The 112,628-nt window shown below is 66.7% G+C and carries 113 protein-coding genes, 3 tRNA genes and 2 pseudogenes (1 of these 118 running past the window's edge); 65 read left to right on the top strand and 53 right to left on the bottom strand.

The genetic code is table 11. The features are described from left to right. A protein-coding gene (locus NO887_RS07190; protein WP_256417795.1) for a metal ABC transporter permease crosses the window boundary here: on the top strand, positions 1-114 show its end. Its footprint begins 960 nt before the window's first position; 114 of the gene's 1,074 nt are visible here — the last part of the coding sequence; its start codon lies beyond the left edge, outside the window; it ends in the stop codon at positions 112-114. A gap of 66 nt (positions 115-180) precedes the next feature. Here NO887_RS07190 and NO887_RS07195 read toward each other — a convergent pair whose 3' ends face one another. Beyond that, positions 181-1,461, bottom strand: coding sequence for an RNA-guided endonuclease InsQ/TnpB family protein (locus NO887_RS07195; RefSeq protein ID WP_256417796.1), 1,281 nt, complete (start codon positions 1,459-1,461; stop codon positions 181-183). Between the two features lie 198 nt (positions 1,462-1,659). Between NO887_RS07195 and NO887_RS07200 the strand changes: the two genes are divergently transcribed. The 3 genes from NO887_RS07200 (at position 1,660) to NO887_RS07210 (ending at position 3,000) form a co-directional block, all read left to right on the top strand. Further along, positions 1,660-1,944, top strand: a complete 285-nt coding sequence (locus tag NO887_RS07200) for a DUF7545 family protein (protein WP_256417797.1) — start codon at positions 1,660-1,662, stop codon at positions 1,942-1,944. A gap of 85 nt (positions 1,945-2,029) precedes the next feature. Next, complete coding sequence (locus tag NO887_RS07205; protein ID WP_256417798.1) at positions 2,030-2,464, top strand: thiol-disulfide oxidoreductase DCC family protein; 435 nt, start codon at positions 2,030-2,032, stop codon at positions 2,462-2,464. A gap of 119 nt (positions 2,465-2,583) precedes the next feature. After that, positions 2,584-3,000 carry a GIY-YIG nuclease family protein gene (locus tag NO887_RS07210; RefSeq protein ID WP_256418010.1) on the top strand — a complete coding sequence of 139 codons (417 nt, stop codon included), beginning with the start codon at positions 2,584-2,586 and terminating at the stop codon, positions 2,998-3,000. A gap of 15 nt (positions 3,001-3,015) precedes the next feature. Here the strand turns inward: NO887_RS07210 and NO887_RS07215 are convergent, their stop codons facing one another. From NO887_RS07215 to NO887_RS07225, 3 genes are all read right to left on the bottom strand, one after another. Beyond that, entirely contained in the window at positions 3,016-3,516 is a 501-nt protein-coding gene (locus tag NO887_RS07215; RefSeq protein WP_256417799.1) for an acyl-CoA thioesterase, read from the bottom strand. Positions 3,517-3,573: 57 nt separating this feature from the next. Further along, positions 3,574-4,020 (bottom strand): bifunctional nuclease family protein, encoded by a 447-nt coding sequence (locus tag NO887_RS07220; RefSeq protein ID WP_256417800.1) that lies wholly within the window; start codon positions 4,018-4,020, stop codon positions 3,574-3,576. A gap of 65 nt (positions 4,021-4,085) precedes the next feature. After that, entirely contained in the window at positions 4,086-4,784 is a 699-nt protein-coding gene (locus NO887_RS07225; RefSeq protein WP_256417801.1) for an ArsR/SmtB family transcription factor, read from the bottom strand. Between the two features lie 193 nt (positions 4,785-4,977). Between NO887_RS07225 and NO887_RS07230 the strand changes: the two genes are divergently transcribed. From NO887_RS07230 to purM, 3 genes are all read left to right on the top strand, one after another. Further along, positions 4,978-6,732 (top strand): TraB/GumN family protein, encoded by a 1,755-nt coding sequence (locus NO887_RS07230; protein ID WP_256417802.1) that lies wholly within the window; start codon positions 4,978-4,980, stop codon positions 6,730-6,732. Continuing rightward, the gene (locus NO887_RS07235; protein WP_256417803.1) at positions 6,729-7,397 is read left to right on the top strand and encodes a zinc metalloprotease; all 669 of its coding nucleotides are present in this window, start codon (positions 6,729-6,731) and stop codon (positions 7,395-7,397) included. Before NO887_RS07230 ends, NO887_RS07235 begins: the two co-directional genes overlap by 4 nt. A gap of 61 nt (positions 7,398-7,458) precedes the next feature. Beyond that, entirely contained in the window at positions 7,459-8,496 is a 1,038-nt protein-coding gene (gene purM / locus NO887_RS07240) for a phosphoribosylformylglycinamidine cyclo-ligase (RefSeq protein WP_256417804.1), read from the top strand. Between the two features lie 54 nt (positions 8,497-8,550). On the opposite strand, the gene NO887_RS07245 is transcribed toward purM, so the two are convergent. Continuing rightward, positions 8,551-9,579 (bottom strand): polymer-forming cytoskeletal protein, encoded by a 1,029-nt coding sequence (locus NO887_RS07245; protein ID WP_256417805.1) that lies wholly within the window; start codon positions 9,577-9,579, stop codon positions 8,551-8,553. A 148-nt stretch (positions 9,580-9,727) separates the two neighbouring features. On the opposite strand from NO887_RS07245, the gene NO887_RS07250 reads away from it, so the two are divergent. From NO887_RS07250 to NO887_RS07260, 3 genes are all read left to right on the top strand, one after another. Continuing rightward, positions 9,728-9,910 (top strand): DUF5786 family protein, encoded by a 183-nt coding sequence (locus tag NO887_RS07250; RefSeq protein ID WP_256417806.1) that lies wholly within the window; start codon positions 9,728-9,730, stop codon positions 9,908-9,910. A gap of 90 nt (positions 9,911-10,000) precedes the next feature. Continuing rightward, positions 10,001-10,198, top strand: coding sequence for a DUF5800 family protein (locus tag NO887_RS07255; RefSeq protein ID WP_256417807.1), 198 nt, complete (start codon positions 10,001-10,003; stop codon positions 10,196-10,198). Between the two features lie 67 nt (positions 10,199-10,265). After that, complete coding sequence (locus tag NO887_RS07260) at positions 10,266-11,474, top strand: LEA/WHy family protein (RefSeq protein WP_256417808.1); 1,209 nt, start codon at positions 10,266-10,268, stop codon at positions 11,472-11,474. A gap of 152 nt (positions 11,475-11,626) precedes the next feature. Here the strand turns inward: NO887_RS07260 and NO887_RS07265 are convergent. The 4 genes from NO887_RS07265 to NO887_RS18795 all read right to left on the bottom strand — a co-directional run bounded on the left by NO887_RS07265 (position 11,627) and on the right by NO887_RS18795 (position 13,587). After that, positions 11,627-11,801 (bottom strand) — tRNA-Trp (locus tag NO887_RS07265). Positions 11,802-11,919: 118 nt separating this feature from the next. Continuing rightward, positions 11,920-12,144, bottom strand: coding sequence for a DUF5795 family protein (locus tag NO887_RS07270; RefSeq protein WP_256417809.1), 225 nt, complete (start codon positions 12,142-12,144; stop codon positions 11,920-11,922). Positions 12,145-12,231: 87 nt separating this feature from the next. Then, the gene (locus tag NO887_RS07275; protein WP_256417810.1) at positions 12,232-13,152 is read right to left on the bottom strand and encodes a DUF5794 domain-containing protein; all 921 of its coding nucleotides are present in this window, start codon (positions 13,150-13,152) and stop codon (positions 12,232-12,234) included. Further along, a complete protein-coding gene (locus NO887_RS18795) occupies positions 13,153-13,587 on the bottom strand; it encodes a DUF8099 family protein (protein ID WP_465262001.1) in 435 nt (144 codons plus the stop codon). Between the two features lie 81 nt (positions 13,588-13,668). Between NO887_RS18795 and guaB the strand changes: the two genes are divergently transcribed. From guaB to NO887_RS07290, 3 genes are all read left to right on the top strand, one after another. Then, entirely contained in the window at positions 13,669-15,156 is a 1,488-nt protein-coding gene (gene guaB / locus NO887_RS07280; protein WP_256417811.1) for an IMP dehydrogenase, read from the top strand. Between the two features lie 127 nt (positions 15,157-15,283). Beyond that, a complete protein-coding gene (locus NO887_RS07285) occupies positions 15,284-15,865 on the top strand; it encodes a HalX domain-containing protein (protein WP_256417812.1) in 582 nt (193 codons plus the stop codon). A 114-nt stretch (positions 15,866-15,979) separates the two neighbouring features. Then, a complete protein-coding gene (locus tag NO887_RS07290) occupies positions 15,980-17,971 on the top strand; it encodes a DEAD/DEAH box helicase (RefSeq protein ID WP_256417813.1) in 1,992 nt (663 codons plus the stop codon). Between the two features lie 54 nt (positions 17,972-18,025). On the opposite strand, the gene NO887_RS07295 is transcribed toward NO887_RS07290, so the two are convergent. Continuing rightward, positions 18,026-19,093 carry a phytoene/squalene synthase family protein gene (locus NO887_RS07295; protein ID WP_256417814.1) on the bottom strand — a complete coding sequence of 356 codons (1,068 nt, stop codon included), beginning with the start codon at positions 19,091-19,093 and terminating at the stop codon, positions 18,026-18,028. A 63-nt stretch (positions 19,094-19,156) separates the two neighbouring features. On the opposite strand from NO887_RS07295, the pseudogene NO887_RS07300 reads away from it, so the two are divergent. Next, positions 19,157-20,000, top strand: a pseudogene (locus NO887_RS07300) (acyl-CoA dehydrogenase family protein); the annotation flags it as partial. 39 nt (positions 20,001-20,039) lie between these two features. Here the strand turns inward: NO887_RS07300 and NO887_RS07305 are convergent. The 4 genes from NO887_RS07305 to NO887_RS07320 all read right to left on the bottom strand — a co-directional run bounded on the left by NO887_RS07305 (position 20,040) and on the right by NO887_RS07320 (position 24,210). Beyond that, the gene (locus tag NO887_RS07305) at positions 20,040-21,938 is read right to left on the bottom strand and encodes a PH domain-containing protein (protein ID WP_256417815.1); all 1,899 of its coding nucleotides are present in this window, start codon (positions 21,936-21,938) and stop codon (positions 20,040-20,042) included. Further along, complete coding sequence (locus NO887_RS07310) at positions 21,935-22,399, bottom strand: PH domain-containing protein (RefSeq protein WP_256418011.1); 465 nt, start codon at positions 22,397-22,399, stop codon at positions 21,935-21,937. Before NO887_RS07310 ends, NO887_RS07305 begins: the two co-directional genes overlap by 4 nt. Positions 22,400-22,526: 127 nt before the next feature. Continuing rightward, the gene (locus NO887_RS07315) at positions 22,527-23,210 is read right to left on the bottom strand and encodes a YqjF family protein (RefSeq protein ID WP_256417816.1); all 684 of its coding nucleotides are present in this window, start codon (positions 23,208-23,210) and stop codon (positions 22,527-22,529) included. A gap of 49 nt (positions 23,211-23,259) precedes the next feature. Beyond that, a complete protein-coding gene (locus tag NO887_RS07320) occupies positions 23,260-24,210 on the bottom strand; it encodes a cation diffusion facilitator family transporter (RefSeq protein ID WP_256417817.1) in 951 nt (316 codons plus the stop codon). A 221-nt stretch (positions 24,211-24,431) separates the two neighbouring features. On the opposite strand from NO887_RS07320, the gene NO887_RS07325 reads away from it, so the two are divergent. The 8 genes from NO887_RS07325 (at position 24,432) to NO887_RS07360 (ending at position 33,041) form a co-directional block, all read left to right on the top strand. Continuing rightward, on the top strand, positions 24,432-25,847 hold the full coding sequence (locus NO887_RS07325) for a DUF7289 family protein (RefSeq protein WP_256417818.1): 1,416 nt from the start codon (positions 24,432-24,434) through the stop codon (positions 25,845-25,847). 107 nt (positions 25,848-25,954) lie between these two features. Further along, positions 25,955-26,656 carry an HD domain-containing protein gene (locus NO887_RS07330; protein ID WP_256418012.1) on the top strand — a complete coding sequence of 234 codons (702 nt, stop codon included), beginning with the start codon at positions 25,955-25,957 and terminating at the stop codon, positions 26,654-26,656. 146 nt (positions 26,657-26,802) lie between these two features. Further along, positions 26,803-27,048 (top strand): YhbY family RNA-binding protein, encoded by a 246-nt coding sequence (locus tag NO887_RS07335; protein ID WP_128904590.1) that lies wholly within the window; start codon positions 26,803-26,805, stop codon positions 27,046-27,048. Further along, positions 27,048-27,941: a mechanosensitive ion channel family protein gene (locus tag NO887_RS07340; RefSeq protein WP_256417819.1), complete on the top strand. Its 894-nt coding sequence runs from the start codon at positions 27,048-27,050 to the stop codon at positions 27,939-27,941. Before NO887_RS07335 ends, NO887_RS07340 begins: the two co-directional genes overlap by 1 nt. 92 nt (positions 27,942-28,033) lie before the next feature. Continuing rightward, entirely contained in the window at positions 28,034-29,371 is a 1,338-nt protein-coding gene (gene trkA / locus NO887_RS07345; RefSeq protein ID WP_256417820.1) for a Trk system potassium transporter TrkA, read from the top strand. A 3-nt stretch (positions 29,372-29,374) separates the two neighbouring features. Then, complete coding sequence (locus NO887_RS07350) at positions 29,375-30,883, top strand: TrkH family potassium uptake protein (RefSeq protein ID WP_256417821.1); 1,509 nt, start codon at positions 29,375-29,377, stop codon at positions 30,881-30,883. Between the two features lie 73 nt (positions 30,884-30,956). Beyond that, positions 30,957-32,492 (top strand): TrkH family potassium uptake protein, encoded by a 1,536-nt coding sequence (locus NO887_RS07355; protein WP_256417822.1) that lies wholly within the window; start codon positions 30,957-30,959, stop codon positions 32,490-32,492. A 63-nt stretch (positions 32,493-32,555) separates the two neighbouring features. Next, positions 32,556-33,041: a universal stress protein gene (locus tag NO887_RS07360; RefSeq protein WP_256417823.1), complete on the top strand. Its 486-nt coding sequence runs from the start codon at positions 32,556-32,558 to the stop codon at positions 33,039-33,041. A 27-nt stretch (positions 33,042-33,068) separates the two neighbouring features. On the opposite strand, the gene NO887_RS07365 is transcribed toward NO887_RS07360, so the two are convergent. Then, entirely contained in the window at positions 33,069-33,314 is a 246-nt protein-coding gene (locus tag NO887_RS07365) for a DUF7999 family protein (protein ID WP_303652265.1), read from the bottom strand. A gap of 102 nt (positions 33,315-33,416) precedes the next feature. On the opposite strand from NO887_RS07365, the gene NO887_RS07370 reads away from it, so the two are divergent. The 11 genes from NO887_RS07370 (at position 33,417) to ftsY (ending at position 41,468) form a co-directional block, all read left to right on the top strand. Then, positions 33,417-34,235: a 4-phosphopantoate--beta-alanine ligase gene (locus NO887_RS07370; protein ID WP_256417824.1), complete on the top strand. Its 819-nt coding sequence runs from the start codon at positions 33,417-33,419 to the stop codon at positions 34,233-34,235. Between the two features lie 138 nt (positions 34,236-34,373). Beyond that, positions 34,374-36,131 carry a pyruvate kinase gene (gene pyk / locus NO887_RS07375; RefSeq protein WP_256417825.1) on the top strand — a complete coding sequence of 586 codons (1,758 nt, stop codon included), beginning with the start codon at positions 34,374-34,376 and terminating at the stop codon, positions 36,129-36,131. A 112-nt stretch (positions 36,132-36,243) separates the two neighbouring features. Continuing rightward, positions 36,244-36,501, top strand: coding sequence for a DUF7312 domain-containing protein (locus NO887_RS07380; protein WP_256417826.1), 258 nt, complete (start codon positions 36,244-36,246; stop codon positions 36,499-36,501). A gap of 73 nt (positions 36,502-36,574) precedes the next feature. Beyond that, positions 36,575-37,246 (top strand): NfeD family protein, encoded by a 672-nt coding sequence (locus tag NO887_RS07385; protein WP_256417827.1) that lies wholly within the window; start codon positions 36,575-36,577, stop codon positions 37,244-37,246. Continuing rightward, entirely contained in the window at positions 37,243-38,379 is a 1,137-nt protein-coding gene (locus tag NO887_RS07390) for a M20 family metallopeptidase (protein ID WP_256417828.1), read from the top strand. Before NO887_RS07385 ends, NO887_RS07390 begins: the two co-directional genes overlap by 4 nt. A gap of 95 nt (positions 38,380-38,474) precedes the next feature. Then, the gene (locus NO887_RS07395) at positions 38,475-38,627 is read left to right on the top strand and encodes a 50S ribosomal protein L39e (RefSeq protein ID WP_004050128.1); all 153 of its coding nucleotides are present in this window, start codon (positions 38,475-38,477) and stop codon (positions 38,625-38,627) included. Next, positions 38,628-38,906 (top strand): 50S ribosomal protein L31e, encoded by a 279-nt coding sequence (locus NO887_RS07400; RefSeq protein ID WP_256417829.1) that lies wholly within the window; start codon positions 38,628-38,630, stop codon positions 38,904-38,906. Position 38,907: 1 nt separating this feature from the next. Further along, positions 38,908-39,573 carry a translation initiation factor IF-6 gene (locus tag NO887_RS07405; RefSeq protein ID WP_256417830.1) on the top strand — a complete coding sequence of 222 codons (666 nt, stop codon included), beginning with the start codon at positions 38,908-38,910 and terminating at the stop codon, positions 39,571-39,573. 147 nt (positions 39,574-39,720) lie between these two features. Continuing rightward, entirely contained in the window at positions 39,721-39,897 is a 177-nt protein-coding gene (gene rpl18a, locus NO887_RS07410; RefSeq protein WP_256417831.1) for a 50S ribosomal protein L18Ae, read from the top strand. Next, a complete protein-coding gene (pfdA, locus tag NO887_RS07415; protein ID WP_256418014.1) occupies positions 39,897-40,361 on the top strand; it encodes a prefoldin subunit alpha in 465 nt (154 codons plus the stop codon). Before rpl18a ends, pfdA begins: the two co-directional genes overlap by 1 nt. A gap of 9 nt (positions 40,362-40,370) precedes the next feature. Next, entirely contained in the window at positions 40,371-41,468 is a 1,098-nt protein-coding gene (ftsY, locus tag NO887_RS07420) for a signal recognition particle-docking protein FtsY (protein ID WP_256417832.1), read from the top strand. Here the strand turns inward: ftsY and NO887_RS07425 are convergent, their stop codons facing one another. After that, the gene (locus NO887_RS07425; RefSeq protein WP_256417833.1) at positions 41,469-43,085 is read right to left on the bottom strand and encodes a long-chain-fatty-acid--CoA ligase; all 1,617 of its coding nucleotides are present in this window, start codon (positions 43,083-43,085) and stop codon (positions 41,469-41,471) included. 143 nt (positions 43,086-43,228) lie between these two features. Here NO887_RS07425 and NO887_RS07430 point away from each other — a divergent pair, with 143 nt between their 5' ends. From NO887_RS07430 to NO887_RS07440, 3 genes are all read left to right on the top strand, one after another. After that, positions 43,229-43,450, top strand: coding sequence for a hypothetical protein (locus NO887_RS07430; protein WP_256417834.1), 222 nt, complete (start codon positions 43,229-43,231; stop codon positions 43,448-43,450). 204 nt (positions 43,451-43,654) lie between these two features. Continuing rightward, positions 43,655-43,729 (top strand) — tRNA-Met (locus tag NO887_RS07435). A 586-nt stretch (positions 43,730-44,315) separates the two neighbouring features. Continuing rightward, on the top strand, positions 44,316-44,927 hold the full coding sequence (locus tag NO887_RS07440) for a translation initiation factor IF-2 subunit beta (RefSeq protein WP_256417835.1): 612 nt from the start codon (positions 44,316-44,318) through the stop codon (positions 44,925-44,927). 119 nt (positions 44,928-45,046) lie between these two features. Here NO887_RS07440 and NO887_RS07445 read toward each other — a convergent pair whose 3' ends face one another. Next, entirely contained in the window at positions 45,047-45,982 is a 936-nt protein-coding gene (locus NO887_RS07445; RefSeq protein WP_256417836.1) for a thiazole biosynthesis protein, read from the bottom strand. Between the two features lie 147 nt (positions 45,983-46,129). Here NO887_RS07445 and NO887_RS07450 point away from each other — a divergent pair, with 147 nt between their 5' ends. The 7 genes from NO887_RS07450 to NO887_RS07480 all read left to right on the top strand — a co-directional run bounded on the left by NO887_RS07450 (position 46,130) and on the right by NO887_RS07480 (position 48,572). Then, positions 46,130-46,396 carry a 50S ribosomal protein L37ae gene (locus tag NO887_RS07450; protein WP_006114269.1) on the top strand — a complete coding sequence of 89 codons (267 nt, stop codon included), beginning with the start codon at positions 46,130-46,132 and terminating at the stop codon, positions 46,394-46,396. 4 nt (positions 46,397-46,400) lie between these two features. After that, the gene (locus NO887_RS07455; RefSeq protein WP_004049526.1) at positions 46,401-46,535 is read left to right on the top strand and encodes a DNA-directed RNA polymerase subunit P; all 135 of its coding nucleotides are present in this window, start codon (positions 46,401-46,403) and stop codon (positions 46,533-46,535) included. A 35-nt stretch (positions 46,536-46,570) separates the two neighbouring features. Then, complete coding sequence (locus NO887_RS07460; RefSeq protein WP_256417838.1) at positions 46,571-46,825, top strand: KEOPS complex subunit Pcc1; 255 nt, start codon at positions 46,571-46,573, stop codon at positions 46,823-46,825. 224 nt (positions 46,826-47,049) lie between these two features. After that, a complete protein-coding gene (locus NO887_RS07465) occupies positions 47,050-47,433 on the top strand; it encodes a prefoldin subunit beta (RefSeq protein WP_049982814.1) in 384 nt (127 codons plus the stop codon). Between the two features lie 6 nt (positions 47,434-47,439). Next, a complete protein-coding gene (locus tag NO887_RS07470; protein ID WP_256417839.1) occupies positions 47,440-47,715 on the top strand; it encodes a DUF3194 domain-containing protein in 276 nt (91 codons plus the stop codon). 154 nt (positions 47,716-47,869) lie between these two features. Continuing rightward, positions 47,870-48,064, top strand: a complete 195-nt coding sequence (locus NO887_RS07475) for an HVO_0649 family zinc finger protein (protein ID WP_256417840.1) — start codon at positions 47,870-47,872, stop codon at positions 48,062-48,064. Between the two features lie 64 nt (positions 48,065-48,128). After that, positions 48,129-48,572, top strand: a complete 444-nt coding sequence (locus NO887_RS07480) for a universal stress protein (RefSeq protein WP_256417841.1) — start codon at positions 48,129-48,131, stop codon at positions 48,570-48,572. Positions 48,573-48,634: 62 nt separating this feature from the next. On the opposite strand, the gene NO887_RS07485 is transcribed toward NO887_RS07480, so the two are convergent. From NO887_RS07485 to pth2, 3 genes are all read right to left on the bottom strand, one after another. Further along, positions 48,635-49,189, bottom strand: coding sequence for a GMP synthase subunit A (locus NO887_RS07485; RefSeq protein ID WP_256417842.1), 555 nt, complete (start codon positions 49,187-49,189; stop codon positions 48,635-48,637). Between the two features lie 144 nt (positions 49,190-49,333). Then, positions 49,334-50,890 carry a tRNA pseudouridine(13) synthase TruD gene (truD, locus tag NO887_RS07490; protein ID WP_256417843.1) on the bottom strand — a complete coding sequence of 519 codons (1,557 nt, stop codon included), beginning with the start codon at positions 50,888-50,890 and terminating at the stop codon, positions 49,334-49,336. 3 nt (positions 50,891-50,893) lie between these two features. After that, positions 50,894-51,232 carry a peptidyl-tRNA hydrolase Pth2 gene (pth2, locus tag NO887_RS07495; protein WP_256417844.1) on the bottom strand — a complete coding sequence of 113 codons (339 nt, stop codon included), beginning with the start codon at positions 51,230-51,232 and terminating at the stop codon, positions 50,894-50,896. 126 nt (positions 51,233-51,358) lie between these two features. Between pth2 and NO887_RS07500 the strand changes: the two genes are divergently transcribed. The 4 genes from NO887_RS07500 (at position 51,359) to NO887_RS07515 (ending at position 56,126) form a co-directional block, all read left to right on the top strand. Further along, positions 51,359-51,778, top strand: coding sequence for a cupredoxin domain-containing protein (locus tag NO887_RS07500; protein ID WP_256417845.1), 420 nt, complete (start codon positions 51,359-51,361; stop codon positions 51,776-51,778). Between the two features lie 78 nt (positions 51,779-51,856). Further along, positions 51,857-52,714, top strand: a complete 858-nt coding sequence (locus tag NO887_RS07505) for a sulfite exporter TauE/SafE family protein (RefSeq protein ID WP_256417846.1) — start codon at positions 51,857-51,859, stop codon at positions 52,712-52,714. Further along, positions 52,715-55,210, top strand: a complete 2,496-nt coding sequence (locus tag NO887_RS07510) for a heavy metal translocating P-type ATPase (protein WP_256417847.1) — start codon at positions 52,715-52,717, stop codon at positions 55,208-55,210. Positions 55,211-55,337: 127 nt separating this feature from the next. Then, the gene (locus NO887_RS07515; RefSeq protein ID WP_256418015.1) at positions 55,338-56,126 is read left to right on the top strand and encodes an aldo/keto reductase; all 789 of its coding nucleotides are present in this window, start codon (positions 55,338-55,340) and stop codon (positions 56,124-56,126) included. A 242-nt stretch (positions 56,127-56,368) separates the two neighbouring features. Here the strand turns inward: NO887_RS07515 and NO887_RS07520 are convergent, their stop codons facing one another. Then, a complete protein-coding gene (locus NO887_RS07520; protein WP_256417848.1) occupies positions 56,369-58,219 on the bottom strand; it encodes a S9 family peptidase in 1,851 nt (616 codons plus the stop codon). 158 nt (positions 58,220-58,377) lie between these two features. On the opposite strand from NO887_RS07520, the gene NO887_RS07525 reads away from it, so the two are divergent. Then, on the top strand, positions 58,378-59,424 hold the full coding sequence (locus tag NO887_RS07525; protein ID WP_256417849.1) for a glycosyltransferase family 4 protein: 1,047 nt from the start codon (positions 58,378-58,380) through the stop codon (positions 59,422-59,424). A 29-nt stretch (positions 59,425-59,453) separates the two neighbouring features. Here NO887_RS07525 and NO887_RS07530 read toward each other — a convergent pair whose 3' ends face one another. From NO887_RS07530 to NO887_RS07580, 11 genes are all read right to left on the bottom strand, one after another. After that, positions 59,454-60,092 (bottom strand): halocyanin domain-containing protein, encoded by a 639-nt coding sequence (locus NO887_RS07530; RefSeq protein WP_256417850.1) that lies wholly within the window; start codon positions 60,090-60,092, stop codon positions 59,454-59,456. Between the two features lie 191 nt (positions 60,093-60,283). Then, positions 60,284-61,201, bottom strand: coding sequence for an NAD-dependent epimerase/dehydratase family protein (locus NO887_RS07535; protein WP_256417851.1), 918 nt, complete (start codon positions 61,199-61,201; stop codon positions 60,284-60,286). A gap of 75 nt (positions 61,202-61,276) precedes the next feature. Then, the gene (locus NO887_RS07540; protein WP_256417852.1) at positions 61,277-62,455 is read right to left on the bottom strand and encodes an XdhC family protein; all 1,179 of its coding nucleotides are present in this window, start codon (positions 62,453-62,455) and stop codon (positions 61,277-61,279) included. 13 nt (positions 62,456-62,468) lie between these two features. Beyond that, positions 62,469-63,335: a Rossmann-like domain-containing protein gene (locus NO887_RS07545; protein ID WP_256417853.1), complete on the bottom strand. Its 867-nt coding sequence runs from the start codon at positions 63,333-63,335 to the stop codon at positions 62,469-62,471. After that, complete coding sequence (locus tag NO887_RS07550) at positions 63,332-64,831, bottom strand: VWA domain-containing protein (protein ID WP_256417854.1); 1,500 nt, start codon at positions 64,829-64,831, stop codon at positions 63,332-63,334. Before NO887_RS07550 ends, NO887_RS07545 begins: the two co-directional genes overlap by 4 nt. 2 nt (positions 64,832-64,833) lie before the next feature. Beyond that, positions 64,834-65,814: an AAA family ATPase gene (locus NO887_RS07555; protein ID WP_256417855.1), complete on the bottom strand. Its 981-nt coding sequence runs from the start codon at positions 65,812-65,814 to the stop codon at positions 64,834-64,836. Continuing rightward, complete coding sequence (locus NO887_RS07560; RefSeq protein WP_256417856.1) at positions 65,811-66,980, bottom strand: XdhC family protein; 1,170 nt, start codon at positions 66,978-66,980, stop codon at positions 65,811-65,813. The genes NO887_RS07555 and NO887_RS07560 overlap by 4 nt, the downstream gene beginning before the upstream one ends. Before the next feature lie 79 nt (positions 66,981-67,059). After that, a complete protein-coding gene (locus NO887_RS07565; protein ID WP_256417857.1) occupies positions 67,060-69,555 on the bottom strand; it encodes an aerobic carbon-monoxide dehydrogenase large subunit in 2,496 nt (831 codons plus the stop codon). Then, the gene (locus NO887_RS18490; RefSeq protein WP_321169353.1) at positions 69,552-70,316 is read right to left on the bottom strand and encodes a (2Fe-2S)-binding protein; all 765 of its coding nucleotides are present in this window, start codon (positions 70,314-70,316) and stop codon (positions 69,552-69,554) included. Before NO887_RS18490 ends, NO887_RS07565 begins: the two co-directional genes overlap by 4 nt. Then, complete coding sequence (locus NO887_RS07575; protein WP_256417858.1) at positions 70,313-71,209, bottom strand: FAD binding domain-containing protein; 897 nt, start codon at positions 71,207-71,209, stop codon at positions 70,313-70,315. Before NO887_RS07575 ends, NO887_RS18490 begins: the two co-directional genes overlap by 4 nt. Next, positions 71,209-71,802: an SRPBCC family protein gene (locus tag NO887_RS07580; RefSeq protein ID WP_256417859.1), complete on the bottom strand. Its 594-nt coding sequence runs from the start codon at positions 71,800-71,802 to the stop codon at positions 71,209-71,211. Before NO887_RS07580 ends, NO887_RS07575 begins: the two co-directional genes overlap by 1 nt. Before the next feature lie 181 nt (positions 71,803-71,983). Here NO887_RS07580 and NO887_RS07585 point away from each other — a divergent pair, with 181 nt between their 5' ends. Both NO887_RS07585 and NO887_RS07590 read left to right on the top strand, forming a co-directional pair. Then, entirely contained in the window at positions 71,984-73,246 is a 1,263-nt protein-coding gene (locus NO887_RS07585) for a molybdopterin molybdotransferase MoeA (RefSeq protein WP_256417860.1), read from the top strand. Beyond that, positions 73,243-73,911, top strand: a complete 669-nt coding sequence (locus NO887_RS07590; RefSeq protein WP_256417861.1) for a nucleotidyltransferase family protein — start codon at positions 73,243-73,245, stop codon at positions 73,909-73,911. Before NO887_RS07585 ends, NO887_RS07590 begins: the two co-directional genes overlap by 4 nt. Positions 73,912-73,949: 38 nt before the next feature. On the opposite strand, the gene NO887_RS07595 is transcribed toward NO887_RS07590, so the two are convergent. The 4 genes from NO887_RS07595 to NO887_RS07610 form a co-directional block, all read right to left on the bottom strand. Beyond that, a complete protein-coding gene (locus NO887_RS07595) occupies positions 73,950-74,135 on the bottom strand; it encodes an AbrB/MazE/SpoVT family DNA-binding domain-containing protein (RefSeq protein WP_256417862.1) in 186 nt (61 codons plus the stop codon). Between the two features lie 64 nt (positions 74,136-74,199). Continuing rightward, the gene (locus tag NO887_RS07600) at positions 74,200-74,487 is read right to left on the bottom strand and encodes a hypothetical protein (RefSeq protein ID WP_256417863.1); all 288 of its coding nucleotides are present in this window, start codon (positions 74,485-74,487) and stop codon (positions 74,200-74,202) included. 126 nt (positions 74,488-74,613) lie between these two features. After that, positions 74,614-76,986 carry an ATP-dependent DNA helicase gene (locus NO887_RS07605; RefSeq protein WP_256417864.1) on the bottom strand — a complete coding sequence of 791 codons (2,373 nt, stop codon included), beginning with the start codon at positions 76,984-76,986 and terminating at the stop codon, positions 74,614-74,616. Positions 76,987-77,144: 158 nt separating this feature from the next. Further along, positions 77,145-77,801 carry an HAD family hydrolase gene (locus NO887_RS07610; protein ID WP_256417865.1) on the bottom strand — a complete coding sequence of 219 codons (657 nt, stop codon included), beginning with the start codon at positions 77,799-77,801 and terminating at the stop codon, positions 77,145-77,147. Between the two features lie 126 nt (positions 77,802-77,927). Between NO887_RS07610 and NO887_RS07615 the strand changes: the two genes are divergently transcribed. Beyond that, on the top strand, positions 77,928-78,377 hold the full coding sequence (locus NO887_RS07615) for a TIGR00725 family protein (protein ID WP_256417866.1): 450 nt from the start codon (positions 77,928-77,930) through the stop codon (positions 78,375-78,377). 49 nt (positions 78,378-78,426) lie between these two features. Here the strand turns inward: NO887_RS07615 and NO887_RS07620 are convergent, their stop codons facing one another. Both NO887_RS07620 and dph2 read right to left on the bottom strand, forming a co-directional pair. Next, on the bottom strand, positions 78,427-79,212 hold the full coding sequence (locus tag NO887_RS07620; protein ID WP_256417867.1) for a DUF8173 domain-containing protein: 786 nt from the start codon (positions 79,210-79,212) through the stop codon (positions 78,427-78,429). Positions 79,213-79,287: 75 nt separating this feature from the next. Beyond that, positions 79,288-80,331 carry a diphthamide biosynthesis enzyme Dph2 gene (dph2, locus tag NO887_RS07625; RefSeq protein WP_256417868.1) on the bottom strand — a complete coding sequence of 348 codons (1,044 nt, stop codon included), beginning with the start codon at positions 80,329-80,331 and terminating at the stop codon, positions 79,288-79,290. 156 nt (positions 80,332-80,487) lie between these two features. Here dph2 and NO887_RS07630 point away from each other — a divergent pair, with 156 nt between their 5' ends. Both NO887_RS07630 and NO887_RS07635 read left to right on the top strand, forming a co-directional pair. Continuing rightward, a complete protein-coding gene (locus NO887_RS07630) occupies positions 80,488-81,162 on the top strand; it encodes an alpha/beta hydrolase (protein WP_256417869.1) in 675 nt (224 codons plus the stop codon). Positions 81,163-81,243: 81 nt separating this feature from the next. Further along, positions 81,244-82,281: a hypothetical protein gene (locus NO887_RS07635; RefSeq protein ID WP_256417870.1), complete on the top strand. Its 1,038-nt coding sequence runs from the start codon at positions 81,244-81,246 to the stop codon at positions 82,279-82,281. On the opposite strand, the gene NO887_RS07640 is transcribed toward NO887_RS07635, so the two are convergent. Continuing rightward, complete coding sequence (locus tag NO887_RS07640) at positions 82,278-82,718, bottom strand: DUF5788 family protein (RefSeq protein ID WP_256417871.1); 441 nt, start codon at positions 82,716-82,718, stop codon at positions 82,278-82,280. The two genes, NO887_RS07635 and NO887_RS07640, sit on opposite strands and share 4 nt — an antisense overlap. A 136-nt stretch (positions 82,719-82,854) precedes the next feature. Here NO887_RS07640 and NO887_RS07645 point away from each other — a divergent pair, with 136 nt between their 5' ends. Together NO887_RS07645 and NO887_RS07650 are read left to right on the top strand one after the other, a co-directional pair. Next, positions 82,855-83,661, top strand: a complete 807-nt coding sequence (locus tag NO887_RS07645; RefSeq protein ID WP_256418016.1) for a YkgJ family cysteine cluster protein — start codon at positions 82,855-82,857, stop codon at positions 83,659-83,661. 116 nt (positions 83,662-83,777) lie between these two features. Next, positions 83,778-83,912, top strand: a complete 135-nt coding sequence (locus tag NO887_RS07650; protein ID WP_256417872.1) for a rubrerythrin-like domain-containing protein — start codon at positions 83,778-83,780, stop codon at positions 83,910-83,912. An 8-nt stretch (positions 83,913-83,920) separates the two neighbouring features. On the opposite strand, the gene NO887_RS07655 is transcribed toward NO887_RS07650, so the two are convergent. The 3 genes from NO887_RS07655 to proS form a co-directional block, all read right to left on the bottom strand. Further along, entirely contained in the window at positions 83,921-85,282 is a 1,362-nt protein-coding gene (locus tag NO887_RS07655) for a DUF7345 domain-containing protein (RefSeq protein WP_256417873.1), read from the bottom strand. Positions 85,283-85,396: 114 nt separating this feature from the next. Continuing rightward, positions 85,397-86,623: a DUF7096 domain-containing protein gene (locus NO887_RS07660; protein ID WP_256417874.1), complete on the bottom strand. Its 1,227-nt coding sequence runs from the start codon at positions 86,621-86,623 to the stop codon at positions 85,397-85,399. Between the two features lie 109 nt (positions 86,624-86,732). Next, entirely contained in the window at positions 86,733-88,208 is a 1,476-nt protein-coding gene (gene proS / locus NO887_RS07665) for a proline--tRNA ligase (RefSeq protein WP_256417875.1), read from the bottom strand. Positions 88,209-88,416: 208 nt separating this feature from the next. On the opposite strand from proS, the gene NO887_RS07670 reads away from it, so the two are divergent. Next, entirely contained in the window at positions 88,417-89,016 is a 600-nt protein-coding gene (locus NO887_RS07670; RefSeq protein WP_256417876.1) for an NUDIX hydrolase, read from the top strand. A gap of 35 nt (positions 89,017-89,051) precedes the next feature. Here NO887_RS07670 and NO887_RS07675 read toward each other — a convergent pair whose 3' ends face one another. Both NO887_RS07675 and thiC read right to left on the bottom strand, forming a co-directional pair. Next, entirely contained in the window at positions 89,052-90,566 is a 1,515-nt protein-coding gene (locus tag NO887_RS07675; RefSeq protein ID WP_256417877.1) for a DUF790 family protein, read from the bottom strand. Between the two features lie 74 nt (positions 90,567-90,640). Next, positions 90,641-92,086: a phosphomethylpyrimidine synthase ThiC gene (gene thiC / locus NO887_RS07680; RefSeq protein WP_256417878.1), complete on the bottom strand. Its 1,446-nt coding sequence runs from the start codon at positions 92,084-92,086 to the stop codon at positions 90,641-90,643. A gap of 116 nt (positions 92,087-92,202) precedes the next feature. Here thiC and NO887_RS07685 point away from each other — a divergent pair, with 116 nt between their 5' ends. Together NO887_RS07685 and NO887_RS07690 are read left to right on the top strand one after the other, a co-directional pair. Further along, entirely contained in the window at positions 92,203-93,942 is a 1,740-nt protein-coding gene (locus NO887_RS07685; RefSeq protein WP_256417879.1) for a tRNA uridine(34) 5-carboxymethylaminomethyl modification radical SAM/GNAT enzyme Elp3, read from the top strand. A gap of 64 nt (positions 93,943-94,006) precedes the next feature. Continuing rightward, positions 94,007-94,471, top strand: coding sequence for an NUDIX domain-containing protein (locus tag NO887_RS07690; RefSeq protein ID WP_256417880.1), 465 nt, complete (start codon positions 94,007-94,009; stop codon positions 94,469-94,471). On the opposite strand, the gene NO887_RS07695 is transcribed toward NO887_RS07690, so the two are convergent. Next, positions 94,366-95,112: a hypothetical protein gene (locus NO887_RS07695; protein ID WP_256417881.1), complete on the bottom strand. Its 747-nt coding sequence runs from the start codon at positions 95,110-95,112 to the stop codon at positions 94,366-94,368. The genes NO887_RS07690 and NO887_RS07695 overlap by 106 nt on opposite strands. Positions 95,113-95,742: 630 nt before the next feature. Then, positions 95,743-95,816: transfer RNA gene (locus NO887_RS07700), tRNA-Lys, on the bottom strand. Between the two features lie 205 nt (positions 95,817-96,021). Between NO887_RS07700 and NO887_RS07705 the strand changes: the two genes are divergently transcribed. Both NO887_RS07705 and NO887_RS07710 read left to right on the top strand, forming a co-directional pair. Continuing rightward, positions 96,022-97,485 carry a DHH family phosphoesterase gene (locus tag NO887_RS07705; protein ID WP_256417882.1) on the top strand — a complete coding sequence of 488 codons (1,464 nt, stop codon included), beginning with the start codon at positions 96,022-96,024 and terminating at the stop codon, positions 97,483-97,485. 106 nt (positions 97,486-97,591) lie between these two features. Next, positions 97,592-97,825, top strand: coding sequence for a DUF8145 family protein (locus NO887_RS07710; protein WP_256417883.1), 234 nt, complete (start codon positions 97,592-97,594; stop codon positions 97,823-97,825). Here the strand turns inward: NO887_RS07710 and NO887_RS07715 are convergent. Together NO887_RS07715 and NO887_RS07720 are read right to left on the bottom strand one after the other, a co-directional pair. Beyond that, positions 97,822-98,796: a nucleotidyltransferase family protein gene (locus NO887_RS07715; protein WP_256417884.1), complete on the bottom strand. Its 975-nt coding sequence runs from the start codon at positions 98,794-98,796 to the stop codon at positions 97,822-97,824. The two genes, NO887_RS07710 and NO887_RS07715, sit on opposite strands and share 4 nt — an antisense overlap. Positions 98,797-98,900: 104 nt before the next feature. Then, positions 98,901-99,194 (bottom strand): annotated as a pseudogene (locus NO887_RS07720) (DUF5779 family protein); the annotation flags it as partial. Positions 99,195-99,323: 129 nt separating this feature from the next. On the opposite strand from NO887_RS07720, the gene NO887_RS07725 reads away from it, so the two are divergent. Then, positions 99,324-100,016 carry a DsbA family protein gene (locus tag NO887_RS07725; RefSeq protein ID WP_256417885.1) on the top strand — a complete coding sequence of 231 codons (693 nt, stop codon included), beginning with the start codon at positions 99,324-99,326 and terminating at the stop codon, positions 100,014-100,016. Positions 100,017-100,094: 78 nt separating this feature from the next. Here NO887_RS07725 and truA read toward each other — a convergent pair whose 3' ends face one another. Together truA and NO887_RS07735 are read right to left on the bottom strand one after the other, a co-directional pair. Continuing rightward, entirely contained in the window at positions 100,095-101,027 is a 933-nt protein-coding gene (truA, locus tag NO887_RS07730) for a tRNA pseudouridine(38-40) synthase TruA (protein WP_256417886.1), read from the bottom strand. Further along, entirely contained in the window at positions 101,024-101,491 is a 468-nt protein-coding gene (locus NO887_RS07735; RefSeq protein WP_256417887.1) for a universal stress protein, read from the bottom strand. Before NO887_RS07735 ends, truA begins: the two co-directional genes overlap by 4 nt. A 996-nt stretch (positions 101,492-102,487) precedes the next feature. Between NO887_RS07735 and rdfA the strand changes: the two genes are divergently transcribed. Both rdfA and NO887_RS07745 read left to right on the top strand, forming a co-directional pair. Continuing rightward, positions 102,488-103,099: a rod-determining factor RdfA gene (rdfA, locus tag NO887_RS07740; protein WP_256417888.1), complete on the top strand. Its 612-nt coding sequence runs from the start codon at positions 102,488-102,490 to the stop codon at positions 103,097-103,099. Positions 103,100-103,183: 84 nt separating this feature from the next. After that, a complete protein-coding gene (locus NO887_RS07745; RefSeq protein ID WP_256417889.1) occupies positions 103,184-105,142 on the top strand; it encodes an archaea-specific SMC-related protein in 1,959 nt (652 codons plus the stop codon). A 19-nt stretch (positions 105,143-105,161) separates the two neighbouring features. Here NO887_RS07745 and NO887_RS07750 read toward each other — a convergent pair whose 3' ends face one another. Both NO887_RS07750 and NO887_RS07755 read right to left on the bottom strand, forming a co-directional pair. Further along, a complete protein-coding gene (locus NO887_RS07750; protein WP_256417890.1) occupies positions 105,162-107,702 on the bottom strand; it encodes a heavy metal translocating P-type ATPase in 2,541 nt (846 codons plus the stop codon). A 66-nt stretch (positions 107,703-107,768) separates the two neighbouring features. Further along, complete coding sequence (locus NO887_RS07755) at positions 107,769-108,533, bottom strand: helix-turn-helix domain-containing protein (RefSeq protein ID WP_256417891.1); 765 nt, start codon at positions 108,531-108,533, stop codon at positions 107,769-107,771. Between the two features lie 235 nt (positions 108,534-108,768). Here NO887_RS07755 and NO887_RS07760 point away from each other — a divergent pair, with 235 nt between their 5' ends. Next, on the top strand, positions 108,769-109,536 hold the full coding sequence (locus NO887_RS07760; protein ID WP_256417892.1) for an IclR family transcriptional regulator: 768 nt from the start codon (positions 108,769-108,771) through the stop codon (positions 109,534-109,536). Between the two features lie 306 nt (positions 109,537-109,842). Here the strand turns inward: NO887_RS07760 and ddh are convergent, their stop codons facing one another. Then, on the bottom strand, positions 109,843-110,781 hold the full coding sequence (ddh, locus tag NO887_RS07765) for a D-2-hydroxyacid dehydrogenase (RefSeq protein ID WP_256417893.1): 939 nt from the start codon (positions 110,779-110,781) through the stop codon (positions 109,843-109,845). Positions 110,782-110,799: 18 nt separating this feature from the next. Here ddh and NO887_RS07770 point away from each other — a divergent pair, with 18 nt between their 5' ends. Beyond that, positions 110,800-112,542 carry a thiamine pyrophosphate-requiring protein gene (locus NO887_RS07770; protein ID WP_256418017.1) on the top strand — a complete coding sequence of 581 codons (1,743 nt, stop codon included), beginning with the start codon at positions 110,800-110,802 and terminating at the stop codon, positions 112,540-112,542. Positions 112,543-112,628: the final 86 nt, after the last annotated feature.

Genomic DNA, 112,628 nt, shown 5'->3' on the forward strand with positions numbered 1-112,628 from the left:
ATCGGTCTCGGGCTCCCCTCCGGCGGGTCGATTGTCGTCACGGCGATCGCCGTCTACTTGGTGAGCATCGCCGCGTCCGGCTTCTCGGTGACGGCGATTTCGGCACACGGTTGACATCCTCCCCGCGCTGAAGCGCGAGGATTCCCACGGCACCGCGCCGCTGGGGTGGGATATTGTGGTTTACGACGTTACCCGTTCTTGAGGCGCGAATGCGCCAGTTTCCGTGTCAAACAGGAACGTCGATGGCTGTGCCAACCAGCCGTTACTCCTATTCACCGACAGATTCGGTGAACTCGGAGATACTTTCTGCCGAATGTTCTCGGCACCGTTCACGTCTGCGTTCGCTACCGTCTCACACTCATCACACACGTACAATCCACGCTCGACACGATTTGCTTTCTGCTTGCGATCACAGCACGAACATGACTTCGACGTATCGCGCTCAGACACCTCCTCAACGGAGATGCCTTCCATCTCGGCTTTGTAGGTGAGCAGCTCCGTGAAGCGGTCGAACGCCCACGAGTGCAAGTCGAGGTTGCCATGCTTGCCCCAGTTCTTCGACTCATCGGTCTCGTCATCCTCACGGATACCGGAGAGGTCGCCGATCACTATCGTCCCAACACTCTCCTCAACACACCGCTGAACGATGTGTTTCGAGAGCGTGTGGAAGTAGTGGGTGCGACGAGCCGATTTTGTCTGATTCAGCCGTGTGGCTTGCTCAGAGGTCGAGTTATCACACCGAGCGAGCCCCTTGCTGAAGTAGTAGTCGTCTTGCTTCAGACAGTTTAACGGATACAGCTCGCTGTGTCCGTCTTCGTAGGCAAGCGCAGCGAAGTTGTTGATGCCGAGATCGATGCCGACAGTCTGCTTGCCGGGCGATTCAGAAACCTCGACCTCAACCTTACAGACGAAGTGGAGTTCCCACTCGTTGCCTGCCCACACTGCCTTCACTTGTTGGACGTTCTCCACGGTGGAGAGATCAACGTCGGGTCGCGTCTGGTATGTACAGAGGATGAAATCTGACCAATACTCTTTGAGGTTCGACCCTTTCGAGAGTCGGACGCGGTTGTACTGGGTGTCGAGTTTGAATCCGGCGGCTTTGAATGTCACCGTCGAGTGCGGGTGGTCGTCACCGTGTTTGCGGTAGCCGGGCGGGTTCGCTCTCGTATCTCCGTTGCGTCGTTTGCCGTACCAGCCGTTGAACGCCTCAGCGAGTTCTTGAAGGACTCGCTGACTTGACTGCGAATGCAGGTCATCATAGCGTTCGTGCGTTTTGAGGTAGGCGGTGAGTTCGGTGTGGTCTGGGATGTGACCGATTTCGTCCCAAATTCGGCTGCATGTCCACCGCCCGACGTTCCAGAGTTTCGAGGCTGCGAACCCGAGGGCGTCAAGGTCGTCTTGCACCTGTGGCTGGTTCCGAATGGAAGCAGTATAGGTGCGCGTGACGACCTGTTTCGCCATATGTAACCTATGTAGATGAAATTACTTGAAGGTGTGGATTACGCAGCGTGGAATATCCTCCCGTGCCATCGAATAGTGGATTAGAGAAGAGTTGTCGGATTCATCCCCGCGCTGAAGCGCGAGGCTTTCTCCTTGATTCTCCGTAAGACGACGATTCCCTTTCCACAGACCCTTATGTCCCGCCCGCGAGTGAGGCGTATGGGAGAGACGGAAACCTACACGCTCACCGGACCCGACGACACCGAAGAGTCGTTCGAACTGCCCGCAGGCCTCGTCGACGTGCTCAGCGAGCAGGGCGAGGCGTCGACGCGAGTCGTCAGCGACGTGGTCGTCCAGGCGATGGCACAGCAGGCGCACGTCATCGTCCACCACAGCGAAGGCGAGGTGCCGGAGGACATCGCAGAAATGGAAGAAACCGCGGCGGACCTGTTCGAAGAGCGGTTCGGCCAGTCGCTCGAAGAGGCGCTCGGCCACTCGCACTAATCTCGTTGTTCCGCGCCCGACCGCTCACCAAGCCTGCGATTGCGTCGACCGGCCGCTTAAGCCGACGCGACCCGTACGTACTCGCATGACCACCGACCCGGACGCGCCGGTGTTGATATTCGACGGCGACTGCCCGTACTGCTCCGTCGCGGCCCTCGCGCTCCGGCGGCTGGACAGCGTCGTCGCGGTGCCGTGGGCGGCCGACCCGGTCGGCCCGTTCCTCGACGCACAGTTCGGGTCGCGGCCGTTTGCGATGGTGCTCGTCGATCCGGCGGAGCGACAGGTGTACGCCGGACGCTCGGCCGCCGAGGAGTTGGCCGACCGCGCCGGCACGCCGGGCATCGTCGGCGGACTCGTCCGCGACAACTACGACCGGATCGCCGACGCCGTGGGGACCCTCTCCGGTCGCGGTCGCGACCCCGACGACGTTCACGACACCTACCCACTCACCGACGAGGCGAGCGACCGCGTCGATGACCTCCGGCCGGCCGCGAGTGAGCCGCCGGAGGCGCTGTCGTGAACGGGGGTTCGGGCGGGTCAGACGACGTCTCTGGCCTCGACCCGGATACCGATTCCCGCGCCGACCCCGACGACGGCGGGACCTACACGCTCCTCGTCAAACTCGCCGGTTCGGCGACGATCGAGGTCGGTGCACTCGGCGAATTCCGGCTCTCCGCTGGCGCGTACGCGTACACGGGAAGCGCGCTCGGCGCTGGCGGGTTCGCCCGCGTCGCCCGCCACCGGCGGACCGCATGCGGGAAACACGACGTGCGCCACTGGCACGTTGACTACCTGCTCGGCCGTGACGACGTACGGATCGCCCGCGTCGTCCGAAGTATCGGCGTCGACGCGGAGTGCGCGATCGCAAAGCGGCTGCCCGCGGGGCCGGTCGACGGGTTCGGTGCTTCCGACTGCGACTGCGCGAGCCACCTCGCTGCGTTCGACGGTGAGACGGATCCCGCGTCGCTGGTCCGCGATGCGCACGCGTCGGTCACGCCATCGCCCGGCGATCGGGTCGACGTTGTCGCCGGTTCGGAACTGTCTCCTGACGGGTGACTCGCCGTCGCCGGTTCACAGATCGTAGCGTTCAGTCACCGCCCGTAGCTGCTCGCGTCGCCCCTCGATCGCGTCGTCACGGAGCGCCTGCTCTTCCGCCGTCGGCGCGGTCACGTCGGGGACGCGCGTCGGATTCCCGTCGTCGTCGAGCGCGACGAAGGTAAAAAACGAACTCGTCGTCGGACGCCGCTGACCCTCGCAGGGATCTTCGGCCTGCACGTCTATTTTCACGTCGAGGCTGGTGCGGCCGGTGTTGAACACGTACCCCTCGATCACGGCGACTTCGCCCATCTCGATCGGACCGATGAAGTCCACGTGGTCCATCGAGGCGGTGACGACCTCGTGGCCTGAAAAGCGCATCCCGGCGATCCCTCCGCAGATGTCCATCCAGTGGAGGACTGTGCCGCCGAGCGCGCGCCCGAGATTATTCGTGTCGTTCGGCAGCAGCATCTCTGTCATCTCGGTGTGCGACTCGGCGACCGTCGCGGTGCCGGGGTTCGTTCCCGTCTCGTCCATGCCTCGCGTCCGTCTGGCTGCGACTTGAACCTCCGGACTTGTGCCGGTAGCTCGGCGTCAGTCCCGGGAGCCGTCGTCGAACCGAACCGAGTCGGTCGGTCGACCCGCTTCGTCGATCACCGAATCTGCGACGACGATCGGACAGTCGATACGGACGGCGAGCGCGAGCGCGTCAGAGGGACGGGCGTCGAAGACGAACTGCTCAGGTTCACCGTCCTCGTATCGCTCGGCGTCGACCTTGGCGTAGAAGGTTCCGTCGCGGAGGTCGTCGATCCGGACTCGGTCGATCGCACCGCCGAACTCGGTGAGAATCTCGACGAGGAGGTCGTGGGTGAGCGGCCGGTCGAACGGCTCGCCTTCGAGCGCCGTCCCGATCGACTGCGCCTGATCGGCACTGACGAAGATCGGGAGGTAGTCGCCACGAACGGAGAGGATGACCGCCGGTACGTCGCCGCCGGGCGCGGATCCCGTCCCGACGCCGACGACCTCGGCTTCGTGTGTCATACCGGACCATCGGGGCGGCGACATGAATAGCTAACCCACGCGACGGGTCTGCGGTCACGCCGGACTCAGCGACCGGCGCGCCAGTGCCAGTACGCCCACACGACGGTGAACACGAGCGCGGCACCGACGAAGAAAACGACACCGGGCTCCAGAAGTGAGACGGCGTAGTCTGCGAGCGGGTCGGTGACATACTCAACAGTCCCGTCAATTCCGTCTCCGCCACCGGATCCGCCACCGAATCCGCCATCGCTTTCGATCGACGGGCTGTCTCCGCCCGCCGCGTCGTCGCCGCCGGAGGTTGTTCTCGACACGCGCACGGTCGGGCCCGCCACGGAGAGAACCCGCTGTGCCGCGACGGCCGCGAGGCCGATGATCCCGTATCCGCCGAGCAGGCGCATGAGGGCGGTCTTGATCCCGCTTGACGATTCGCTGCCGCCGGCGAACAGCACGAGCGGTTCGTCCGCGGCGGCGTACACGTCCATCTCGCGACCCTTCTCGGAGTAGGTCGTATCGATCACGTCGACGAGATCCGCGTCATCGAGCTTTCCAAGGTGGTACTGGACGTTCTGCAGCGAGGTGTCGACGGCGGCGGCGAGCTCCGACTTCGTCGCCGGTTCGTCGTGGAGTCGCGTGAGAATTTTGCGGGCCGTCTCGGAGCCGAGTGCGGCGATGAGATCGTCCGCGTCCTCGTCGTCGACGCCGACCACACGCGGCTCTTGGTCGTCCGGAGTTCGGTCCGGCAGGGAGGGCAACAGCCGGGACATACGCCCACCTCTACCCCGTGAGAATACAAGTGTGTTGGATCGGTGACCGGACGAGCGCGGCGAGACGGACGAACCACCGGCACACCGGAGCGAGCGCATCACGGCACACCGGGGCGAGCGCATCACGGCACACCGATGCGAGCGCACTATCGACTCACAAACCCTAAACGCGGCGACGGAGTAGGGCGTGGCAATGACAGAGACGCCAGGGGACGCCGAGGGACGGTCCTCCCCCCCGACGGCGACCGACTCCCCGGCGAGCCAGTCGGCGGATCCGGCGACGGGCTCCGTGACGGTCGTCGGGACCGCGCACGTCTCCGAGCGCTCCGTCGACGAGGTCGAAGAGACGATAGAGCGGGAGCGCCCCGATGTCGTCGCCGTCGAACTCGACGAGGGGCGATACCGCCAGATGCAAGGCGAAACGCCCGACGATCTGGATGCCGGCGATCTGCTCAAAGGGAACACTGTCTTCCAGTTTCTCGCGTACTGGATGCTCTCGTACGTGCAGACGCAGCTCGGCGACCGCTTCGACATCGAGCCGGGAGCCGACATGCGCGCGGCCATCGACGTCGCGGAGGGACTCGGGATCGACGTCGCCCTCGTTGACCGCGACATCCAAACGACGATCCAGCGCTTCTGGGCGCGGATGTCGCTCACGGAAAAGCTTCGGATGGTCGGCGGGCTGGCGTTTGGAATTACGGATCCCCGGATCGTCGGCGTCGTCGTCGGGCTGTTCGTCGGGATCCTCGCCGGACCGGTCATCGGGCTGTTCGGCGGCGCACTCGGGATCTCAGACGCACTGTTGACAAGCGTCGCCGGCGGCGTGCTCGCGGCAGTCGGGGTCGGCCTCGTCGTCGATCAGGTCGGAAAGGCCGGACTCTCCCCCGATGCACGGCTTTACGCGGCGAGCGCGCTCGGCGTCGGGTCCGGGATCGTCGTTGCGGCGTTCGGGCTCGCGGATGGACTCGTCGCGGCGTATCTCGGCGGGTTCATCGTCACCGCTATCGGGAGCCTCGGACTCGGACTCGCGTTCGGGCTCACGTTCGGCGTCGTCGTGGCCGCCCTGCTCGGACTGGCCGGGAGGGGCGGAAGCGACACCGAATATGAGGGGATCGAGGGGCTCGATGTCGACGACCTCACCGACGCCGACGTGGTGACCATGATGATGGAGGAGTTCCGCCAGTTCTCGCCGGGCGGCGCGGAGGCGCTCATCGACGAGCGCGACGCCTTCATCGCCCATCGGCTCGTCGCGCTCCGCGAGGCCGGCCACGACGTCGTCGCGGTCGTCGGTGCCGGCCACCGCGAGGGCATCGAACGATACCTCACGAACCCGTCGTCGCTTCCCCCCATGGCGGACTTGGTCGGCCGCGAAGACGGACGAGGGTTCCCCTGGAAGAAGCTGATCGGCTACGGTATCACGGTCGGGTTCGTGGCGTTCTTCGTCCTGCTCGCGCTCGCCGGCGTCGAGAACGCCTTCCTGTTCCGGCTGTTCGGCGCGTGGTTTCTGATCAACGGCGTCTTCGCGTTCGCGTTCGCCAAGATCGCCGGCGCACGCTGGCTGTCCGCCGGCGTCGGCGGTGCCGTCGCGTGGATGACCTCGATCAATCCGATGCTCGCTCCCGGCTGGTTCACCGGCTACGTCGAACTCCGGACGCTGACGGTGAACGTCGGCGACATCGGGACGCTTAACGACCTGCTCTCGGACGAGGCCCTCTCGCCGAGCGACCTCGTCTCGGCGATGCTCGACGTGCCGCTGTTCCGACTCATCGTCGTCGTCGCGATGACGAACGTCGGCAGCATCGTCGCGAGCTTCCTCTTCGCCGTGTACGTCATCCCCGCGATGTTCGGGGCGGAGGTCGGCGGCGTCGACGAGGTGAGCCGACTGATGATCGAGGGTGCGAGACGCGGTGCCGAACTGGTCGGAAACGCAGTCACGGGGGGAGCATGAGCGGGACACCGCAGGGGCGGCGGATCGGCGGACTGTACTTCAGCGGGACCGAGATCCGGGACCTGCTCGTGGCGTGGCTCGCGCTCGGCGTCGCGTTCATGTTCTTCTTCGTCGGCGGGTCGGCGGGGATCGGTCGGATCGTCGCCGCCGGCGTGGTCGCGCCGCTCGCGGTCGCGCTCTCGACCGCAGGCGTCGCGTTCCTTCTCCACGAACTCGCACACAAAATCGTCGCGGTTCGCTACGACCAAGTCGCCGAGTTCCGCGCCGACACGAGCATGCTCTTTCTCGCCGTGATGAGCTCGCTCTTGGGATTCATCTTCGCCGCGCCCGGTGCGGTCCACCACCGCGGACGACTGACGCCCCGCGAGCACGGCCACATCGCGCTCGCGGGTCCGGCGGCGAACGGCGTTCTGGCGCTCGTCTTCCTCCCGGCGATGGCCGCCGGCAGTCTGGTCGGGAGCCCGATCCTCTCGCTCGTCGGCGCGCGCGGCGTGGCCATCAACGTCTTCCTCGCCGCGTTCAACCTGATCCCGTACGGCCCTCTCGACGGCAAGACCGTGCTCGGGTGGAGCAAGCCGGTCTGGATTGTGTCCTTCGTCCCCGCCGTCCTCCTTGCCGTCGGACTCGTGTTCGTCGGCGGGCTCGGGTTCGGCGGCCCGTTCTGAGGACCGGCGCGCGCTCGTCGGGAACGGTGCGTTTTTGCTCCACGAGCGTCCCTCGACACACATGACAGAGGGCGAGGACGCCGAAAAGGAGCAGGACGACGCCGTACCCGACGAGGAACTCACCTACGCCGACGCCGGCGTCGACATCGACGCGAGCGAGGCGGCGACCGCGGCGCTGGTCGGGGCGGCCGGCGGCGACGTGACGGGCGAGGGGACCGACAGCGACTACGCCGGGTTGATCGACATCGGCGACCGCTACCTCGCGCTCGCGACCGATGGCGTCGGGACGAAGCTACTCGTCGCCGAGGCGCTCGGCGACTACTCGACGGTCGGGATCGACTGCATTGCGATGAACGTCAACGACCTCGTCGCCGCCGGCGTTCGACCCGTCGCCTTCGTCGACTACCTTGCCGTCGAAGAGCCCGACGAGCGGTTCGCAGAGCAGGTCGGCGAGGGGCTCTCCCGCGGCGCAGAACTGGCCGACATGGCCCTCGTCGGCGGCGAGACCGCGGTGATGCCGGACGTTATCAAGGGACTCGATCTGGCCGGCACCTGCGCCGGGCTCGCGCCGAAAGACGGGGTGTTCGAGGGATCGGCGCGGCCCGGCGACGCCCTCGTCGGCTGGCGCTCCTCCGGAATCCACTCGAACGGGCTCACGCTCGCTCGCGAGGCCGCAACGCGGGATCACGCGTACGACGATCCCTTCCCGTTCGACGGGTACGACACGGTCGGCGAGGCGCTACTCGAACCCACCAAAATCTACGCCAACCTGCTCGGTCCGCTGCGGGACCACGCCGTTCACGGCGCTGCCCACATCACCGGCGGCGGCTGGACAAACCTCGACCGGCTCGGCGACTACCGGTACGTCGTCGACGACCCGTTCGACCCGCATCCCGTCTTCGAGTTCGTCCAGTCGGAGGGAAACGTCTCGGGCGAAGAGATGCACCGGACTTTTAATATGGGAACCGGCTTCGTCGCCGCCGTGGACGAGACGGATGCTGGTGCGCTGGCCGAGGCGGCGGACGGACGCGTGATCGGCCGCGTCGAGGACGCCGACGGCAACGAGGGAAGCGTGTCAATACGCGGACTGGAGCTGTAAGGTAGGAACTGAGCTGTAAGGAATGATCGCGTGTTCTCAGCCGGCGAATGGCGGCTACGTCGCCTCTGCGTCGGCGTCCGCCGTCGGTGTCGCATTCTCGTCCGTGGCCCCCGCCGCGCCGTCCGACTCGGCTTCGGTGGTTTCGCTCTCGCTGTCGTCGCCGTCAGATGTCTCCTCCTCGTCGCCCGCAGACGCCTCCTCGTCGTCCTCAGACTCGCTCGATGGGGTGTTCGACGGCTCTCGATCCACTTCCTGAACGAGCTTCATCTCGCCGCGTGCACGGAGTGTGCCGTCTATCTCGGCATCCTCGTGCACGACGAGGTCACCGGCGGAGATGTCGCCGAGCACCCGCGCGCCGGCCTCGACGGTGACCGTCCCGCCGCGGGTGGTGACATCGCCGTGGATGACCGTGTCCGCGCCGACCGTGATTCCCTCGCGAGCGCGTAGGGACCCGAACACCTCGTTGCGCTCGCCGACGCGGATCGACTCGGCCCGGATGTTCCCGTGGAGTCGACAGTCGTCGCCGACGGTTGCCGGCGTCGAGACGCGCCACGCGTCGTCCGATATCTCGGCACCGCGAGGGACGAGCAGGGGGTCGCGCACGTCGTCACCGTCGGCGAGCGCCGTCGCAAGTTCGTCTGCCGCATCGGTCTCACCGATCCGCAGGAGCTGTGAGAGGACGATGAAGTAGAAGACGAGCGTGGGGACCGGGTTTCGAATGACGATCCACCCGTTCGCCTCGAACCCCTCCTCGATCGTCACGTCGTCGCCGATGTCGAGGTCGCCGGAGACCATCAGCTGGCCGGTGACGGTCACCCGCTCGCCGATGTACGCGTCTTCGCCGACGAGCACGTTGCCGTCGACGGAACACCACGTGTCGAGCCGACAGTCGCCTTCGGCCTCGATGTCGCCCCCGACGCTCACGCGCTCGCCGATGGCGACGTTGCGTCCGCGGAGCCCGAACTCGACCGTCGACTGACTTCCCACGAGCACGTCGCCGTCGATGACGAGATCGTGTTCCTCGACGGTCGTCCCGGACGGGACCGCGAGCTTGTCTATCGGATCGCCTCCTCGCAGCGACACACCGAGAGCACACCCTCCGCACCTATAAACCGTGTGGGGAGTCGGACGCGCGTCGGACGGCGCGGAATCGACGACAAACCGCGTGTGGATCTCTCTCGATGCGGGAGGGGGCCGCCATCCTTATGAGTCCCGGTGAGAAGGCCTCAATATGGGATTCGGATCGTACGACGAGAGCGAACAGAAGGACCAAGACGTCGACACCGACGACGACGGAGCCGTGAACGTCCACGAGAACGACCACGACGGCGAGGTCTCCATCGAGGGCGGAGCGTCGACCGACGACCTCGTCGGTCGTCTCTCGGAGATGAAAGACGACTCCCACGAGGAATAGCTCTCGGGCACTTGGGTGGCGGCTCTAGCAGCGTGCGCCACTCGACCGCGAACGCGTTCACTTTTATCCCGTCGGAGGCTACGATCGCTCATGAGCACTGACTTATCATTCACTAGAGACGGAGTCGATGTCGTCTACGAGGGAACCGAGTTCGAACTGGAGAAGGACCTGATCGAGGAGGCGACGGGGAAGGGGTACCGCGACGTCACCGACCACGAAATTCTGCAGATCGTCGCGGAGGACCCGACCCTCGACGGCGAACCTGTGCGGATCGGCGACGTGTTGTAGGAATACTCCGTTCGCGCCAACCGAGCCACAGCAGTACGACTTTACCACTCGACCGACTCGGGCCGGTATGGATCCGCGGCAGACGCTCTCGGCGCTCGTCGGCTCGAAGAGACGCATGGCGCTTCTCGGACTGCTCGTCCTCGGAGGAGCGATCGGTGGGGGGTTCGCCCTCGGCTTGTTCGGCGTGCCGAGCGTCGCGGCAGTCGACAACACCTTCGGCGGGGTGACAAACGAGACGACCGATATCGAGACGGACCTGACGGTGTCGAACCCGAACCCGGTCGGCGTCGGACTCGACGGCGTCGCCGTCGACTACACGATATCGATGAACGACATCGAGATGGCGCAGGGCGGTCGCGAGGGGGTCCAGATCGGGACCGGCAACTCGACATTGCGGTTCAACACCAGCCTCCAGAACGACGACATCCCCGCTTGGTGGGTTAGCCACGTCCGCGACGGCGAGCGGACGACGGTACGGATCGAGGCGACCGCCACTTCCGGGTTGCTCGGTCGCGGCGTGGATTTCTCGCAAACCCGCGAGATAGAGACCGACCTCCTCGGGGCATTCACCTCTGACGAGACGCGGCCGGTGAACGCCGACAGCGCACTCGTCGACGATCCCGTGTTGTACGTCAACGAGACGCAGGCATCGTGGGGGTCTGTGAGCGAATCGGAGACGCCGATCGACATGGCGTTCACCGTCTACAATCCGAACTTGGAGCCGTACGCGATAACGGAGATTGGCTACACCGTCACGATGAACGACGTCGAGATGGCGACGGGACGGACCGAGGAGGGATACGTCATTCCCTCGCATAGCACCGAAACGATCGAACTCACGGCCGGGCTCCGAAACGAACGGCTCGACGAGTGGTGGGTGACCCATCTCGACGAGACGGTCAACGGCCATCAGGTGAGCGACCTCCGGATCGACTTCTATGCCGTGGTCGAACTCCCCGGTGGCCAAGAGGTCACGGTCCCCCTCGACGAACTCACCTACGAGGAGACCGTCGAGACCGATATCTTCGGCGAAGGAGAAGACGTGCGAGACGGCGACGCGAGCGGAGACGGATCCGCTGGCGACGACGGGTCTACCTCCGACGACGGGGGCACAGACGACGAGAGCGGCGGCAACACCGACGGATCGACTGACGGGACGGACGATGGAACGGACGAGGACGAGAATACGACAGACGAAACTGACGACGAGAATACGTCTGACGACAACACCACAGACGACGGCGGCCAGACGGACGGCGGCGTGTTGCCGCTTTGAGTCAACTGGTCCAGTTCGGTCAGTAGTGGTGGTCTTCCAATACGTCGCGGTCGCTCTAGAGATTCCGGCAGGTAGTGCAGAATACCCGCTATCGAGTATGATCTTCGCCGAATCAGACAGATGTGTCTCAAAGTGGTTGGAACCCGAGATAATGGGGCCGGAGGGATTTGAACCCCCGATCGACTGATATCTCCGGTGCGCCTCGGAACTCCAGAGGGTCGTCAACACGACCGATGATCAGTCGGCCGCTCGGTATATCAGTCTGGAGTGTCGTCCCGGGCGCGAGCCTCTGGAGTCAGTCGCCATGCCTGGCTTGGCCACAGCCCCACGCGTGATCTCGCGTTAGCACGTTGCCGAAACGCAGATAAAGGGGTTTCGATCACGGCCGATCGGGAGACGTGAACGTGACGAGTTCACGTTTACAGCCGTCCCGACCATCTCGGCGTCACTCCCGATCGTCGGCGCTCCAGTCGCACTCCTGACATTTGTATCCCGTGACGAACTCGGTCACGCTCGGCATGTAGCCCACCGAGATGACGTCGCCGCCGCACTCCGGGCATTCACGATCGGCATCCGTGATAGACTCCGCCTCTAGCACCGACTCCCCTTCGACGAGCTCTGCGAGCTTCTCGGGCGTCACCATCCGCCCCTGCACGACGCGGTTTGACATAGCTGGTGTACACTGTCCATCACCTAAATACCGGCGACACGGACAGGTCGGATCACACGAAACGGAGATTGGCGACGATCGCCCGACCTATAGCCACGGTGCCCGCGAGTCGTCCTCGGCGAACGGGTCCGTCCCGTCGGACTCGTCGCCGGTCCGCGAGGGCTCGTCACCGTCTGCGATGCCGTCCGCGGGCGAAGACGCGCCATCGTCTGCCGCCGCGGCGTCCGAGGGTGCGTCGTCCGTCTGATCGGCGTCGTCTTCCGCGGACGGACCGGCGTTCGGGTCGTACGCGAACAGCGTGGTCACGGCGAGCACCGCAAGCGCGATCGGCGCGTCGGTCTGCATGAGTTCGAACGGCCCGAGCAGGATCGGAAGCGCGAGCACGCCGAGCGCGACCGCGGATCCGAAGCGGAACCGATCGATGTCGACGCGTCCACGGAGGTGCGGTGACAGCACCGCGATCGCCAGCGCGAACGCGACGCCGACGCCGGCCGCGGCGGCTCCGTTGAGTACGTACTCCGGCGACGTCTCGATCGCGAAGCCGGTGGGCTCGAAGCTCGCAACGAGTCCGAGCGCAATGATGATCCCGGGACTCGGCAGGTGTTCGCCGATCTCGGAACTGGCCGTCTTGGCGGCGATCGTGAGGATCACGAGCCCGGCGAACCGCTCGAAGACGGGGAGATTCAGGAATCCCCGGAAGGTGGGTGCGAACGCCGCCTCGATCGCGGCGAGCGGAATGATGACCGCGCCGATCAGGAGCACCGATGAGACCATCTGTCTGCGGTCGCCGTCCATCTCGGCCAAGATGACGGCCGCAGTCGCTGACCCACCGAAGATCAAGATTCCGGTCTCGACGACGCCGGTCGCCGTCCCCATGACGCCGGCGACGACGAGGGCCGGGAAGATCCCGTCGACGAGCGGGAGCACCATCACGGTTGCCAGCAGCTTCGTCGCGCTGCCGACTCGTCGCTCTAGGCGGAGGGCGACTGGATGACGTGAGACGCTCATTCAGGGACGATATCCCTGACCGAGGGGAAGACGGTGGGAAGCGGACGACCCGCGATAGCCGAGAGCCCGGCAAACGGAGTCAAATCCGCGGGCGGCCCGACGAGCCCCTGTAAACCATTTGTGCGTATTGCCGGCTGTAAAGGCGGTGCCGAGATCATAGATCGGCTGGCCGGCGATACGCATGGTCACGAGACTGTCGGTGTCCATGAACGTAATATCAGTTTCGTCCGCGTTAAAGATTGTGTGAGATGAGTCCGCACACGGAATCAATTCTTTTGAGATAAGTTCCATTCTCGATGGGGATGCAATCCCAAATTCGGTTTCATACTGGCGATTCGACACCGTATCACCGATCAGCCGACAGATATCCGATCCTTGGAGATACTGGGTTGGCGCGTCCCGCCGGGCCCTCCCGGCTGATGCACTATCATGCATTATTCGGTAGTTTGGATGGTAACGACGTACACATCTGTGCTGACTCGCAACGCTTTTTATCGGGGGGTCACGACGGTTTATATGGCGACAGATTCTGGTCAGTTCTCCGCGAAGCTGGACGTTCCAGAGGCGTTGACGTTCGACGACGTGCTCCTCCGTCCCAAAGAGAGTCGGGTCGAACCCGACGACGCCGACCTCTCCGCACGCGTCTCGAAGAACGTCGAACTCACCGTTCCGGTCCTCTCGGCGGCGATGGACACCGTCACCGAGAGCAACCTCGCGATCGCGATGGCTCGCGAGGGCGGGCTCGGCGTCCTCCACCGAAACATGACCGTCGAAGAGACCGCGGCGGAGGTCGAGCGGATCAAGCGCGCGCACGAACTCGTCATCCGCCGCGAAGATGTCGTGACCGTCTCGCCGGACGACACCGTCCGCGAGGCAGACACGCTGATGGAGCGGGAGGGCGTCTCCGGGGCCCCGGTCGTTGACGACGCCGACACCGTGCTCGGAATCATCTCCGGGACCGACATCCGGCCGTACCTCGAGGTCGGCGAGGACGACGCGGTTCGTGAGGCCATGACCGACGAGGTCATCACCGCCCCGGAGGACGTCGACGCCCGTGAGGCACTTGAACTGATGTACGACCACAAGATCGAGCGGGTCCCGCTCGTCGCCGACGGCGACCGCCTCGTTGGCCTCGTCACGATGCAGGGAATTCTCCAGCGGCGCGAACACGAGGAGGCTGCCCGCGACGACGACGGGCGGTTACTCGCCGGAGTCGCTGTGGGCCCGTTCGAGGAGGAGCGTGCGGTCGCGGCCGACGAGGCCGACGCCGACGTGATCTTCATCGACTGCGCGCACGCCCACAACCTCAACGTGCTCGACTCGGCGCGAGCGATCAAAGAGACGGTCGACGCCGACGTTGTCGTCGGAAACATCGGGACGCGAGAGGCCGCCGAGGCTGCCGTCGACTTTGCAGACGGGCTGAAAGTTGGCATCGGTCCGGGATCGATCTGTACGACGCGCGTGGTGAGCGGCGCGGGGATGCCGCAGATGACGGCGGTGTCCGAGGTCGCAGACGTGGCGGTCGAACACGATGTTCCCGTGATCGCCGACGGCGGAATCCGCTACTCGGGCGACGCAATCAAAGCGCTCGCGGCGGGCGCGAACGCGGTCATGCTCGGTTCGTACTTCGCCGGGACCGACGAGGCACCGGGACGCGTCATCACGATGCAGGGGAAAAAGTACAAGCAGTACCGCGGAATGGGGTCCGTCGGAGCGATGAAGTCTGGCGGCGGCGATCGCTACCTGAAAGAAGAGAGCGAAGACGAGGAGTTCGTCCCGGAGGGCGTCGAGGCCGCGACGCCGTACAAGGGCAGTCTCGCCTCCGAACTCCACCAGCTCACGGGCGGGGTGTGCTCCGGGATGGGGTACGTGGGCGCGGAGACCATTCCCGAACTCCACGAGCGAGCCGAGTTCGTCCGTGTCTCCAGTGCCGGACAGAGCGAGAGTCATCCCCACGACGTGATGATCACCGACGAGGCCCCGAACTACAGCCCGAACGAGTGAGTGAGCGAACGCCGCTTTCGACGAATGCCGGGAGGCGAAACCGGCGACGCGGGCCAGAAAAGGTATTTTAATATACTCCGCGCAGAGACGAATCGTGTGAGCGAACACCTCGTCGCTCCGGTCATTCATGAGTGAGCAACCGCCGCTCGTCCTTGTGGTCGAGGACGAGCCCGACTTGGCCGACCTGTACGCCGCGTGGCTCAGCGACGAGTATCGCGTTTTGACCGCGTACGGCGGACAGGAGGCGCTCGATCAGATCGACGAGGCCGGCGAGGTGGACGCGATTCTTCTCGACAGGCGGATGCCCGGACTTTCCGGCGACGAGGTGCTCGCCGCTGTCAGAGAGCGCGGGATCGAGTGTCGCGTCGCGATGGTTACCGCGGTCGAACCGGACTTCGACATCCTGAAGATGGGATTCGACGACTACCTCGTGAAACCCGTCACGAGCGACACCCTCCGCGAGACGGTCGACGGCCTGTTGCGCCGCGGCGAATACGACACGGACGTGCAGGAGCTGTTCTCTCTGACCTCGAAGAAGGCGATACTGGAGACGGAAAAAAGCGCCACAGAACTCGCGGACAACAAGGAGTACCAGAACCTGACGGAGCGCATCGAGGAACTCCGAGCGAAGGCGGACGAATCGCTTGAGGCAGCGACCGAAGACGACGATTTCGAGCGGCTGTTCAGCGAGTTCGACACCAAAGAGTGACTGGCGGTCAGGACGCGCCGCCCCCCGACGGTCTCTGATGGGCGGACCATCGTCCGCTGAAAACGGACTTCTGCGGCGATTGTTTAACTACCACGACGCCGAATCGATCCGATAATGCGCGTCCGGAATCTGCCGCTCTCGTCGGCGTACACCGAACACTTCGTCGAGAACGGTATTCGAGAGCTGTACCCGCCGCAGGCGGCGGCGGTCGACGCGGGAGTCTGTGAGGGGTCGAACGTCGTTGCGGCAATCCCGACCGCCTCCGGCAAGACGTTCATCGCACAGTTGGCGCTGTTGACGGCCGATGGACCAGGGCTGTACGTCTGTCCGCTTCGAGCACTCGCGCGTGAGAAGTACGAGGCGTTCGCCTCGCTTCCCGACCTCGAGGTGGGGATCTCCACCGGCGACTTCGACGCGTCGGGCGAGGCGCTCGCGGGCAACGATATCATTGTCGCCACGAGCGAGAAGATCGACTCGGCGATTCGCAACGGCGCGTCGTGGGTCGACGAGCTGGCGTGCGTCGTCGTCGACGAAGTGCACCTCCTCGACGCGGACCGACGTGGGCCGACTCTCGAAGTGACGGTCGCGACGCTCCGGCGACAGAACCCCGACATCCAAGTCGTCGCGCTCTCCGCGACGGTCGACAACCCGGACGCGATAGCGGCGTGGCTGGACGCGACGCTCATTCAGTCCACTTGGCGTCCGGTCGACCTCCGCACCGGTGTCGCCGTCGGCGGGTCTATCGACTTCGACGACGGCACGACTCGGGAGATTCCGCTTGACGGGCCGGCTCGCAAGGGCGGAAACGGCGGCGATGGTGATGGGAGTGACGACGGCGGGTCCGATCTCGACGACACCGACGTCACGGCCGCTCTCGTCGCCAACACGGTCGCCGAAGGCGGTCAGTGTCTCGCGTTCGTTCGATCGCGGGCGGAGGCGGTGTCGCTGGCGCAGCGGCTCGCCGCGGACGGACTCGCAGAGCAGATGGGAATCGAGGCTGCTGCGGCCGCCGCCGGCGACGAGGCCGCTGCGGTCGACGGCACGGTGACCGGACATCAACTCGCCGACTGCCTCCGATCTGGCGTAGCGTTCCACCACGCCGGGCTCCGGTCCGGTCACCGAACCGTGGTCGAATCGGCGTTCCGCGACCGCGACGTAGCCTGTATCTGTGCGACGCCGACCCTCGCGGCGGGCGTCAACGTCCCGGCGCGACGCGTCGTCGTCCGCGACCAGAAGCGGTACACCGGTTCGGCGATGGAATGGCTTCCGACCCTCGAAGTTCATCAGATGTGCGGTCGAGCCGGCCGTCCCGGCCTCGATCCGCACGGCGAGGCCGTCCTCGTCGGTGAGTCAGACTCCAGAGACGAACTCGTCGAGCGATACGTCGACGGCGAGCCGGAGGCTGTCGAGTCGACCCTCTCTGACCCGGCGTCGCTTCGGACGCACGTTCTCTCGGCGATCGCGACCGGATTCGCCGAGACCGAATCGGAGATCCTCGACGTGTTCGAAGGTACCTTCTACGCCCGCGAGGCGGGTGCCGGCGGACTGGCGGACGCGGTCGGAGACACCGTCGACGACCTCGTCGCGGCCGGCATGGTCCGCAGGGAGACCGCCGGTGGCGTCGGTGACTACCGGATCGTCGCCACGCCGGTCGGCGAGACGACCTCGCGGCAGTACGTCCGCCCGGAGACGGGCGAACGGGTCGTCGACGGGCTGCGGACGGCCGCCGTGATGCCGAACGCGACGACGCTCACCGCGTTCGAACTGATCTGCGACACCCCGGACATGCAGGACACCTATCTCGGCAACGAGGAACGCGCCGAGATGTACCGGTTCGCGCGGGCGAATTCGGGAGCGTTGACGACTGGAATGCGCGAGACGGACGACTTCGAGGGGTGGTTAGAGTCGGTGAAGACGGCCCGCATCCTCGACGAGTGGATCGAGGGTGCGACCGTCGAAGAACTGGTCGAGGCCTATCGGATCGGTCCGGGAGATCTCGACTCCCGCGTCGAACGCGCGGAGTGGCTGTTGAGCGCAGCCCAGGCACTCGCGGATACGATTGGTGTCAGCGTGCCGTCGGTACCGCGAGCGCGCTCGCGACTGTGAGTGTCTGTTGAGAATTGCTGTCGAAACGAGCCGCGAACCGGCCGATCGACCCGATCAGTCTGCCGGCTCAACCGCCCTGTGGAACGGGGTCCGGGCGATCGTCTTCCGGAGGTCCGCGAGCGAGTCGCGACCGACCTCGCCGGCGACCGACATCACGGCGAACACCTCCTGTCTGGAGATCTTCACGCCGGTCTCGGTGAGTGCGTCTTCGGGACGCGAACTGAGTTCGCGGAGCGTTCCAACGGCCAGCAGATACGGGACCGTCCACGCCTCCATCGTGTTCCCGTTCGAGAGCGGCATCGTCTCGATGTACGCCTGCGCGTCGTCGAGGAACGAGCGGGCGAACTCCGCGGTGCGGTCGACCACACGGGCGGACGACTCGCGGTTCGCCGGGTGGATAACGCGCTCTTGGTCGACACCCTCGTCAGCGAGCCACTCGGCGGGGAGGTAGACGTTGTTCTCTTCGGTGTAGTCGTCGTATACGTCCTTCGAGACGTTCACGAGCTGTAAGAGGAGGCCGAACTCCTCGGCGGTGTCACGGAGCCGTCGCGCGCGGTCTTCTGTGACATCGCCGCGGGTGAGGAGGTTCGTGATGAGGTTGCCGACGGTGCCGGCGGCGTAGTAGCAGTACTGCTCTAGCTCGTCGCGGTCGTCGATCCGGAGCCCACCCTCGGTTGCGTGGCGGTCGACGAACATCGCCATCCCGTCGACCATCTCGACGACGGGCGGGACGATCGCGGCACGGGCCTCGGGGTCGAGTTCGTCGAATGTCGCTACGATCGTGGGAACCTCGGCGACGACCTCCCAGTCGTCGTCGCGTTCGGCGGGAGCCGGGAGCCACTCGTCGACCGCCTCGCGGAACGCCGCGATGTCGTCATCGCTGTCGGGGTCGAGCGCGCGGCGGTACGTCCGCAAAACGTCGCTCTGGGCGGCTGGCGGGATATGCCCCGCGTCTTCGACGGTGTCGGCGACCCGGCAGAGGAGGTATCCCACGCAGATCTGCGAGGCCATCGGCTCCTCTAACACGTCGACGGTCAGCGCGAATGTTCGGGAGACGCCCTGCACCGCCTCGTGACACCACGAGAGGTCGGGTTCGACGGGGCCGTGTGATCGTCCGCTCATTCAGGTATGGGCTCTTACGTCACAACGCATAAAAAGCCTCGTGGAACGGCGGAGCACGGGCCGTCCGGCGACGAGGCTCAGAAGGAGGAGTACCTCACGCCGCTGGCCGCGGGCGACGACATCGGCGCGTTCGCACTCTCGGAGGCAGCGGCCGGGTCGGACGTGGCGGCCATGTCCACGACCGCCGAGCGCGACGGCGACAGCTACGTCGTGAACGGCGGGAAGCTGTGGACGTCGAACGGGTCCGTCGCCGACACGGTCGTCCTCTTCGCGAAGACTGACCCGGACGCCGGCCGAGAGGGGATCTCCGCGTTCGTTGTCCGTCCGACCGAGGACGACGGGTTCATCGTCGAAGGAACGGAGGAGAAGATCGGAGACAAGGGGTGCCCGACAGCGGAGCTTCGATTCGACGATATGTGGATTCCCGAAACTCGGCTGCTCGGTGAGGAGGGCGAGGGATTCGTGCAGGCGCTGAAGGCGCTGAACGGCGGTCGTATCACCATCGCAGCGCGGTCGGTCGGGATCGCTCGTGCCGCGCTCGCCGAGGCGAAGTCGTACGCGCGAGCGCGAACAGTTCGACCGCCCGATCGCCGACTTCCAGGCTATCCAACACAAGCTCGCGGACATGGACACGAAGGTCCGCGCCGCGAAGCTGTTGACGCACGAGGCGACCGACCTGAAGATGCGCGGCGAGCCGTTCGTGAAGGAGGCCGCACAGGCGAAGCTGTACGCCTCCGAGATCGCGAGGGAGGTCGCCAATGAGGGGATCCAGATCCACGGCGGCTACGGCTACACTAAGGACTTCCCGGCCGAGCGATTCTACCGCGACGCGAAACTCTCCGAGATATACGAGGGGACGAGTGAAGTGCTACGAAACACCATCGCCCAGCGGCTACTAGACGAGTAGGTCGGCGGCGGTCGGAGAATTCCGGGCGCTCGCTGCGGGTTAGCCGCCGTGGCCGTCTGTGTCGCCAATGTCGTCAGTGTCATCAGTGTCGCTACCGCTGGAATCGTCGTCGTTTCCGCCGTTTTCGGTCGTGTCTGCGGCGTCGGTATCGCCTCTGGTTCCGCGGTCGTCGTCACCCGCCGTCCGATCTGCCACCTCGGCGTCGGACGGGAATCGATCGACCGCGTAGTCGCCGGTGTCGACGCGCTCCGCCGGCTCGGAGTAGTCGCGATCGCTCCCCGCGAAATCAGGTCGGATCACGCCGTCTGGAGGGTCGGCGGCGTCCCGATCGGTGGCGTCCGTGTCGCCGTGGGTGTCCGGATCGGATACATCTGCATCAGCCGTCTCCGTGGTCGCGTCGTCGTCGTCACCGCCGACTTCGACGTTCTTGTCGACGCGTTCGCCCTCGGCCCACTCGAATCCGCTTCGCCGACGGCGGCGCGTCGCCACGGCCTCGTGGAGTCGCTCGCGAAGTGTCCCGCGGAGAGCGACCGCGTCGTCGACCGCGATGTCGACTGCGGCGGCCTCGGTGCCGGTGAGCGAACTGGATCCGGCGGTGTCGGCGACGATCGTCGCCACGCCCCAGCGGCGCTGGAACACGGTGCGGCTGTCGATGACGTTCTGAATCCGGTAGTACGGGACGACAGTCACCGTGCGGCTCCAGAACCCGTTCCGCGTGAGCAGGTGATCCTCGCCGATCCAGTAGCCGCGGTGTTTCCACTTGAGGTGCGCGGCGAGCGGCACGGCGGCGAGGAGCGCCAGCGGCCCGAGCCACGGTAGGTCGGCGGCGAAGTACCAGTCGACCGCGAACGCGATCCCGGTCAGGACGCCGACGGCCATCGCGTACCGGAACGCGTACCGCCACCGGATCCGCTTCGGCGGTCGCTCGAAGTGCGGATCGCCGAACGGCTCGATCTCGCGCGCGAGCCCGTAGACCCGCTCCGTCTCGGCGATCGGAACCGCCGACTGGCTCCCCTGGTCGCCGTTCTGTCCCGGCGCGTAGCCGGCGGTCTCGATGGCGAGGCTCGCGTAGCCGAGCGCGCGCTTCGCCGGGTTGTCGGTGATCGTGAGCGTCTGTACCTTCTCGGTCGGGATCGAGCCGCTGTAGCGGCGGAAGAGCCCGCGCTCGTATCGCAGTTCGTCGCCGGCGCGTGAGAGCCGGAACCCGTAGTAGTTCGAGAACGCGACGCCTGCGCCGAGCACCCACGACACTAGGAACAGACCGCCGACGGCGACGATCGCGGTTGCGGTGAGCGCGGCAGCGTCCGCGTCCGGAAGGAAACCCGAGAGCACTGGGAAAGAGCCGGAGCTCAGAAACGCCAGAAGACCGATCAGTCGCCCGTCGAACGAGAGCGCACCGACGAGCGCCAGTTCCTTCGGAGAGATGGCGAACAGGTCCGTCTCCCCCTTCGCGCTCGTCCCGCCGGCCGACGCCGTCCCGTCGGCGTCGCCCTCCGTACGTTTCTCGCCGTCTGCACCACTCTTCCGACGCTGGACCTCCCGTTGAATCCGGGTCGACTCGGAGGGCGTGACGAACCGGATCGAGCCCTCGGTGCTCGACCCCCCAGCCGTCTCTAGGTCAACGGCTGCGATCCCGATCGCTCGCTGGATCACGCTCTGACTCACGTCGACGTTCTGGATCCGGCGGTACGGGATCTCCCGCTCGCGCCGGGAGATCACGCCCGACGCGATGTCGAGGGTGTCGGGCGTGAGTTCGTAGTCGAACCGCCGGTAGTACGCCGTCTCGTAGCCGAACGCGGCGAGAAGCAGCGCCCCGGCGGCTCCGACGGCGAGCGGTAGCCCCCAGTCGTTGCTGTTCACCACGAAGAAGGCGACGACGACGAACCCCGAGACCTTCTGGAGCGCGCGGTACGGGATCGACTGGGGCGCGAGTTTCACACCGCGTCCTCCCCGTCGGCGCGGATCGCCAGTCGCTTCAGCTCCTCGCGGAGGTCGCTCGCCCCGCTCGGCGTCAGCCCCGGGATCCGGACGTCCGCGCCGCGGGAGCCGGCGGTGTACACCACACAGGAGGCGAGGCCGACGCCGCGCTCGATCGGCCCGCGCCGCGAGTCGACGTGTTGGATCCGCACCAGCGGTACGGTGGTCCGGACCTGTGTGATCACGCCGCGATCGAGGTACAGCGCGTCCTCGCGGATCTCGTAGCTCCAGCGTCGATACTTCAAAATGGCGTGCGCGACGCCGACGACGAGCACGACGCCGCCGGCCGCGACCGGTGTCCATCGCGGGAGGTCGACCACGTAGGCCGCTGCCGCGAACGGGAGGGCGGCCACCAAGGCGACGAGCGCTGCGCGGAGGATCCACACGACCCGTACGCGGGGATGAAGCGACTGGGCGGTCATCGGTCCGCCCTCGTCACGCATCGAAGAGTCATACACGTGGGTTGTCTCCAACGCATAATAATCCCCGGCAGTCGTCGCGGATGCAGACCAGACGCGGAGAGTACAGATCGGACGCCGCGGACCCAACTCAGACCCGACGAATGCGGTCTGCCGTCACGTCGATCGGGTCGGCGACGTGCGCGATCGGCTCGCAGTCGGGTCGATCGAACCCGTTGGCCTCAAACAGTGTGTTCGCCCGGAGATCGACGCGGGCCTCGCGGAGCGTCCACGGCTCGTGAGCGATCGCGCCGACGTAAAGCCCCTTCCCGGACGTGTAAAACCGGTAGTTCTCGACGAGGAACGCGTCGCACGATCCCGGTTCCGGCACGTACGTGTCTCCGACCGGTTCGTAGGTCGCGTCGAAGCGTACGTGCGGAGCATCGCGGTGGGTCCGACGGCTGGTGAACCGGACTGTCTCCCCGTCGCGACGCACCGTCATCTCGGCGCGGTAGTACGGCAGTGAGAACAGCCGGCGCGCAACCGCGACCCCAATCCGGTCGTCGGCGTCGAGGTTGTAGAAGTAGACGCCGGGTCCCGCCGGTCCCTCGACGTAGGTCCGGAGGTTCAGCTCCGGGAACGAGAGCCCGAACGGCGACCCGCGCGGGCGGATATCGTCCATCGCGAACGCGACGACGCCGAGGTACGCGTCGCCGTCGTGCGTGGCGACCGAGAGGCCCGAGGGGAGCGTCTCGTCGACGATGGCGGGATCGACCGTCCAGTGGCAGAACAGTCCGTCTTGCCACGTCATCTCCAGCCAGCGAGGAACGGTCATACCGGACGTAGGTGCTGGACGGACAAAGGCGGTGCGCCGAGGGGGGGACTCAGAGCGGACCGCCGCCCGATGGTCTGTCCGACGACCCGCTCATCGACTCCTCGGCGTCCTTCCACTCGCCGAGGCCGGACGGGTCGAGGTGGACGTGAACGTCGCCAATGTCGTCGACCGCGCGGAGCCCCGTGATGAGTTCCGTCTCAACATCGTGGGCGTCGTGCAGCGTCATCGTGCCGTCGACCTCGACGTGCACCTCGACCTCCAAGTCGGTCCCGTCGTAGTACACGGTGAGGTCGTGGACGCCCTCGACGGCCGGGTGGTCGCGCAGCGCCGCGATGACGCGATCGCGGTCGGCGTCAGGCGGCGCGGCACCGACCAGATACGTCACGTTCTCGCGGCCGATATCGATTCCCTGATACACGACGAGGACGCTGACGAGCGCCCCGGCTATCGGATCGAGGACGGGGAATTCGAGGAAGACGCCGAAGACGCCGACAAGCGCTGCGATGGTCGTGTAGATGTCGTTGAGGCAGTCTGCCGAGAGCGCAGTCAGCGCCGTCGACCCGAGCGATTCGTTCACCCGCTCTGTGTACCAGTAGAGAGCGTACATATCGGCCACCGCGAAAAGCAGCGCCGCGACCAGAATCGGGCTTGCCGAGACCTCCGTCGGACCGATCAGCCCCGCGACCGATTCCCGCAACAGGAGGAGCCCGAGGATCACGATCGTCGCGCCGACGAAGAGCGCCGTCAGCGGTTCGATCCGCTGGTGACCGTGCGGGTGGGTCTCGTCCGGATCGTCGTATCGCGCGCCACCCCAGACGAGGACGACCGCGCTCGCGACGAGGTCCGCGACGGAGTGGGCCGCGTCGGCGACGAGCGCGACGCTCCCGAAGGTGATCCCGGCCGCGCCCTCGATGAGGATCTTCGCCAGATTCCCGAGGACGTTCACCGCCGCGGCTCGCTGGAACCGCCCTTTCTCGCTCCCAGAACCGGGGCCCCACATTCGTTCGAACCGTCGGTGGCCGCGTTTAAGAACCTCGTGGACGAGACGTCGGCGGGGGCGGGTCCAGATTCGAACACCGAGAACTCTCTCCCTTTGATGCTCTCAACACCGGCGAAAAATCCCCTAGATGGCAAAAACGCCTATTCTCTCGTCACCACCTGCGTATCACAGCTGAGGATTGGCGGTCGATACTTATATACGACGACGACGAACGGTTCAGTATGACTATCGGCGAGCGCGGCCAGAGCGAGGTGATCGGCGTCGTGCTCCTGCTGGGGATCACCATCGCCGCCGTGACGGCCACGGTGGCGACGGGGAGCGTCGCGCTCGGGTTGGTCACCGACGAGGCCCAGTCGGCGGGCGTGGAAAACGGGATGTCACAGCTCTCCTCGCAGTCCAGCCTCGTCGCGCTCGGCGAGGCGGACGCGCGCCGGTTCGACCTCGGCTCCGTCGACGGCGGGCAGCTCCGGCTCGACGAGAACGCGGGGCGAGTCGAGGTGCGGATCGAAGATGGGACGGACGGAGACACGACGGTCTACAACGACTCGATCGGGACGCTGGAGTACGTCGGGGAAGATCGCACCGTCGCGCTCCAGGGCGGCGGCGTCTGGACCGCCTCGAACGGCTACGGACGGATGATATCGCCGCCGGAGTACCACTACCGAGGGACAACGCTTACGTTCCCGGTCGTCCGGCTCAATGGATCGGAGGAGTACCCGCAGCGGGGAACCGGCGTCGTGCGTCAGCCTCCGAACGCCTCTAGCGGAGTCACCGAAACGGCGAATCCCCTCGAAGACGGAACCGTCGTCGTCGAGGTGCAAAGCGACTACTACGAGGGGTGGTACGACTTCTTCAGCCAGCGCGCCGACGGCTCGGTGACGAAGTACGACGAGAACCGGACGACCGTCGCGCGGCTGGTCACGCCACTCCAACTTCGCGATCGACCGCTGTCGATAGGAACGGGGGGAGTTACTAACCCGAGCGGGAAACTCGATGAGAGTAAGTACAGCACCGGGAACACGCATCCGTCGCCGGAACCGCTCATTCGGGAACAGATCGCAGATGGCGAGGCCAACGGAACCGATATCTCCGAATGTTTCGACAGTGACGGATCGTGCACATCCGGTCTGTATTACACCGATAGTGGCTATGAAGTGAGCGACAGCGTCGATTTCAACACGACTGAAGGAGACATTAGGATCGTCGTCGACGGGGACTTCGATATCGAAAGCGAGACGCTGGAGATCGAAGACGACACCGATAACGACGTTCGCTACTATATCAACGGGTCGATGAACGTCGACAAACCGACCATCGGGACGGCCGCGGAGTCGGTCGATGCCGATCGGACACAGTTCTACGTCAACGGCGACGGAATATCCGAAGATAACAAAGGAATGGGTAATGCCGAAATCGACGCGATCATCTACGCCCCGAATGCTAATCTCGACATTACGGGAAATCCGACACTCCGCGGCGTGTTCGTGTTTTATGAGGCAAATATCAACGGGAACGTGGATATCCAGTACGACTCGTCGGTCGCTGATCTCGAACTCAGCGAGGTCCTGCAGGACGATCAAAACGTGATCACCTACCTCCACGTGACCGAGAACGTCGTCGAGGTCGATTTTGACTAGGAATGGCCGGTTGTGACCGCGTTCGACCCCTACCGCGGCACCGTCGTAACGTCTAAGAACGAAACGCTCCTCGGTCACGGTAATGAATGATGAGTCTTTCGTCCGAGGTGGTCCCCGTGGGCGTCGAGATTAAGGAGACGGAGGTGAGCGACGAGGCGTTCGAGGAGATGAAAGTGTTCGTGAGAGATTACCTCGCGGCCAGCGTTGAGAGCGAGGAAGACGGCGGCCGGATGCGGTGGTACCCGTGGCACTCGGCTGACTATCGGTTCAACCATATCCTCAACGTCGTGGAGTTGGCGACCGAAATCGCAGAGAGCGAGGGCGCTGACCTCGACGTGGTCCGCGTCGCGGCGGTGTTTCACGACGTGGCGAAACTGGAAGCCGAACAGGACGTACACGCCGAGGCCGGTGCGCGCGTCGCCCGCGAGTACCTCACGAGTCGCGGCGACTACCCGGAGTGGTTCGTCGAGGAGGTGTGCGGCGCGGTCGTCGACCACTCGTACACGGGCGACCTCGACGACGTGTCCCTGGAGAGTCGGTGTTTGATCGAGGCCGACGTGCTCGACAAGGTTGGTGCGAACGGTGCCGTCCTGATGTTGTTGCGGATGGGCTACGAGTCTCGCACGCACATGGACGCCGCGAAGATGGTCGACCGCGTTCTGGAGCGCGCACACGACCACACCGAACGCGTCGTCTCCGACAGCGCGGAGAGCATCGCACACCAGCGCATAAAGCGCGTGAAGTGGCTGCGCGAGTGGCTCGAAGAGGAGGTCTCGCGGATGGACGCTGACGGGGTCACCGACCGCTGAGGCGAGCCGGCGTCGGCAGCGTCGGAAGCATTGGAAGCATCGGCGGCGTCGGAAGCACCGACCGGTTCGGACCGGTTCGGACCGGTTCGGGCCGATACCGACCGCCGAACATCAAGCTTCAATGCTCGCGGGCGTGTGTGGACGGTATGAGTGACCAACAGCTTCGAAAGGAGGCGCACGATCTCGACGTCACCGTCTGGGTCGGGAAACACGGTATCGACTCGGTCGTCGACGAACTCGACGACCAGCTCGACGATCGGAAGCTCGTCAAGGTGAAGTTCCTCCGGGCCGCCCGGGGCGGAACGACGACCGACGAACTCGCCGCGGAACTGGCCGATGCGGTCGACGCCGACCTGATCGAGACGCGCGGGAACACGGCGGTGCTCCACTGATGGCCGCGGCGGCCCCGTCTGGAGCCGTCGTCGCGATCGGCGGCGCGTTGAGCCCGTACTTCGGTCCGTTCACGGACACGGTCGTCGACGCGGCGACGTTCTTCGCCGTGCTCGTAGTCGTGTCCGTGGTCTTTAAGATAGTCATCATGCCGCTGTCAGTGCGAGTGTTCAACCGTCGCGGCCTCGACGACCACGCCCGGAAGCCGGTCCAGAAGCTGCTTGCGTTCGTGGTGTTCTTCGTCGGGATCACGGTCGCGTTCGGTGCGGCCGGCTACGGCGACTTCCTGCAGTCGCTTGCGACGATCGGAGCCGCGGCGACGCTCGCCATCGGCTTCGCGCTTCAGGACGTGCTCAAGAACTTCGTCGCGGGCGTGTTCATCTTCACGGACAAGCCGTTCCGGATCGGCGACTGGATCGAGTGGCAGGGGAACTCCGGCGTCGTCGAGGACATCTCCATGCGAGTCACTCGCGTCCGGACGTTCGACAACGAACTGCTCACGGTGCCGAACAGTGTACTCACCGGTGACGTGATCAAAAACCCCGTCGCGAAGAAGACGCTCCGACTGAAGTTCGTCTTCGGGATTGACTACGAGGACGACATCGACAAAGCAACTGAGATAATCGTCGAGGAAGCAGAGCGGAGCGACGCGATCTTGGACGATCCCGCCCCGTCGGTGCGGCTGACCGAACTGGCCGACTCGTACGTCGGGCTCCAGTCGCGTATCTGGATCGAGGATCCCTCGCGAGCGGACTTCGTGAAGGCCCGCGCCGACTACGTGAAGGCGGTCAAAGAGCGGTTCGACGAGGAGGACATCTCGATCCCGTTCCCGCAGCGGACCGTCTCGGGACGGAACGCGTGGGCGGAGCCGAGCGCGTTCGGCGACGGATCGTAGGCGTTCTCCGATAGCTGTCACCGAGCATTCTCCGACATCTGTCACCGATCCCGATAGTAACGAACTTGAGGATCGGGTAACTGGTTGGTGCCATGCACGTGGTCATCATCGGAGCCGGTGAGGTCGGGACGAGCACCGCGGCCAGCCTGGCGTCGGACCACGACGTGGTCGTCATCGACTGCGATGCCGACCGCACGGAGGATCTCAAGTACCAGTACGACGTGCTCACCATCACCGGCGACGGAACCGACTCGTCGGTCCAAGATCGGGCCGATGTCGCCGACGCCGACATGCTCATCGCCTGCACGGACGACGACCGGACGAACCTCGTCGCCTGCGGGACCGCGAAGACCTTCGGCGATCCCTTCACGATCGCCCGGGTGAAGAGCACATCATACCTGAGGACATGGAAACGCGACGAGGCGGCCTTCGGCGTCGACTTCCTCGTCTGTACGGACCTCCTCACCGCGGAGAACATCGTCCGCGTCATCGGCCTGCCGGCCGCGATCGACGTCGACCCGTTTGCCGGCGGTCTCGTCCAGATGGCCGAGTTCGAGATCGACGCGACGAGCCCGGTGGCCGATCAGACGGTCGCGGAGGCCGACCGATTCGAATCGCTCACCTTCGTCGGCATCTTCCGCGACGGCGAAATGGAGATCCCCCGCGGCGATACGCGGATCTGTCCGGGCGACCGGGCGGTCGTCGTCGGGAGCCCGGAGAGCGTCCAAGCGTTCGCGAACGACATTGCACCCGACACCACGCCGAACGACGCCGACGAGATCGTCATCGTCGGCGGCAGCGAGATCGGGTATCAGACCGCGCGGATCCTCGAAGAGCGCGGCCTCAACTCGCGGCTCATCGAGCAGGACGGAGAGCGGGCGCGATGGCTCGCGGAACAGCTCCCGGACACCGTCGTGATGGAACACGACGCGACGGACACGGAGTTCCTGTCCCGCGAGCACGTCGACGAGGCCGACATCGTCGTCACCGCGCTCGACTCCGACGAGCGGAACCTGCTGGCGGCGGTACTGGCGAAGCGCCTCGGCGTCGATCGGGTCGTGAGCGTCGTCGACAGCGCCGACTACGTCACCGTCTTCGAGGAGATCGGTATCGACGTGGCGATCAACCCACGGACGGTGACCGCGGAGGAGATCATCCGGTTCACCTTCGAGAGCGTCGCCGAGAACATCGCGGTCCTCGAAAACGATCAGGCGGAGGTCCTCGAGCTGGAACTCGACGAGGGATGTGCCCTGGTGGGGCGGCCGATCCGCGAACTCGTCGAGGAGATCGACGCCAAGTTCGTCATCGGCGCGATCGTTCGGAACCGAAAGCACGTCACGCCGCGCGGGGACACCGTCCTCCGGCCGGGCGACCATGTGATCGTGCTCGTCGAGACCGCGTTCACGACTGAACTGGCCTCGATGGCCTGACCGATGACCGGACGCAAGCGGATCAGGGTTCGATGGCGGGCGAGCGCGGAACTCACGGGTGACGTGCTCACGTACCTGACCGTGCCGCTCGCGTTTCCGCTGCTGGTCGCGCTCTACTACCGGGAGTCGCCGGTCCCCTTCCTCGTCGCCATCGCCGCCGCTCTCGCGCTCGGGAGTGGATTTCGCTCACTGCGCGACCCCGACGTCGACCTCGGCCCGCGCGAGGCGTTCCTCGCGGTCGCGTCGATCTGGTTTCTGGTCGCCGCGGTCGGTGCGATCCCCTTCTTCGTCGCCGGGACGGGCGTGCTCGCGAACCCCGTGAACGCCATGTTTGAGTCAATGAGCGGGCTGACGACGACGGGCGCGACGGTGCTCGTCGACTTCGCCGTTCACCCCCGAGGCGTGATGATGTGGCGGCAGGTGCTCCAGTGGCTCGGCGGGCTCGGGATCCTCATCTTGGCGACGGCGGTGCTCTCGGAGATCGGCGTCGGTGGCGCACAGCTGATGGAGTCCGAAACGCAGACCCGAGACGTGAGCAAGCTCACGCCGAAGATCAGCCAGACTGCGCGGCTCATTTGGGGGATATACGTCGGACTGACGGTGCTTGCAGCGGCGACCTACCTCGCGCTGGGATTCGTCGTCGATCCGCAGATGGATCTGTACAACGCGATCGCGCACGCGTTCACGTCGGTGTCGACCGCGGGCTTCTCGCCGGAGCCGCGCTCTATCGGAGCGTTCCATCCCGCGATCCAGTGGGCCGTGATCCCGTTCATGGTCGTCGGATCGACGAGCTTCGTGCTGCTGTACTTCGCGATCGACGGCGAGCCGATGCGCCTGATAAAAAACGACGAATTTCACTTCTACCTCGGATCGATGGGCGTGTTCGCGGCGATCGTCGCGCTCGTGCTCGCGCTCGATCCCGGGAGCCCCTTCGGCCCCGAGGCGACCGTCCGCCACGCCGCCTTCAACGTCGCCTCGATGGTGACGACGACCGGATACGCGAGCGCCGACTTCGACCTGTGGGCACCGGGCGCGAAACACCTGCTGTTCATGGGGATGTTCCTCGGCGGGATGGTCGGGTCGACGACGTGTTCGATCAAGTCGCTGCGCTGGATGGTCGCGCTGAAGGCGTTCAAACGCGACCTGTTCACGAGCATCCATCCCGAGTCGATCCGGCCGGTCCGGAACTCCGGAGCGCCGGTCGATGAGGAGACGATTCGCGACATCTACGCGTACATTCTGTTGAGCGTCGTGATATTCTTCATTTTCACCGTGTTCGTCGTCGTCGACGCCGAACGGGGCGACGCCCGGGTGAACGAGTTCGAGGCGATGGGCGCGGCCGCGTCGACGTTCCTCAACATCGGCCCGGCGTTCGGCGCGGCGGGGCCGTACGGCACGTACGCCTCGTTCCCGCTCTCGACGCGGGCGGTCATGATCGTCTTGATGTGGATCGGGAGAATCGAGATCATTCCGGTGTTGGTGCTGTTCACGAAGTCGTTCTGGACGTCGTGACGGTCGTCGGTATCGACGGGTTCTTGACTCGTCAAGGAGCTACGACGGATATCGACGAGGGACCGACAGAGACGTGACACGAACCGTCGACACGCGGGCGACTCTCAGCTACACCGGGAGCATCGTGAAGTACCTCTCGGCATCGATGAGCGTCCCGCTCGTCGTGGCGCTGATCTACGGAGAGGACATCGGCACGTTTGCGGTCTCTATGGTGATCGCCGTCGCGATCGGTGCCGGGCTCGAACGGCTCGACGACGAGCCGGAGCTCGGCCCGCGCGACGCGCTCGCGGTGGTCTCGCTCGCGTGGCTCATGGCGGCGATAGTCGGGGCGATCCCGTACGTCATCGCCGGCTACGGTACGGCGTCGGCGCTCGGACACCCGGTGAACGCGCTGTTCGAGTCGATGAGCGGATTCACGACGACGGGCGCGACCGCGACCGCCGAGATCAGCTTCGAACAACACTCGCACGCCCTTCTCATGTGGCGGCAGCTCACCCAGTGGCTCGGCGGGATGGGGATCATCGTGCTGATGGTCGCGATCCTTCCGCAGCTCGCGGTCAACGGCGCACAGCTGATGAAGTCCGAGGCTCCGGGACCGGGGCTCCAGAAGCTCACGCCGCGGATCGCCGAGACGGCCCGCGCGCTCTGGCTCATCTACGCCGGGTTCACGGTCGCGTTGATGGCGATCCTGTTCGCGCTGGGGCTCACGCCGCTCGCCCCGGAGATGGACCTGTACAACGCGATCGCCCACGGGCTCTCGACGCTGCCGACGGGCGGGTTCTCGCCGCAGTCGGAGAGCATCGCGGCGTTCTCGCCGGTCGTCCAGTGGGTGTTCGTCCCGTTCATGGTGATCGCGGGCGTGAACTTCGCGCTGTTCTGGTATCTCCTGCGCGGCAAGCCGCGTCAGATGGTCGAGAACACGGAGTTCCGGACGTACCTCGGACTGGTGACCGCGTTCGCGGGCGTGCTCGCGGTCGGTCTATTCGCTGGCGGCGCGCCGGCCACCACGATCGGGGGGATGACCGAGGGCGTCACCGAGAACGCGCTGAGGCAGGGTGTCTTCCAGATCGCCTCGCTGATGAACTCGACGGGGTTCGCCACCGCGGACTTCGCGCAGTGGGACCAGCAGACGCGATTTTTCCTGCTGTTCGTGATGTTCGTCGGCGGGTCCGCCGGGTCGACCGGTGGCGGGATCAAGGTGATCCGCTGGCTGATCGTGGGGAAGGCGCTCTACCGCGAACTGTACACGACAGCGAATCCGGACGTGGTCAAGCCGGTCCGGCTCGGCGGCGAGGTCGTGGACGAGGACGTGATCCGCGGTATCCTCGTGTTCACGCTGTTGTACTTCCTCATCTTCGCGGCTGCCGCCGTGTTCATCGAACTCGACACGGCGCGCATGGGTGAGGCGCTCACCGGGACGGAGGCGTTCGCGGCCTCGCTCGCGACGATCGGGAACATCGGGCCGGGGCTTGGACCACTTGGTCCCTTCGGGAGCTACGAGTTCCTGCCGAACACGACGAAGATCGTGATGATCGGGCTGATGTGGATCGGACGGCTGGAGATCGTCCCGATACTCGCCCTGTTCGTCGCCGGACTCGACGACCGGTGAGCGGCCGTCGGAGCGCGCTGGCGGTCGACCACCTTCTTAAGTCGCGGCGGCGAAACTTGAGGTATGACCGACTCCGACGATGTCGGCGACGCGAACTCCGCCGGCGACACGAGCCCCGACGACGCGAACTCCGCCGGCGGCGTGGACCTGCTTGGTCACGCCCTGCTCCCAGTCGCGAACGAGAAGGACGCACGAGCGACGGCGCGGGCGCTCGAACCGTACAACCCGGCGCGGGTGACCGCCCTCCATGTCGTCGAGAAGGGCGGCGGCGTCCCCGACAAGACGCCTGTCGAGCAGTCGGAGGCGCTGGCCGAGGAGTCGTACGCCGCCGTCCGGGCGGTGTTCCCGGACGCGGACGACCACACCGCGTACGGTCGCGATGTCGCCGCGGAGATCTTCGCGGCCGCCGATGCGGTCGACGCGACCGCGATCGTCTACCGCTCGCGCGGCGGCAACCGGATCATGCAGATTCTCTCAGGGGACCTGTCGCTGCGGCTCGTGACCAGCGCCGACGTGCCGGTCGTCGCGCTTCCTCGAACGGAAGAGTAACGCTCCGTCGCTGGCCTCGACGCCTCCTCACGTGGGGTCCGCGCTCACCGGCCGAGCCGCCTCGGCGCGCCACGCGTTTCCGCGGCGACCCTCGCGTTCGAGTTCGACCCGAACCACCGTCCCGGCGTCGAGGCCGGCGAGCATCGACTCGACCTCGGGGTCGCCGTACTCGACGACGTGAACGGTGCTGTTGCGCGGATGCTCGCGGAGCGTCGTCGTTCCGTGGCCGTTGCACGGTTCGACCACCATGTACGTGCCGGAACGATCTATCATTATCGATCGTTCGTTTCGGATCACATTAACGTTTGCTGCGATGGCACCGACTACGCCGGCCGGGAACGCGGCGTTTTAATCGCCGCATCGACAACGGCCGGCATGACTGAGACGGAGGTTCCTGAGAACCACCCGCGATACGCGTCGCTCGTGACGCGCCATCGGATCGAGGCCGGCGTCGAGGCGGGGATCACCTCGAAACAGGGGCTCATCGCGCAGGGACGCGGCGAGGCGTTCGATTACCTCCTCGGCGAGCAGACCCTCCCGAGCGCGGACGAGGCCGCTCGCGCCGCCGCCGCAGTGCTCCTCTCGGCGGAGCACCCGGTGATCTCGGTGAACGGGAACGTCGCGGCGCTCGTGCCCGCCGAGACGGTCGAACTCGCGGCGGCGGTCGACGCCGACCTCGAGGTGAACCTCTTCAACCACACCGACGAGCGGGTCCGGCGGATAGCCGATCACCTTCGCGATCACGGCGCAGACGAGGTGAAGGGGATGGCCGCGGACGGCGAGATTCCCGGGCTGTCACACGCCCGCGGAACCGTCGACGCCGACGGTATCGAGGCGGCGGACGTTGTCGTCGTGCCCTTGGAGGACGGTGACCGCGCGGCGGCGCTCGACGCGATGGGCAAAACCGAGATCGTGATCGACCTCAATCCGGGCAGCCGGTCACCACGGACCGCGAGCGTCCCGATCATCGACAACCTGATTCGGGCCGTGCCGAACGTCACCGCACACGCCCGCGACCTCGACGGTGCCGACGACGCGGAGCTGCGGGCGATCGTCGAGCGCTTCGACGCCGACGCGGCGCTGGCCGACGCGGAGACGGCGATTCGCGAGGGGACGTTCGACACCGGCGACGACACCGGGGATGGCGACGACACCGGCGACGGCGACGACACCGGCGACGGCGACGACGAGTGATCGGGAGTGATCGGGAGTGACCGGCGAGTGAGCCCGGAGTCCGGCCGGAATCGAGGCCGGACACGATACGTCACGAACGTTCACTCGGGATCTACCCAACCGTGTGGCTTTTTCCGCCCCTACGTCGAACCGAGCGGTATGCGAAACGCCAAGATCGTCTGTACGATCGGTCCCGCGTCGGACGACCGGGATACGATCCGCGACCTCGCGGCTGCGGGGATGTCCGTCGTCCGACTGAACGCCAGCCACGGGACGACGGACCACCGCGAGACCGTGATCGAACGCGCCCGCGCCGTCGACGACGAGATCGACGACCCGCTCGCAGTGATGGTCGACCTGAAGGGACCGGAGGTCCGGACCGCCGAGATCGACGATCCGATCGAGATCACCGACGACGCCGAGGTGACGTTCGTTGAGGGCGACGACGCGACGCCGGACCGAATCGGGCTGACCCACTCGATCGCCGCCGCCGGGCCGGGGGACACGGTCCTCCTCGACGACGGTCGGATCGAGTGCCGCGTCGAGCGCGTCGACGGGGAATCGGTGGTCGCGACCGTCGTCTCCGGCGGGAAACTCGGCTCGCGGAAGGGCGTGAACCTCCCCGGCGTCGCCATCGACGTGGACCTGATCACGCCCGAAGACGAGGCCGAGCTCGACCTCGCGGCGCGGACCGACGCCGACTTCGTCGCGGCCTCGTTCGTCCGCGACGCCGACGATGTCTACGAGATAGCGGACGAACTGGAGGTCCGCGGCGGCGACGACATTCCGATCGTCGCCAAAATCGAGCGCGCCGGCGCGGTCGAGAACTTGGAGGGAATCGTCGAGGCCGCCGACGGCGTGATGGTCGCACGCGGCGATCTGGGCGTGGAGTGCCCGCTCGAAGACGTGCCCGTGATTCAAAAGCGGATCATCCGGACGTGCGTCAACGAGGGCGTCCCCGTGATCACCGCGACCGAGATGCTCGACTCGATGGTCGCCTCGCGGCGGCCGACCCGCGCCGAGGCGTCTGACGTGGCGAATGCGGTCCTCGACGGGACGGACGCGGTGATGCTCTCCGGCGAGACGGCCATCGGCGACAACCCAGTCAACGTGGTCGAGACGATGGACCGGATCGTCCGACGGGTCGAGGCCAGCGACGAGTACGCAGAGACGCGTGAACAGCGCGTGCCGACGGCCGACGAGGGCTCTCGAACCGAGGCGCTCGCGCGCTCCGCGCGCTACCTCGCGCGCGACATCGGCGCGTCGACGGTCGTTGCGGTCTCGGAGTCCGGCTTCACCGCGCGCAAGACCGCGATGTTCCGCCCGGGAGTGCCCGTGGTCGCGACGACGCCGAACGACCGCGTCCGACGCCAGCTCGCGCTCTCGTGGGGGGTCCGTCCCGTGTTGAGCGAGTACGCCCACGACATGGAGACGATCCTCGACAACGCGGTCGACGCCGCACTCGACACGGGCGGTGCCGAGTCGGGCGACACGCTCGTCGTCCTCTCCGGGATGTTGACCGAGTTCGAGGGAACGAACACGACGAACACGCTCAAGGTCCACGTCGCTGCCGAGACGCTGGTGACCGGGAAGGCGGTGGTTGCCGGACGCACCGCGGCACCCGTGTACCGCGTCGACAACGGCGATCTCGACGAAATTCCCGACGGGTCGATCGTCGCGCTCGGTCCCGGATTTGACGGCGAGTTCACAGGCGATCTCGACGCGGTCGCGGGCATCATCGACGCCCGCGAGGGGATGACCGGATACCCGGCCGTGGTCGCCCGTGAACTCGGCGTCCCGATGGTCTCGGGAGCGACGCTGCCGGAGCGCGTCGCCGACGGCGCGACGGTCACTATCGACGGCGAGCGTGGTATCGTCTACGACGGCGACGTGATCGCGGCCGCCCGGAACCGGTAGTCGGAACCGGTAGTCGGAATCGGTAGTTAGAACCGATAGTCAGAATCGGATCCGGAGGCGATCCCGCCCGACCGCCCGCCAGTCCTTTAGCGCCGACACGCCTACATCGGGTATGAGCCGCGAGGACCGCGACGACGACGGCGTTCGGAGCCGCGCGAACGAGACGCGCGACGACAGCGGAGAGGAGGGAGACGCAGACGAGAGCCAGTGGCGGTTCTCCATCGACGAGGTCGGACCGGACGGCGTCACGGAAGACACGCACACGCCCGAAGACAAGCCGATAGAGCCCGGATCGATAGATATCGAACACGCGGTCTTCGTCGCGCTCGGCGTCGCACTCACGATCGGCGTCTTCGTGTTCGGGTTCTGACGTACCCGAGACCGGCGATCGCATCGAGCGCCGCCGCACCACCACTTATGCCGCCGCAGCCGTACCTCGGGACATGGACGTGCTCGCGCAGTCGGGGCTGCTGGCTCCGGAGACCCTCCCGCTTCTGTTGTTGACGGCCGGGCTGCTGCTCTCGATGGCGGAAGCGATCGCGCCGGGAGCGAACTTCATCGTGGTCGGCATCGCGCTCATTGGGGCCGGACTCGGCGGGCTATTCTTGACGACCGTCGGCGTCGCCGGGGCTGGGCTCACGCTCCTCATGGCGCTTTTTACCCTCGTCTTCGGCGCGGCCGCCTTCTACGGCTACCACGAGTTCGACCTGTACGGCGGCAAGGGTCAACAGCAGACGAGCGACAGCGACTCGCTCAAGGGACAGACCGGCACCGTCACCGAACGAGTTACGACCGCTGGCGGCGAGGTGAAGCTCTCAGAAGGGGGGTTCAATCCCTACTACTCCGCCCGCGCCATCGAGGGGACGATCGAGGAGGGCGAGGAGGTGATGGTCGTCGATCCCGGCGGCGGCAACGTGGTCACCGTGGAGTCGATGGGGTACGTCGAAGACGACATCGACAGGGAGCTTGCGGCCGACCGCGCCCGGAAGGAAGCGGAGATCGAGGCCGACAGAGAGACTGACCGCGAGGCAGAAAGCGGAGCCGATAGGGAGGCGGAAAGCGAAATCGAGCACGAAACGGACGGCGATCGGGAGACGGAGACCGACCGCGAATGACTGAACTCGTCGATCTGACGGAGCGGCTGGTCGCGATCCCCTCCCACGAGGACGCGACCGCCGCCGGCGACGCGATCGAGACGTGGCTCCGAGCGGAGACGGACGCACGCGTCGATCGCGACGCCGTCGGCAACGTGCTCGCGTACAGGGAAACGACCGACGAGCCGGCCGGCGACACGCTCGCGCTGGTCGGTCACCACGACGTGGTCCCGCCCGCCGACCGACAGACGACGGGCGAGGGGGTCGACGGCGAGTACGTCGTCGAGCGCCGCGACGGTCGGCTCCGCGGTCGCGGCACGGCGGACATGAAGGGCGCGCTCGCGGCCTGTCTGCTCGCGTTCCGAGACGCGACGCCGCCGGCAGGACGGACGCTCGCGTTCGCCTCGTTCGTCGGCGAGGAGGACGGCGGTGTCGGCGCGCGACACGCGATAGGTGAGGGCTTCGCCCCGGACCGTGCGATCGTCGCCGAGGGATCGACGGGCTACTCCGCGCCGGGTGTCACCGATGTCGCCGTCGCGCACAAGGGTCGACGCGGGTCGACGCTCGTCGCCAGCGGGACCGCGGCGCACGCCTCGGAGCCCGAGGCGGGCGCGAACGCGATCTATCGGGCGAGCGACGCGATCGACATCGTCCGCGGGCTGGACGCGCCGGCGGCGACCGTCCGCGGCGAGTCGGTCACGGGCTCGCTCGCGGTGACATTGGTGTCGGGCGGCGAGACGTGGAACGTGATCCCGGAGCGCTGCGAGGTGACTGTCGACGAGCGGACAGTGCCGGGCGACCGGGCCGACCTCGGCCGCGTCGAAGGGACTGTAACGGGCGTGGAGTGGACGGTCGACCAAGACCTCCCGCCGATGGCCTGCGAGGACGCAGACTTCGCCGACGCCGCGCTCGCGGTCGCCCGCGAGGTGCACGCCGGCCGCGGACTCGACGATGCGTCCACGGCCGACTCGCCGGAACACGTCGTGAAGCCGCACGCGACCGACGCCGGGTGGCTCGCTTCGGCCGGCACCGCGTGTCTCATCTGCGGGGCCGCAGAGCCCGGGCAGGCGCACACGGATACGGAGAGCGTCGGAATCGACGTGCTGGAGCGGTGCCAGCGGATCTATCGGGGGATCTGCGAGCGGGCGGTGTGAGGCGGCGAAAGCGTCGCTGACGCCCGAAAACGCGCCGTCCCGAGCGGCGCGGTATGGAAGGGGTTTTATGCGCTCCACGGAAACGTGGGGCTACTATGGGAGACAAATCGAAGGCGCAAAAGAAGCGTCTGGCGAAGGCGGAACGCCAGAACACCCGCGTCCCCGCGTGGGTCATGATGAAGACCGATATGAACGTCACACGAAACCCCAAGCGGCGCAACTGGCGTCGGAACGACCTGGACGAGTAAATGTCGACGAGTGATTTCGAGGAGCGCGTCGTCACTGTCCCGCTCCGCGATGCCAACGACAAGCCCGTACAGGAGCGCGCCGACTTCGCCATGAAGATCGTTCGCGAGCACCTCGCACAGCACTTCTCCGTCGAGGAGGCGGACGTCGTGCTCGACACATCCGTCAACGAGGCGGTTTGGGCGAACGGCCGAGAGAACCCGCCGAGCAAGGTCCGCGTCCGCGCGGCCCGCTTCGTCGAAGACGGCGAGCCCGTCGTCGAAGCCGAGTACGCCGAGTAGCGTGTTACGGGCGACTTTCACCGGCTCGTCGTACGTTGGGGTGTTCGCCCGCGTCGTCGATGACCTCCTGTTGGTCAGACCCGACACCGACGAGGAACTCGCCGACGCGCTCGGCGAGGAACTCGGTGCGACCCCCCTCCAAACGACCGTCGGCGGATCCAACACTGTCGGAGCGCTCGCCGTCGGCAACGAGAGCGGGATCCTCGTCTCACCGCGTGCGACCGATCGCGAGCGGTCGCGGATCGCCGAGGCCGCGGACCGCGAGGTCAGCGAACTCCCCGGCGAGATCAACGCCGCCGGTAACGTCGTCCTCGCGAACGACTACGGCGCGTACGTCCACCCGGACCTCGCGCGCGAGTCGGTTACGGCGATCAGAGACACCCTCGACGTTCCCGTCGTCCGCGGTGACCTCGGTGACGTTCGAACCGTCGGCACCGCAGCGGTCGCGAACAACACCGGAGTGCTTTGTCACCCGAAATCGACCGAGTCGGAACTGCAGGCGGTCGAGGACGCGCTCGATGTCCGCGCCGATCTCGGCACGATCAACTACGGCGCGCCGCTCGTCGGGTCCGGACTCGTCGCCAACGACCGCGGCTACGTCGTCGGCGAGGAGACGACTGGGCCGGAACTCGGGCGCATCGAAGAGACACTCGGGTTCATCGACTGACTGCCCCGGTCGTCTCCCGGGCGGCTCGCTTTCTCCCCGAATTCTTTCTCACAGGACCTGAGGACCGCAGATACGACCGTCTTACTGGTTCGTTCGCGGTTCTCTTTTTTAGGAAGATACTTCCCTGTCCCTGCCGGAACGAGGAACATGAGTACCTACACGGTGAGTGGACAGTTCCAGAGTCGAGACGGCGACCAGCCCTTCACGAAGGAGGTCGAAGCGGAAAACGAGTCGCTCGCCCGCGAGCGGATCTACACGACGGTCGGAAGCCAGCACAACCGCAAGCGCACGCAGATCGAGATCGAGGAGGTGTCCGCGGCATGATGGGTGGCGGTCAGCAGCAACTCCAGCAGCTCTCGCAGGAACTGCAGGCGCTCGACGAGGAGATCGAGGCGCTCGAAGCCGAGATCGACGGCTACCGCGAGGAGAAAAGCGACATCGACGACGCGGTCGAAGCGATCGAGACGCTCGACACGGGCGCGACGGTGCAGGTGCCGCTCGGCGGCGGCGCGTACGTCCGCGCCGAGGTGCAGGACATCGACGAGATAATCGTCTCGCTCGGCGGTAACTACTCCGCAGAACAGAACCAAGGCGACGCCATCGACGTGCTCCGCCGCAAGCAGGAGTCGCTCGACGACCGGATCGAGGAGACGCAAGCGGACATCGACGAGCTCGAGTCCGAGAGCGATGAACTCGAACAGCAGGCCCAGCAGATGCAACAGCAGATGCAACAACAGCAGCAACAGCAGATGGATCAGCTGCAGCAGGCGGCAGACGACGAGGAGTAGCGACAAACCGTGTTCGACGGACTGAAAGACAAGCTCTCCGGGTTCCGGAAAGATGTCGAGGAGAGCACCAAGGTCGAAGAGCCGGACGAGCAGACGGGGTCAGCCGAGGGCGACGACCCGTCTGAGAGCGATCAGGCCGGCGACGGCTCTGTGGTCCAGACCGAGGCGGCACCGAGCGCCGACGCGGCCGTCGAGGGATCGGACGAGAGCGACGACGATCCGAGCACGTTCCAGCGCGCCAAGGCGTTCGCGACCGGGCGGATCATCATCGAGGAGGAGGACCTAGAGGAACCGCTGTGGGACCTCGAGATGGCGCTTTTAGAGAGCGACGTGGAGATGAGCGTCGCGGAGCGCATCCTCGATACGGTCCGCGAGAAGATGCTCGGCGAGTCGCGAAAGCAGGTGGAGACGACGGGCGAGCTCGTCGAGTCGGCGCTGCACGACGCCCTGCTCGACGTGATCGCCGTCGGACAGTTCGACTTCGAAGAGCGGATCGCCGAGGCAGACAAGCCGGTGACCATCGTCTTCACCGGCGTCAACGGCGTCGGGAAGACGACGAGCATCGCGAAGCTCTCCGAGTGGCTCGCTGACCGCGGCTACTCGTCGGTGCTGGCGAACGGCGACACGTACCGAGCGGGCGCGAACGAGCAGATCAGAGAGCACGCCGACCGGCTGGATCGTGAGCTGATTACGCACGACCAAGGCGGAGATCCCGCGGCGGTCATCTACGACGGCGTGGAGTACGCCGAGGCCAACGACATCGATGTCGTGCTCGGTGACACGGCCGGCCGGCTCCACACGAGCGACGACCTGATGGCCCAACTGGAGAAGATCGATCGCGTCGTCGACCCCGACATGACGCTGTTCGTCGACGAGGCGGTCGCCGGGCAGGACGCGGTCACCCGCGCGAAGGAGTTCAACGACGCCGCCGAGATTGACGGCACAATCTTAACGAAGGCCGATGCGGACTCCTCCGGCGGTGCCGCGATCTCCGTGGCGTACGTCACCGGAAAGCCGATCCTCTTTCTCGGCACCGGACAGGGGTACGACGACATCACGCTGTTCGACCCCGAAGAACTCGTCGAGAGCCTGCTCGGCGAGGAGTAGCTACCCCTCACCGACCATTCGGTCTCGGTCGTCCCACTCTCGTTCCCGCAGCTCGTACTTCTGGATCTTCCCCGTGGCCGTCGTCGGTAGCTCCGCGACAAACTCGACCTCGCCGGGCGTCTTGTAGGTCGCGACGCGCTCGCGGACGAATTCGCGGAGTTCCTCGGGCGTCGCGTCGGCGTCGTCCGGGTCGCCGCCCTCGGGGACGACGAACGCCTTCGGCGTCTCACCCCACTGGTCGTCCGGAACGGGGATGACCGCCACGTCTGCGACGACCTCGTGTTCGAAGAGGGTGTCCTCCAACTCGATGGAGGAGATGTTCTCGCCGCCCGAGATGATGATGTCCTTCTTGCGATCCTGAATGGAGATGAATCCGTCCTCGTCTATAACAGCGAGGTCGCCCATGTGGTAGTATCCCTCCAGCCGCTCGGAGAAGGCCTCCTCGGTGGCCTCGGGCTTCTCCCAGTAGCGGTCCATCACCTGATTGCCGCGGACGACGACCTCGCCGATGGTCTCGCCGTCGGGGGGCACGTCCTCGCCGTTCTCGTCGACGACTCGCACGTCGGTGCCGAGGTAGCCGATCCCCTGCGTCTTCTTCACGGCGAACCGGTCGTCGGACCCGGATTCGAAGTGCCGCTTGGCGTCGGACGTCGTCACGAGCGGCCCCGTCTCGGTCGCGCCGTACACGTGTTTGAGTTCCCAGCCGAACTCCGATTCGACGGTGCGGATCGTCGCCTCCGGCGGTGCGGCCCCGGCGGTCGCGACCCGCACCGGGTTCTCGCCGGTTGTCGCCCCGCCGTGGTCGGCATGGTGGTCGCCGAACATGTTGAGGACGGTCGGTGCCGCACAGAAGTACGAGACGCCTTCCGTCCGGATCCGCTCGAACGCCTCGGCGACGTCGACGCCGCGGGTGCAGACGTGCCGCGCACCCATCCCCGTGATCGCGTAGATGTGTCCCCAGCCGTTGACGTGGAACATGGGGAGCGTCCAGAGGTACACGTCGTCGTCCGTGATCTCTTGATGGATCGTGATGAGGTACGCGTGCAGCGTCTCGGCGCGGTGGGTGCGACAGACGCCCTTCGGGTCGCCCGTCGTCCCCGAGGTGTAGTTGATCGTGATCACGTCGTCTTCGTCCATCTCCGGCCGCTCGTAGGCCGCGGGGTCCGCCTCCGCGAGCGCGGCGTCGAACGACTCCCAGTCGCCCTCGACCGCGTCGGCGTCGTTTGTGAGGAACACCTCCGTGGGGACCTCACCGCGGACGGCCTCGACGTTCGCCGCGTACTCGGCGTCGGCGTAGATGGCGTCGACGCCCGCGTCGGAGAGCATGTACGCGAGGTCGTCGGGCGTGAGTCGGTAGTTGAGCGGCGTGTGGACCGCACCGACCTGCATCGCCCCGTATGCGGCTTCGAGGTGGTAGTGCGTGTTCGGGTCCAACACTGCGACGCGGTCGCCCTTCCGTATCCCTCGGGCCTGTAGCGCGGCCGAGAACCGGTCTGCACGGTCACCGAGTTCGGCGTACGTGTATCGCGTGCCGTCGACCGCGAGAACAGCCTCCTCGTCCGCGTAGTGTCGCCTCGCTCGGTCGAGAAAGTCCGTCGTGAGTAACGGTTTTCGCATCGATCTATCACTATTTATGATTCATGATAGTGTTTGCGGCCGCTGCAAGCTGGCGCGGGGAGCCGTGGAGTCGGGCGTTTGAGCGGTTTGGGCGGCTTCGTGTCGCCGTGGGGTTTTAGCGGGTCGGCGATGACGGTGGCAGTATGAGTGATGAATCCGGTCGGATGCCGGTCACCGGTGGGTACTTAGAGCCGATCGCGGGACTGGTGGGACTGCTGTTCGCTCTGATGGCTGGACTGACGGCACCGCGGCTGTTCTCGGGCGACCCGGCTGAGGCCGCCCTCCCGGTGGCGTTCGCCGTGGGGAGCATCGCGACGATCTGGTTCCGTCGCCGGTACGCGGCCGCCGCGGGCGACGACGAGTGAGCGGGGCGGGCGGGGGCGGTGATCCGACACGGATGGCACTGATGAGCCGATGCGGGCGACGGCGAACGGATACCGCGAGACAGTCAAAAAAGTGTCAGATCGGGGATGACACGGCGGAAGTGCATATATAACTGTATCGTGGACGAATCGCACACGGGCGACGGGATCAGAACCCTTAACAGTTGCACGCGAGTTTGATACGATAGCGGGATGGGATAGCCAGGAGATTCCGCCGGGCTCATAACCCGGAGATCGGTAGTTCAAATCTACCTCCCGCTACTTCTGGACGAACGCCACGTCCGAAGCGACGCGTTCGTGTCCCGTCGCCGTTTTGCTCCCCTGCGGATGTCATACAACGCTTCCCCGGATTCACTATCTTCTACCCGAATCACTTGGAAGACCGAACCTGCCCTGTGATCGATGGCGGGAGTGAGTGTTGCACGCGGTTTGAGTGCGCGTTCATAAAGTGATCTGGTGGAGTTGCTGGAAGCTGGTTATCTATCGGTGAGAGCACGGTGACAGCCTCCAACGCCCCAGTCGCGACGGCTCGCGACAGCGAGACGCGGAGCGCCTCTGGCAGCCGGCGGCAAAAGCCGCCGGCGACTGCCTTTCGAGTCCCGTCCCATCCCCACAGCACCGCAACCGCTCCTCACGCCTCCCCAGCCTCGCCGCTTCGCGCCGTTATACGGCGCTCGCGGCATCCCTCGCGGGCTCCTCTCGGCCTGTCGGCCGCTCGGAGGCGCGCCACCGCACAGGTATGTGATTCCACGTTGCTGGCGGCGGTCTGCAACACTCACCCCCGCCCGCTTTCTTCCCGCGTTCCGAACCCGGAAGCGATTTCCGTCGCGCGGTCGTTCGCTCGGACATGGACTACGAATCGAGCCTCGACCGCGCGATGGAGGAGGTGCCGGATCTGGGCGGGTCCGACGAGCGACTGTCGGTGCCTGACCCGGAGACGCAGAAGGACGGCGCGTTCACGCGTCTGACGAACCTCTCCGCCATCGCGGACGCGCTGAGCCGCGACCCCGAACACGTCCACTCGAAGATCCAGCAGGAGCTCGGTACCGCCGGACAGTACGAAGACGGCCGCGCCCGCTACAGCGGGAACTTTCGCGAACGCGACTTCCAAGCCGCGATCGACTCGTACATCGAGTCGTTCGTCACCTGTTCGGAGTGTGGACTCCCCGACACGCGACTGGAGACCGAAAATCGCACGCCTATGCTCCGCTGTGAGGCCTGCGGAGCGTTCCGACCGGTCGCTAAACAGAATACCCAGAACACCCAGCGGCAGGAGGAGGCCATCGAGTCGGGCAAAACCTACGAACTCGAGATCGTCGGCACCGGCCGCAAGGGCGACGGCGTCGCGGAGCGCGGCGAGTACACCGTCTTCGTCCCCGGCGCACAGGAGGGCGAGACCGTCCAAGCCTACATCAAAAACGTCTCCGGCAACCTTGCGTTCGCCCGCCGCGAGAACTGAGTCGGCAGTCGTCAATCACTCGCATTTTCAGACCGCTGTCGTTCCTCCGATAGCCTCGCGTGGACACTGTGAGACTGTTTGGGAGGACCGTGTCGCCGGCGAGACTCGCTGTCAGCGACTCAGTCGTCAGCGGGAGCCGGTTCACTACCCGCGGAGAGACTGATGTCCGGCTCGTCCACGCCGAGTTCGTCGAGGGCGCTTTGAGCGGCCTTCTTGCCGGAGACTAACATCGCGCCGAAGGTCGGGCCCATCCTCGGGAGGCCGTGGGCGGTCGCGACCGCCATGCCCGAGGCGATCAGGCCGTCGTGGACGACGCCAGTATGCTCGACCACGGCGTCTTCACTCTCGCCGACCCACATCGAATCGTGGCCGGGCGAGTCGTGCCCCGGCGCGCCGTACTGCCCGTCGTCGGTCTGATCCATCCCGGTGTTGTGTTCTTTCGCGTGTTCGATTCCCGGTGCCGAGAGCACGCCCCGCTCGTCGAGTTTGCTGATCGCGACCGCGTCGTGGCCGGTGGCGTCGATCACGAGGTCGGACTCGACCGCGATCGGGTCGACGCAGGTGATCTCGCGCGGGAGCGCGTGGACCGGCGTCCAGTTCATCACGATCCCGCCGACGCGATGGTCCTCGCGGACGACGAGGTCGGTGAACTCCGTCATGTTCTGGACACGCGCGCCGGCGTCGCACGCCGCCTTGATGAGCCCGGAGCAGGCCTCCGGGCCGGCCGCCGTGTAGAGCCCGTCCACGTCCTCGACCGGCTCGTAGTCGACATCGAGGTCGTCGAGTATCTCTTGGGCCGGATCGCGGACCGTCACCGTGTTCATCAGGAAGCCGCCGAGCCAGAACCCGCCGCCGAGGTAGTTGTTCTTCTCGACGATCATCACCTTCACGCCGCGCTCTGCCAGTTCCTTCGCGGCCATCAGTCCCGACGGCCCGCCACCGAGAATGATCACTTCTGACTCGGTAAAATCGAGAAACCCGTCCGTCCACTCGGTGCCGATCGCCTGCGTTACGTCCGTCTCGCTCACGTCTGCGAAGCCGTTGTATCCGTTCATACAACCAAGTGATATTACTAGGTAGTATTAATGGTTACGGTCGGCGGCGCACTGAGGGTGCACTCAACCGGCTCGGGCCGTATCGATCCCGCTCGACGCTCCCAACTCGTAGCCTTTTTACCCGCGCTGGCGGTATTCGCACTTACTATGGCTGAGGACAAGGCACGAAGCACCGGGAGTGCGGGCCGATTCGGCGCTCGCTACGGCCGGGTCTCCCGCAAACGGGTTCAGGACATCGAAGAGGAGATGCGCAACGCGACCGTCGACGGCGACGACGTCAAGCGCGTCGGGACGGGCATCTGGGTCAACGAGGAGACGGGCGAGACATTCACCGGCGGGGCCTACCGCCCCGAGACGCCGGGTGGCCGTACCGTCCGTCGCTCCATCCGCGCTGCGCTCGCCGACGAGGAGTAGGTAGATGAGCTACAAGTGCTCCCGCTGCAAGCGCGACGTCACACTTGACGAGTACGGCGGCGTACGCTGTCCGTACTGCGGCCACCGCGTCCTCCTGAAAGAGCGCGGCGGCGACGTGAAGGAAGTCAACGTCGAGTAGGCGGTCGGCTGGTGGCGACCGTGACGGCTCTTTCGATGACTCGCGCACACGAAACGGTTCTCACGTTCACGTACCCCTCCGAGCGGCGCGCACGGCTCGTCAGCGACGCGCTCGCACCTGAAGTCGATGAGATCGACGATGCTCGCTCGGGCGCGACAGTCGATCGCGACGTGGCGGCGGTGCGCGTTCGCGTCGTCGCCGACGATCTGGTCGCGCTCCGCGCCGGGGTCAACAGCTGGTCGCGGCTCGTCGCCGTCGCAGAGCATGTCAGCGCCAGTGGTGGAGAGTGACATTGATGGTGAGTGACATTGGTGGTGTGTGACACTGGTGGAGAGTGAGGTTCGCGGAGCGTGACGACAAGTCTTGTCCGACGAGAGCGAATGGTAGTGCGAGATCGAGCGCCTATTCAATCGTTTTTGGGCTCTTGAGTGCCTGTATCGTTGTTTTCTCTTCTCGGTAGAGAAGACGGGGGTTTTTCTGTCCGGGTCGCTACCTTCTGTCCATGCAAGGGAACATGCCGCCCGAGGCACAGGAGAAGATCGAGGAGCTTCAGGAACTCCAAGAGACCGCCCAACAGGTTGCAGAACAGAAAGAGCAGGCGAAGAGCGCACTCAACGAGTCGAAGACCGCGCTTGACGCTCTCGAAGATGTCGACGAGGACGCCGGAATGTACCGCGAGATCGGCGAAGTCCTCGTCGAGACCGACTACGAGTCCGCCCGCGCGGACCTCGAGAACAAGGTCGACTCCCTCGAAGTTCGCGCCGAACAGCTCGAAAAACAGGAAGAGCGCGTCGAAGAGCAGTTCGACGACCTTCAGGGCGAACTGCAGCAGATGCTCCAGGGCGGCGCTGGCGGCGGTCCGATGGGTCCGGGCGGTCCGGGCGCGGGCGGCGCGTAAGCCGCGATGAGCGACGAATCGACCGGTGACCAGTCGGCTAACGGTCCGAGCGACACGGAGGTTGTCGACGCCGCCGCCGAGGCGGCCGAAGGCATCGTCTTCAAACACTACGACCAGTCGACGGTGACCGACCTTGACGTGACCGTCACGTTCGAAGACGGCGTCCTCGACGTCGACGTGTATCTCAACGTGCCCGACGATGCCGAACCCGATCCCGACACCGTCGCCAGCGACGCCGCGGAGACCGCCGGCGACGCGGTCGACGAACTCTTCGCGGAGTAACAGGTCGCCAAGACCTGTCTCTCGTTACGTAGTCACAGTTGCCGGTGACCGTGACCAAACTCTGATGACCGAGAGCGACGAGCGACCGACAGTGACATCTTTATGACGTGTTGGCACCGATAGTTATTACTCAGTTACTGTGCTATGAGACCACATGTCATCCAGTTATGGCGGAACGTCGGCCTTCGAGCGGCTTCGGGCGCGGCTTGACGGGCGGCCACGCACCTGTGAGGAGTGTGGGTTCGTGGACGACGGGGAGTGGGAGGCAGCCACCTCGGGCGCGACTGTCGAGTACCGACGAGAGTGTTCGAGTTGCGGGACCGAACAGATACGCCGCTACCGGTTGTGAGGCCTTCGGAGGGCAGTCCGGCACGGATCGATTCGTGCGAGTGAGTCAGTCGGTGAAGGCGTGAATGTACGACGCGATCTGCTGTCCGACCGACGGGAGCCGCGGGAGCGACGCTGCCGTCGAACACGCCTGTAATCTCGCGGCGCTTGCCGACGCTCGGATCCATGCCCTGTTCGTCGTCGACAACTCGGTTCCCGGAGTCGGGGAGTGGGATATGGCCGTCGAGCGCGAGGAGGCTCGCGGCGAGCGCGCGCTCGACGCGGTCACCGAGGCCGGCGAGCGGTGCGACGTTCCCGTCGAGCGGCACCTCCGGCGCGGACGGGTACACGAGGAGATCCTCGACGCCGCAGAACAGTATGAAGTCGATCTGATCGTGATGGGGACACACGGGCGAACCGGGCTCGGCAGGTTCCTCTCCGCCGGCTCCGTCGCCGAGCGAGTCGTGCGCCACAGCGCGGTACCAGTGTTGACCGTACGGGCGACAGGCGGGGATGTCGACGACGCCTGAGCTATCGGTGATACCAGAAGTCCGGCGAGGACGGTAACGGCTTCCCGAGCGGAGCGCGCCGACTACGCGGACTCGCAGATGGACACGAAGTTCTCGAAGACCTCCTCGCCGCGCTCGGTGTGCGCGACTTCGGGGTGCCACTGGACGCCGTAGTGGTCTGCGTCGACATCCGCCATCGCCTCGATCCCGCAGACGTCGGAGGTGGCGGTCCGAACGAATCCGTCTGGTAGTTCCTTCACTTCGTCGGCGTGAGAGGCCCACACGCGGGTCTCGGGCGCGAGCGACCCCACGAGCGGGTCGTCGTCGTCGACGATCTCGATGTCGACATCGGCGTAGCCGCCGTAGTCGCCGCCGCCGACCGCTCCACCACGTTCGAGGGCGATCAGCTGCATCCCGAGGCAGATCCCGAAGACGGGCACGTCAAGGTCGAGGTAGTCGGGCGCGTTGCCGACGCGGTCCATGTCGGGCCCGCCGGAGAGGACGATCCCGTCGGCGTCCACCTCGTCGGCGGGTGCGTCCGCCGGAACGATCTCGGTGTCGACGCCGAGGTCGCGGAGCGCCCGCCGTTCGAGGTGCGTGAACTGGCCGTGGAGGTCGATGACGACGATCCGGGTCATGGAACCGATTGCGGACTCGCGCACAAAAACGGCTCGGAACCGACTGCAGTATCGTGGGTTTTTGCTCCGATTTGAAGACAATTCGATCCGGATCCGTGGATCAGTTTTGGTCAGACGGATCGCCGTTGGCCCGTCGGTCCGCAGTCAGTCGTCGAGCGGGCCGGACTTCGTGAACTCGCGGAGCAGGACGGTCGCGTACGACCCGCTCGGGAGCGCGAACGCGAACCGCGGGTCGCCGTCGTCGACGGTCACGTCGAGGTCTGTGCGAAGGAGGATCGCTCGACGGGTTCCGGACGAGTCGAACTCGCCGGGCAGCGCGAAGTCTCTCGGGTCGATATCGGCGTCGTCGAGCACCGCGCGTTCAATCTCGCCGGGCTCGTCGTCAGCGAGGTCGATGTCGGTGCCGACGAGCGGCGCGGTGACGAACGCCCGACCCCGTTCGCAGTGACGGGAGACAACGGAGACGCGGTCGGCGTCGACGCGCTGGATCCGATCCGTGTCGGGGGCGTATAACTCGTCTGGCGCGTTGCCGTCCGCGAAACAGACCACATCGCCGGCAACGGGGCGATCGAAGTGGATTCCGCGTCGAAGGCGCTCGCTCACGATCCGATTGAACAGGGCCGACTGCGCAGCGTTGACGAACAGCCGCTGGAGATTCGAGGGAACAGCCTCCAGTGCGTGCCACCAGTCGTCGTGGTCGCGCGGCGCGGCGGGGTCGACATCGCGGTCCGCGAGCCGATGGACCATTGAGCGCTCGAATCGGAGCTTTCGGGGGAGCGCGTCGAGGCAGGCCGCCCAGTCGCCGTCGCCGGTGCCGTCCGCGTGTTCGTCTCCGTCATCGGCGGCGTCCGCGCGTCCGCCGTCACCGGCGTCTGCCCGCTCGTCGCCGACGCCGAACGCGGCGTCGACCCGGTCGCGAGCAGCCTGCGTGTCGTCCGGCTCCGCCGGTGCAGGGTTCCCCGCGTACAGCCGGACCGCCTCTCGCGGATCGCGCCGGACGATCGCGAGCCCGACGCGGTGGGTGACCGGCCGGCGGCTCCCGAACCGCTGCTGGCCGAAGTAGTTGGGGACGCCGACGGTCGCGCCCGTGATTTCGAGGGTGCCATCTGGCCCCGCGATCTCACCCTCGTCCGCGTCCACATCTGACTCCGCGCCCGCGAACGCGCTGAGGTCCCGAGCCACGTCGGCGACTCGTTTGGGGGCGTCCGCGACCGCGTCGGCGACCCGGATCTCGAAAGCGTTGCCGGCGAGGTCGCCGAAAGAGAGTCCCCGACCGGCGCGTCCGAGCGGATCGATCTCTGCACCGCGGATGTCGGGGAGGTCGGCGGCGTCGACGCTGCGGAGCGTGAATAGCTGTGTCGTGACGGCGCGTTTGTCCTTCGTTCCCGCCCACGAGACCCGCTCGCGGCTGATCTGCAGCGCGTCTGAGATCCGCCGCGCGAAGTCATTCGTATCCCAGTCGCGGAGGGTGACGCGAACGATGAGTTCGGGATAGCTCCCCGGATCGGCGTCGAGTGGCTCCGGCTCGAACGCCTCCAACTCTCGGACGCGGAAGTCGTCGGGCGTCTCGCGGAGCCGTCCGCCGATTCCGTCCGCGTCGCTGACGTAGTAGTCCATGCCGACCGCGCGCTCGATCGGGTGGCCCTCTCGGAGGGTGATGGCGTCTCGGAGGTCGTCACCGTCTCGGTGTTCGTCTCCCATCAGTCAGTACAGCGAGAGATCGCCGGTCACGCGGTCAACCAGTTCGTCGCGGCCGGGACCGACCGCGAGCGCGGTGACAGTTCCCGGCTCCAGTTGGGTGTGACCGGCGTCGCGGACGATTGCGTACGGCAGTCCTTCTGTCTCTGCCTTGTCGGCCAGTTCGAACAGTTGGCTCTCGGAATCGCCCTTGAGCACGACCTTCTTTTGTCCCTCGCCCTGCCACTTCTTGCGGGCGCGTCTGCCGGCGTCTTGATACGCTGACAGCGACGCGTGCGCGACCTGCGCGGCGAGTTTCCCCTGACCCATTCCGATATCGGTCCGGGCGACGATGGCCTGCTTCATACCCGTTCGCACCGCCGCCGCGGGTTTAGCGTTTGTCTCTCGGCGGTCGCGCTCCAGATTACGAGGGCGTTCCCGCTAGACGGGGACGACCGCGATATTGAAACGACCGGAGCCCTCAGGTGATGTATGCATCGCAGACGGTTCCTCCGGCAGGCCGGCGCGCTCGGGGCGGTGGGGGCCTCGATCGGTCTCGCCGGCTGTGCCGGCGTTGGCGGTGACCCAGGATACGACGTGGGGATGACGGCGTCTGCGTTCCGGCCGGCCGAGATAACCGTCGCCGTCGGCGACACCGTGGTCTGGGAGAACACGAGCGCGCGCACCCACACGGTCACCGCCAGCCGACTCCCGGACGACGCGTCGTACTTCGCGTCCGGCGGATACGACGACTACGAGACCGCGCTGGATGAGTGGGAGAGCGAGTTCGGCGGCGGGCTGGAGACGGGAGACCGCTTCTCGCACACGTTCACCGTTCCGGGCACGCACCACTACGTCTGTATCCCGCACCTCACCGGCGGCATGGTTGGGACGGTGTCCGTCGAGGAGTGACGTGTCATGCGTCTCAACGTTGACCGAACTCGACGAAACTCATTAGCGCCCCCGAGCCTAACCGTTACCAACTGACCCATGGCCATCGCGACGCTTCTCGGAGTCGACGTTCTCCTGTTTCTCGCCATCGGGGTCCTCGGTGGAGCCCACTGCATCGGCATGTGCGGCCCGCTCGTTACCGTCTACGCCGGACGGATGCGCGATGAGGCCGGCGGCCGCACCGACGGGGGCGCGACCGGCAGCCAGACGCGCGGCGGCTCAGGCACCGCAACCGGCGGCCGCGCGAGCCATCTCACCACCTACGAGGTCCGCCAGCACGCCCTGTTCAATCTCGGGCGGGCGACCAGTTACACCCTCATCGGCGCGGCGCTCGGCGCGCTCGGCGGCGCAGTGCTCGTCACGACGGCGACACTGACAGGCGCGGCGGAAGCCGTTCGAGGGATTGTCGGCCTCGGCGTCGGGGCGGCCGTTATTGTCGTCGGCGTCCGCTACGCGCTCGGCAGCGCGACCGGCGGCGTCCACCTCCCCGGACTCGACCGCGTCACCGGCTGGCTCACGGGGCACGTCGACCGGCTGGCGAACGGCCCCGGGATCGTGGGGCTCGGCGCGCTCCACGGGCTGTTGCCCTGCCCCATCCTCTACCCGGCGTACCTCTACGCGTTCGCGAGCGGCTCGGCGACGAGCGGCGCGCTCGCGCTCGCTGCGCTCGGCGTCGGCACGATGCCAGCGGTGTTCCTCTACGGCACGGTGATCGAGGGGGTCGACGCGGTCCACCGCAGGCGGGTCCACCGACTGCTCGGACTCGCGTTCGTCGCGCTCGGCTACGTGCTGTTCGCGCACGGACTGATGGCCGTCGGCGTTCACGTCCCGCACCCAAGCCTGCCGTTCTGGAACCCGCTCGACGTCACCGGCGCTGGCAGTCACGGGGGGATGTGAATGGGCGGTGACGGCTGCATCCTCTGTGACCTCCCGACCGACGGCGTCGACATCACTGACGACGACGGGAACCGCTTCTGCTGTGCCGGCTGTCGGGACGTGTACGCGGCCCTCGGCGACGCCGATATCGACGCTGACGACGTGCGCGCGCGGCGCTCCGCGAACGCCGATGAGAGCGACACCAGAGGTTCCGAGGTTCCGGCCGACCACGAGGCGACGTTTCTGGAGGTCGACGGGATGCACTGTGCGACATGCGAGGCGTTCATCGAGACGGTCGCGACCGACACCGAGGGAGTGAGCGCCGCGAGCGCGAGCTACGTCACGGACACGGTGCGGATCGACCACGACCCGGACGCCGTCTCTACCGACGACCTCTCCGAGGCGGTGAGCGGGCTCGGCTACAGCGCGTACCCGCGCGACGATGCCTTCGAGCAACGCCGGGCCGACAACATGGCGACGGCGCGACTCGCCGTGGGCGTACTCGTCGGGATGGCGATCATGCTCCAGTACGTCGTCATCATCTATCCCACCTACTTCGCGTTTCCCTTCTACAACGAGCGGACGCTAGAGTATCTCGACGCGGCGATGGCGTCGACCTCCGGGACGTACTTCTTCATCGTCATCGCCGTGTTGACCACGCTGGTACTGTTCGTGACGGGCAAACCGATACTCCGTGGGGCGTACGTCAGCGCGAAGACGCGCTCACCGAACATGGATCTCCTCGTCGCGCTCGCGGCGGTCAGCGCGTACGTTTACAGCACGCTCGCGGTGATATTCGTCGAGTCCCCCTCCGTCTACTACGACGTGACCGTCGCGATCATCGTGATCGTCACGGTCGGGAACCACTACGAGGACGCGATCAAATCCCGCGCGACGGAGTTGCTCTCCGATCTCACCGCCGTGCAGGTCGACTCGGCGCGGCGAATCGATGCAGACGGGGACACGGAAGATGTCGCGCTCGACGCCTTGAATCCCGGCGACCGCGTGCTCGTGCGCGCCGGCGAGCGGATTCCGGTCGACGGTGAGGTCGTCATGGGCGACGCGGCGGTCGACGAGTCGGTCGTCACCGGCGAGTCGCTGCCCGTCCGGAAAACGTCGGATGACGCCGTCGTCGGTGGGTCGGTCGTCGCCGACGGATCGTTGACAGTCGCGGTCGGGCCGGACGCGAGTTCCAGCCTCGACCGCGTCTCCGAGTTGGTCTGGGACCTCCAGAGCGGGAACCACGGCGTTCAGAAGCTCGCCGACCGACTCGCGACGATATTTGTTCCCGCGGTGCTCTTGATCGCGGTCGTCGCCGCCGCGGTCAACCTCGCGCTCGGCAGCGGCGTGACGCGGGCGATGCTGGTCGGTCTCACGGTGCTCATCGTCTCGTGTCCGTGCGCGCTCGGGCTCGCGACGCCGCTCGCTGTGGCCGCGGGGATCCGCGACGCCTTGGAACGGAACATCGTGATCTTCGACGACACCGTCTTCGAGCGCGTCCGCGACGCCGACACAGTCGTCTTCGACAAGACGGGGACGCTGACGACGGGAGAGATGCAGGTGATCGAGCGCGACCTCGACGACGACCTGCTCCGGCTCGCGGCCGCATTGGAGGAGCGGTCCGCCCATCCAGTCGGGCAGGCGATCGCGGCGGCGCGGTCGGCGGGTCCCGGAGAGATTGCCGGCGACACGGTTCCCGGCGACGGCGACTCGACGCCCGCGGTCGCAGACGGAGGAGTGGCCGCAGCGCACGACGACGAGTCATCTTCGCCAACGGTCGCGGAGTTCAAGAGTCACGCCCGCGGCGTCTCCGGCGTCGTCGACGGGACGCCGGTCGTCGTCGGCCACCCCGACCTCTTCGACGAGCGGGGGTGGGACGTACCGGACCGGATCCGCGAGATGGTCACCGCCGCCCGCGACGTGGGACGCGTCCCGGTCGCGGTCGGCCGCGACGGCGCGGCAGAGGGGATGATCGTCGTCGGCGACAAACTGCGCGAGGGCTGGGAGGAAACGGTGACCACGCTCGACGACGGCGGTGTGAACGTGGTTGTGCTCACGGGCGACGACGATCGCGCAGCGACGGTCTTCTCGGAACACGACGCGGTCTCGTCGGTGTTCGCTGGCGTCCCGCCGGAGGGGAAAGCCGAGACCGTCACGCGGCTGAAGGCCGACGGACTCACTGTGATGGTCGGCGACGGGACCAACGACGCGCCCGCGCTCGCCGCGGCCGATCTCGGGATCGCGCTTGGTGGCGGCACCGCGATGGCGGCCGACGCCGCGGATGTGGCGATCGTCGACGACGACCTCGGCTCCGTGGCGACCGTCTTCGAACTCGCGCGGGCTGCCGGCCGGCGGGTGAAGGGCAACATCGGCTGGGCGTTCCTGTACAACGCGGTCGCCATCCCGCTCGCGGCACTTGGATTGCTCAATCCGCTCTTCGCCGCGGTCGCGATGGGCCTGTCCAGCCTGCTCGTGGTGACGAACTCCTCGCGGGCGCTGCTGTCAGACGACGCGTGACCGTGGGGACAGCGCCGCCGAGTCCCGGACGCACCCGCCCGTACCGCAAGCCACTTTCGGCTCACACGGGTACACGCATGCGATGACAGACCAACAGCAACAGCCCGCGGCACCGCTCCGAAACGGGATGCCCGCCCTCGGAATCGGAACGTGGCAAAACGAGGACTCCTCCCAGTGTACCGAGTCGGTTCAAACCGCACTGGAGGCGGGATACCGTCACGTCGACACCGCACAGGCGTACGGCAACGAGGCGGCCGTCGGCGAGGGGATCGCGACCGCCGACGTGGACCGCGAGGACGTGTTCCTCGCCACGAAGGTCTGGATCGACAACCTCGCGCCCGAAGATGTCGCCACCTCGACGCGCGAGAGCCTCCAGAAGCTCGCGGTCGATTCGGTCGACCTGCTGTACGTCCACTGGCCGGCCGGCGCGTACGATCCTGAGGAGACGCTGTCGGCGTTCGCCGAACTGCGCGACGACGGCCTGATCGACCGGATCGGCGTCTCGAACTTCGAGCCCGCCCACCTCGACGAGGCGACCGACGTGCTCGGCGAGGCTCCGTTCGCGAACCAAGTCGAGATGCACCCGCTCCTCCAACAGGAGGAACTCCGCGAGTACGCCGACGGCAGCGATCTCGAACTCGTCGCGTACTCGCCGCTGGCCCGCGGCGCGGTCTTCGACAACCCGACCGTCACGGAGATCGCCGAGGACCACGGCGTCAGCGCGGCGCAAGTCTCGCTCGCGTGGCTCGGCGAGAAGGGCGTGACCGCCATCCCGAAGGCAACGAGCGAGGCCCACATCCGCGACAACTACGCGAGCCTCGGCGTCGATCTGACGGACGAAGATGTCGCCGCGATCGACGCGATCGACGAGCGCGACCGCCGCGTCGACCCTGACTTCGGACCCGACTGGGACTGAACGACACGTCCTCGACATCGCGGTCTCTTCGACATCGCAGTCTCTTCGACATCGCAGTCTCTTCGACAATGTCGGTGCGGTGGCGCGTGCCGTGAGCGGCCCGACGGGCCGCGAGCGACCGCGCGAGGGAGGGCAGGGGCGGCCGCGACGCGGTGCGGGTCCGCGGCCGCCGCCGACCGAGGCTGGGGAGGCATGAGGTACGGTCCACGTGCGAGGCGACCGAACGACCCCCGATACGCCGTTCACGACACGTGCTCGTCGAGAAACTCGACGATCGCGCGGTACGCCTCGATGCGGTTCTCCAGCTTCGAGAAGCCGTGGCCCTCGTCGTCGAAGATCAGCTTGCGGACGGGAACGCCCTGATCGCGGGCCCGCTCGACTATCTGTTCGGCCTCGTCGACGGGGACCCGCGGGTCGTTCTCGCCGTGGAGGACGAAAAGGGGCGACTGAATGCGGTCGATTCTGTTGATCGGCGAGATCGACTCTAGGAACTCCCGGTCCTCGGCGAGCGACCCGTACTCGGCCTCCCGCAGTGAGCGCCGCCAGTCGCCGGTGTTTTCGAGGAACGTCACGAAGTTCGCGATCCCGACGACATCGACGCCGGCGGCCCACAGGTCGGGATATTCCGTCAGCGCCGCGAGTACCATGAACCCGCCGTAGGAGCCGCCCATCGCGACGACGCGGTTGGGATCGATCTCGGGATAGTCGTGAAGCCACTCGACGCCCGCCCGGAGGTCGTTCACCGAGTCCATCCGCTTTCGCACGTCGTCTAAGGCGGCGTACGCCTTTCCGTACCCCGAGGAGCCGCGGACGTTCGGTTCGAATACCGCGTACCCGCTGTTCAGTAGGTACTGCGTGACCGACGAAAAGGAGGGGCGGCGCTGCGACTCCGGCCCGCCGTGAATGTCGACGACGACGGGATACCCCGCCTCGGGCGGCTCCGTCTCGGGAACCGAGAAGTACGCCGGGATCTCCCGCTCGTCGAAGGTGGGGTAGTGGACCAGCTCGCGCTCGACGAAGGTCTCGGGCGGGATACCGGCGGTCGCGGCCGCGGTCCATCGCTCCGTCTCTCCCGTCGTCGTCTCGACGACGTGGACGTTCGCGTTGCGCTTGCTCCCCGCCGCGGTGACCGCGAACCGGTCGCCCTCGGGCCCGAAGCTCACCCCGCCAGCGACGCCGTCCGGGAGGTCGGGCGCGGGCAGTTCGTCGATCCGATCGGGCGTGGCCAGTTCACCGACCGAGAGATCGGTGTACCCGTCGACGTTGCGCGAGTAGACCAGCCGCCGGGAGTCCTCGTGGAGCGCGACGCCGTCGATGTTCCACTCGCCGCCGGCAGCGACGACTGCGAACTCGCCGGTCACGAGATCGAGTCGCTCCAAGCGGAGCGTGTCGCTGTCGCGGTCTGTAACCAAGTATATCGCCTCGCCGTCGGGGCCCCACTCGGGGCTGCCGTAGCGCACGTCGCCCTCGTGTGGCGTGTGGTGTGTCAACTCGCCGTTCTCGACGTCGAGGGTGTACAGGTCGTGGTCGAACGAGGCGTGCGCCTCGTGGACGATCAGCCGGTCGTCGCTCGGCGACCAGCCGGCGACGGAGAGCCAGCCGTCGCCCTCGTACACGAGGTCGGCGTCGGGCGGATCGCTCGAACCACTCGGATCGCCCGCGGCGTCTCCGGTCGACCCGCCCGCGCGCTCCTGCACGTACACGTCGAAGACGGCCTCGTCACGACGGTTTGAGGCGAACGCGAATCGGTCGCCCTCGCTATCCCAGCCGCCCCAGCGGTGCTTCACCTCCGGGCGATCGGTGAGATCGACGATCTCGCCCGATTCGTAGTTGAGGCGATACAGCTGCGTGCGCTCGTTCCCGCCCTCGTCCATGCCGAAGACGGCCTCGGGGCGCTCCGGCGAGGAGTCGACGAACGAGACGGCTTCCTCGAAGAACGTGCGCTGCGTGGGCCACTCCAGTGGTGAGTCGAGCGACCACACCTGCCCGGTGCCGGTCGTGTTCAGGATGACGGAGAGACGGCCGTCGGGACCGATGTCCGCCCCGCCAGCGCTGCGCACGTTGAGGTACCGTTCGATGTCGTACCGGTGCATGAGATGTTGGTTCCGCGCGCGGTGTGAAACCGTTTCGGGTGGGGATCGTCTCGGTGGACCGCGTCGGCGTCGGTCTGTGGCACGATCAGTCTGTGGCCCACCCGGCAAGACGCGTCGATGCCGTGTCTTTTTACCGACCGCCGTCGTCGGATCGGCGTATGCGCGTCGCGTTCGTCTCGCTTTTCGTTCCCGGACACGGTGACACACCCGCCCGGAGCCGAACGCGTCGAGTGGCCCGCGGCCTCGCCGACCGCGGCCACGAGGTGACGTGGCTCTGTGCCCGCTGGTGGGGCGGCGACCACGCCGCATTCGAGGAGGAGGGAATCTCGTACCGGTCCGTCACCGCCGATCCCGCCCCGTCGGCGTTCGCGGCGCGGCTTCCGGTCGCGCTCCGCCGCGTCGATCCCGACGTGGTCCACGCGGTCAACAGCCCGCCGACGCCGGGGCTCGGGGCGACGGTCGCGGGGACGCTCACGCGGACGCCGGTCGTCGTCGACTGGTGGCGCGACCACCCCGCGGACGCCGCTCGGCGGTACCGGCTGCTCGCGCGGAGCGCCGATCTCGTGACGACGCCGTCGCGAACGGTCAAGACGCGAGTGCGCGAGCACGGCGCGGACGGCGACGAGGTGCGAGTCGTTCCCGAGAGCATCGACTTCGACCTCGTCGAAGAGGCCCCCGTCGACGACCGCTTCGACGCGGTGTACTCTCGGGAGCTCGACCGCCACGCCAACGTCGAGACGTTCCTGCTCGGGCTCGCCGAGCTTCGCGACCGCGACTGGACCGCCGCGGTCGTGGGCGACGGGCCCGAACGCGGCCGGATCGAGTCGATGGCGAAGGATCTCCGAATCGACGACAGGGTGTCGTTTCTCGGCGACCTGCCGCTCCGTGAGCGCGTCTCGCTTTTCAAGGGGACGCACGTCGCGGTCGCGACGGCGACGTGGGAGACGTTCGCCACGGAGTTGTTGTGGGCGCTCGCGTGCGGCTGCGTCGCACTCGTCGAGTATCAGGCGGACTCCAGCGCACACGAGCTCGTCGAGGGGCGTGCGCGCGGACGGCTGGTGACGACACCGGCGGAGCTCGCCGACGAGTTCGTGTCCGTCGCCGAACTTGAGAGAAAGACCGTCGAGCGGGACTTCGCGGAGTACGACCACGACGTGGTGTTAGACCGATACGTGGCGGCGTACCGATCGCTCACGTCCGATTGAGGATGAATTATAAACGCGAACGAGCGGTGCTACTGTGCGTCTTCGGCGGTGATTGTACCTCCATATTTCATGAAGACGAACGCGAGTCCGAGCGTGCTTACCATCGCCATGAACGTCGCGATCCCGAGCGCGCGAGCGCCCTGCGGAACGAACACAGCGTTGCTGCCGCCCCCACCAGTCTCGACGGTGGCGATATCCTCGCCGACGGCGATACCGCCGTGCATTCCTGTCGAGGTGTGCGGGACACAGTGGTAATGAGTGATGCCCGCGTCCTCTTCAGTGACCTCGTACTCGTAGGTCGTTCCCTCCTCGCTAACCGGGTCGCCGCTGTCGAGACTCGCCGGGCCGCCGTCCTCGACGGTCTGGACGTTGTGTGACCCTCCGTTGCCCGTCCACTCCCACGTGATCGTCGTGCCCGTGTCGACCCACACCAGCGTCGGGTCGAACGCGAGACCGCCGTCGCCGGCTCCGACGGAGATGGTCACTGAGTCCTGTCCGCGGGCGTCCTGATAGGAGCCGACGTTCCCGCTCGATGCCCCGCTCGGCCAGTCGGGTTCCACTTCCTGTGCCGCCGCGGTTCCCGAGGCCGTCGTCGCCGCGCCAGCAGCCGCGGCCGCGCCGCCGGCGGTCCGGATGAACGTGCGCCGCGAGACGTCGTCCGTGCTCATACCCCCCGGTTTGTGACGGGTTGTAGTGAATATGTTGATCCGAACGTGACGATCGAACACGCCACACCGCCGGACCGAGGGCGTTCCCCGCCCGGCTCGAAGACGGTCCGTCGTCACCGACTCGGCAGTGAGTCCGTCCCGGTCTTTTCTTGCGTCGGTTGACGGTCTCGCACTTCCGTCGCGTCGTTCGCTCAGTCGTCGAGGTACGGCTCACACACGAGTTCGACGCCCTCCTCGAAGTCCACGTGGGGTTCCCAGCCGGTGGCCTCGTGGAACGTCGAGTAGTCGGCCATGGTGTCGTGGACGTAGCCGTCGAACGGGCACTCGATGTACTCGGGGTCGATGTCGGTGCCGAGCGCGTCGTTGATCATCGCGACCATCTCGTTGAACGTGTACGACGCTTCGGTGCCGACGTTGTAGACGCCGGTCAGTTCGTGGTCGGCGGCGAGTTCGCAGGCGCGGGCCACGTCCGAGACGTGGGTGAAATCCCGCGTTTGCGTGCCGTCGCCGAACAGCTCTGGAGCCTCGCCGTTCGCTACCTTGTCCGCGAACTGTGCGACCGTGTTCGCGTACTCGCCTTTGTGTTCCTCGTTGCCGCCGAAGCCCTGATATACCGAGAAAAAGCGCAGGCCGGCCATGTTCATGTCGTAGTGGTTGGCGTAGTACTCGGCGTAGCGCTCGCGCGAGAGCTTCGAGGCCTCGTAGGCGGTGTGTGCCTCCACGTCCATGTCGACGGGCGAGGGTTCGGTGCGGCTGCCGTAGATGGAGGAGGTCGAGGCATAGACGACGGTCTCGCAGCCCGCTTTGCGGGCGCGCTCGACCGTGTTGATGAACCCCTCGACGTTGACGCGACAGCCGCGCTGGGGGTCGGTTTCGTGCATGTTCCGCGAGGAGAGCGCGGCGAGGTGAAAGACTACGTCGACGTCGACGGGGTAGTCGTCGTCGAGCACCGACGCCTCGACGAATTTTACCCCTTTGTCGAGGTTCTCTGGCGTACCCAGATAGGTGTCGTCGACCGCGATCACGTCGTTGTCCGCGGCGAGGCGGTTCGCGAGATTCGAGCCGATGAACCCCGCGCCGCCCGTCACGAGGACGCGCTGATCCTGCATGGTCCCGTGTCGTCGCGGCGGGTGGATTACCGTGTCGGTTTCGGCGGCGACTGGTCCCCCACCGCGACTGCTTCCCTACGGCGACGGTGAGGCGTCCACGTCGACGCGGTCGTGGATGTGGCCGTCGCGCTGGCGCAGGTGTCCCGGCGTCCGGTCGTTCGACACGGCGAGTGCCTCGCCGACGATGCTGTGTGCGATCTGGTACGGCGAACCCCCACCGAGATCGAGCCCGACCGGCGTGTACAGCGATTCGAGGTCCGCCTCGTCGAACGTCGTCCCCTCGTCGTCGAACGCCTCCAGCATCTCGTCGAACCGATCGCGCGGCCCCATCAGCCCGACGTACGGCGCGTCAGATCGGAGCAGTGTCTCGACGACGAGCCGGTCGTCGACGAAGTTGTGCGTCATCACGACCGCGTGCGTCCGATCGTCGATATCGAGCGCGTCGTCGAGTTCTCCCGGCGATGTCGTCACGGTCCGATGCGCCTCGGGAAACCGTGCCGCGAGATCGACCGCGCCGCGGAAGCCGACCGCGGTGACGCGAAAGTCGGTTCGCTCTGCCAGCTCCACGACCGGCCCGACGTCGTGACCCGTCCCGAAGACGACCAAGTCGGCGGGGGCGGTGATCCCGTCGATGAATACCGTCAGCGTCGCGCCGTCGAGCCCTTCGACGGTCACAACATCGCCGGAGCCACGCTCGGCAAGGTCCGCGGCCGGCTCCGCAAGCGCCTCATCCGGCCACTCGTCCGCGGGCGAGCCGTCGGGGAGCCGCAGGTGACCCTCGTCGGGATAGTAGTACGCGCGGTCGCCGAGTTGCTCCGGTCCGTCAGGAGATCCTCCATCCGCGGACAAGACCGTGAGCACGGCGACATCTCGGCCGGCGTCGAACGCCTCGACGGCCGGTCGATACGTCTTGTCGAGCGGTTCAAGCAGGATGTCGATAACACCGTTGCAGCCGACGCCGAGCCCCCAGACGTCGTCGGCGTCGTCGCCCATCAGGTCGTAGGACACCCGGTCCGGCCGGCCGGACTCTCGGACCGCCTCCGCGGCTGCGAGCAGGTCGTCTTCGATACAGCCCGCCGTGATGGAGCCAACCCCGCCCTCGTCATCGAGGAGCATCTTCGCCCCCGGGCGACGGTAGGCGCTGCCCTCGACACCGACGATGGTCGCGAGGACGTCGGTGCCGTCGGCGTCGAGGCGGTCGCGAACGCGCTGTACGACTTCGGTCTCCGGAACGCTCCAATTGCTTTCTGACATGTCGTTTTTCTGTTTATAGGTTCATTGTCTCGGGTACGTCGCGCGCCGCGTACACCTTTCGAACGCCGCGGTCGTGGAGGTCGGTGCCGCAGTGGCCGTCCGCGACCGCAGAGCGCGCCGTCTCGGGATCGGCTATCGCCGCGCCGGCGACCACATCGCCGCCGCGGTCGAAGAGCGGGTCCGGGAGCGCGGAGGCGGTCGCACCGACCACGACGACCGACGCCGCCACGGGGGCCGCTGCGAGGTAGCGCTCGATCCCACCATACAAAAGCGTCGATCCGGTGACGAACACCACGTCGGCCCCCTCCATCGCGGCCGTGGTCTCTGTCGGCGTGAACGACCGCAGGGAGACGCTCGCCGGCGTCGCAACGGTCTCGACGGCAACGGGGTCGCGCTCGATGACGCGGACCTCGACGTCCGCGAACTTCCGGAACGCCGGGCGAAAGAGGCCGACCGTGACGATCCGTGACACGGACGGGGCGAGAAGTGCCATCGGGTCCCCCGTTCGCCAGTCGACGAGCGGCGACGAGGCCGCGTTCAGCGTTGCAATGGCGAGCGCGCGCGCCCCGAGCGACGCCTCGCCGCCGCGCCCTTCGATCGGAGCCAAAATATCGGCGAGGTCGTCCGGCGGCATCGGCGACGACGAGTCCGGACGGTGTGCGATCCCCGCCAGTCTCCGAGGGTCTCGTTCGGTGTCCTCGTCGGCGGCGAGTTCCACGAGAATCGCCGATTTCCCCACGGTGACGCGGTCGAGGCGCATGCCGACGAACGCGTCGCGCTCGCGGAGCGCGTCGAGAGTCGCTCGTAGGATCCGGCCGGGCCAGTCCGGGTCGGCCTTTGTGTCGGGTCCGACCCAGTCGTCCTCCTCGGCGTCGCTCATACGGTCCCCCCGCCGCCGTCCTCGGCGGTCGCTCCAGTCTCGGTCGCTCCGTCTCCGCCTCGCCCGTCGACGCGCCGCGAGTCGTGCTCGTAGCCGACCGCGCCCGCGAGGCCGCGTCGCTCGATCTGCCGGGCCGCCTCCGCGAGGTCCGGGGCCGACGCGAAGCCGAACAGGGCGTCGACGTACGGTGCGGCGTCGCTCATGCCGCGCGATTCGGGCGCGAACGCCGCCGAGACCGCGAGCGGATTGAGCCAGACGACGCCGTCAGCGCGGTCGGCCAGCCAAGTCATCCCGTCGACCAGCAGGTCCGGATCGCCCACGTCGAGCCCATCGCTCACGACCGCGACGACGGTCCGGCGGTCGACCGCGTGCGGAGCCGTCCGGCGCAGCCGGTCTATCGCGTGGCCGATTTGGGTCCCGCCGCCCCACTCGATCTCCGCGGAGCGGAGGGCGTCCGCCGGCGATCGACTCGAATCGCTGAACGCGTCGGTCGCCTCGACGAGGTCCGTGTCGAAGAGGAACGTCCGCGCCGCGCGTGCATTCGCCGTGACCTGCGTCCCGAGTTCCAACAGCGCGCCCCGGTCGACCGTGTCGAGCACGGAGCCGCTGACATCGACGAGCAGACAGCAGCGGAGCTCCGACTGCATGGGGGCGTCGCGCGGGAGGTCGATCGGCGCGCCGCCCGTCTGGAGGCTCGCCCGCAGCGCGCCGCGGGCGTCGACGGCGGGACCCGTCGACGAGCGCCGCCGGCGGCGACCGGGCAGCGACGACAGCGCGTCCACGAACCGCCGGACGTTCGTCGCCTCGTCCGGAGACGCGGTCGGCACGTCCGCTGCGACGAGTTCGCTCTCGCCGACCGCGCTGTACCGGCGGCCGTCCGTCTCGTCGCGTCGGTCGCCGGCGGGACGGTCGCCCGCGGCGTGGCGACGGTTCATCGGAATGCGGACCGTGGGGGTGCCGTCAGCGTCGGCGTCCGTCTCCGGCGGTTCGGCGTCGTCGAGGACTCTAGGCTCCTCCGCCGACTCGACGCTGCCGTCGGTCTCGTCGTCTGCGCCGTCTCCCCCGGATCCGGTCTCGTCGTCCGCGTCGTCTTCCGGTGACGGGCCGTCGTGGGCGGTGGCGATCCGGTCGAGCCCGCTCCGGAGCCGGTGCCAGAATGTCGGAAACGCGTCCGCGAACGCGTCGGAGTCCGTGGATTCGGAGAGAAGGCTCGCGCGCAGCGCGGCCGCCGCCCGCCGTTCATCCGCGAGTCCGACCGCCGCCAGCGCACGCGCGGCGTCGAGGGTGCCGGTCGCGGGCACGTCGACGCCGTCGTTCCGGAGGACGGCGACGAGCCGGACCAACTCAGTCAGCAGGTGCGTCCGGGCCGCCGGGAAGTCGGGCGTCTCCGTGTCGGATCCCACGCGCGTCTCGGTGTTGGCCCCGATACCGGCGTCGGTTTGGGTGGCGTCGGTTTTGTCGGCGTCGCCCCCGTTATCGTCGTCGCGGTCGGACATCGTCACTCGACTCGGGCGGCCGCCTCGCTCGCGGCGTCGTGGAGGCGTTCGAGCAGTTCGGAATCGACGCGAGCGACGTCTTCCGCTTCCTTCAGCAGACAGCCGATCGTCCGTTCGATCTCGTCCGGCGAAAGCGGCTCGTCCGGATTCTCTTGGCGCAGGGCGGCGACCGCCCGGGCCCAGTCCAGCGTCTCCGCGACTCCCGGTCGCTTGAGGAACGACTCTTCGCGCAGGTTCGCGACCACGGAACACACTTCGGCCGCGACGGCGGCGTCGAGTTCGGGCACCTTCCGGCGGACGATCTCGTACTCTGTCTCGAACGACGGCGGCTCGACGTGGAGGTACAGACAGCGCCGCTTCAGCGCGTCGCTCAGCCCCCGAGTCCGGTTCGACGTGAGGATCACGACCGGCGGCGTCGACGCGCTCACGGTCCCGAGTTCGGGGATCGACACCTGAAAGTCCGAGAGCAGCTCCAAGAGGAACGCCTCGAACTCCTCGTCGGCGCGGTCGATCTCGTCGATCAAAAGCACCGGCGGCGTGTCGTCTGCGGTCCGGAGCGCGCGCAACAGCGGCCGTTCGAGCAGGAACTCCTCGTCGAAGACCGAACCGTCGTTCGGGGCGGCAGCGTCCGGATCCGCTCCGTTCGTCGCCGCGTCACCGCCCGCGACGGTCCCCTCGTCGGCCTGCACGGCGAGCAGCTGTTTCGTGTAGTTCCACTCGTAGAGCGCGTTCTCCGCGGTCAGCCCCTCGTAACACTGGAGCCGGATCAGCTCCGTGTCGAACCCCTCGGCGAGCGTCTTTCCGAGTTCGGTCTTGCCGCTTCCCGGCGGCCCCTCGACCAGGAGCGGTCGCCCCAGCCGGAGCGCGAGTTCGACCGTCGTCACGGTGCGGTCGTCGGCGACGTAGTCCGTTCGGTCGAACCGCTCGCGGAGCTCCGCTTCGGTGATCGACTCGAAGGGGTTCGCGTCCACCTCTCCGTTCACGCTTCGATCCCCTCGTCGAGATACGACGCCGGGTCGTTCGCGAACGAGTCGGCGCAGCCGTGACAACAGAAGTGATACGTCTCGCCGTCGTGCTCGACCGACGCGTCCGCCGTGGTCGGATCGACGGTCATGCCGCAGACCGGATCGATCGCTGTCGAATCGCTGCCGGCCGCGTCGGCGTCGTCTGCATCGACGGAGTCGGCATCGTCGCTGCCGGCGGGCACATCGCCGGTGGCGTCGGTGCCCGCGGAATCGGTCGCCGCATCGACGGAACCGGCGGGTGTCTGGCCGGAGCCAGCCGCCTCGCCCTGAGTCGCCGAACTCGCCCGTGACCGCTCGTCGACGACCTCGGCGAGCAGGCTCGCCGCGATCGCCGCCGGCGTGTAGGCGGCCACGTCGACGCCCGCGGGATTCGTCACCGCCCCGACGATGTCTCCCACGTCGCGGTCGAGCAGGCCTGCCGCGCGCTCCGTCTCCTCGGCCGCGCGCTCGTCGCTCGCGACCAGCCCGATGTAGGGAGCGTCCGCGAGGACGCCGGCGGCGACGCCGCGCGCGTCGTACTCGCCCATGGAGGCGACGACGACGAGCGGGGAGCGTCCCACGGCATCGGCGATCGCCTCGTGATCGACCGTCGAGAGCACGTCGGTGTCCGCGGGCACGTCCCGGTCGGCGTCGCCGTCCGCGACGACGAGCGTCACTTCGAGCGTCAACTCGGCCGCGAGTCTAGCAAGCGCGCTCGCGACCGGCGAGTCGCCGACGATCACCAACTCGGTCGTCGGGGTCACGGGCTCGATGAACAGTTCGAGCACGCCCTCGCTGTGACACGTCATCGGGAAGGCGTCGAGCCCGGGGCGGTCCAGGGTCACCGGGTCCGGAGCGATCCCCACGAACCGCGGCGTCCCCTCGTCGATCGCCGCCACGCCCTGCGTCGCCACGACCGACTGCGCGCAGGCCGCGCCGCCGACCCACCCGTGGATCTCGCCGTCGGGGGTCACGAGCGCGCGGTCGCCGACGTTGGCCGACACGGGCGGCTCGCGGCGGACGATCGTCACCCGCGCGAACGGCTCGCCGCGTTCGGAAAGCGTCGCCTCCAGCGCGGCGGTGTCGCCGTCGTCGATTTTGGTCGTCTCTTTCGATCCGTCGTGTGCGGTCTCGTCGTGTGTCATCTGTTGTAGTCGGACGGTGCCGCCGTCCCGCCCGGCGCGTCCGGAAGGGCGGTCGGCGCGGCGGTGGCTGCGTGCGGGATCAATCGTCGGCCGGCTCGGCTCCGTCGCCGAGGTCGAACTCGACGTTGTGGGCCGGCTGACGGGACAGCCCGACCTCGTCGAGCGTCTCCCAGACGACATCCGGCGTCATCGGCATCTCCACGTGGGAGACGCCGGCGTGGCTCATCGCGTCGACGACGGCGTTGACGATCGCCGGTGGCGACCCGACGGTGGGCGACTCGCCGACACCCTTCGCGCCGATCGGGTGATGCGGCGACGGCGTGACCGTGTGGCCCGTCTCGAAGTTCGGGATCTCGTTTGCCGTCGGCAGCAGGTAGTTCATGAAGTCACCGCCGGTGACGTTGCCGTTGTCGTCGTAGGTGACCTTCTCCAACATCGCGGTGCCGATCCCCTGGGCGAGCCCGCCGTGGATCTGTCCCTCGATGATCATGGGGTTGATGCGGTTGCCGCAGTCGTCCACCGCGACGAACTTCTCGAAGTCGACCTCGCCGGTCTCGCGGTCGATCTCGACGATCACGATGTACGAGCCGAACGGGTACGTCATCTCCGGCGGATCGTAGTAGTTCGTCGCCTCTAGCCCGGGCTCCTCGTCGCCGGGGTGGTTCATGTACGCGCCGGCCGCGATCTCGGTGATCGTGATCGAGCGGTCGGGCGCGCCGGCGACGTGGAACTCGCCGGACTCCCGATCCCACGTAATGTCCTCTTCTGCGGCCTCCAGTTCGTTCGCGGCGATCGACTTCGCCTTGTCGCGCACCTTGCGCGCGGCGACGGCGGCCGCCGCGCCCGCGACGGGAGTCGACCGCGAGCCGTACGTGCCGAGCCCGTACGGCTCGGTGTCGGTGTCGCCGTGCTCGACGGTGATGTTGTCGACATCCATCCCCAGTTCCTCCGCGACGATCTGCGCGAAAGTCGTCTCGTGGCCCTGTCCCTGCGTCTGCACGCCGACGCGCAACACCGCGTTGCCGGTCGGGTTCACGCGCAGGTCTGCGGAGTCAAACATCTCGATCCCGGCGATGTCACATTGCTTGCCGGGACCGGCACCGACGACCTCCGTGAACGAGGAGATGCCGATGCCGATCAGCTTGTCGGCGTCGTTCGCGATGCGGCGCTGCTGCTCCTCGCGGTAGTGGTCGTAGTCGGCCATCTCCAAGGCCTTGTCGAGCGCCTTCTCGTAGTCGCCGGAGTCGTAGTTCCACCCCGTCGCCGACTCGTACGGGAACGCGTCCGAGGGGATGAAGTTCTTCCGGCGGATCTCCGCCGGGTCCATCTCAAGTTCGTCTGCGAGCACCTTCACCATGCGCTCGATGAGGTACACCGCCTCCGTGACGCGGAACGAGCACCGATAGGCGACGCCGCCCGGCGCGGTGTTGGTAAACGCGGCCGTCAGCGAACCGTAGGCGGCCTCGATGTCGTACGAGCCGGTGAAGATGTTGAAGAAGCCGGCCGGGAACTTCGACGGCTGGGCGGCCGCGTTGTACGCGCCGTGGTTGGCAAGCACGTCGACTTTGACCCCTTCGATGATCCCGTCCTCGGTGGCGGCGAGCTCGCCGGTCATGTCGTAGTCGCGGGCGAACCCGGTCGTCTGGATGTTCTCCGAACGCTCTTCGATCCATTTGACGGGCTGTTCGAGGACGTACGACGCCGCCGCGGCGACGACGTACCCCGGGTAGATCGGCACCTTGTTTCCGAACCCGCCGCCCACGTCGGGGCTCACGATCCGGACCTTATGCTCCGGGATCCCCGACACCTGCGAGAACAGGGTCCGGTGGGCGTGGGGTGCCTGCGAGGTCATGTGGACGGTCATCTTGTCCATCCCCGGGTCCCAGTCGGCGACCGCGCCGCAGGTCTCGATCGGGGCGGGATGGAGTCGCTGGTACAGCATGTCCTCTTCGACCGTCACGTCGGCGTCGTCGAACACCGCGTCGGTGGCCTCCTTGTCGCCGGTGTCCCAGTCGAAGATGTGGTTATCCTCTTGGTCCTCGAGTTCGTCGCGGACGAGCGGCGCGTCCTTCTCTAGGGCGTCCGCGGCGTCGACGACCGGGTCGAGTACGTCGTACTCGACTTCGACCTTCTGGGCACCGTCTTTCGCCGCGTAGCGGTCCTCGGCGATGACGGCCGCGACCTCCTGTGACTGGAACTTCACCTTGTCGTTGACGAGCACGTCCTGGGTGTCGTCCATCAGCGTCGGCATCGTCGCGAGGTCGTGCTCCAGCAGGTCGTCGGCGGTCAACACCGCGACCACACTGTCCATCGCCTCGGCTCGGGAGCCGTCGATGTTTTCGATCCGAGCGTGGGCGTGCGGGCTCCGGACGATCTCGCAGTGGAGCATGCCCGGCTTCTTGATGTCGTCGACGTAGTTGCCGCGACCGGTGATGAAGCGTTTGTCCTCCTTGCGCTCCACCTCCTCGCCCATGCCGCCGCGGCCGTGGCCGCAGTACGTCTCGGGGTCGGGGCCGCCGTCCTCGTCGTGTTGATACTCCGTCTCTGCGTCGGGTGTGTCTGGTTCGCTGCTCATACTGTGTCACCTCGGTCGTCCGCATCGGTGTTCGCCTCGGCGTCGTCGGCGGCGTCGGAGGCGTCCGCGTCGTCGAGGAGCGCGTCACGGTCGAACGGGTCCGCCCCGCCCGGGCCGCCACAGCAGTCCTCGCGGCCGCAGAACGTGTCGGCGTCGCCGCCGATGTTTGGGGCGTCGTGACCGCCCTCGGGCGACGGCGCAGGAGTGGGTTCCGCGACGCCGTTCTCGCCGTCTGTCGCTCCGTCGGCCGCGACCGCACCGCCGTCTGCGGCGGCGCGATCAGCGAGTTCGTCGGCCGCGTACTCGATCGATCGGACGATGTTCTGATAGCCGGTACACCGACAGAGGTTGCCGCTTATCGCGTCGCGGATCGTCTCCTCGTCGGGGTCGGGATCCTCGTCGAGCAGCGCCTTGCCCGCCATGAGCATTCCCGGCGTGCAGTAGCCGCACTGCAGGCCGTGTTCCGCGCGGAACCCCTCCTGAAGCGGATGGATCCCGTCGGCCTCCGGCAGGTCCTCCATCCCCTCGACGGTGAGGATCTCCGCGCCGTCCGCCTGCGCGGCGAACATGAGACACGACTTGATCGGCTCGCCGTCCTTCAACACGGTGCAGGCACCGCAGTTGCCCGTGTCGCACCCGATGTGGGTGCCCGTGAGATCTAGGTCTTCGCGGATCGCGTGGACGAGCAGCCGGCGCGGCTCGACGTCGATCGTGTGCTCGGTACCGTTGACCGTCAGCGTGATTTCGCGTTCGTCTGTCACTGTGTGACCCTCCGTTTGACCGTCACCGTTCCCGCGCGCTCCGCGGCGTCGCCCAGCGCGCGCTGGGTGAGCACGTCGACCATCCGGGCCTTGTAGTCCGCGCCGCCGTGCTCGTCCGACTCGGGATTGGACTGCTCTGCAGCCAACTCGCCCGCTTCGGCGAACAGGTCGGGGCTCGGCCGCTCCCCTTCGAGGTGCTCTTCGGCGTCGGTCGCGCGGGCGTTGGTGATGTCGACGGCGGTCATCCCGATCCCAGCCGACTCGATCGTGCCGTCGTCGTCGTCGAACGCGAGCCGGACGCCGACGCCGGCCATCGCGTAGTCGCCGGTCTTGCGTTTCAGCTTGTGATATGCGCTCCCCTCGTTCGGCCCGGGGACGGGAACGCGGACTTCCGTGATCAGTTCGTCCTCACCGAGCGTCGTGTCGTACGGCAACAAGAAGAACTCGTCCGCCGGAATGGCTCTGTCGCCGTCGGGCTCGCGGGCGATCACCTCGCCCTCGTGGGCGAGGAGGACGCTTCCCCAGTCGCCCTTCGGATCGGCCTGCGCGACGGAGCCGACGACCGTGCCGCGGTTCCGGATCTGCGGGTCGGCGACGAGCGGCGCGGTGTCGGCGAAGCTGCCGTACCGCTCGTCGATCACGTCGGAGTCCGCGACATCGGCGTGGCGCGCGAGCGCGCCAATCCGGAGGTGGCCGTCCTCCTCGCGGAGGTAGTCGAGCGAATCGATGCCGTTGATGTCGACGACCACGTCGGGGTTCGCGAGCCGGAACCGCAACATCGGAACGAGGCTCTGTCCCCCGGCGAGGATCGTCGGGTCGTTGAGGCTCTCAAGCAGGCTGACCGCCTCGTCGACCGTCTCCGGTTCGTGATGCTCGAACGGGGCGGACTTCATCAGAACATCCCCCTGATTCGGTCCGTGACCCCCGAGTCGGTCTCTTCTACGTCGGTCATCTGCGACTCGATGGAGGTGAAGAAGTTGTTGACGATCTTGTTCGCGACCGGGTTGATGACGCGCCCGCCGAGCTGGGCGATCCGCCCGGAGATGTCGGCTTCGGTCCACCACTCGATGCGGGACCCGTCGCCGTCCTCCTGCGGATGGATCCGCATCCCGGAGTTCATGCTGAAACTGCTTCCGCTCGCCGATCCGGAACCGGTAGCCGTCATCTCGAAGTTCTCCTCGTCGCGGTCTTCGATGGTGACCGTCGTCTCGAATTTGGGTTTCACACTGCCGACGCCGACCTGCATCAGCGCCGCGTACTTCTGGCCCGTCTTGAACGCCCGCGCCGCGACATCGTCGGCCTCCGCCTCCGGCAGCGTCGGGATGTCATCCTCGGGCTCGTACGAGTCCCACTCGAAGGAGTCGTCCATGGGCGTGATGTACTGACACCCCTTCAGCGAGTCGCGCACTGCGATCGGGTCCGAGAGGACGACCCACGCCTTCTCGGGCGGAACGCCGTCGAGCTCAAACTCGCCGTCGAACTCCATCAGCGACCACCCACGTCTACAGTTGTTCGGCAATCTGTCACCGTCATCTTTTATATCCCCCTCCTATGAGCATACTATTACCACGTCCCATGATATGTAATAGCACCCTATTAAACCTTATCGACCGTGATAGATCGGATGTGAACGGACAGAGTAGCTGTGACAGACCCGGTGGAAGCCGATGAACAGCAGTTCAGGCGATACCGACGAGGGTGACAGCAGAGACGACGGCCACGGTCACGGAGCGATAACACCCGTGGAGACGGCAGCAGAGCGCGTCTGCGATCTCCGATCCGCGTGGCTCGATCGGTGGGGAACGGAGACCGTGCCGATCGACCGGATCACCGGTCGGACCCTCGCCGAACCGATCGACGCCCCCGCCGCGATCCCCGAGCGGAGCCACGCCACGATGGACGGCTACGCGTTCGACGCGAGCGGCGGATACCCGTACGACTTGGTCGATCGGGAGGTGTTCCCGGAGTCCGACCCGCCGTCGCTGTCGACCGGCGAGGCGGTTCGGATATTCACCGGCGCGCCGCTGCCCCCCGAGGCCAACGCCGTCCTCAAACAGGAGGAGGCGACCGTCGAGGACGGCCGACTCGACGGGTCACCGACCGAGCCCGGCACGTACGTCTACGAGCGCGGCAGCAACGTGGCGGCTGGCGAGCGGCTGTTCGCTGCCGGCGAGCGGCTCGGCGCGAAAGACGCCATCCTACTCGGCGATCTCGGTGTCGACGAGGTGGCCGTCACGGAGCGGCTCTCGGTCGGCCTGCTGGCGACCGGGACCGAGATCCACGAGGGCCGACACGCCGACCTCGACTCGCCGATGCTCGCTGGGCTCGTCCGCGGGTGGGGCCACGAGGCGACGTACGAGGGAACCGTCCCGGACGAGTACGAGCGCGTCAGAGATCGGATCGCCGGACTCGCCGCCGACCACGACGTGGTGATGACGACCGGCGGCACGAGTGTCGGCGACAAAGACTACGTGGTGCGCGCGCTCCGCGAGCTGGGGACCGTGCTGTTTCACCGCGTCGCGCTGCGGCCCGGAAAGCCGATCGCCGTCGCGACGCTCGACGAGCGGGACGCCGTCGTCTTCGCCGTTCCGGGAAAACCCGTCGGCGCGCACGCGGTGACCTCGCTGGTCGCGCGATCCTTCTTCACCGGGAGCACTGCGCTCCCGACCGTCGACGCGACGATGACGAGCGACGTGGGAATCGCGGTGCCGGAGTTCACGTACGCCGTCCCGGTGACGCTCGCGGACGGCGAGGCGGTGCCGCTCGGTCACGTCGCCTCGCCGCTCGCCGTGTACGACGAGACGTTCGACCCCAGCGTGCTCTCGTCGAGCACGCGGGCGACGCGCGCCGACGGGTTCGTCCTCACCGAGTCGGCGCTCGCGGCCGGCGACGAGGTCGCCGTCGTCCCCTACCCGGTCGTCGAACGATGAAGGACGACGGGCTTCCGATCGTCTCGCCGCCGTTCGAGGGCGACGACGACAGCGAGACCGGTGTTGACAGCGACCCCGGCGTCGCTGGCGTGTTGCTCGCGGCGGGGACGAGCAGCCGGTTCGGCGACGAGAACAAGCTCCTCGCGACCATCGGCGGCGAACCGGTCGTGCGGCGCGCGGCGCGGACGCTCGTCGACGCTGGACTGGATCCGGTGATCGTCGTCGTCGGACACGAGGCCGACCACGTTCGCGACGCCGTAAGCGACCTTCCCGTCACGATCGCGGTCAACGATGCCTACGAAGCGGGTCAGTCGACGTCGGTCCGCGCGGGGATCGGCGCGCTCTCCGACACCGGAGACCGCGACATCGACGCCGCGGTCGTCGCGCTCGGTGACATGCCGTTCGTCGACCCGCAGACCGTCGAGACGCTCGTCGCGGCGTACGAGGCCGACGCCGGCGACGCTCTCGCGGCCGCCTTCGAGGGCGAGCGTGGGAATCCGGTACTGTTCGACCGCCGGTTCTTCGGCCGTCTCGTCGCCGTCGACGGCGACCGCGGAGGACGAGCGATCCTGTTGGAAAGCGGCGCGAGCGCGCTCGTCGCCGTCGACGACCCGGGGGTCCGCCGGGATGTCGATCGCCCCGGTGATCTCGGTGGAAAACGCTGACCGGACGGTGAGCGAACTCTCGCCGGCCCACACGCGACTCACTCCTCGGACGGTGCCTTTCGGACCACGATATCCCCGTCTTCGACGTGCCACTCGACGCGGTCGCCGGCACCCACGTCGAGGAAGTTCCGAACCGGCTTCGGGACCGTCGTCAGGTTCTTTTCGGAGACCTTGGTGTCGGTGAGGTTACCCATCGACTCGCGGTTCGTGCGTAGTAGGGACATAGCTTTCGCTACGGGCACGCGTAGCGACGGCGGGGGACGAACCACGTCGAGAGACGCAGGTACCTCAGACGGAGGAGTTCCAGCGGTGCGCGCCGCCGTCCGAGGCGTTTCCGAAATCCAGATCGAACCGGTCCGATTCGAGCAACACCGGTCCCGGAACGTACGCGTCGTCGTCGACCGCGGAGAGAAGGTTGCGCTCACACATCGTTTCGAGCACGTCTCCGACGGTACGTTCGCGTCCCTCGATCAGGTTCGCCTCCTCGACGACGCCCGCGACCGTCACCCGGCCTTCGAGCATCGCTAGCCGGATGGCCGACACCCACGCGGGCTCCCGTCGCATCTCCCGACACATGACAGTCTCACGCACACTCCCATCGGATATATACCTTCCCAAGGCACCTTCTGACTGAGGGGGAAGCGTCGTCGCTCGGGTCAGTCGTCGCTCGCCGCTCGGGTCAGTCGTCGCTCGCCGCTCGGGTCAGTCGTCGCTCGCCGCTCGTTCGAACCGGTCGAGTGCGAACTCGATCATGTCCGGGCTCACGGGCCGGTACTCCTCGCGCTCGTGTTCGGGGAGATACGCCCGGACGCTGTTCCACGACTCGCGGGCGTATCGCGCGTCGAGGAGGACCCGGACGCCGCGCTCGTCCGGGCCGCGTATCACCCGTCCCACGGCCTGTCGAGCCTTCCGGACCGCCGGGACCGTCAGCGCCGTCTCGAACCCGGACTCGAAGCGACGGTCGTAGGCGGTTATCACCGCTCGCGTCCGCGGCCGCGCCGTGTTGATGATCGGGACGCCGCAGACGACGGCGGCTGAGAGGCGGTCGCCGCGGTAGTCGACGCCCTCCGTGAGCGTCCCGCGGAGGCTCGTCACGAGCACCTTCCCGTCCCCGGCGAAGAAGTCGTCTTTCAGTGATTCCGTCTCGCGGTCACCGGAGGACTCGTCGAGGAGGACGGGCTTGTCGAGTCGGTCGTCGAGCGCGCCGGCCATCCACGTCGCCTCCGCGTAGCTCGGGGTCCCCACGAGGACGTTTCCCTCGCGGGACGCGACCGCGGCCGTCGCGTCGAGGTGCGCGAGCCGCGTGTCGTTCCGTTCGCCCGGCGGGCCGCGGTTCTCGTGGGTGAACTTCGGCGCGTCGACGGCGAAGCTCGCGCGGTTCGCCTCCGGGAAAGAGAGCCCGTACGTCCGCTCGATCACCGGTCGCCCCTGCGCTTCGAGATGGTCGAGGCCGGTCACCTCGCGGAACACGTCCATCGGCTCGAGCGTCGCGCTCATGAGGACGCCGCCGCCGAACTCGGCGAGGCGGTCGCCGATCGGCTCGCTCGGCAGGCAGTTGTACAGCGCGAGGCTCGCGTTGTACGCGCGCCGCCACGAGTCGGGCGGCGCGGTCTCGTCCCACGTTCGTTCGAGGTCGATCGCGCGGAAGAAGTCCTCGTGGCCCTCGCGGTACCAGGCGTTGAGCGTGCGACCGACACCCGGGGCGGCCCGCTGTTTGTCCTCGTCTTCGATCGAGTCGAGGACGCGCTTGACCACCGCGCCCACCTGCTTCGCGCGCGCCCAGACGCGGTCGTCGTATCCTTCGCGCTTCGCCCACGTCGTGATCGCGTCTTCGCCCGGGGTCTCCGGGTCGCGAAGCGGGATTTCGTCGTCGTCGAGGTCGCGCATCGACGCGCGCCAGTCCGGGCGGTCGCGGTCGAGCCGATCGGTCACGCGGCGGTCGAGTTCGCCGCGGAGGTCGGCGTAGAAGTCGCGAACCGACTCGATCTCCTCGACGGTCACGTCAGCGTCGTCGAGTTCGCCGCGGACCAAGGCGGCGTCCTCGGACTCTGCGCCCGCGGTTTCGAATTCGAGCGGCTGGACGACGCGAGTGAGTTCGTTCTCGGCGTCGCGGAGGCTGGCGTCCGCGACCGCGTCGCTGACGAGGTCTCGGACCCGCGGTTCGAGCATGTGCGCCTCGTCGCAGACGACGAACGTCGAGTCGTCGAGCAGCGCGCCGGTGAACGTCCCGGTCGTCACGGGGTCGAACGCGTGGTAGTAGTTGCCGATGACGACCTCAACCTCGGGAACGAGCGCACCCATGATCGAGTGGGGACACGAGCCGTGGCCCGCGGCGAGGCGGACAAGTTCGTCGGCGTCGACGTGGCCGATATCGGTCACGTCGAACGGCACCGCCTCGGCCGGGTCGCCGTCCTCGGGGAGATCGTCGAGGAAGCCGGCGTAGAACGGACAGAACTCGGTTCCCTCGAACTCCTCGGTGTCGGGGCGGTACGGTGTTGGCTCGCCATCGACGCTGAGGTAGTCGGCGGCGGGCTCGTCCGAGCCGCCCGCCGCTCCCGCACCGCCCGCGTTGCCCGAGTCTAGCAGCCCGACCTGCTGGCTCCGCGCCTCGCTCACGAGGTTCGAGGTCGTCGTCGCGCCGCCGTCGCCGACGAGGTTGCGAGTGCGTTCTCGGAGGCCCTCGCAGCGCTCGTAGACGGTATCTCGGTCTATCCCGGCGCGGTTCTGTCGCGCGTACGGACAGACGTCCGCCTTCCCGACGAGCGTGAGTCCGGATATCGGGTCGTAGCCCTCGGGAAGGTTCTCGTTCACCGCCTCCAGATCCGTCTCGAACTGCCGGAGTTGCTGTTTGACGCTGGTGAGGACGAACACGCGCTCGAAGTCGGATTCGGGGTCGCGCACGCGGTCGAGACCGGCCGTGAGCGCGAGCATCGTCTTGCCGGTCCCGCACGCGCCCTCCAACGCGAGGAAGCCGCCGTCTGCGGCGGCGTCAATGGCGGCGTCGATGCCGTCGGCCTGCTCCGGGTAGGGCTCGGGGTGGCCGAAGATGTCGGCCCACGGCGGCGAGTCGGTCACAGGGACGGGTTACGCGGCATCGGATTTAACGCTTCACGCTTCAGTTGGTGGTCGCAGATGCTCCCGTCGTTGTCGTGGCATTCGCAGACGCACCCGTTGCAGCCGCTCGCGGGGCCCACAGCGAACCGATCCGTCTCCGGGCCCGTTTCCGGGCCGCGTTAGCCGACGATATCGTGGAGGTCCGAGAGTTCCTCGATCTCCCAAGTCGGCCAGACGTTCAGGTCCCAGTTGCGGCGGTGCGGCCGGCGGATGAACGCCGAGTCGATACCGGCGTTCTCGGCGGCGCGAACGTCGGACTCGTTGTCGCCGACGAATAGGGCGTTGTCCGCGTCGAGGTCGCCGAGCGCCTGCTCGATGTAGTGCGGGTTCGGCTTGCGCAGTTGGAGCGAGTGGATCGTCGGCTCGCGGCCGTAAGCGGCACCGAACCGTTCGAATCCCTCGAAGTGGTCGACGAGGAAGTCGACGGTGGCCTGCTGGTTCGAGGAGACGATACCCATCTCCACGTCGAGATTCTCCAGCTCGTAGAGATCGTCGTACGGGGTCTTCCGGCCCGCGCGCGCCTCGTGCTGTTGCGCCTTCGAGACCACGTCGTCGCGGGTCCGCCAGAACGACCCCGGATCGAGGTCGTACGTCTGACAGACGGTTCCCACGCTGCCGGGGGTCGCGCCGATGGTCATCTGCTCTACGTCGTCCGAATCGGGCTCCTCGACGCCGCACTCGACAAACGCGTCCCGGGTCGCGTCCCGGAGCACGTCGAAGCGCGTGCGGCCTACGAGGACACCGTCGTTGTCGAACACGACGGTATCGTACGTCATAACTCCGATAGATTGCGGACAGGGATAAGCGTTTCAGTGGGGTTCTCGCAGACGAGAACGCACGGACGCGAACGATACCGGAGCGGCGTCGGACGATTTTTGTCTCGTCGCGGCCGCCTAACAGCCATGCGTGTCAGTGTCATCGGCGGGAGTTTGATCGGGGCGGAGACTGCGGCGGTCGCCGAGGAACTCGGTGAGGAACTGGCCGACCGCGGACACGTCGTCGTCTGCGGCGGGCTCGGCGGCGTTATGGAGGCGGTCTGTCGGGGCGCTCGCGGGGTCGGCGGCGAAACGATCGGGATCCTCCCGACCGACCGGCGCGAGGACGCGAATCCGCACGTCACCACGCCGATCGCGACGGGGATGGGCCACGCGCGCAACGCGCTCGTCGTGATGAACGGCGACGCGGTGATCGCCGTCGACGGCGGCCCGGGAACGCTCTCGGAGATCGGGCTCGCGATCGCCCACGGACGACCAGTTGCGGGGCTCGACACGCACGCGGTCGAGGGCGTGACCGCCATCGAATCGCCGGACGCGGCGGTCGATCACGTGGAGCGAGCAGTGGAGTCGGACTGACTAGATTTCGGTGCTTCCCTCCAGAAGTGTTTCGCGGCGTCGCCCGCAGTCAACGCCAGGTGGGCTCGTCGTCGTCCGCGTCGTCGGTCGTCTTGTCCTCGCCCGCATCACTGGTGGTCGTCTCGTCCACATCTCGATCGGCCGCAGCGATGTTCCGGAATCGGTCGTCAGGTTCGTCCCGACCATTGGGCTCGTCTCGACCGTCGAACTCGGTTCGGTCGTCGTGAGGGTCGTGTCGTTCTCCGTAGCCGGGTGTGTCCGGCGATCCTCCGACCCCCGACGCGACCCGGTCGCCGTCGTCGCGTCCGTCGAGAACGCGAGCGACGAGGTAGCCGAACCCCATCGCACTGAGCGCGCCCGTCACGAGGCCGCCGAGAACCGGAACAACCCCCAGAAGCGCCCACGCGAGCACGCCGACGACGAGCGCCGAGCCGAGCCCACCGCTAATGTCGAACGCGTCACCGATCCATCTCCCGAGCGCGACGACGCCGACAGTGGTGGTCGCAACGCCGACGATCGCGAGCGCGAGCAGGCCGGGGACGACCACGAGGAGCCCGACGATCGTGATCGCAAAGAGGAACGCCGTGACCGCGATCGCGAGGTACGCTCCGAAGCCGTAGACGAATGCCATGACCGGTTCGCCGCGCACGTATTGGGCTCCTTCGTCGGTGAAATCGGGCGCGACAGCGATCACGATCGCGCCGAGGATCCCGACAACAGCGAGTTCAATCACGAACGAGAGTCCGGTGCCGAGGGCAAACCCGATCGGTTCCGTCGGGGCCGTTGGTCCCGGACCCATCCCGTCTACCGCAGTCGAAAGGAGCGTGGAGGGCATCGTTCCCAGTGTCGCGGAGGCGTCTCAAGTATCTTGTCAAAACCGCGGATGGTCGAGCGGTCGGATCGCCGGCGGCTACCAAGTGTCGTGGAACGTGTCGAACTCGATCGAGTCGAGCGGCTTCTCGCCGATCGCGGCCTCGTATTCGCCGGGCGTCAGCATGGGCTTGTGGAATCGCGGGCCGTCGTCGGTTGTGATCCGGGGACAGCCCGTGTTCACGAACGCGTCCATGTCGAAGTTGCGGAGGCGGTCCGGTGTCACCTCGTCCATGGTGATGAGGTAGGCGTTGTCGTTGTTCTCGACGATCTCTTGGGCTTTCTCCCAGCGGCCCTGTCCGATCTTCGTACAGAAGATGACGCCCCACTTCTCGGCGTCCATCGCCTTGTGGACCGCGGCGTATCGCTGCTTGAGGAACTGGTCGTGTTCGGCCACCTTCACGACGTTGTTGACGGGGTCGGCGATGACGACGCGCTTGTCCGGGTGCTCCATGGCGAGCCCGACCGGATGGAACTTCCCGCCGCCGACGTACAGCACCTGTTCCGCGTCGATGTCGGCAGAGGCGTAGTTACACCCTAGGACCTGCCCCTCCTTCGTGAGCCGGTCGTCGCCGCGGCGAGTGTGGACCTCGTAGCCGCGCTCCTCCAGCCAATCCGTCATCTCCTCGAAGCGGTTCATGTGTTGGGCGGTCGTGACGAGCCCCACGTCGGAGTCCTCCTCGGGCGGTGTCAGCTCCTCCGTGAGGGCGTCCTCCATGATCGGGAAGGGATCGACGTTCGAAAACAGGGGGACGTAGACGATGCTGTCGGATTCTTTCATCGGCGTGTGACCGAAGTGGACGAACACGTCCGTCCGGCGCATCAGGTACGTGTCGAGGTCGCACGCGCCGTAACACGGCTGTCCCGACAGCATGAACGTCACGTCGTCGGGGGCGACCTCGCGGAGGTCGTCGGCCACCTTCGGGCCGCGCCGCTTGAGCCCCTCGGGAAACTGGAGCCCGACCTTCGAGGCGTCTCGCTCCTCGATCGCCTCGAGTATCCGATCGAGTTCGTAGTCCCACTCGCGGTCGTGTTTCAGGGCCATCCCCGTCTTGGTGAGGTCGCCCTCCGTAGATCCGCTCATGTCGAACGAATTGTGCGGCAGGACGGTTAAACCGCGCGTTCGACGCTGTGAGGAACGGTCGATGATGACAGTCGGCGCGCTGGCGGGTCACCGACGGCGACCCGAGCCGCTGCCGCGGGCGACAGACCGAAGCCGCGCGCCGACGAACCGGAAGCCATGACCGACACCCCAGAGACCGACATTCCGCTCGAACACGTCCACGTCGCGCCCGACGGCGATCCCGCGAACGCCCCGGCCGTCTTCGTCCTCCACGGCCGCGGAGCCGACGAGGAGGACCTGTTGCCGGTCGCGAGACACCTCCCGGACGACCTTCACGTCGTGAGCCTGCGCGCCCCGGACCCGCTGCAGGGCGGCTACACGTGGTACGAGCTCGACCTGTCGGCGGGCGGCCTCGAATCGAGCCAGCCGGACGCCGAAGACTTCCGCCGGAGCCTCGACCTCGTCGTCGAGAGCGTCGACGCCGCGGTCGACGCCTACGACATCGACGCCGACCGGATCGGGCTGCTCGGCTTCAGTCAGGGGGCGATCACGAGTCTCTCGCTGCTGTTGGAGAACCCGGACAAGTACGCGTGGGTCGTCGCGCTCCACGGGTATCTCGCCGAGTCACACGCCGACCTCGACCCGGCGGGGATCGAAGACACGCCGGTGTTCGTCGGTGCCGGCACGGGCGACCGCGTGATCCCACAGTCGCGGTCCGCCGCCGCGGCCGACCGATTCGAGGCGATCGGTGCCGACGTGACGCGCGGGAGCTACCCCGGGGGACACGGGATCGGCCAGCAGGAACTGGCGGACGTGGTCGCGTTCGTGGAATCGCACGTCGGCGGGGACTGATCGGCTCGGCGTCGCATCGGAAGCCAAAATGCTCGTTTGCGTCTCGCGGACACCTTTACCTGAGGCGGGCGAACGACGGGTATGCACGAGCGAACACCCTCCAGACGCCGCGTGCTCGCCGGCGGAGTCGCAGCGGTACTCGGCGCGACCGCCGGCTGCCTCGGCGGGGCGCTGAGAAGTGACGATGCAGACGCCGACGGCGACGACCGCGTGCTGCGGCTGACCTTCGACGACGCCGGTGAGACCCTCCGCGACCGGTTCGTGGACGACCCAACCGAGACCGACACGACGTGGGACACCGCTGCCTTCGCGGCCGTGCGAGACGGAGAGACGTACACCACCCAGTACCGGAAGCCCTTCTTCTCGACGACCGACGACCCTCGGTACGCCGTTCACGGCGGGACGTACTACCGGCTCGGATCCGTCGTCGTCGACGAGGCGGAGGCAACGCGGCCGGTGCTCCGGCTGTTCGACGCCGACGCCGACGGCAACGGGGTCGACTCAGGGGACGACGCTGATTCGACAGGTGATTCCGAGACCGCCCGCGTCGTCGACGCGGAAACGCTGCCGTCCGGCGACCGACGCGCCGTCGAGATCGCGCACTTCGCCGCGCGAGCCCGCGGAAACGAGGGCGGCATCCCGATCGGGCTGGTCGAGCGCGGCGGCTACGTCTACCGCCGTCCGGACGCGCTCGACGCGAGCGGGGTGCTGGCCGACGACGGCCCGGACCGCGTCAGGTTTCGAGACACAGTCTACCGCATCGACGTGGCACGCGAGCAGTTCTACGAACCGGTATACCGCGCCACGGGAACGGTCGTCGCGGAGTCGCCCGAACAGGTGGAGGCGATCCTCCGAGCGCGCAAGGTCGACGCGCGGATCGCCGAGGGCGATCTCTCGCCCGACGCACAAGAGGTGATCGAGACGGCGGAGCACGGTGAGTACGAGGAGTCATACCCGTACTCTGAGGGGTACGCCGCCGTGTTGCGCGCGCTCCACGAGCGTCCGTACCTCGACGGCGACATCGAGTCGGACGCGACGGCGACCGACTCGGGTGCCGGGATGGTCCGTCACGCGGGGCGGTACTACGACTACCGGCTTCGGTTCGAGCCGAACTCTTAAAATCGGGTTCGTCCGCCGCCGGCGTCCTCGTGGCCAAGAGCCTTCTGCAAGAAGTTCATCCAGCGCTTGCGGTCGGCCGTCTCCTGTCGTTTCGCCTCCGTCTCCGGGTCGGGGGCGTCGAGTCCTTCGAGCGCCTCCAGCGCGCGGTCGATCCCGATTATCGAGTCCGCGAGCGCTTCGCCTTCCGCGTAGCTCACCTCGTTTTCTTCGATCGGTTCGAGTCGTTCGAGCCGCTCGCGCCGGAGGTTCCGCTTCGCCTGCTCGACGCGCTCGCGTTCACCCGGCGGGACCGAGTCGCGCCGCTTGATTTCGAAGACGAACGATCGGAGGTCGATCGGCTCGCCCTGGACCTCGGTCTCCTCGGGGATGTCCGCGCCCACCGTCGCGGCCTCGCGGTTGACGCGTTCGAGGAGCCCCTTACGCTCGTACTCCTTCATGACAGAGGTATCGGGGTCGCTCGCATTTTGTTCCTTCGACCCACCACTCTGCGCGGCCCGTCTCGGTCCGCGGTTCGTCCTCTCGGTTCGATCGCCGAACGTCGACGTTAACCCGTTCGCGGTACGAACTGCAGGCATGGAGTCGATCGAAGCCGAACTCGAGAGAGCGCGCGACCTCGACCCCGCCGAGCTCGCCGACGCGATCGAGGCGATCGGCTTCGAGTGCACGCGCTGTGGCGGCTGCTGTACGGGATACGCCCCGGACGAGGCGGGCGGCGCACCGGCCGGCGAAGGTATCGGCGAGCGTTCGGACGGTGAGGACCGCGATACCCCGAACGACGGTGAGATCGGCCGCGAACCCCACACGGCAACCGTCTTCCCCGACGAGGTCCGAGCGGTCGCTGACGCGGCCGAAGACGCGTTCGGCGAGGCGTACGACTGGCGCGACGTGGCTCGTCCGATGCCGTTCGGTCTCTCCGAGGACGGCGGCGAGCCGAGCGGTGAGACGTTCGAGTGGGCGCTCGCGACCGACGACTGCGGCGATTGCACCTTCTACGAGGAGACTGACGGACGCGGGGCGTGCGCCGTCCACGACTCGCGGCCGCTGATCTGTCGGACGTATCCCTTCAGCGTCGCGAGCGCGGGCGACTTGCACGACGACGGAGCGGGCCTCGGAACCACCGAACCGATGGGCGGCGTGGTCGAACGGCAGGGCCCCGTCCGGGCACACGAGTGCGAGGGCTTGGGACGTGACATCTCGCGGGAGGACGCGGAGGAGTTGGCCGCCGCGCTCAAGCAACGAGCCGTTCGGGAACTAGAGGAGGCCATCGGCGTCCGCGACAGCTACGAGCCTACCGATGTCGACGGCGTCGTCGTCCACGACTCCGAGGGACAGAAGCGTCCCGACGGCAGTCGGGTAGACGAAGGGGAGACGGGCCTCTAGTGGGCGAGGAGGACGCGGTCGATCGATCATTCGTTCGGTAGTTGGCTTACAGATCATTAGATACACTAATGAATAATAGGGATCGAACCATGTGTCGAGGTATTATATGGACGATTATGCGCTCAGAGTGCAATACGAGTGGCGAAAAACTATACGAGTGTTTCGTTTGTGGCACCCGGTGTGAAACCGGCGGATCCTGTCCGTCGTGCGGCGGCGAACTGCGTCACCTAGGGCGGTCCCGGGACTTGTAACCCATCGGTCACGTCCCGTCGGCCGCGTCGTCACCCGTCCCATCCGCGTTCGTCGCGTCGTCGTCGGCCGCGCCGTCACCGGTCGGTCCGTCGTCCGGCCCGTCGTCGTCCGCCGTCTCACCCCCGCCCGCCGCCTCGAAATCTGGCAGCGACAGGACGTTCTCGCGGCCGAGCCGAAAGCCGTCGAGCTCGTTGTCATCGCGGAGCCCGGTCACGACTTGGCTGGTCTTGGCGGCCGTCCAGTCGAGCGACTCGGCGACCCGCTTTTGTTTCATTCGCCCGCCGTTGGCCTCGATGAGCCGGAGCACCTGCTCTTCGTTGCTCAACAGCTCCTCGTCGACCGATGACGCGCCGGCAACATCGCCAGCCTCGGCCGCATCGTGGGCCTCGTCCGAGCTGCCTGTGTCATCCGTGTCGGCCGCATCCGCGGGAGGGGAGTCTTGGACGGTCGAGACGGCGTTCGAATCCGGCTGCGCGTCGGCCGGGGCAGACGGGTCGGATCCGGCAGTCGCGGACGCGCCGCTTTCCACGCCAGAACCGTCTCGGTCGGCGGAGCCAACAGAGGTGTCAGTGTCACCGCGCCCGAGCACGGCACCTCCGAACAAACCGAGCCCGCGGCGGCGAGCGACCCCGGCCGAGACGCCGATCAGAACGAGGACGGCGAGGACGGCTCCGACCAGCGGGAGAGTCGCGCCGCTCGCGACCCCGGCCGGTTCGAGCGAAACGCGGGGCTCGCCCGCGGTGAAGTCCGTCGGCCCTCGCCAGACGATCGACACGTCGCGGGTCTCGGCGGGAGCTGGCGTCGCCTCGACTACTCGATAGCTCTCCGGCCACGAGATGATAAAGGAGGTGCCGTCGTCGAGGAACAGCTCGTCGACGGCGTCGCCCGCGACGATCCGGTCGCCGTCGACGGCGGCGAAGTTCCGCCACTCGAATCGGTAGGTGAGCACGCCGTACGACTGCGGCAGTTCGCGCCGCTCGGCGGTCACGGTGACGTTCGTCACCGCCATCTCGCGGCCAGTCGCGTTCTCGGCGGCGGCGGCGGTCGCGACCATCCGCTCGCGGAACCGATCGGTGTACGTCGTCGTGTTCGCGTCGACGTCGGTCTGTAGGTCCGCGAACGCCTGCTCCTCCTCGTCGGTGGCCAGCCGCACCCGGTACTGGATCTCCCACGTCGCGTTGCCGTCGGCGTCGACCGCCGCCTCGATCAGAACGTCGTCGGGGTCGACTTCGGTCTGTTCGAACCCGACGGGGGCGACGCCGGACGCGCCGGCGGCGTCTCCGGACGCGCCAGCGGTGCCTCCGGTCGCCGCGACACCAAGGGCAACGAAGATCACTGCGACGACGAGGATCAGGGCCGTTCGCTGCACAGAGACGCGGTCACGCGGGACAGATAAATCGTTTCTCATCTGGGCGGCTTCGGCCGTCGGTCGTGAGAGTGGAGAAAGACGCGATGACGGCCGCGAAACGCAGAGACAGAGCGGTCACGCTGTGCTGGCCACGACAACGTCGCTCCACGCGTTCTGGAGGAACGATCCGGCAGCGTCGACGGGTCCGAGAGACGGTCTGTCGCGACCGGGGGTCGCGTCGCCGCCCGAACCGCCATTGTTTGAACCGCCGCCGTTCGAACTGCCACCGCTCGAACCGTCGCCGCCGCCGGACCCGCCTCGGTCCGATGCGCCGGCACCCGGCTCCTCATCCGAGTCGTCCGAGCCGTCCGAGCCGTCCGAGTCGTCCGAATCTCCGCGTTCGGGGACCCCATCGCTCGCCGAGCCGCCGTCGCGGTCAGACCCGTTTCGCGACGGACCGTCCGCGTCGTCTTCGCCGGGAAAGCGGTCGGAACGACCAGCGTCTGACGCGTTCTCCGATTCAGCACCACTCGCGGGCGATCGCCGGGTATCTCCGGTGGCGTTTGGCGGGCTGGAGTTTGCCACGTTCGACGGGGCGGTTCCGTTCGGCGCGGCAGTTCCGTTTCCACGGTCGACACCACCGTCGGGGCCGGGAGTGGTTCCGTTCGGCGGTCCGCGGCGGTCGAGCGGTCCGCGCCGATCCGCGGCGAGCGGGCTTCCCGTCTCGTTACCGCCGATTCCACGCGCGATCGCGGCGACTTCCGGGCCGCTCAGGTCGCTCGCCCGCTCGCGAACCGCGTTCAGTCGCTCCTCGTCGAGGCCGCGCTCCGCTCTGGCCGACGCGGGGAGCTGCTCGGCGACGTCGGCGCTCTGGTTGGCCTCCCGTCGCTCGCTTTCCGCACGTGCACCGAGTTCGGCCATCCGAGCGGCGAACGCCCCCTGACTCAACTCGCCGGCGTCGCGGCGCTCGCGGAGTTCACGCTGGCGACGCTCGATCGTAGTGAGTCGGTCGTCGGTCCGGTTCAGCCGCTCGGCGACGACGGCGGCGCGCTCCGCGTCGGAGTCGGTGCGGTCGAGCGCCACCTCGAACGACCGAGACGACACCTCGCCGTCGATCTCGGCCTGCTGCACGCCCACCACGCCGGAGAAGCGCTCGCCGGGGCTGACGGCCGCGGCGTCGTCGCTCCCGGCAGTCGAGTTCGTCTCGTTCGTTCCCGGATCGTCCGTGTCCGTCTCGTTTGTTCCCGGATCGTCTTGCGCCGTGACGACGCCGACCGGTCCGGCCGCCGCCACGCCGATCAGTCCGACGACTGCAACGGCGATGACGACGGCGACGACTGGTGCGGTCCCTCGGTTCATCATCCGTCGGTACGCGGCGGATCCGTATATAAATGCGACTCCGTTAAGCCGGATAAACGCGGATTAAGGACCGAACGATCTCTGTGCAGTCGGTCGATTCGCGATCGGAGCCTCAGTACGATTTCGCGAAGTACGCCGTCCGCTCGGCATCGTCGCCGCAGATCGCGCAGGTCTCGTCGTGGTCGTCGCCGACGAGGGGGTCCTCGTCCTCGAAGGGGACCATCACGATCTCGGCGGCCATCGGTTCTTTGATCGGCTCCTCGCAGTCCTCGTCGCCGCACCACGCGGTCTTCACGTAGCCGCCGTGCTGGCCGAGCGTGCCGAGGATCTCGGCGCGGTCGTCCGCCTCGCGCACCTCGCCGTCGAGCGTCTCCTCGGCGGCTGCGTACAGCTTCGCGTAGATCTCGTCGAAGTGGTCGCGGACCGTCTCGGCGACGCCCTCGCGGTCCTCGACCACACTCTCGCCGTCGGGTCGGTGGACGAGGGTGAGTTCGTCGTCGTCGACCTCGTGGGGGCCGATCTCGATCCGGAGCGGAACGCCGTTCAGCTCGTGTTCGTTGAACTTGAATCCGGGATTGCGCTCGTCGCGGTCGTCTAGTTCGACGCGGACGCCCGCGTCGCCGAGGTCGTCGGCCACGCCCTCTGCATACGCGAGCACCTCCTCTTTGGTGTCCTCCTGCCAGATCGGGACGACGACGACCTGTTCTGGGGCAACTGTCGGGGGAACGACGAGCCCCTGCTCGTCCGAGTGGGTCATGATAAGTGCGCCGAGTGCGCGCCACGAGAGACCCCACGAGGTGGTGTGGGCGGTCCGATCGTTTTCCTCCTCGTCCGAAAAGGTGATGTCGAACGCCTCCGCGAACGACCGGCCGAGGTGGTGGGAGGTCGCGCCCTGCACGGACTTTCCATCGGGCATCAGCGCCTCGACGGTCGTCGTCGTGTCCGCGCCGGGGAACGTGTCGTGGTCGGGCTTTTGCCCTTTCAGGACCGGGATCGCGAGCAGGTCTTCGTAGGCGGACTCGTACTGATCGAGCCGTGTCATCGTCTCGTCCCACGCGTCCTCGCTCGTCGCGTGGGCGGTGTGGCCCTCCTGCCAGAGAAACTCCTTCGTGCGGAAGAACGGCTTCGTCTCCGTCGCCTCCCACCGGACGACAGAGCACCACTGGTTCACGCGCAGCGGGAGGTCGCGGTGGCTCCGCACCCACTGGGAGATGTACGGCGTGATGATCGACTCGGAAGTGGGGCGGACGGCGAGGCGCTCTTCGAGCTCGTTGTTTCCCGCCTCGGTCACCCACGCGACCTCGGGATCGAACCCCTCAACGATGTCCTTCTCGCGTTCGAGATAGGATTCGGGGATGAACATGGGGAAGTAGGCGTTCTGGACGCCGGTGTCCTTGAACTTCGCGTCGAGGAAGCCCTGCAGTCGCTCCCAGAGGGCGTACGCGCGGGGACGGGTGACGATGAATCCGCTCATCCCCTCGGGGCCGTAGTCGGCCAGCCCCGCCTTCTGTACGACCTCGGCGTACCACTCGCCGGTGTTGTGTGACTTGGACTCGGTGATGCCGAGTTCCTGGTCGTCGTCGCTCATTGTTCGCACGGGCGTGGCTCGCGGGCTTAAAACGTCCGAAGCCGACCGGTGGTCGCAGGCGGCCACCGCGACCGGCCGATGCGACCGGAAACTGCCACCGATGATGCGACCGGCTACCGCACCCGGCGACCGGAAACCGCGACAGACTCGTTTCAGATCGCCGGAACGCGCAGAAACGTTAACCCGGCTCGGCGACCTACGGCACAGCATGGACCTGTCGGGGCTGCGCCGGTACACGCCGGGGACGATCGCCGGAGCCCGCCGCGAGGCGGCCGTGTTGGCTCCCGTCATCGCGCGCGGCGACGAGCCCCACCTGCTTTTCACCAAGCGCGCCGACCACCTCGGCGAGCACCCCGGACAGATGAGCTTTCCCGGCGGCGGCCGCGAGCCGTTCGACCGGACGCTGACCGACACCGCGCTGCGAGAGGCGAACGAGGAGGTCGGGATGCGCCCCGAGGAGGTCGACGTGCTGGGACGGATCGACGACACGCGCACGTCGAGTGAGTACCGTATCCGGCCGTTCGTCGGCGTCGCGCCCGACCGCGAGTACGTCCCCGACGAGTCGGAGGTCGCGGAGGTGGTCGTCCTGCCCGTGAGCGGGCTGACCGACCCCGCGAACTACGAGTCGGAACAGCGAGACCACCCCACTTACGGCCGACACCGGATCCACTTCTTCCACGTCGACGGCTACACGGTCTGGGGCGCGACCGGCCGGATGGTCGTCCAACTGCTGGAGCGGACGACCGACTGGCGCGCGCCCGACGAGGTCGACCGCGTGGTCGAGCCCGACGCCGAGCTTCCGGTGTAACACACCGAACCCACGCGTCGCTCTCAGCCAGTCACCTACTCCCCTTTTTCGCGGACCGTCCCGCCGCCCAGTCCCTCCCACTCGACGCGGTAGCCGAGCCGCGAGAGGGCGGCGCTGGCGTCGTCGATCCCGCGTTCGTCGAGGACCCGCTCCGCGTCCGACAGCGACATCCCCGCGTCGATCGCCGCCCCCGCCGCGTCGAGCACCGCGGGGCGCACCAGCGTCCGCCCCACCAGCTCGTGGTTGGGAAACGATTTATCCGCGATCGCCTCGACGCTGACGCCCCAGTCGCCGGCCAACTCGTCCAGCCCGATCGCGTCGGCGTCGGGCGAGAGGGCGTCGGGGAGATCGGCGGCCGCGTCGGCGACGAAGTCGGCCTCGTACTCGCGGAGCACGTCGACCACGTCTTTCACCCGAACCGTTCCCGAGTAGGTGACCACGCGGTGGTCGCGCTCGGCGATCTCCTCGCCGACGCCGAGGCTCTCGTCGACGGCGACGAGCAGGTCCACGTCCTCGACGTCCGCGAGCTGTCCGAGTTTCTTCTCGACGTACTCGGGCGTCCAGAACCCCATGACCTCGAAGAAGAGCCGGAAGTCGGCGTGGTCGTAGTCGAACGCGAAGTCGGGGATCATCACCCGCGTGCCGGTCGCGAGCGGCTCGGGCTCGCGGACGAGCGCCCAGTCGAGATCGAGCCCCCGAAACCGCCCGGCGAAGTCGGCCTCGACGCCGCTGTCGAAGTCGGGCTCCGCGACCGGCGCGACGCCGGGAACCGTCACGTCGCCGTCGGAGAGGCGCATGGCGCGCTCGCGCCCGCGGTCGTCGATCGTCGCCTCCAGTTCCCACTCGGCGGACGCCGCGACGGTCCGGAGCAGTCTGGCGAACGCGGTCCCGTAGCGACGGGTGCGCGAGAAGAGCGCGTCGGGACCGGTGACGGCCAGTTCGCGGCCCTCGGGCGTCTTCTCCAGTTCGTACATCAGCCGGAGCCGCTTGACCGCGGAGACGAGCCGCTTCGGGTCGTTCGACCGCACCCGGACCTCGGTGGCGTCGAAGAGGGCAGTCTGGGCCAGGGAGAGGTCGTACTGCTCCAAGAGGGAGTCGGGGTCCCACCGCACGTCGGCGTCGACGAGGACCCCGTTGACGTCGCGGTCGGCGTACAGCGAGTCCTCGACGTCGCCCGAGTCGATCCCGAGCGCGTCGGCGGCGCGGTCGACCGCCTCGTCGCGCTCCGCCTCGCTCGCGACGCCCACCGCCTCCGCGGCCTCGAACGCGGCCCGCCGGACGCGACGCGGCGGGACCGGGGCTCGCGTCTCGAAGTCGCACTCGCGCTCGACGAGCGCCGCGAGCCCGCGGACGAGCTTGAAGTCGCCGCCGGAGTCGGCGTCGGCCTCCAGCGCCGCCAGCGCGTCGTCGAGGTCGCCGCGCCGCTCCCCGACGTGGGACTCGAAGGTTCCGAGCACTCGGGCCGCGAGCGGGCGGTGTTCGCGGGTCGCGAAGCGAGGTCGGTAGCCGCCGCCGGCCCGCGAGACGCGCAGGAGGTCCTTGCGTAGCACGCTCTCGTGGTACCCACCGGTCGACCTAAAACGGGCGGATCCGGTCGCCGGTCGGGTGCGGCACCCGCGCGGGATCAGTCGTCCGCGTGTCTCGTTTCCGGCGTGAACGTAACGCCGCCGATCTCGATCTCGTCCGGAACGCGGCTGGCGTCGTGCGTACCGACCGGCGGCAGATTCACCGCCGCGGCGGCGGACGCGTCGAGGTCGGTGTCGTCGTCGATGGCGGCCATCTCCCCGTCCGCGTCCCGCGCGTCCTGGTCGATGCGCATCGAGCAGAACTCCGCGCCGCACATCGAGCAGAACCGGGCCTCCTTGTAGTTGTCTCCGGGGAGCGTCTGATCATGGGAGGACCGCGCGCGTTCGGGGTCGAGCGCGAGGTCGAACTGGCGAGTCCAGTCGAACTCGTAGCGCGCCTCCGAGAGGGCGTCGTCCCAGTCGCGCGCACCCGGACGCCCGATGGCGACGTCGGCGGCGTGGGCCGCGATCCGGTACGCCGCGAGCCCGTCCCGCACGTCCTCCGCGTCGGGGAGACCGAGGTGCTCTTTCGGCGTCACGTAGCAAAGCATCGCCGCGCCCGCGCGTGCGGCCTCGGTCGCGCCGATCGCGCTCGTGATGTGGTCGTATCCGGGCGCGATGTCGGTCACGAGGGGCCCGAGCACGTAGAAGGGCGCGCCGTCGCACACCTCCTGCTGGCGGTCGACGTTGTCGGCGATCTCGTCCATCGGGACGTGGCCGGGACCTTCCACCATCACCTGCACGCCGTGGTCCCACGCGACCCGTGTGAGCTCGCCGAGCGTTTCGAGTTCGGCGAACTGCGCCTCGTCGCTCGCGTCGGCGAGACAGCCCGGACGGAGTCCGTCGCCGAGCGAGATCGTCACGTCGTGTGCCGCGAATATTTCGCAGATCTCCTCGAACTTCACGTACAGCGGGTTCTGGGTCCCGTTCTCCTCGATCCACTGGGCGAGGATCGAGCCGCCGCGCGAGACGATCCCGGTCTTGCGGCCGTCGGTCAGCGGGAGGTGTTCCATCAGCACGCCGGCGTGAATCGTCATGTAGTCGACGCCCTGCTCGGCCTGCTTCTCGATCACGTCGAGCAGTAGCTCGTGGGTGATATCGGCGGGGCCGTCCGCCCGTTTCACCGCCTCGTATATCGGGACCGTGCCGACCGGAACCGGCGAGTACGCGACGTTCGCCTCGCGGGTCTCGTCTAAGCGTTCGCCCGTCGAGAGGTCCATGACGGTGTCTGCGCCGTGGTGGACGGCGGCGTGGAGCTTCCGCAGCTCCGCGTCGAGGTCGCTGGTCGACTCGCTGTTGCCGATGTTGGCGTTGACCTTCGTCGAGAACTCCCCGCCGATGATCATCGGGTCGAGCGAGTCGTGGGCGCGGTTGTTCGGGATCACCGCCCGCCCGTCGGCGACCTGCCGACGGACGAACTCCGGCTCGCGGTTCTCGCGCTCTGCCACGCGCTCCATCGCGGGCGTGATCTCCCCGTCTCGGGCCTGCTGGATCTGTGTCGCCATCACTGATTACTAGGTTATACCATTAGTTAATATACTCTGGGATCGGCGGTTCGGCGTCTCCGATCGGGGGCGCAGGTGCGACACGCTTAACCCCGAAACCCGTCGATCGGAGGGTAATGAGTACAGACGCGGCAGGCGACGCGGCCGCCGGAGAAGAGTCCGGCAGCGAGGAGGGCTCCGACGGCGAGCCGGAGGCGTTCGTCCGGACCTGCGAGCACCTCGTCGACCGGATCCTCGCGGGCGAGATCGACCGCGACGATCTGGAGTCCGCCAAGCTCGACGCCTGCTCGGAGTTCTCCTCCCCGAAGGTGCCGAAGAACACCGAGATACTGGACCACGCGCCGTCGGAGGCCCGCGACGACGTGATCGAGGTCGTCCGGCGGAAGCCGGTCCGGACCGCCTCCGGCGTCTCGCCCGTGGCGATCATGACCTCGCCGAAGCTGTGCCCGCACGGGAAGTGCCTCTACTGCCCCGGCGGGCCGGCCTCGGAGTTCTCCTCCGCGCAGTCGTACACCGGCCATGAGCCCGCCGCCGCGCGCGGCGAGCAGAACGACTACGACCCGTACGGACAGGTCACCCTCCGGCTCGAACAGCTCCGCAAGATCGGCCACCCCGTCGACAAGGTCGAACTCATCCTGATGGGCGGGACGATGACGGCGCGCTCACACGACTATCAGGAGTGGTTCGTCAAGCGCGCGCTGCAGGCGATGAACGACTACGACCTCGACAAAGAGCCGGATCCCGCCGAGGGTGAGTCGTTCGCGCCTGACCCCGAGGAGGTCGAGTTCGAGTATCTGGAGGACGTGATCGCCGAAAACGAGACGAACGCGATCCGTAACATCGGAACGACCTTCGAGACGAAGCCCGACTGGTGTGACCCCGAGCAGATCGACCGCATGCTCGATCTCGGCGGGACCAAAGTCGAGGTGGGCGTCCAGACCACCTACGAGCGGATCAACCGCGAGATGCACCGCGGCCACGGCAACGAGGCGAGCCGCAACGCCAACCGCCGGCTGCGCGACGCCGCGTTCAAGGTCGGATTCCACATGATGCCGGGGCAGCCGGGGATGACGCGAGAGATGTGTCTGGAGGACTTCCGCCAGCTGTTCGACGACCCGGCGTGGCGGCCCGACTACCTGAAGATCTACCCGACGCTCGTCGTCGAGGGGACCCGCGTGTACGACCGCTGGCGGCGCGACGACTTCGACCCGCTCTCGAACGAGGAGGCCGCGGATCTGGTCGCCGACGTGATGGACCTCATTCCCAAGTACACCCGCCTCCAGCGCGTCCAGCGCGACATCCCGGCCGATTTCATCGAGGGAGGCGTCTGGAAATCGAACCTCCGACAACTCGCGAGCCAGCGCGCAGAAGAGAGGGGGATCGTCCAGCAGGACATCCGCGCCCGCGAGGTCGGCCACAACGACGCGGACCCGGACCCGGACGACGTCGAACTCGACGTCACGACCTACGGGGCCGGCGGCGGCACGGAGCACTTCATCTCCTTCGAGGATCCCGTCCGCGACCTGCTGGTCGGTTTCTGCCGGCTGCGGTTCCCGTCGTTCGCGCCCGACCAGCCCGGCGCGCCCGGCACGGAGAGCGACCCGATCCGCCGCGAACTCGAAGACGCCGCCCTGATCCGCGAGCTGCACGTGTACGGCGGCGAGGTCGCCATCGGCGGCGACGGCGACTGGCAGCACAAGGGGTACGGGAAGCGCCTGCTCGAACGCGCCGAGGATATCGCTCGCGACGCCGGCTACCGTAAGCTCGCGATCATCTCCGGGATCGGTGCGCGCGAGTACTACCGGAACAAACTTGGCTACCACCAAGACGGCCCGTACGTCTCGAAGCGACTGTGAGGACCGAGCCGGGTCGCCGTCCGATATCGCCCGGTATTATCCGAACTCGACCGCTCGATCACGTATGGACGACGGCTGGATCTCCGAAGAAGACTGGCGGACGATCGTGGCGAACGTCCCGATCGTCTCGGTCGACCTAGTGATCAGACGCGACGGCGGCGTGCTGCTCGGTCGGCGAACGAACGAGCCCGCGAAGGGATACTGGTTCGTGCCGGGCGGACGCGTGCAGAAGGGCGAGACGCGTCGCGAGGCAGTCCGCCGGGTTGCACGCGAGGAACTCGGCGTCGGCGTCGAGATCGTCGAGTCACTGGGGGCATTCGAGCATCGGTACGAGACTGCCAACGTACCGGGTGTTGATACGAAGCACTACCTCGCGAACGGATACGTCGTCGATATCGTCGACGGTGACCTAGATCCGGACGATCAACACGACGGGTTCCGCGTGTTCCGGTCGCCGCCGGAGCCGTGCCACGAGTACGTTCGGGCGTACGTCGAGGCAGCATCGGCCGTGGAGGCGTGGACCGCGTAGTTACACGAGAATCCGATAGTGGCCTGATCTGTTTTCAGTAGGTTGTCGATCTCGAAGTCGCCAAAGTGACGTGGCGTCCCCGTCACTGGCACGTCGAACGCATCGAACACCGCATTCAGAGCGGTTTCGAGAACACCGCCCGCATCGCTTTTGCGCTTATTCCCCGCGCGGCGCTCGTACTCTTGGACGACGGCTGACACGAGGCGAGACCGGTCCCGTTCGCTGATGTCCTCGGTCTCGTCGAGGAGCTGTGTCACGTACGGAACGAGCGCCATGTTCTGGCCTCCCGCCTGCAGTCGAGTGCCGGCGTCGTCAACGGCTTCCAGCGCATGATAGCACTTTTCGGGCTGGTAGGCCGTCTCGTCTTCGTTGATCAGAGTTGCCTCGACGACACCAACGACGCTCTCCTCGTCGAAGTCAGGAGCCGAACTCAGCACCTCGGTCCTTTTGACGACCGGCCTACAGGCCCGCTGGAAGTCTCGTACGTCTTCCCTATTGTCGATTCGGACGAGGATCTGTTTGACGAGTTCCTCGGTCTGTGCATAGCGTTTCGTCCGCCGACCGTTGTAATACTCGTTGACGGCACCGAGGATGCCGTTTCGAATCGTTTCGCGAAGGGTTTCCAGATCCGCGTTTTCCACGAGTTGCGTTTCTAGACGACAACCGAGTATCAACACGGCATCCGGCTCGCTAACCGCAAATCCGCTATACTTCGCAGCCCCAAGATCGCGGAGGAACCAGTAGATATTGTTTTGTTCCGTCGAAGCGGATGACTCAGATTCTTCCGACACATGAGCGTCTTTCGAGGCGGAGCCCCCGGCCTCAAGGAGCGAGGGCTTCCGACGCCGAGTCGGAAGTACGACGCGAGTAGGCCGGGGAGGAAGCCGACACGGTGGGAGACAACCGTTAAGTTGCACCCGCCCGTACTGCCAGATAGTGCTGTGCGGGCACAAGTCTCGCGCAGTACGGGCCGCAGTAGCCCGGCCCCAAATGGTGGGTTTGTCGACCCCGAAGGGCGTCCGGTAGGCGGGGCGCACAAGACGCCCCTCGCGCCAACCGAGGGCGAGAACCACATCAAAGCCCCACACTCAACGAGTGAACCCGTCAGGGTGAGCGAAGTAGGGTGGGGTCGGTTACTGGACAGTATCGTTTGAAATCACATTACAAGTTACCTACGAGATAGTTACAGGATCACCATCTGTTCTCGCGCTTTGACACAGCTAATCGGACGAAAAATACAAACAGAAGACTTCTATCTGTTATTAATGGAGCGGGCCGGGCGCGATTTGAACACGCGACCGACGGATTAAGAGTCCGTCGCTCTCCCTAACTGAGCTACCGGCCCTCATCGAAGGGTATCGCAGTCGCGGTAAAAGGCCTTTTCATTCGCCGATGCACAACCAGATCGCTCTCCGACAGATTCGGACTGCCGTGGATAGTGGCGACTCTCGCGTTCACGGGTCTGCCAGCCGCAGCGAGACGTTCGCGGCGGCCGGCGCGTCGTGAGAGAGAACGCACTCGTTAAGTGTCGTCCCGCGGAACAACCGCCAATGAGTGGGGCATCCGGATCGGCGCGGACGCGGTACGCCATCCTCGGCTGTGGAAGCGTCGGGCACGCCGTCGCGGAGGAACTCACGGGTCGCGGCAAGGACGTGCTCATCCTCGACCGGGACGAGAGCCGCGTCGAGGCGCTCCGTGATCAGGACCTCAACGCCCGGGTACAGGACATCGCCGAGCCCGACGTGACCGAGGAACTGGCCGACCGCGACATCGTGTTGATCCTCGCCAGCGATGTCGAGGCCAACAAGGCGGCGGTCTCGGCGATTCGAGATACCGGCGGCGACCACTACGTGGTCGTTCGGGCGTCCGATCCGGTGAGCGAAGACGAACTCCGCGATCGCGGCGCTGACGTGGTGATCAACCCCTCGACGGTGATCGCCGACAGTGCGCTCCAGTCGCTCGAAACCGGAGAGCTAGAGTATATGGCTCGTCAGCTGGCAGAGATTGTCGAGTCGGGGGACGGGCGGATGGCGATATTAACCCACGACAACCCGGAGCCGGACTCGATCGCGTCGGCGACCGCGCTGCAGGCCATTGCGGACGCGTTCGGCGTCGAGGCCGATATTCTCTACTCCGGTGATGTCGGCCACCAAGAGAACCGAGCGTTCGTCAATCTCCTCGGGATCGACCTCGTGGCGCGGTCGGAGGCCCCAGCGCTTTCGGAGTACGGGACTATCGCCGCGGTTGACCTCGCGAAGTCCGCGGACGACGGGTTCGACTTTGATACCGAGATCGACATCTACATCGACCACCTAGAGGCCGACGTGCCCTTCGACGCACGGTTCGTCGACGTGCGCACGAACGTCTCCTCGACGTCGACAATCCTCACGAAGTATCTCCAAGAGTTCGATCAGTCACCGACGGAGGCGGTCGCGACCGCGCTGTTGTACGGAATTCGCGCCGAGACGCTCGATTTTAAGCGAGACACGACGCCCGCAGACCTGACGGCGGCGGCGTATCTCCACCCGTTCGCGAACCACGACACGCTCGAACAGGTGGAGTCGCCGTCGATGAGTCCGGAGACGCTAGACGTGCTCGCCGAGGCGATCCAGAACCGGGAGGTACAGGGAAGCCACCTGTTCTCGACCGCGGGATTCATCCGAGATCGTGAGGCGCTCGCGCAGGCCGCCCAACATCTCCTCAACCTAGAGGGGATCACGACTACGGCCGTGTTGGGGATCGCCGACGACACGATCTACCTCGCGGCCCGCTCGAAGGACATCCGCCTGAACATCGGAAACGTCCTCGACGAGGCGTTCTCGGAGATGGGCGACGCCGCCGGCCACTCGACGCAGGGGTCACTGGAGATACCGCTCGGGATATTCACGGGAATCGACGCAAGCGGCGACAACCGCGACACGCTGCTCGAACTCACCGAGGAGGCCGTCCGCCGGAAGCTGTTCGACACGCTCGGCGTCGAGGGCGGGAGCAACGAGAGCAGTAACGGCTCGTAGGGCACGGTCTCACAGAGCCGGCTCCCACGTGGAGCAGCTACCTCGGAGTGCGGCGGATAGGTTTTGCCCGTCCAGCCCGGACAGAGACACGCGAATCGACGCCACCATGCACGTCCCAGCGGATCCGCCCGCCGTCTGTCCCGCCTGCGGTGACCCCTACGAGTCGGTATCGCGTCACGGCGACGGATTCGTCGTCAATCGTCTCGACAACGATCGGCACCGACGGGTGTGTTTCGATCCGGTTGACAGAGACGGGAGTCCAGCGTTCGACTCTTATCACCACATGCATGATCAAGCAGACGAGATCGCGAAGGAGAGAGCGGACGCCGAGCTCCCTTAGAACCCGTCACCGTCGGTGATCGAGGTGTACGCGCCGATCAGCGCGCCGGAGAGGTCGACACCAGAAAGCGTCGCGCCCTCGTCAATCACGGAGTTTCGGATCGTCGAGTCCGTGATCGTTGCGTCCGGGAAGACCACCGCGCGGTCGAGCGTCGAGTCAGTGACCGTCGCGCCGTCCATCACGTGGACCACGTCGCCGATCTCGGTGTTCTCGACCGTCGCTCCGTCGGCGACGAGGCTCCCGTTGTCGAGTGCGTACGCGACCGCGTCGAGGTAGCTGTCGGCGGTCCCGATGTCGAACCACGCGCCGTCGAAGGTGAACGCGTGGACCGAGCCGCGTTCTTGGAGCCACTGGAGGAACCATCCGGGCTCGTCCGGGTTGTTCCCGTCTTCGAGGTACGTCGAGAGGTCGGGGAGCGTCTCGGCCGGGAACGCGTAGCAGGCGATGGAGACGAGTGTCGTTTTCGGATCGTCGGGTTTCTCTTGGAAGTTGATCACCTCGTCGCCGTCGAGGTCGACGAGACCGTACGACTTCGCGCGCTCGCGGTCGCCGACGTCGTAGGCGGCCAGCGTCGGCGTTCTCTTCTCCTCGAAGAAGGTAGCGAACTCGCCCAGATCGAAGCTGATCAGGTTGTCGCCGGCGACGACGATCAGGTCGTCGTCGACGCCCTCGCGCTCGACGAGCTGTTCGAGCGCGCCCACGACACCGAACTTCTCGTCTTCCTCAACGGTCTCTTCGACCGAGAGTGTCGGTTTCTCGAAGGGACTGTCGTCGAGGTACTCCACAAACGTATCAGCGAATCGTTCGTTCGTCGAGACGAACACCTCATCGACGCGGTCGTCGGCCTCTAAGTCCGCGAATATCTCGTCGATGACGGTGTTTTCTCCGACCGGAAGGAACATCTTCGGTCGGTCATGGGTGATGGGCCAGAGTCTGGTCGCGTATCCCCCCGCGAGTACGACGGCTTTCATGCGGAGACACTCTCACCGAAGCGGCATACTTCTTGTGCTACTGTCACCACTCGGAAACACGACGATACCCGTCGTACCGACGCGTTTGCGAACGCGATCGGTCAGTCGCTCAACCGGTCGGTGTCGATGGCAACGCCGGGCGGAGTAACGACGAGGAATCCGCGGAAGTGCATCAGTTCGCCGCCCATGTCCTTGACGTCGCGGGCGAATCCGGCTGCGAGTTCGTTGAGATCGCCGTCGACGGTCAACACGAGCGTGTTTCCGTAGTCGACGCTGCGGATCCACTCGTCGGGATCGGTAGTCCCGTCGAGGACGCCGAGGACGACGTCGCCGCTTGCCGCGAACGCCTCGTCCATCTTCTCTTCGGCGTCTCGGAGATCGAGATCCCAGTCGCTCATACTACAGCGTCACGAGGCGACGGCAAAAACGTTCGGACCGGTCGCAGTGCGGGTACTTCGGACGGTCGCATTCTGATAAAATCGGCCGGATCGCGGTGTGGTTAAGTGCGTTCCGAACGGATCCAACGCATGGAGTATACGCGGCGGTCCTTGCTCACGAGTGCTGTGGCTACCGGTGTCGTCGGTGCGGCCGGCTGTCTTGGTGCCGATGGCGGTAGCGGAAGCGGCGGCAACGACGACTCCGGTGCCTCCCTCGAAACCGGGACGTACGACTGCGATCTGACAGAGCCCACTGACCCGGATCTAGAGTACCGTCCCACACTCGGCGATCCGGAAGCAGACGTCCTCGTGCAGGCGTTCGAGGATTTCACGTGTCCCCACTGTGCGAGCTACAAGCTTGACGAGTTCCCGACGATCCGCGAGGAGTACCTCGCGCCGGGGGACGTGCGGTACGAACACTGGGATTTTCCCATCCCAGTCAACGAGACGTGGGCGGTCCCCGTCGCGAGCGCGGCCCGCGGCGTCGGAGCGCGCAACGGCGACGAGGCCTTTTTTGCCTTCTCGACGGCAGTCTACGAGTCACAGGGGAACTACAGCGGCGAGGCGATCGGCGCGGCCGCCGAGGCCGCGGGCGGGGACCCCTGTGCGGCCATCGCCGACGCGGAGTTCGCCGCCTACGAGGAGGCGTCGATGAGCGACCGAAGCGAGGGCGAGTCGATCGGCCTCTCCGGCACGCCGGCTATCTTCGTGAACGGCGACCCCGTCGAGGGGTACAGCGCAGACGCCATCGCGACGGCCATCGAGTCGGCCCTCTCTAACTGAACTGTTTCTGTCGACCACTCTGGTCTCGTCGGCTCCGGACGCATCGTTTCGTCTGGCCGACCGGCTTTCCGATCCTTCTCACCGATCGGCACCGCTCATTTCGCTCGTCGCGATTCGGTCGCGTATGGCACCCGTCGTTGCGGCGTCGTGACGGGCACTACGGTGGCGCTCGTCGAACGCAGAGCGCGCGCTCGCTGCGGCTTCCGCGTCGACGGCGAACGCCAGATCGTCGTACGCCACGTCCCAGAGGACCAGCGGTTCCGGTGGTGCCGGCCCGACGCCGAGTTCGCCGGGCACAGGCTCGTCGTCGAGCAGGCGGTCGGCGTACGCGGTATCGGCGGTGCCCCGGCCTATCGTTCGGGCTGCGGCGACGAGTCGACGAACGAACGCCCGCGGGAACCCGCCGGCCGATATCTCGATGACGAGCAGATCATCTTTCCGGGTCGCCGTCACCTCGAGGTCGCGAACGGTCCCGCTCTCGTCGCTCGTCAGGTTGTGAAAGTCGTGTTCGCCCGAGAACCGCGCGAGCGCATCTGCGACGCGCTCGTCGTTGATACTCTCGGCCGGCGCGTAGAGGTGGTATCGGTAGGTCCGCCGAACCGCGTGGTGAGTCGCGTGGAATCCGTCGGGTGCGTCGGCAGCGGCCCACACCCGAACCGATCCGGGGAGATGGCCGTTGAACGCTCGCGGAGTAAGCCACTCCGGGGCCCTGAAGGCCACCGTCTGTGCCACCGCGGAGACGCCGGCGTCCGTCCGTCCGGCGGCGGCGTACCCCGGCGGCGTCGCGTGGGTCGCTCCGTCGCCGCGGTCGAGGATCTCGTGTTTCGCGAGCGCCCGCAACAGGGTCCCTTCGACCGTCGTCGCGTGGGGCTGTCGCTGAAATCCCGCGTACTCGCGACCGTCGTACGCGACTCTGAACGCGCGTGTCCGACCTGCGGTCTCCGGCTCGTCAGCCGTGTGTGCGGTCTCCGACGCGGTAGTCTCGTGTGTGGTCTCCGACGCGTTGGTCACGCCGCGTCGTCCGCCGGTCCGGCCTGCGACTCGTCCGATTCGCGGATCGGAACGGTGACCACCGGCACCGGCGAAAGCCGGACCACTTTCTCCGTGACGCTTCCCAAGAGCACGCGCTGAAGCCCCGTTCGGGTGTGGCTCGGCATCACGACGAGGTCGGCACCGCTGTCGTTGATAGCGTTCTCGATCACGTCGATCGGCTCGCCGCGAACGACGTTTCCGACGACCTCGACGCCGGCCGCCTCAAGTTCTCCCGTGACTTCTTCGACGCGCGTTTCTGCGGCGTCTTCGACGCGCTCTGCGAACGCGCCGGCTTGCGGCCCTCGAAGCGTCTGTGCCACAGTATCGATGGCGCTCACGACGTGGACGGTCGCGTCGTAGCGTTCGGCGAGGCTCGACGCGTGGGGGATCGCACTGTTCGCCTTGCCGCCGGGCGCGACGGGAAGCAAGATGGTGTCGTACATGTGTCAGGGTCGTCGCGCCGGACGCAAAACGATACCGGCCGTGTTCGGTGCTCGACTACGCGGATGTCACTCGCAAACACGGTCCGACGGAACAATCTAATAAATATCAGATTAATAGAGGATACCTAAAATATTCATAAAAAATATGTTTATGATATTCGAAAATGCATATCCGCGTGGCTCTGGGAGTGAGTGTCGCACACAGTTGGTGTTGGAATTCATAAGCGGGCGAGCGGTGTTGCCGGTGAGCGGTGTTGCCGGTGAGCGGTGTTGCCGGCAACCGTTTATATATCGTTGCTGGCGCAGTGATCGGCTCTCATGTCTTGGCTGCTTATTTATATGTGATAGACGGCGTGGTAGACACGTTCAACGCCCCGACCGCTCCGCACCGTGGCCTCACACCTCCCCAGCCTCTCTGCTCGCACCTTATAAAGGTGCTCGCGGCGTCCCTCGCGGGCTCCTCGCGGCCTGCCGGCCGCTCGGAGGCGCGCCACCGCACGGTTTTTATAAGCCGTCGCCAGCGGCCGTCTGCAATGCCTACTCCAGCAGTCGATCGAGAACTGGCCTTCGGCGGCCGACGATTTCACGCCGTCTCCGTCTGCTACGGATGTTCCGATAGCACTGTACCCGCTATCTCGGCTGCAATTACAGTCGGTACGACTGGGACAGCCGTGTCACATCGGATCCGAGTTTAAGTGACACCGGCCTATATTATAGAAAATAGTATATGAATTTATTTGTGATATATCAGTTTCCGATCCTCTCGATGCCCCGATACGCACAGGAGTGCCCGAACTGCTCGGACGAATCTCGGTATCGTTTCATTATCACGGTACTCGATGCATATCGGCCCAAACTGACGATCCCGACTCAAACCAAAGCATCTCGGTTAGTACGTATCGGGCGCTATCCGGATTTGGATCGGCGGTACACACCGATCGACCGCACGATTTGTTACACCGCTATTTTTGTAAAGGTGGAGAGCAAAGAGGAGGCATGACTGATACGTCGTCGCGGCCGAACAGCAAGGTCGCGCGGGTGATTGAGGCGTACGATCTAGACGGGTTGGGCGCGGCGTTGGAACGTCGATGGACCGGAGCGGACGGGGACCGGACGAGCCTCCGGGACCTCGCGGACGTGTTCAACCGCCGCGTCTTGGCGGCAGCGATGCGCGAGGCAGACCACTCGGCGGTTGAAAGCGACGTCGAGAGCGCCTACGCGGCGCTGACGGACGAAGAGACGGGGAGCGCAGATCGAATGCGCAAACGGCGCGATCTGGAACAGGCTGGCATCGATGTCGACGCCGTCCTCAGTGATTTCGTTACACACCAGGCCGTCCACACGTATCTCACGAGCTACCGCGAGGCGGAACTCCCCGACCGGTCCGAGGGACGCGTCGATCGGAAACTGGAGACGCTGGAGCGCCTGCAGGGACGGACCGCCGCAGTCACGGAGTCGACCGTGAAATCGCTCGTCGAGGCAGGTGAACTGACCGATCACGACTACGAACTGCTGGTCGACGTGCGCGCGATCTGTTCGGACTGCGGGGCCGACTACGCCGTCAGCGATCTACTTCGCTCGGGCGGTTGTGACTGCGGCGAATCGTAGGAGTATCGTCGGCTATCGGTGTGCCGGATCGTGATTTAAAAATTACATAACAATTATATCAGTCGCACTGATACCACTCGTGTAATGGAGCCGACGATGCTTTCGGAGTCGTCCGTCCGCGTTCACGCCAGTAACGTGGGGGGAATAGACGAGACTGAAGTTGAGATCGAGCCGGGTGTGACGGTCCTCAGCGGCCGTAACGCCACCAATCGAACGTCGTTCCTGCAGGCGCTCATGGCCGGGCTCGGCAGTACCCGACCGTCGCTGAAGGGCGATGCGGCGGAGGGACGTGTCGAACTCACGGTCGGCGAGGAGACGTACACGCGGACGCTCACCCGACGCGGCGACACGGTCGCGTTCGGCGGCGATCCGTATCTCGACGACCCGGAGCTCGCTGACCTGTTCGCGTTCCTTCTCGAGAACAACGAGTCGCGGCGCGCCGTCGCCCGCGGCGACGACCTCCGCGAGATAATCATGCGACCGGTCGATACCGACCAGATCGAAGCGGAGATACGGGAGCTGGAGGCCGAAAAAGACAATATCGACGAACAGATCGCGGATCTGGACCAGCTCGAATCCACTCTCCCAGATCTGGAGACGAGACGGGCGGAGATCGTCGACGAACTCGAAGAGGCCCGCGCGGATCTCGCGGACGCGCAGGCGGCGATCGACGAACTGGACGCAGACCTCGAAGAGAGCCGCTCTCGAAAAGAGGAGTTGGAAGCGGCATTCCAGCGCGTCCGCGAGGCCCGTTCCGAGGTCGAGGATCTCGCGTTCGAGATCGAGACCGAAGAGTCCACGCTGGCAGAACTCCGTTCCGAACGTGACGACTTGGAAGTGACCCTCGAAGAGTCGGATCCTGTCGAGGAGGACCCGGAGCGGCTCGACGGTCGTCTCACCGAACTTCGCGAGCGGAAGCGCGCGCTCGACGAGACGCTGAATGAGCTCGGAAGCGTGATCAGCTTCAACGAAGAGATGCTGGAGGGTGACGGGCTCGATGTCGCCTTCGAACGCCGTTCGAACGGTGACTCCCCCGACTCGGAGTCAGAGTCCGTCACGGACGAACTGCTCGACTCCGACGAGGTCGTGTGTTGGACCTGCGGCTCAGAGGTCGAACGCGACCGGATCGGCGACACCGTCGGAGCGCTCCGAGATCTCCGAAGCGACAAGCTGGAGGAACGAAACGACGTTCGGGACCGCATCTCGGAACTAACCTCGAAGCGGTCGGCCCTCAGAGAACGACGACGCGAGCGACAGCGGGCCGAGGAGCGCCTTGATGCGGTCGAAACGGAGATCGAGGAGGTGGAAGACCGGATCGATTCGCTCGAAGCCGAGCGTGAGGACGCCGAAGCCCGCGTGCAAGAGCGTGAGGCGGAGACGGAGGACGTGGGGGCCGGCGAGTACGACGAGGTGATAGAGCGGCACCGCGAGGCCAACGAGCTGGAACTGCGCGTCGATCGGCTGGAGTCGGACTTGGCGGACGTCGACGACGAGATCGAAGAGACCGAAGCGAAGCTCGACGAGCGCGAGACGCTCAGCGAGCGGCGCGACGCGGTGGCCGACGATCTGACCGATCTCCGCACGCGCGTGGACCGGATCGAGGCCGACGCCGTCGACGCGTTCAACGAGCACATGGCCGCGGTGTTGGACGTGCTCGGGTACGACAACATCGACCGGATTTGGATCGAGCGCCGCGAGGCGGAGGTTCGGGAGGGACGCCGCAAGGTCTCGCGGGCACGCTTCGACCTCCACGTCGTGCGCTCTGGTGACGACGGGAGCGCCTACCGCGACACCGTCGACCACCTCTCCGAGAGCGAGCGCGAGGTGACAGGGCTCGTCTTCGCGCTGGCGGGGTACCTCGTCCACGACGTGTACGAGACGCTGCCGTTCATGGTGTTAGACTCGCTTGAGGCGATCGACTCGGACCGAATCGCCGCGATGGTGGAGTATCTGCGCGAGTACGCCGGCTATCTCGTCGTCGCCCTGTTGCCCGAGGACGCGGCCGCTATCTCGGGCGACCACCACACGGTCGAGTCGATCTGACCGCCGATCCCTCAGTGGCTCACTCGTACCGCTTCGGGTCGATCCCGGATAACCGCAATGCGTTGCCCGTGACGCCGAGGCTCATTCCCATGTCCCCGACGACGACTGCCATGGCGACGCTCACGAGCCCGAGGGGCACCCCGAGCGCCAACAGGAACTTCACGGCGAGGCTGGCCCAGATGTTTTGCCGAATGACGCCGTTCGCGGAATGCGAGAGCGCGTAGAGGTACGGGAGTTTTCCCACGTCGTCGCCCATCAGCGCGATGTCAGCCGTTTCGAGCGCGGTGTCGGTGCCGGCTGCGCCCATCGCGACGGCGACGTCGGCCGTCGCCATCGCCGGCGCGTCGTTGATCCCGTCGCCGACCATCGCGACCGACCCGTACTCTGCCTGCAGCGCCTCGACCGCCTCGACTTTGTCCGCCGGTAACAGCCCCGCGCGGTACTCGTCGATACCCGTCTGCTCTGCGACCGCCCTCGCGGTTCCCTCGTTGTCGCCAGTCAGCATGACGACGCGGTCGACGCCGAGGTCGCGCAGCCGCGAGACGACGCCGGCCGCGTCCGGCCGCACGTCGTCTGCGACGGCGATGGCACCGAGGAGCGCGGAGTCGGTCCCGACGAGGATCACCGTCTTGCCCGCTCGCTCCAGTGCGTCGATAGTCTCCGCGTCGAGCGTTCCGGTGTTGTCGGCGCTACCGACCGGCTCTTTCACCTCACCGCTGTCGGCCGCGTTCCCGGTCATCTCGCCGCCGTCGGTCGCCGCGCGGTCGCTAGTGGAGTCAAACGTGAGGTCGAATCCGAGCTCTTCGAACAGCGCCGGCTTGCCGGCGTAGTACGTCTTGCCGTCGACGACGGCGCGCACACCCTTGCCAGTCAGGCTCTCGAACTCGGTGGTTTCCGGTTGAGTCTCTCCTGTAGTTCCCGTGGTGTCGGCCGTGCCGGCCGCGTCGCCCGCGTCGTCGACAGCGGATTCGGCGTGCGCGAGGACCGCCGCGGCGATCGGGTGCTCACTGCGACGCTCGACGGCGGCGGCGTACCGGAGGAGGGTCGACGCGTCGGTCCCGTCGACGGGGACGATGTCGGTGACCGCGAGTTCGCCGCGCGTGAGCGTTCCCGTCTTGTCGAAGGCGACGACATCGACGTTTCCCATGGCCTCCAGGTGGTTGCCGCCCTTGATCAGGACGCCGTTCTTCGCGGCGCTCGTGATCCCGGAGACGACGGAGACGGGCGTCGAGATGACGAACGCGCAGGGGCAGGCGATGACGAGCAGGGTGAGACCGCGGACGAACCAAGTGCCCCAGTCACCGACGAACGTGACACCGTATCCCGCTATCTCGACCGCCACTGGGTCGGCGATGAAAAGCGGTGGGAGCGCGGCCGTCGCGATCGCGAGGACGACGACGACCGGGGTGTAGTATCCCGCGAAGCGGTCGACGAAGCGCTCCGTCTCCGTGCGCTTCGCCTGTGCACCCTGTACCATCTCGATGATCCGCGCGAGCGTCGAGTCGCCGGCGACCGAGGTGACCTCGATTTCGAGGTATCCCTCCGCGGCGATGCTGCCGGCGAACACCTCGTCGCCGGGCGTCCTGTCGACAGGAACGCTCTCGCCCGTGATCGGCGACTGGTCGACGGCGCTTTCGCCCTCGATGACCGTCCCGTCGAGCGGGATCTTCTCGCCCGGCCGGACGGTCACGATCTCGCCGACTGCGACCTCGCTCGCGGGCACGGTGACCGCTTCGCCCTCACGGCGGACGGTGGCCTCGTCCGGCGACAGCTCCATCAGTTCGCGCAGCGAGTCGCGGGCGCGGTCCATCGCGTAATCCTCCAACAACTCCGCGACGCTGAACAGGACCGCGAGCGTCGCAGCCTCGACAAAGTACCCGATGCCGCTTGCCGCGACGATGGCCGTCCCCATCAGCAAGTCGATGTCGAGGCTGCGGTTGCGCGCGGAGTAGTATCCGTCGCGGATCACCGGTACGCCGCTGGCCGCGACCGCGCCGAGAAACAGCGCGTCCGCGACCGTGACTGTCGCGCCGAGGACGCTCGCCACCGCGGCGTTCTGGCCGGTCAAGACGAACTCGAACGCGAGACCGAGCACGACGAGGGCGGCCCCGACCCACGTCTTCTTCGCGCGCGTGCTCGTCCAAACCTCGGTGGGCGGTGCGACGGCGACGCCGCCCGAATCGGCGGCGTCGACGCCGGGAGAATCCCTCTCGCCGTCGGCGTTCGCGCCGTCGCTCCCTCCGGCGCGCTCGGCTGCCCCTCGCCGGCCGCCGCTCACCTCGTAGCCCGCGGCCTCTATCGCGGCGACCACGGCGGCCTCGTCGGTACGGTCGGCGTCGTAGGTGACCGCGGCGGTTCCGGTCGTCGGATTGAGGTCGACGTTCACGACGCCGTCGACGCGCCCGAGGCTGCTGTCGACCTTCCGCGCGCACGAGGGGCAGTCCATCTCCGGGATGGCGAGCCGAGCGGTCAGCTCTCGCCGCCCCCCCGTATCGGCGTCCGTGCCGTCCGCGTCCGGGTGGCCTTCGTGCCCGCGGTCCGCGTCCGAGTCGTCTGTCATTACCCGACGGTACGAGCGGCGCTGTGGTAAGTCTTGGTTGGAATATTCCAACCCGCGGTACCGGGCCTATCGGTACATCTCGGCGGCCGCGTCCGTTAGTCGCTCGTCCGCGACGTATCGCTTCGCCAGGTGCTCTTCGGCGCGACGGAGCCGGTACGTGAGCGTCGAGCGCGGGACGCTGAGATGATCGGCGAGGCCGCCCACGTCGGTCTCGCGCGGCGTCTCGTAGTAGCCGTGCTCGACGGCGGCGCGGAGCGCCGCCTCCTGTTCGGGTGAGAGACCGGAGACATCGCCGCGGGCGGTGGCAGCGTCCCCGGCATCGGCCGCCGACGTGTCCCCGGTCTTTAGCAGTTCCGTACGGGCGCAGTCGCCAACCGCCGCGCGGATTGCGTCGAAGAACGCGCTCACGTCGCCCGTTCCCGGGTGGATGAGCCGCCACGTGTAGTGTCGACCCTCGTGGCGCGTCTCGAAGAGGACGCCCTCGCCGAGGTGCTCGCGAGCGATGTGGGGGACCGATGCACAGCGCGGCGTGCGCTCCCAGTCGGAGTACAACACGAGGGTGTCGCCGTCGCGGTCGAGCACGCGCGTGGTCTGGGTCGCGCCGCAGTCATCGGTCGCGAGGCAGTCGGCGTAGTAGTCGGCGTCGCGAAAGGCCGCCTCCAGATCGTCGAGCGCCGCCCGCGTGCCGGTCGCGTGGTCCACCCGCCAGAGCCGGTCCGCGGTGGCGTGAAGAGAGAGCGACCGGACCCGCGCGTCGGGGTGCTCGGCGAGCGCGTCGGCCACCCGATTGCACCCGGGACGGTACTCCAGCGCGAAGACGAGTTCTCGCATACGCGACCTACGGTTCCCACTAGCATAATACGTGTCGGCAAACACCTGCGGGCGCGTTCTTCACGACGATACGCTCCGCGATAACGAGTTCGGCTATGCGAAACCGCGTCGGCACCGGGGAAACTCCGGAGCGACGCCGAAACGACGCCCGGCCAATTCCAGCCCGACGACGGAACGACACCGAGTGATTCCGTCCTCACAACCCTTATTAGCCGTCTCGCGCGTAGTACGGGCCATGAAGGGGGCAAAAACGAAGTCGGTCCGGGCGACGGGGACCTCGATGCGGATACTGGCCGCCATCGCCGACGAGGAGGGAGGCCTCCCCATGGCGGATCTGGTCGACCGGTTGGACTTGGCCAAGAGCACGGTGTACAAACACCTGATCACGCTCGAAGAGCACGGACTCGTGGTCAACCACGAGACCGGCTACCGACTCGGTCTTCGCTGTCTGGAGTTCGGCGGAACCGCTCGACAGTACGACGGCGTGTTCGACGTGGCAAAACCCGAACTGGACAAGCTGGCCGAATCGACCGGCGAACTGGCGAACCTGATGTTCGAAGAACAGGGCAAGGGCGTCTACGTCTACACCGCTCGCGGCGACCAAGCGATCAACCTCGACAGCCGGCTCGGTCAGCGCGCGTCCCTTCACACGACGGCGCTCGGCAAGGCGCTTCTGGCCAGCCTCGACGACGACCACGTCGACGAGATCATCGATCGGCACGGGCTCCCTGCCCGCACCGACGAGACGATCACCACGCGTTCCGGACTGTTCGAGGAACTCACACAGATACGCAGCGAGGGGTTCGCGTACAACGAGGAGGAGCGGCTCGGCGGCGTCGGCTGCGTCGGAACGCCGCTCGACACGGGCGACCGCCGCAACGCCGCGATCAGCATCATGACGCCGATCAGTCGCCTGCGACCCGACGACACGCGGCGCGAGTACACCGAGATACTCAACCAGACGGCGAACGTCATCGAAGTGACCCTCGCACACGGGCAGTGACGCCCGTCCAGATTACAATTACAAAGGTAGTAATGTAAGATACTCCGCCGGGCAGCGGCGATATAGTTCGCCTATACGAAACCTTGAGGGAACCGTTCCCGCGCGAACAGTCATCGACTCACAGTCACGCCGGGTGAACGATCAGTGTAACTCACACGCTGCCGTTGAGAACGTGGATTCGGCAGATCGGAGAGGCCGATCACGATTGTCGATACGACGAGGCGTACGAAAAGTAGCGCGGCGACGGCGGCCCGCTAGCGGCGTGCGTTGGCAGTTTAGTTCGCAATGACGAAACCAGTCGAGGGATCAGGCGACGCGGTTCCGCAGCGTCTCGCCCGTCTGGTATCGATCGATGTTTTCGCTGACGAGGTCGGCGATGTCGAGGTGGTAGCGGTTGGTGGCGGACCCCTTGTGCGGCGAGATGATCACTTCCTCGAAGTCCCAGAGGGGAGAGTCGTCCGGGAGCGGTTCAGTCTCGAACACGTCGAGGCCGGCACCCGCGATGGCGTCTTGATCCAGCGCGTCGACGAGCGCATCCTCGTCGACGATGGGTCCGCGGGCGACGTTGACGAGGTAGGCGTCGTCGCGCAGCACGTCGAACTCCTCGTCGCTGATCAGTCCCTCGGTCTCGGGCGTGTGCGGGAGCGCGAGCGCGACGAACCGGGCGTCGGCGATCGCCTCGTGGAGGTCCGCGGGGTCGAAGATTTCCGAGACGCCCGGCACGGGCTCGTCGGAGCGACGGACGCCCACCACGTCCATGCCGAGTGCGTCGGCCCGCTTCGCGATCCCCTGTCCGATGGTGCCGAGGCCGACGACGCAGAGCCGCTCGTTCTCCACGGTGAAGGGGCGCTCGTAGTCCGGAGTGTACCAGTTCCCCTCATTCTGGTTGTCTCGGTACACATGTAAGAGCCGCGCGAGCGACACCATGTAGCCGATCGCGATCTCGCTGACCGTGGTGTCGTGGATCCCGGTGCTGTTCGTGAGAGGGACGCCAGCGGCCTCGTACGCCTCGGTGTCGAACTCGTCGTACCCCGCGCGGATGCAGTGAACCCATCCTGCATCGAGAAACTCCGGCCGCGGGACGTACGTGGCGACGGCGTCGGTCTCGCCGAACGACTCCCCGTCGCCGACCAAGTCGACGGATACGTCGAGGCCGTCGAACGCCTCGACGAACGCTTCGGGCGGGATGACGTTCTCGACTGATTCGTGGACGTACAGATGATCGAGTCGTTCTCGCTCTGGCATGAAGACAACGTCGTCACAATGGGTTATCAGTCCTTCGGGAGCCGGCAAACGTGCGTGATACTAGGTACCACTCACCGTCGGAACGGCCACGACAGATACTTTTATATCCTCCCGTGTCGCAGTTCGGAGTATCCGCAAGAGAGACTAGTGATGAACGTAACTGAAGCAATTGCACACGCGCTGAAAGAGGAAGGAGTAGAGTACGTATTTGGTTTCCCGAGCAACCCGCTGTTCGACACCGGGGCCGCAGAAGAGGCCGGACTGCGAACGATCATTACCCGCCAAGAACGGACGGCGGTCCACATGGCCGACGCGATCGGACGGCTCACGTCCGGCGACGAGGTCGTCGCGTTCGCCTGCCAGCACGGGCCGGGAACCGAGAACTCCATCGGGGGCGTCGCACAGGCATACGGCGAGTCCGCACCGCTCGTGGCCATCCCGGCGGGGTACGACCGAGCCAAGACGGACGTGGATCCGAAATTCAACTCGCTCGTGACCTACCAGAGTGTGAGCAAGACCTGCGAGCAGCTCACCGACCCCGACGCGATCGGCGAGACGTTCCGCCGAGCGTTCTCCGCGGCGCGAAACGGTCGTCCGCGCCCCGCAGTCGTCGAAGTCCCGAAAGACGTGTTCTGGGAGGACGCGCCCGAGGACTTCGAGTACATCCCGTCGACCGCCAACCGGGCCGGCGTCGACCCCGAATCCGTCCCCCCCGTCGCCGACGCGCTCGTCGACGCGGAGAACCCGGTTATCTTCGCCGGGCAGGGCGTCCACTACGCCAAGGCGTGGGACGAACTGAAGGAGCTCGCCGAGACGCTCGAAGCCCCCGTCGCGACGAGCCTGAACGGCAAGAGCGCCTTCCCGGAGAGCCATCCGCTGTCGCTCGGCGCGGGAAGCAAGAGTGAACCCGGCCAGCTCGCCCACTTCCTCGACGAGTGCGACGTGCTGTTCGGCGTCGGCTGCAGCTTCACCGAGACGGCCTACGGAATCACCGTCCCGGAGGGGAAACGAGTCATCCACTCAACGCTCGACCCCACCGACATCGACAAGGACGTCGACTCGGAGCTCGCGCTGGTGGGCGACGCGCAGGTCGTCCTCGACGCCGTCGTCGACGCGGTCGAAGAGCGAGTCGACGACGACCGCGGCCGCTTCGACGACGTCGCCGACGAGATCGCGTCGGTCAAGGCCGACTGGCTCGACGAGTGGGAGGGGAAGCTCACGTCCGATGAGACGCCGATCAACCCGTACCGCGTGATCCACGAGATCACGAACGTCGTCGACGAGTCGGAGACTATCATCACGGCCGACGCCGGCAACCCGCGCGACTTCCTCGCGCCCTTCTACGAGACGGACGAGCCGCTCTCGTACATCGGGTGGGGGAAGACGACGCAGCTCGGCTACGGGCTCGGTCTCGCGATCGGCGCGAAGGTCCAGTTCCCGGAGAAGCTCTGTATCAACATCATGGGCGACGGTGCCATCGGGATGACCGGCCTGGACTTCGAGACGGCCGCTCGCGAGGACGCGCCGATCCTCACCATCCACCTGAACAACTACGAGATGGCGAGCTACGACACGCCCTTTAGCGGCGACTTCGCCGATGTCGGCAAGGCCCTCGGCGGCTACGGCGAGCGCGTCGAGGATCCCGAGGAGGTCGCGCCGGCGCTCGAACGCGCCATCGAGAAGACCGAGGAGGGGACGCCCGCGCTGCTCGAGATCATCACCGCGAAAGAGACCGAACTCTCGCGCCCCGACCTCGAGTAACCTGCGCTAGACAGCCGCCGAATCCGCGGCGGCCACGTACTTGGAATTTTGTATCATTCTCCGCTCGCGAGCGGTCGTGCCCACCA

The organism is Halorubrum laminariae (genome assembly GCF_024494655.1).
In the GTDB taxonomy this organism is placed as follows: Archaea; Halobacteriota; Halobacteria; order Halobacteriales; family Haloferacaceae; genus Halorubrum; species Halorubrum laminariae.

Bases quoted from the DNA above. Each gene is read 5' to 3' on its own strand.
- NO887_RS07195 (WP_256417796.1), bottom strand. From the start codon at position 1,461: ATGGCGAAACAGGTCGTCACGCGCACCTATACTGCTTCCATTCGGAAC.
- NO887_RS07200 (WP_256417797.1), top strand. From the start codon at position 1,660: ATGGGAGAGACGGAAACCTACACGCTCACCGGACCCGACGACACCGAA.
- NO887_RS07205 (WP_256417798.1), top strand. From the start codon at position 2,030: ATGACCACCGACCCGGACGCGCCGGTGTTGATATTCGACGGCGACTGC.
- NO887_RS07215 (WP_256417799.1), bottom strand. From the start codon at position 3,516: ATGGACGAGACGGGAACGAACCCCGGCACCGCGACGGTCGCCGAGTCG.
- NO887_RS07220 (WP_256417800.1), bottom strand. From the start codon at position 4,020: ATGACACACGAAGCCGAGGTCGTCGGCGTCGGGACGGGATCCGCGCCC.
- NO887_RS07225 (WP_256417801.1), bottom strand. From the start codon at position 4,784: ATGTCCCGGCTGTTGCCCTCCCTGCCGGACCGAACTCCGGACGACCAA.
- NO887_RS07230 (WP_256417802.1), top strand. From the start codon at position 4,978: ATGACAGAGACGCCAGGGGACGCCGAGGGACGGTCCTCCCCCCCGACG.
- NO887_RS07235 (WP_256417803.1), top strand. From the start codon at position 6,729: ATGAGCGGGACACCGCAGGGGCGGCGGATCGGCGGACTGTACTTCAGC.
- purM (WP_256417804.1), top strand. From the start codon at position 7,459: ATGACAGAGGGCGAGGACGCCGAAAAGGAGCAGGACGACGCCGTACCC.
- NO887_RS07250 (WP_256417806.1), top strand. From the start codon at position 9,728: ATGGGATTCGGATCGTACGACGAGAGCGAACAGAAGGACCAAGACGTC.
- NO887_RS07255 (WP_256417807.1), top strand. From the start codon at position 10,001: ATGAGCACTGACTTATCATTCACTAGAGACGGAGTCGATGTCGTCTAC.
- NO887_RS07260 (WP_256417808.1), top strand. From the start codon at position 10,266: ATGGATCCGCGGCAGACGCTCTCGGCGCTCGTCGGCTCGAAGAGACGC.
- NO887_RS07270 (WP_256417809.1), bottom strand. From the start codon at position 12,144: ATGTCAAACCGCGTCGTGCAGGGGCGGATGGTGACGCCCGAGAAGCTC.
- NO887_RS07275 (WP_256417810.1), bottom strand. From the start codon at position 13,152: ATGAGCGTCTCACGTCATCCAGTCGCCCTCCGCCTAGAGCGACGAGTC.
- NO887_RS18795 (WP_465262001.1), bottom strand. From the start codon at position 13,587: ATGCATGATAGTGCATCAGCCGGGAGGGCCCGGCGGGACGCGCCAACC.
- guaB (WP_256417811.1), top strand. From the start codon at position 13,669: ATGGCGACAGATTCTGGTCAGTTCTCCGCGAAGCTGGACGTTCCAGAG.
- NO887_RS07285 (WP_256417812.1), top strand. From the start codon at position 15,284: ATGAGTGAGCAACCGCCGCTCGTCCTTGTGGTCGAGGACGAGCCCGAC.
- NO887_RS07290 (WP_256417813.1), top strand. From the start codon at position 15,980: ATGCGCGTCCGGAATCTGCCGCTCTCGTCGGCGTACACCGAACACTTC.
- NO887_RS07295 (WP_256417814.1), bottom strand. From the start codon at position 19,093: ATGAGCGGACGATCACACGGCCCCGTCGAACCCGACCTCTCGTGGTGT.
- NO887_RS07310 (WP_256418011.1), bottom strand. From the start codon at position 22,399: ATGACCGCCCAGTCGCTTCATCCCCGCGTACGGGTCGTGTGGATCCTC.
- NO887_RS07315 (WP_256417816.1), bottom strand. From the start codon at position 23,210: ATGACCGTTCCTCGCTGGCTGGAGATGACGTGGCAAGACGGACTGTTC.
- NO887_RS07320 (WP_256417817.1), bottom strand. From the start codon at position 24,210: ATGTGGGGCCCCGGTTCTGGGAGCGAGAAAGGGCGGTTCCAGCGAGCC.
- NO887_RS07325 (WP_256417818.1), top strand. From the start codon at position 24,432: ATGACTATCGGCGAGCGCGGCCAGAGCGAGGTGATCGGCGTCGTGCTC.
- NO887_RS07335 (WP_128904590.1), top strand. From the start codon at position 26,803: ATGAGTGACCAACAGCTTCGAAAGGAGGCGCACGATCTCGACGTCACC.
- NO887_RS07340 (WP_256417819.1), top strand. From the start codon at position 27,048: ATGGCCGCGGCGGCCCCGTCTGGAGCCGTCGTCGCGATCGGCGGCGCG.
- trkA (WP_256417820.1), top strand. From the start codon at position 28,034: ATGCACGTGGTCATCATCGGAGCCGGTGAGGTCGGGACGAGCACCGCG.
- NO887_RS07350 (WP_256417821.1), top strand. From the start codon at position 29,375: ATGACCGGACGCAAGCGGATCAGGGTTCGATGGCGGGCGAGCGCGGAA.
- NO887_RS07360 (WP_256417823.1), top strand. From the start codon at position 32,556: ATGACCGACTCCGACGATGTCGGCGACGCGAACTCCGCCGGCGACACG.
- NO887_RS07365 (WP_303652265.1), bottom strand. From the start codon at position 33,314: ATGATAGATCGTTCCGGCACGTACATGGTGGTCGAACCGTGCAACGGC.
- NO887_RS07370 (WP_256417824.1), top strand. From the start codon at position 33,417: ATGACTGAGACGGAGGTTCCTGAGAACCACCCGCGATACGCGTCGCTC.
- pyk (WP_256417825.1), top strand. From the start codon at position 34,374: ATGCGAAACGCCAAGATCGTCTGTACGATCGGTCCCGCGTCGGACGAC.
- NO887_RS07380 (WP_256417826.1), top strand. From the start codon at position 36,244: ATGAGCCGCGAGGACCGCGACGACGACGGCGTTCGGAGCCGCGCGAAC.
- NO887_RS07385 (WP_256417827.1), top strand. From the start codon at position 36,575: ATGGACGTGCTCGCGCAGTCGGGGCTGCTGGCTCCGGAGACCCTCCCG.
- NO887_RS07390 (WP_256417828.1), top strand. From the start codon at position 37,243: ATGACTGAACTCGTCGATCTGACGGAGCGGCTGGTCGCGATCCCCTCC.
- NO887_RS07395 (WP_004050128.1), top strand. From the start codon at position 38,475: ATGGGAGACAAATCGAAGGCGCAAAAGAAGCGTCTGGCGAAGGCGGAA.
- NO887_RS07400 (WP_256417829.1), top strand. From the start codon at position 38,628: ATGTCGACGAGTGATTTCGAGGAGCGCGTCGTCACTGTCCCGCTCCGC.
- rpl18a (WP_256417831.1), top strand. From the start codon at position 39,721: ATGAGTACCTACACGGTGAGTGGACAGTTCCAGAGTCGAGACGGCGAC.
- pfdA (WP_256418014.1), top strand. From the start codon at position 39,897: ATGGGTGGCGGTCAGCAGCAACTCCAGCAGCTCTCGCAGGAACTGCAG.
- NO887_RS07425 (WP_256417833.1), bottom strand. From the start codon at position 43,085: ATGCGAAAACCGTTACTCACGACGGACTTTCTCGACCGAGCGAGGCGA.
- NO887_RS07430 (WP_256417834.1), top strand. From the start codon at position 43,229: ATGAGTGATGAATCCGGTCGGATGCCGGTCACCGGTGGGTACTTAGAG.
- NO887_RS07440 (WP_256417835.1), top strand. From the start codon at position 44,316: ATGGACTACGAATCGAGCCTCGACCGCGCGATGGAGGAGGTGCCGGAT.
- NO887_RS07445 (WP_256417836.1), bottom strand. From the start codon at position 45,982: ATGAACGGATACAACGGCTTCGCAGACGTGAGCGAGACGGACGTAACG.
- NO887_RS07450 (WP_006114269.1), top strand. From the start codon at position 46,130: ATGGCTGAGGACAAGGCACGAAGCACCGGGAGTGCGGGCCGATTCGGC.
- NO887_RS07455 (WP_004049526.1), top strand. From the start codon at position 46,401: ATGAGCTACAAGTGCTCCCGCTGCAAGCGCGACGTCACACTTGACGAG.
- NO887_RS07460 (WP_256417838.1), top strand. From the start codon at position 46,571: ATGACTCGCGCACACGAAACGGTTCTCACGTTCACGTACCCCTCCGAG.
- NO887_RS07465 (WP_049982814.1), top strand. From the start codon at position 47,050: ATGCCGCCCGAGGCACAGGAGAAGATCGAGGAGCTTCAGGAACTCCAA.
- NO887_RS07470 (WP_256417839.1), top strand. From the start codon at position 47,440: ATGAGCGACGAATCGACCGGTGACCAGTCGGCTAACGGTCCGAGCGAC.
- NO887_RS07475 (WP_256417840.1), top strand. From the start codon at position 47,870: ATGTCATCCAGTTATGGCGGAACGTCGGCCTTCGAGCGGCTTCGGGCG.
- NO887_RS07480 (WP_256417841.1), top strand. From the start codon at position 48,129: ATGTACGACGCGATCTGCTGTCCGACCGACGGGAGCCGCGGGAGCGAC.
- NO887_RS07485 (WP_256417842.1), bottom strand. From the start codon at position 49,189: ATGACCCGGATCGTCGTCATCGACCTCCACGGCCAGTTCACGCACCTC.
- truD (WP_256417843.1), bottom strand. From the start codon at position 50,890: ATGGGAGACGAACACCGAGACGGTGACGACCTCCGAGACGCCATCACC.
- pth2 (WP_256417844.1), bottom strand. From the start codon at position 51,232: ATGAAGCAGGCCATCGTCGCCCGGACCGATATCGGAATGGGTCAGGGG.
- NO887_RS07500 (WP_256417845.1), top strand. From the start codon at position 51,359: ATGCATCGCAGACGGTTCCTCCGGCAGGCCGGCGCGCTCGGGGCGGTG.
- NO887_RS07505 (WP_256417846.1), top strand. From the start codon at position 51,857: ATGGCCATCGCGACGCTTCTCGGAGTCGACGTTCTCCTGTTTCTCGCC.
- NO887_RS07510 (WP_256417847.1), top strand. From the start codon at position 52,715: ATGGGCGGTGACGGCTGCATCCTCTGTGACCTCCCGACCGACGGCGTC.
- NO887_RS07515 (WP_256418015.1), top strand. From the start codon at position 55,338: ATGCCCGCCCTCGGAATCGGAACGTGGCAAAACGAGGACTCCTCCCAG.
- NO887_RS07520 (WP_256417848.1), bottom strand. From the start codon at position 58,219: ATGCACCGGTACGACATCGAACGGTACCTCAACGTGCGCAGCGCTGGC.
- NO887_RS07525 (WP_256417849.1), top strand. From the start codon at position 58,378: ATGCGCGTCGCGTTCGTCTCGCTTTTCGTTCCCGGACACGGTGACACA.
- NO887_RS07530 (WP_256417850.1), bottom strand. From the start codon at position 60,092: ATGAGCACGGACGACGTCTCGCGGCGCACGTTCATCCGGACCGCCGGC.
- NO887_RS07535 (WP_256417851.1), bottom strand. From the start codon at position 61,201: ATGCAGGATCAGCGCGTCCTCGTGACGGGCGGCGCGGGGTTCATCGGC.
- NO887_RS07540 (WP_256417852.1), bottom strand. From the start codon at position 62,455: ATGTCAGAAAGCAATTGGAGCGTTCCGGAGACCGAAGTCGTACAGCGC.
- NO887_RS07545 (WP_256417853.1), bottom strand. From the start codon at position 63,335: ATGAGCGACGCCGAGGAGGACGACTGGGTCGGACCCGACACAAAGGCC.
- NO887_RS07550 (WP_256417854.1), bottom strand. From the start codon at position 64,831: ATGTCCGACCGCGACGACGATAACGGGGGCGACGCCGACAAAACCGAC.
- NO887_RS07560 (WP_256417856.1), bottom strand. From the start codon at position 66,980: ATGACACACGACGAGACCGCACACGACGGATCGAAAGAGACGACCAAA.
- NO887_RS07565 (WP_256417857.1), bottom strand. From the start codon at position 69,555: ATGAGCAGCGAACCAGACACACCCGACGCAGAGACGGAGTATCAACAC.
- NO887_RS07575 (WP_256417858.1), bottom strand. From the start codon at position 71,209: ATGAAGTCCGCCCCGTTCGAGCATCACGAACCGGAGACGGTCGACGAG.
- NO887_RS07580 (WP_256417859.1), bottom strand. From the start codon at position 71,802: ATGGAGTTCGACGGCGAGTTTGAGCTCGACGGCGTTCCGCCCGAGAAG.
- NO887_RS07585 (WP_256417860.1), top strand. From the start codon at position 71,984: ATGAACAGCAGTTCAGGCGATACCGACGAGGGTGACAGCAGAGACGAC.
- NO887_RS07590 (WP_256417861.1), top strand. From the start codon at position 73,243: ATGAAGGACGACGGGCTTCCGATCGTCTCGCCGCCGTTCGAGGGCGAC.
- NO887_RS07595 (WP_256417862.1), bottom strand. From the start codon at position 74,135: ATGTCCCTACTACGCACGAACCGCGAGTCGATGGGTAACCTCACCGAC.
- NO887_RS07600 (WP_256417863.1), bottom strand. From the start codon at position 74,487: ATGTGTCGGGAGATGCGACGGGAGCCCGCGTGGGTGTCGGCCATCCGG.
- NO887_RS07610 (WP_256417865.1), bottom strand. From the start codon at position 77,801: ATGACGTACGATACCGTCGTGTTCGACAACGACGGTGTCCTCGTAGGC.
- NO887_RS07615 (WP_256417866.1), top strand. From the start codon at position 77,928: ATGCGTGTCAGTGTCATCGGCGGGAGTTTGATCGGGGCGGAGACTGCG.
- NO887_RS07620 (WP_256417867.1), bottom strand. From the start codon at position 79,212: ATGCCCTCCACGCTCCTTTCGACTGCGGTAGACGGGATGGGTCCGGGA.
- dph2 (WP_256417868.1), bottom strand. From the start codon at position 80,331: ATGAGCGGATCTACGGAGGGCGACCTCACCAAGACGGGGATGGCCCTG.
- NO887_RS07630 (WP_256417869.1), top strand. From the start codon at position 80,488: ATGACCGACACCCCAGAGACCGACATTCCGCTCGAACACGTCCACGTC.
- NO887_RS07635 (WP_256417870.1), top strand. From the start codon at position 81,244: ATGCACGAGCGAACACCCTCCAGACGCCGCGTGCTCGCCGGCGGAGTC.
- NO887_RS07640 (WP_256417871.1), bottom strand. From the start codon at position 82,718: ATGAAGGAGTACGAGCGTAAGGGGCTCCTCGAACGCGTCAACCGCGAG.
- NO887_RS07645 (WP_256418016.1), top strand. From the start codon at position 82,855: ATGGAGTCGATCGAAGCCGAACTCGAGAGAGCGCGCGACCTCGACCCC.
- NO887_RS07650 (WP_256417872.1), top strand. From the start codon at position 83,778: ATGCGCTCAGAGTGCAATACGAGTGGCGAAAAACTATACGAGTGTTTC.
- NO887_RS07660 (WP_256417874.1), bottom strand. From the start codon at position 86,623: ATGATGAACCGAGGGACCGCACCAGTCGTCGCCGTCGTCATCGCCGTT.
- proS (WP_256417875.1), bottom strand. From the start codon at position 88,208: ATGAGCGACGACGACCAGGAACTCGGCATCACCGAGTCCAAGTCACAC.
- NO887_RS07670 (WP_256417876.1), top strand. From the start codon at position 88,417: ATGGACCTGTCGGGGCTGCGCCGGTACACGCCGGGGACGATCGCCGGA.
- thiC (WP_256417878.1), bottom strand. From the start codon at position 92,086: ATGGCGACACAGATCCAGCAGGCCCGAGACGGGGAGATCACGCCCGCG.
- NO887_RS07685 (WP_256417879.1), top strand. From the start codon at position 92,203: ATGAGTACAGACGCGGCAGGCGACGCGGCCGCCGGAGAAGAGTCCGGC.
- NO887_RS07690 (WP_256417880.1), top strand. From the start codon at position 94,007: ATGGACGACGGCTGGATCTCCGAAGAAGACTGGCGGACGATCGTGGCG.
- NO887_RS07705 (WP_256417882.1), top strand. From the start codon at position 96,022: ATGAGTGGGGCATCCGGATCGGCGCGGACGCGGTACGCCATCCTCGGC.
- NO887_RS07710 (WP_256417883.1), top strand. From the start codon at position 97,592: ATGCACGTCCCAGCGGATCCGCCCGCCGTCTGTCCCGCCTGCGGTGAC.
- NO887_RS07715 (WP_256417884.1), bottom strand. From the start codon at position 98,796: ATGAAAGCCGTCGTACTCGCGGGGGGATACGCGACCAGACTCTGGCCC.
- NO887_RS07725 (WP_256417885.1), top strand. From the start codon at position 99,324: ATGGAGTATACGCGGCGGTCCTTGCTCACGAGTGCTGTGGCTACCGGT.
- NO887_RS07735 (WP_256417887.1), bottom strand. From the start codon at position 101,491: ATGTACGACACCATCTTGCTTCCCGTCGCGCCCGGCGGCAAGGCGAAC.
- rdfA (WP_256417888.1), top strand. From the start codon at position 102,488: ATGACTGATACGTCGTCGCGGCCGAACAGCAAGGTCGCGCGGGTGATT.
- NO887_RS07745 (WP_256417889.1), top strand. From the start codon at position 103,184: ATGGAGCCGACGATGCTTTCGGAGTCGTCCGTCCGCGTTCACGCCAGT.
- NO887_RS07750 (WP_256417890.1), bottom strand. From the start codon at position 107,702: ATGACAGACGACTCGGACGCGGACCGCGGGCACGAAGGCCACCCGGAC.
- NO887_RS07755 (WP_256417891.1), bottom strand. From the start codon at position 108,533: ATGCGAGAACTCGTCTTCGCGCTGGAGTACCGTCCCGGGTGCAATCGG.
- NO887_RS07760 (WP_256417892.1), top strand. From the start codon at position 108,769: ATGAAGGGGGCAAAAACGAAGTCGGTCCGGGCGACGGGGACCTCGATG.
- ddh (WP_256417893.1), bottom strand. From the start codon at position 110,781: ATGCCAGAGCGAGAACGACTCGATCATCTGTACGTCCACGAATCAGTC.
- NO887_RS07770 (WP_256418017.1), top strand. From the start codon at position 110,800: ATGGGTTATCAGTCCTTCGGGAGCCGGCAAACGTGCGTGATACTAGGT.